Origin of the sequence: Vibrio sp. 1751, from assembly GCF_033339895.1 — a bacterium.
Taxonomy (GTDB): Bacteria; Pseudomonadota; Gammaproteobacteria; order Enterobacterales; family Vibrionaceae; genus Vibrio; species Vibrio alginolyticus.
Genome location: NZ_JAWOVM010000006.1, coordinates 1 through 115,343 on the forward strand (window position 1 = coordinate 1; position 115,343 = coordinate 115,343).

Sequence of the window (115,343 nt, forward strand, 5' to 3'; positions counted from 1 at the left end):
AACCAGATAATCCGATGAGATGCCGGTCTGTCTCACTCTCATGCAAAGGTAAGATCAACCATTTAATCCGCTTACCCTAAAGAAAGTAACGAAAAAATTAGTTCTATTCATGTAGCTTGGCCAAAAATGACAGTTAAATTCATTTTAATGATTTTGATAGAAAATACAGCAAGATGAAGAGCCCCTTCGAGAGGGGCTGGTTGATGGGAGCCTAGTTGGCTAGTTGGCGGGGTTATCTGTTTCCTCTTCAGTGATATCGTCATCGGTTGAAGGCACCGCTTGCTCAACTTCTGCTTCTTTACCCTTAGCTTGGGCTGATTTTCGTGCTCGAATTTCGATATCAATAATGCGTCGTGCAAGTTTGATAATGCGCTGTTGCCATGCGTAGTTGCCATCAACGCGTTGCTTGTTGCTAAGCACGCTAGACAACCAGAGAGTGTCCATTGAGATCATTAACGCATCGAGTTTGCGCACTAAGCCGACAAACTGGCCAACCTGAGGCGAGCTTATTTTGGCGTTGAAGGTAATCGGGTCGGTGTAGTCAGGTACTTCATCGATACCGTTGGACTCCATCAATTTGTCTAAACGAGCTTGTTCGTTGTCTACCGCCTTAGCGCAATCCTCGATCAACTGGCTAATGATCTGTTCCACTTCATCAATTTCGTTCTCATCGCCGATGATGCGCAGGATGACATCGATTCCGTAAAGCGCACTGACCGTCCGTCTAAAAACACGGTCAACGACACGTTGCGCCTGTAAGCTATTAATTGTGAATGATTGTTCAAAGATGGGTTTTGAGTAATTGGGTTTTGCTTGGGCCATAAGTTTTTGCTCCTGATATGACAATAATCAGTCCCTAGCCTAATCCTCTGTGCGGTAATGGCCTTTCAGCTAGGTGGAAGAATTGAGCATCTTTCTAACTATCCTGTCTGGATAAGACGGTTACAATGACTATCAAATATTGCTGATCTGTTTCAGTGATATCTGCGCCTGAGAGCATGAGCTCAAAGGAAGCCCGCCGCTGAGTATTCTCAGTGGTACTAAGAGGTAGCTAGCCTCCTTAAACAAATAGCCTGCATGTTTTTACATGCTCAACCATGCGTTCCTTGCGGTTCGCCTTTTCACCACCCAACTGGGGGAGTTTTCTCCAGTTGGGGGTGACTCCTTCACAACCTAATTAAGGAGTCACCAATGGAATATATCTTCGGATTTATTATCCAAGTCGCAGGCATTATGTTGCTTGCAAAACTGAGCTGGTCGCTTTTGCGATTGGTTGCTCGTCAAAGCGTGCGCCCGTTTCGATTTGTACTTACTCAAATCAAGCGATTGCTCACACCAACACCAAAACGTCGTCCAATGGCAGTGCCTAAAGCTCCTGGTATGCCCCGTTTGACATCTGCGTTTTACAAAGAGCCACATCAGTACGACATGGCTTTACTCGAAATACCAACCTATCTGCGTCGTCAGTCTTCTTTGCCCAGCCGGGTAGAAGCGACTGTGTGCACAGAGTTCAACTAAGACGAGGAAAACATCATGAAAAACCAAGTAACACTCATAGGCTACGTTGGCGCTGAGCCAGAGACGCGAGCCTATCCATCAGGTGATTTAGTGACCAGTATTTCACTGGCCACTTCTGAGAAATGGCGCGACCGTCAATCCAATGAGCTCAAAGAGCATACGGAATGGCATCGGGTCGTTTTTCGAGATCGTGGTGGATTTAAGTTAGGGCTAAGGGCAAAAGATTTAATCCAAAAAGGAGCGAAGCTTTTTGTACAAGGGCCTCAGCGCACGCGCTCATGGGAGAAAGATGGTATTAAGCATCGATTGACCGAAGTGGACGCGGACGAGTTTCTGCTTCTTGATAGTGTGAACAAAGCATCTGAGCCATCAGCGGCGGATGATGCGAGCTCCCAAGTTAATTGGGCACAAACTTATCCTGAACCAGATTTTTAACCGAGCAAAACCCTTTAACCCAGCCGGGAGTACTTTCCCGTCAGGGGCAGACTCCCACTTTGATTGTCGGAGTCCAAAATGGAAAAACCAAAGCTAATCCAACGCTTTGCTGAGCGCTTTAGTGTCGATCCAAACAAATTGTTCGATACTCTAAAAGCAACAGCATTCAAGCAACGTGACGGTAGTGCACCGACCAATGAGCAGATGATGGCGCTCTTGGTGGTTGCAGATCAGTACGGCTTGAACCCTTTCACCAAAGAGATTTTTGCGTTCCCTGATAAGCAAGCTGGAATTATTCCAGTGGTAGGTGTCGATGGATGGTCTCGCATCATCAATCAACACGACCAGTTTGATGGCATGGAGTTTAAGACTTCAGAAAACAAAGTCTCACTGGATGGCGCGAAAGAATGCCCTGAATGGATGGAATGCATCATCTATCGGCGCGACCGTTCGCACCCAGTCAAAATCACTGAGTATCTGGATGAAGTCTATCGACCGCCTTTTGAAGGTAACGGCAAAAATGGCCCTTACCGTGTAGATGGTCCATGGCAGACGCACACTAAGCGAATGCTAAGACATAAATCCATGATCCAGTGTTCCCGCATTGCGTTTGGCTTTGTGGGAATTTTCGATCAAGACGAAGCGGAGCGAATTATCGAAGGCCAAGCAACACACGTTGTTGAGCCATCAGTGATTCCACCCGAGCAAGTTGATGATCGAACCCGAGGGCTTGTTTACAAGCTTATCGAGCGGGCAGAAGCTTCAAACGCTTGGAATAGTGCATTGGAATATGCCAATGAACATTTTCAGGGTGTTGAACTGACGTTTGCGAAACAAGAAATATTTAATGCACAGCAACAAGCAGCGAAAGCGCTCACACAGCCTTTAGCTTCTTAGCGCCACGCATTCATTTTACGAACCCTGGCGGGATTATTCTCCCGTCAGGGGGAAGGTCTCGTCTTTTTTTTTGGAGATCTTCCATGACTAAATCAGCCTCACTTTTTCGCTTGGTATTGGTTGTTGCCCTTGTCGTAGGTTCGATTCAAGCCGGTAAAGCGGCAATTGATTCGGTTCAAGCAAGTGTTGTTCAGCACCAAACAGCGTTAGCACAAGCTGCAAAGTAACCACTTAACCCTGAAGGGGAGTTCTCTCCTTCGGGGGAGTCTCCCCTCAAAGGAGGCAATATGAAGGTTATCGACCTATCACAGCGTACTCCTGCATGGCACCAGTGGCGCATTGCAGGGGTTACGGCATCTGAAGCCCCAATTATTATGGGGCGTTCACCCTACAAAACACCTTGGCGATTATGGGCAGAAAAAACCGGATTCGTATTACCGGAAGACCTGTCGAATAATCCAAATGTGCTTCGCGGTATACGGTTGGAGCCTCAAGCAAGGCGAGCATTTGAGAATGCGCATAATGACTTTCTTCTGCCGTTATGTGCAGAAGCCGATCATAACGCAATCTTTCGAGCCAGCTTTGATGGCATCAACGATGCGGGTGAACCCGTTGAATTGAAATGTCCTTGCCAGTCAGTTTTTGAGGATGTGCAAGCTCACCGAGAACAAAGCGAGGCGTACCAGTTGTATTGGGTACAAGTACAACATCAAATACTGGTCGCCAATAGCACGCGTGGTTGGTTGGTATTCTATTTTGAGGATCAACTGATTGAGTTTGAAATACAACGAGACGCGGCGTTCTTAACTGAGTTGCAAGAAACAGCGCTACAGTTTTGGGAGTTAGTACAGACCAAAAAAGAACCGTCAAAATGCCCAGAGCAAGATTGTTTTGTTCCCAAGGGTGAAGCTCAATACCGCTGGACATCGTTGTCTCGCCAGTATTGCTCAGCACATGCCGAAGTGGTCCGACTGGAAAATTACATCAAATCTTTGAAAGAAGAAATGCGAGACGCTCAGTCGAAATTGGTCGCTATGATGGGTAACTACGCTCATGCCGATTATGCTGGGGTCAAACTCAGCCGCTACATGATGGCGGGTACGGTGGACTATAAGCAATTGGCCACCGATAAGTTAGGCGAGCTGGATGAACAGGTTTTAGCCGCTTACCGAAAAGCGCCACAAGAGCGGTTGCGCATTAGCACCAATAAGCCAGAGCAGCCCGTTGAAACACCAATCAAAATCAGTCTTGAGCAAGATAACTTGGTTCTGCCAGGTGACTCGCCGAGCTCATTTTACTTTTAACGTTCACTTGGAGCCGATTTCGGCTCCTTTCTCATGCGCTTACATCGAGTGCATCAGAAAGCAGTTTCACTCGTAGCCAATGCTGGGTACGAATGATAGAGCGAGCTGAACTCTTACATACACAGCCATACCACAATCAACACACCACCCGACGGGGACTTCATTCCCTGCTGGGGCATGGGGCCTCGTCAAAACTGATGAGGTTTACCATGACTGAACAATCCCCATTTTTGGTTCAAGTGAATCAAGCGTTTAATGTCCCGGCTCCTGATGCTTTCGTTCTGGAAGGATTTAGTGCCGACACTACCCATCCAAACATTCCCGTTCGCAAGGACGAGTATGTCTTTAGAAAAGAAGCCTTACGTGACGTATTGGCGTTCTTGTCTAACCCAGACGGTGACGGTTTGTATATTACAGGCCCAACTGGATGCGGGAAGACCTCGCTAATTTGCCAAGTTGCTTCTCGATTGAATTGGCCTGTTCAGCAAATTACTGCGCACGGTCGATTGGAATTGTCCGATCTTATCGGTCACCACACACTGGTTAATGGCAACATGACCTTTGTGTATGGACCTCTGGCACTGGCTGTCAAGCATGGCCATTTGCTGATCATTAATGAAATGGATCTTGCTGAGCCTGCTGAACTGGCTGGGCTCAATGACATTTTGGAAGGTGCCCCTTTGGTCATCGCACAAAATGGCGGAGAGATCATCATGCCACACAACAAGTTTCGTTTTATCGCTACCGGCAACAGTGCGGGCAGCGGTGACCAAACGGGCTTGTATCAAGGCGTGCTTCAACAGAATTTGGCTTTCCTTGATCGCTTTAGAATCATTGAAGCGACCTATGCAGAACCATCTGTAGAGGAAGCCATTCTGGAGAACGTTGCGCCGGGCTTACCAGAGGTCTTTCGCCAAAAAATGGTGAAGGTGGCAGGTGACATTCGTCGTCTTTTTATTGGGGGCGCGGATGGCGGTGCAGAACTCAGTATCACCATGTCCACTCGGACCTTGGTGCGCTGGGCAAAGTTAACACTTGCTTTCAAAGGTGCTCCTAACGCAGTGGAGTATGCACTGGTTCGGTCTTTGACGGCTCGTGCTGAGTTGGAGCAACGTGAAGCTATTCACCGTATTGCCGCTGATGTCTTCGGTGACCACTGGGAGGATTGATGATGGAAAAGTGCTTTGCTCTTTACCGTTACAGTCATTCTGATGGGACAGCCAAAGAATGGGCCATTTACGTTGGATCAGACACCCAGGAGATTGAAGTTCGGTTTGGAAAAGCTGGTCAAATGTCGCAGCAGCGATTGATTGACTCGACTGATCCTAACGCTGAAGCAGACCGACGAATCAATGAGAAAATCAACAAGGGTTATCGATTTGTTGGACAAGTCGGCATTGATCATCAAGGGCGGCCATTTGAACTCTCAAATGCGCTAGATAGCGTCGCGTGCGCCAATAACGTCAGTTGGGAGTTTCGTACTCGCAAGGACGTCAATGGCCAAATCTCGCTGGCTCAAAAAGCGTTGTTCGATATGGCAAAGCTGCTTGAAGCCTATGGCTTGGCTGTTATTGATGATAACCAGGTCAGGATTGGAAAATGGTCATTAGGGTTTTGCAAAAGCGGATTACCTAGTACCAATCAAATCAGCATGGTGTCAGGTGAAGGCGCTGGCATTGTTAACACTGATGATGGCCCGTGGCCATTGTTGCTGTTACTGGCCTTTAAGCGTCAATTACCACCATTGTGTTCGCTCACAGTAGCGAGTCCTGAAGGGATAGAAGTATCCGACCAACTGAAGTTGGAAAAAGATGTATTGCGGTTGCTAGGCAGTGATTTAGAGCGGGTTCGCCCGATTGCTGAAGCACTGGACTTAATGCCTGCGAAAATCGATCTCAACCAATCGTCGCCTGATTCGCAAAATTACTATTTCTGATAGTGGTATTGCCATTAGCGCGTCAACTACTACCACCCAAACGGGGGCCATTGCTCCTGTTTGGAGTGGTGCGTCCCCATCTCGCATGAGGATGCACTATGAGTATTCAAACCCTCGACAAACTTTTGATTTGTCACATCGACTGTTCCATCTGGAGCGGTAGAAAAAAACTAAGGCCTGAAGATTTCAGGTTAGCCAATGGCAGCCAACTTCCACCGAAGGATGTTGCCAGCTTAGGGAGTAAAAAAATTTGCGACCCAGAGGCATTGGCGAACTTTGAAAGGCTTAAGAAAGAAGCGCAGCGCTTGTGTGAGCAAGTCGGTGTGCGGTTTTTAGGTGGCTATGCCGTCCCTGAAGACCGAATTGATCAGATTGTTCCAGAGCTTGACAGGATCGGTCAGGAGTTTGCGCAGTGCAAGCAGTTGTTCTTGGACAACTATGATCAGGTGACGTTTGACTGGGTTGCGAAACACCCGGAATTTGCAGATGCAATTCGGCGTGCGCTGTCACCCATCGAAGACGTGGAACAACGGCTTCAGTTCGATTATGCCATCTATCGAATGCAACCGGCTGAACAAGCTGGTGGCTTAGATGACAAGGTCAATGGCATGGGACACACCCTATTTAGGGAGGTGGCTCGTGATGCTAATGAACTGTTTGAGCGTTCCGTTGCAGGAAAGAATCAAATCAGTCAGCGTGCCCTTAATCCTCTCAAGCGATTAAGAGACAAGTTGGATGGTTTGTCATTCCTGGATCATCGAGTTCAGCCGATGGTTGAAGCGATGGACAATTTATTTGTTCGTCTGCCGAAGACCGGCCCTGTGACAGACAATCTCTATCACGAACTGATGGCGACCATTTTAATTTTGTCTGATCCAGACAAGATGAGAATGCACGGTGAAGGTCAATTGGATATCAGACAACTGATGCCCAAACCTGAACCTAAACCCGCACAGCCAGTATCTGCTCAGGCAGATAACTTACGTGCAATACCACAACCAACCGTCAGACCAAACCTTGGTTCGACTGTACCAAACTCATTTTATTTCTAACGTCCTTGAGGGCATGTTGCCCTTAAGGGCGCATGTCCTCTGAACTATGTAAGAGGAAATTATGCAATCAACCATCCATAACCCCAGCCAACTGAACCAGTTTGAACCGCATTTTCGTGGTGTGACTGATGCGGTTGAAAGTGAATCGATACCAGAAGTGGCGTGTTGTCGAACGTTAGTACAACGGTCGTACTCAACACATAGTGTAGTGATCCCCGAGAACCCAGTGCTGATCGCAGATGCGGACGCACAAGGAGCTTGGGTAACGGCCATGGTATTTGTTCCAAACATGGCATTGCAGCAAACCGCTTTTGAGCGCGCCTGGCTGCAATATCAACACGAGGTGTCTACTCAGTTACAAGACCAGTACGGTCTGACATTGGATGACATCCTGAGTTTAGACCAGCTTAAAACGTCATTTGAGCAGCATGAAAGTCCTGCTGAATTGGTGGCTTGGTTAGGTCAAAAATACGACCTGGATAAGCTAAAAGCACAGGTTTAAACACCTACATTCCCAGCGGGGAAACGCTCCCGCTGAAGGAGTATTCCCCCTAATGATTAGGAGACTCCCATGAATCATCCATTAAAAAATGCACTGCCAATCGTTGCCGCCGCTTATGGCGAAAAGTTTGGTGTGAAGGTGCTTATTCAAGGACAAGATGCGTTTACCGATGGTGAGCGGATTGTGATCCCAACAGCAAACCCAGACGACCCACACTATCAACAAATAGCTTGGGGTTATCTGGCTCATGAAGCGGCGCATATTCGGCATACCAATTTTGACATGGTGAAGAAGGCGTCGTCTAAGCCGATCCGTAAGGCACTTCTCAATATTATTGAGGATGTGCGCATTGAAAACGAATTGGCAAAGGATTACCCCGGAACCCGGCGCAGTATTTCGCAAGTGATTGAGTACATGGTGGACACACAGCAAATGTGTGTACCTGAACAGCCTGAGCCTGCATCTAACTTGCAAGCCTGGTTGTTGTTTCGCTTGAGATGCCATTTTCTGGGCCAGAAAGCACTGACGCCTTTGTATCAAGCTGTTGATGAAAGAGTGAGACAACTCTTTCCTGCCGCAGCGATGAGCCGGTTAAGCGCCATGCTGACAGCAGTGCCTAGCCTGGCATCTACAGGTGAAGTGCTGAAACTTGTCGATGCCATCGTTGCCATGTTGGAAGAAGAATCTCGTCCACCACAGGATGAGTCGGATGCTGATAACGGTAATGACATTGGACAAGATGCGAGTAATGACAGCAATAACAGTAGTGACAGTCAAACCCCGGAAGCAGACTCGTCTGCAATGGGGGATGCTGCTGAAACGGGGGATTCAGATAACTCTGATCAAGCTGACAATTTGCGACAAGCCTTAGAGGCCAGTGCCGCTCAGTTTGAACCCGATACCTTTGCCCAAGTGGCAGAAGTGTTGTCGGAACAAGCTGAAGGACATCAGGGTGTCACTCCACTCAGTTTGCCCCAAGCAGAGCAGGCTATGTTGGGTGATGAGGCCATCTTGACCTTATCGGCGTCTGAGTCCGCTCAAATTCGAGCCCGACTTAGGGGCATGGTTCAGTCCAGTCAGGACAATCGGAATCATGCCAAAAGGCACGGTCTTCGAGTTGCAACCCATCGTCTTGCCGCTTCACAAGCCGGTGAGTCGAGATTGTTTATTCAAAGGCAACCTCGCATTGCGCCTAATGCTGCTGTGCACTTGCTGGTCGATATATCGGGTTCAATGGGTAAACCCATTGGCGAAGGTAATCGAAAGTACTTTCATGTTGCCAATGAAGCCGCTTTGGCTTTGGCCATGGCACTGGAAGGCATACCGGGTGTTGTACCTGCGGTCAGTTATTTTCCTGGTATTCATCAGGAAGTTTCTATCGCGTTATTGCCCAAGCAATCGGTTCGACATCGGGCCGCCTGTTTTGACCAAAAAACACGAGGTTGTACGCCTATGGCACAAGCGATGTGGTTTGCGGCAAACAGTTTGTTAGCGCAAAAACAGAAGCGAAAGCTAATGATAGTGCTAACCGATGGTGACCCAGATGATTGGGCTGCCACGCATGACATTGTTGACCGGTGCAGACGCAGTGGCTTTGAGCTGCTGGGGATCGGGATTCAAACACGCAGTGTTGAGAAATTCTTTCCTCAAAGCATCGTGATTAACGACGTCAAAGATCTGAAGCGTGAGTTATTCGAAGTAACACAACAACTGTTAATTCAGTAACCACATCAACTTTACCACCCTGCGGGGACGATTCCGTCCCCTTCAGGGCATGGGTTCGTCTCCGCTTTTTTTTTGGGGAGACTCCTATGAAAAACAAAAAGTTCTTAGCTGGCGAAGAAGCCGGTACTTATATCGTTCCTGAGCAAGTGACTGAAGCGGATATCTTAGATATGGCGCTCAAGCTTGCCCGTGGTCGATTGAGTAAAGGTCGAAAAATTGAACAGCCATCGTCGGCGTTCTCATACCTGCAAACACTGATGCACGAGTATGAGCACGAAGTCTTTGGCGTGCTGTTTCTTGATACAAAGCATCGTGTCATTCGATTTGAAGAGCTGTTCAAAGGCACTTTAGATGCGGCGAGCGTGTATCCAAGGGAAGTAACAAAACGAGCGCTAGAACTTAATGCGGCAGCAGTGATACTGGTTCATAACCATCCATCGGGTGATCCTGAACCCAGTGAAGCTGATAAACGCATCACTCATCGACTCCGTGACGCCTTGTCACTTGTTGATATTCGAACGCTTGACCATGTCGTGGTCGCATACGAGGGCTGCGTTTCGCTTGCCGAACGCGGTTATCTTTAATGAATGGGGGCATTGCCCATTCACCTTCATCACAAAAGCAGTCCCATCAACACACGTTATCACAGCTCGAATTTCTATTTGAGTTTGATGATGCCCCAGTCACTTGGTCTGACACGGAAATCTGGCAGTTACGCGAAGGCATTCTATTGGATGCGATCCGTGTATTGCTGGACGGTCGTGTCAGTACTCGGTTGCGCAAGGATGTGTTGTCGTGGATTCAAAATGACGAAATTGCGCCATTTTGCTTTCGTGTTTGCGCGATGGCTGCGGTTGTCGATCCTGATGTGCTTCGTGAGTCCATCATGTGGCTATTAAGACGACATGGTATCCAGCTTGACTAACGCTCCTGTATTAACCGAACGGCTAATGCAGGACCCAAGCTGACTTTTACCACCTGTGGTAGGAGTCGGCATTTTACTGAAGGAGGTTATATGGCGTTACCTTTACAAATTGAAACAGTAAGGCCATATCTTAATGGCCAATGGCTTCAAATACTGGCGGCGTTGGTGCCAGAACTTGATGCCGCTATTGCTCGAAAAGGCCGTCATGTGGCTTGTCCTGTTCATGGCGGTCGTGATGGCTTTAGGCTGTTCAAAGATGCTGAATATACCGGTGGTGGCGTTTGTAATACCTGCGGTATCTTTCATGATGGCTTTGAACTGTTGTCTTGGATTAATGGGTGGAACTTTGCTCAGTCTATTGAAGCAATTGGCCAAGTTCTTGGTATTCAACCCGGACAAATACAAGCACCTTCTCGGGCAATAACGCGTAACGCTGTTGATTGGAAGGCTAGAAAGCAGGACGAGGACAAAGCGATTATCCATCGCTTGAATCAAACCTGGGGAGAAACGCTATCTCTTGCAGATGCTCGTGCGCAACCAGTTTGGAACTACTTGCATCGTCGTGGCATTGTTACCCGGCTTCGTCCTGAATGGGATTCGGTGCTGAGGTTTCATCCAAACTTGCCTTACCATGATGAAGATGGTCTGTTTATCGATAGCTACCCAGCGCTGCTAGGTAAAATCGTTACTCAGCAAGGGCGTTCGGCCACGTTTCATCGGATCTACCTAAGTGAAGATGGATTCAAAGCGCCGGTTGAAAAGCCTAAAAAGATGATGCCCATACCAAGTGACAGAACAATCACTGGCGGTGCCATTCCGATTGGTGAGCCTGGTGAAGTATTAGGTGTTTCTGAAGGCATCGAAACAGCTTTAGCGGTTACCAGAGCAACGGGACAAACATGTTGGTCGGTTGTGAATGCAACCCTACTGGCTAGGTTTGAACCACCAAGTAATGTGAAAATGCTGTACATCTGGGCAGATCACGATCTCTCTGAGACCGGCCTGAATGCAGCGAATGAACTCAAGAAAAAAGCCTGGCAAAAAGGCATTCTGACACAAGTGTTGATCCCTCCGATACCAACGTCACTTGGCGTGAAAAGTTGGGATTGGAATGATGTGCTGAATGTTTACGGTGCCATGGGCTTTCCTAAAGTTCATATCTGATCCAAGGGGCTTCGGCCCCTTTTTTTGCGCCTTGCATATTTGAAAAAACATGGAGAATGAAAAATAGATAACCAATAGGAGAAACAAACATGATGGTATTAACCCTGTTAACAAAGCAGATTGATGGTGAGTTTACGGTTTACTGGAAGACCGGCCTTCGAAGAGGTGGTGAGCTAAAGGTCGATTTAGGTGAGCAATACGACAAGCTACCTGAGCAGCAAAAGCCAATTGCAGCTGAGCTCTATGCGATTCACCACCTATTGTCAGTGAAAGAGGTGATGGGGAGTAACCGAAGCGGCAATGGCCTTCAAATCCGGGTCAGTAAAGGAGCTATCAAAAAGTTACAGAAACAACGCTCAACTCAGCATTCACTATACAGCCTGACCAGGTTCTTGCTCACCCGTTACCAAGAAGCACAGATATCGGTAGAGAAGCGGGACGATTGGCTCTCACATTCCTTCGAAGAATACAGCGTCGATAATGCTACAGTGAGAGAAATCGATGAGGTCATCAACGTTCCGAACATTGGACCTGTCGTGGTGACTCGTCATGCACTGGAACGGTTTGTGGAACGGCTTTCAGACGGTGCTCCTAAGCATCCTTGGAAGGCTTTGTGCGCCAAATTGTGTAGCACAGAATTGGCAAAATCATTATTGCCAGAATATATAGCTTCAAACAAAGCCAAAAAATACTTCGTACAGGCTGAGTTTTGGTGTCATGGCAGCTCTGGTATGCACTTTGTTATGGTGCCATCAGCTAACGTACTTACGTTAGTAACAGTGTTTAATAGATAGTCAGAAACACACACGATTCCTTCATCTATCTGGCCAATCGCTCTTATGGGGATCTTTAGCATGTAGCTCTATGAAATTTTCTGGAGCTGACAATGAGAACCCCCTTGTTACCTTGGTTCATCCTATGGGTGACCATCCCAATCATTATTTTCTTTCTATTCATCTTGCCCGCCCATGCCAGTGATGGGCCATTCTATCAGCGTGGTCAGGAAGGCTGGTTTTGGTATCAGGTCATTCCTGAACCTGAGCAGCCTGATGAGCTGATAGAGCCGGAAGCTGGTGTCTTGGAGTCCAGTCAGAGCGAACTAAAGCCCTTCAGTGCCGCATGGTTCCGAGAGCATATGCAATCGTTTATGGACAAGGCAATTGATGAGCCAACGAGTGAGAATGTCAGAGCCTATCTTTATCTTCAGCGCGTCATGATGGATAAGGGCTCACTATTTGCTGATGTTAGTCAGCAGGTGGTCATGGGCGATCCTGTTTTGGATGAAATCAGTCGAAGACCCTTGGCGACTTATGCCGCCAATCGGATGGATAGAGAAGCTGGCACTCAACGGGATGTTGCTTTAGGTGAGGTAGCAAAACGAGCTGGCTTGTTCTTCTTCTATCGTTCGGATTGCCCTTACTGCCATGCTCAAGCGCCTATTATCGAATCCATGGCTTTGAACTACGGTTTTGAGGTGTTTGCTATTGCTGTTGATGGCTTGCCTTTACCCGGTGGAGAGTTTCCCAATTACAAAGTTGATTCAGGACAAGCACAATCCTTGTCCGTTACGACTGTCCCTGCCGTGTTCTTAGTTGATCCGCCTAATGTCATCACTCCGATTGGCCAAGGCGCAATGAGCCTTGATGAGCTCAATAATCGAATCATTCTCGCAGCCCATCAAGCCGGTTGGATTGACGATCAAACTTACTATGCCACCAGACCTGTTCAACCCGGCGTGTCACTCGCGATGTCAGCCCAAGAGCTTAACGAAAAGATATTACAGGACCCTGAGTTCCTTGTTCGCTATCTGCGTGCACAAGGAGGGTTATAACGATGAAAAAAGTATTCCGAGTATCGCTAATCGCCTGTGCGATTGGTTTTTCATCTATGAGCCAAGCAAGCTTGCAACAGGAGATGAACCAGTTGTTTGGTTCAATGACCAACGCCACTGCGCCAGGTGTATTCGAGAGTCAGCGGCGTGGCGTTATATCTGGTGGAAGCGTTGTTGTCCGTAACAGGATCATGAACGAGAACCTCGTCTCTATGGTGCCTCCGTCATTCCAAGCCGGTTGTGGTGGCATTGATATGTTCGCGGGAAGTTTGTCATTTGTTAACGCGGATCAGTTTGTTCAATTACTTCGCTCTGTTGCTGCAAACGCCAAGGGGTACGCATTCCAATTGGCGCTCAGTGCTATGTGTGAGAAATGCTCCCAGCACATGGAGACACTGCAAAAGAAAATCCAGCAGTTGAACGAGTATTTTGGCAATTCCTGTCAAATGGCTCAGGGAGTCGTGAACGATACCCTGGCTGCTTTTGGTAAAAAGGGGCAAACAGAAGCCAGCATGTTGAGCTCACTAAAAGGGGCTGGAGACGTTTTTACCAGTTGGAGTGAGTCCAATGGTAAGAACCCATATGAGAACGCTTCGAGTGTCGCGGCATCTGATGTAAACAGAACGATTAAAGGTAACTTGGTCTGGCGAGCACTGAAACGTCATTCGGCATCAAGCTGGTTTGCATCGGGGGATGACCGTTTTCTTGAAGCAGTTATGTCGGTGACTGGTTCGATCATTGTTGGTGATCTAGCTAATGCCGCTGATGGCCAAGGTAAAGCCCCAAAACTGACCAGGCTGAATGGCAATAAAGTGACTATTGAGCATCTAATTCATGGCGGTAACGTCGCTATGTACCGATGTGACACAGTGACGCAAGACGGTTGTCTGAACCCAATAATCACTAACGTGACTCTTACCGGGTTATCAACTCAGGTAGAAAATTTACTTCTTGGTACAGGTTCTAGTAACGGCATTATTTTTAAGTTTGCTCGAAATACAGGGGCTGCTAGCGCCACCGAAAAGGCTTTTATGACCTCGGCTCCTGCCAGCATTGGGGGCATGATTCGAACTCTTTCTGCATTAAATGAAGGGGCCGCTAGGTCGTTTGCTTCACGAGCGGCACCATTTATTGCTGTTGAGATGGCCCGAGCATTGGTTGAAGACATGCTCAATGCAGCTAGAAGTACCTCCGGTGTGGAAGATCATGCCTATGCGAAGTTATTAACTGAAGACCTTGAACGTGCACGTCGCCAAATCAATGAGGAGTACGCCGCGTTGCAGCGAAGATACGGCTCAGAGCAAGAGTTGCTGGCACATTTTAACCAGGTGATTCAGACCATTCGCAAACAGCGTTATTACACCGTTAAATCTACGGCGCTGGGGGAATAGGTCATGTGGGAAATCTATTCCATCGGGGATTCGGCTTTTTTAGAGCAGGTCCTGAACGCTGTCGCGATGATCACTGGTACAGGCGATTTTACTTCAATGGTTCGCATTGGCTTGCTCATTGGGGTATTGATGGTCTCTGTCCAGGCCTTAATGCAAGGCGGTCGTGGGATTAACTTTCAACACGTTTTAGTCTCATGGCTAGTCTTTGCAACCATGTTTGGACCCAGTACCCGAGTGAGCATTGAGGATGCGTACACCGGACAAGTTCGAGTGGTTGATAATGTGCCCATCGGTGTTGCTGCCGCAGGTAGTACGATTTCGACTGTTGGCTTTCAAATCACGCGATTGTTTGAAACCGCCTTCTCAACTCCCGCGATGACGGAATACGGCTTTGCATCCAGTTTACAGTCACTGATTAAAGTGAGAAAACAGGTGATGGATCGCTCTGGGTTGGGTGATGCAAATCGTGTCGGCGGCTCGGACATCGAGCAATCGTGGTTTAACTACATCAAAGAGTGCACCTTGATTGGTATCGACATCGGCCAAAAGAACCTCGATCAGGTGCTGAGTGATCCTAACCCGATGACAGCGATTAGGTTTGATTCGCGCATTTATGGCACTCGAATCATGCTCAGTGGTAGCAGTAGCGATCTGGACTGCACCGATGCCTATAGCCAACTGAAACTCATGACAGAATCAACCTTCATTCCAAGGCTTAAACAGGTTCTGTCAGCCTCATTGGGGACTTCGTCAGCAACGGACACTGATGACGTGATCCGAAATGCACTGAATAACCTTGGTTTGGCTTCGGTTAACACCCAAGAGTATATGACCGCGTCAGTGCTTTTGCCTATTTATGAGCAAAGCGTGACGGGCAAGTATATGGATGATCAAGCTTTCACCGCAGCCGTTATGGTTAACCAAGCGATTGAGCAGCGTAATACGCAATGGGCGGCGGAGCAGACCCTGTTCCAGAGTATCGTTCGTCCGATGATGACGTTTTTTGAGGGGTTCATTTACGCCATCACCCCATTGATGGCCTTTGTGATAGCCCTTGGCCAAATCGGGATGCGAATGGCTGGGAAGTACTTGTTAATCCTGCTTTGGATTCAACTTTGGATGCCTGTCATGGCCATCATTAACCTATATATTCATTTAACCGTTGCAGGGAAAATGTCTGCTCTTGATGCCTTTGCAGGTACAGAAGTGCCATCTTTTGCTGGGATGATGCAGATGGATTCAGTGCTGCAAACCTGGATAGCTACTGGCGGCATGTTGGCGTCGAGTGTTCCGGCGATTTCGCTCATGCTCGTTTATGGCTCAGCAATAACCGCTACCCACTTGGCTGGGCGTCTACAAAACGGTGATGCCATTGATGAAAAGCTGGCAAGTCCAGATGTCGCGAAAAATGCCCCGGTAATGCAATCACAGTCAATGTTCCAAAATTCAGCCCTCACTGGTTCTGCTATGACCGGCGCGTCAAACCTACTAAGCAGTTTCTCTGTCGGAAACGCAGTGGGTTCAATGGTCGGCTCTGCAAAAGAATCCATGACTCAGGCAACTCAAGCCTTTAGCCGTCAGGTTGGCAATACCATGAGTCGAACCTTTGGTGAAAAGCTAAGTTACGACAACCTTTCTTCGGTTGGACGTCAGATCGGTTCTTCTAATTCCGCATCTAGCGCCGTTGTTAATCAGGTTACTGATGACCTGCAAACACGGTATGGTTTCGGAGACGATAAAAAAGACGCTGTACGTGGCTTGGTATCGGGCGTGTTATCGGGAGGCCTTAGGGTCGGTGGAGATGGAACCATTACAAATACCGGTGATAAAGAAGTAGCAGATAAAGGGTTCTTGGGAAGATTACTTGGTACAGGGGGGAATGACTCCCCACAAGGCAACCTACCAGGAGTGGATAAGCCTGAATCATCAAGAGTGCCAAAAATATCACGGTTACGAGCAGGCTTGGATTTAGGTGGTAACTTTAGTGGCCAAGTTGAGTCATCAGAGGGCAGTTCTCGGTCAACGACCGCAAATACGCTCACTGGGGAGATGCAAAGCTTGGCATCAAGTGATTCACGACGTGCTGAGTATCGCGATGCAATGGTTAAAGACCTTTCAGATTCAAGACGCTCTGGCGTTGAGATGTCGTTGTCTAATCAAGACTATCAGTCACTTCAGAGTTCAGCACAAGACGTTATCACGGCATCAAACCGCTTTAGTGAGCTTGATCAGGCCAGCTACAGTCTATCAGGACAAAGGAACACGGATGGTGCGACGTTAACTCGATTAGCAGCGGATAATCCTGAAGTCATGGATTATTTAGGTCGCTATATGAACCAGCATGTTGAAGCAGGTAACCGATTACGTGAAAACCTTCCAATGTATCAGCGCTTGCTACCTGATGATAATCAGGCGTATGTGGCCGCAGCTATGGAGTCTTTAACCTATAGCAACTCCTCAACGCCCGCTGAACGAGACAATGACTATCAAGCAGCAATGACTGTTATGGCCATGGCTACCGGAGCCGATTTACGATCTATTCAGCCACGCTCTAATGAAGGCTTGTCATCAACTGCACCTACTTTTGGTGGCACTCAAAGCCAAGTGGAATCGGGTGTATTGAGAGGCTACGAGGATGCTGCAACTGTTCAAACTCAGTTCAACGCAGCTCAATCAGCTTACCAAACTAATTTGTCTGGTGTTGATGGACAACTAAATGCGCATCAACAACAAGCCCAACAGGCCGTAGTTTCTGACACAAGTACCTATCAATCTGGACTAAACAGTGAAGCTGGCTCTCAGTGGCGATCTCGCATTATGGCTGATGATAGCGGAGTTTCTGGTGCTGAAATGTTCTTCAACAGCGCCAGTGCTATTGGTGACTTCAGTGGCAAGCATACTGATGCAGCACTGCATACCTTGAATCACTTTGGCGAAGACTATGAGAGTTACAAGGAGCAAGCACTTGAAGACCCTAGCTCACGAGGTTTCTTGCACAATGCAACGGTGGCCAGTAAATCAACCTGGGATGGCTTAAAAGCAGCCGTTGACGCCGGAACCTCTTTGGAAAACCCATTGACGGCGTTTAATGATGCATACAGTGGATCGAGTGCGCAGTATGCCTCCGAAGTAAACTGGGGTACTAAGTCTGAAGCCATGTTGGCTGGGGCATTCGGTGCGGCAGTTAACAATCGATATGGTGAGTTCTTAGAACAGTATGCCGATGATTTTAAACAGGAAGCATACAGCGAAGGGCAGAGAATGGGATTGACCCCGATTCAAAGTCAAGTGTTCGCTCAAGCTTTCAATGAAGGTTTGGCGGGGCGCGTTTTCAACTCTGAAGACTCATCGAGTTGGTCGCCTGAAATGCTTGGTCTAAGGGAGCAAATGCTAAATGAGTATCGTCAAAAAGATGAGAGCGGTGCTTACATCCCCGACAGTGTGTCCGAAGAAGATAAAGCATTTGTGGATAAGCAGATTGCAGTGATCTCAAATGCATCCCTTGCTGGAGATTATGCTCAGAACAACTTGATCGATATTAGGGCCTATAACCAGGCTTCAGGAAGGAACTAAAAACAGAAGGTAGCCAGCTTGTGATGGGCTGGCTATTTTTTTGGCCTTTTGGGGAGGATAGATGAGCGACCGTCTGCAAATTCGTTTACCCAGTACCAATATTTTTTTTCGCTCAGGCTTAGTTCTCGACCGGTATCTTTCAGTTGTCTTTGAAATAAATGGATTAGTCCGCTTAAGCCTAAGAAAGCTAAACCGACACATAAAATTGCCCAACTCGCTTGCCAATATGCGATTGCTAAACACATAGTGGTGATGGTTATAAGTCCGATAGGACTAGCAGTTGCTTTGAATCCCAAGTAGCTGAAAAAAACGATGGTGCAAATCAGAAATGGCAAAGCCGCTAACTTGGCAGATGCCGTAAATATTTCTGATGGAAAAAAATGAGCCGCTGCCAAAGTCGCCAGAAAAAGCCCCAGTGATATAAACCAGCAGCGTGCTGGTAAAGATTTAAGTAAGTTTGTCATCTTCTTAGTACTCTCAAAGTGCACGGGCGGTGCCCAATCAAATCATGCATCAGCATGTTAGTCCTCAAAAAGTGCTCTAGTGGTTTGCTCGGCCATAATCTCGCACACAGGACATTTAAGCTGAATGCGCTGTTGAGATACCGTCAAATACAGACTGCCGCATCGACACCGGTGTAAGGATGCTAGCTGTGATCTTAAATCACGAGCTAGAACCCAACCTTCATTAATGGTTAGTTTTTTCCAGGGGATCTCAGATGGAAGATCTGCTTCTTCCCTTGCAACCAAGTACGCATCGTAAGCCTTCATCAAAGCATCAATATTTAATTGCTTGTAGACATTATCACCACCAATATTTACATAAAGCGCCATCAGCAGGGAGCCTTCAACTAGGGCTCTTCTGCTTTTAACAATGGCATCAGATTCTGGTAATTGACCAGGACAAGGTGACTTGCCAGTCACTTCTTTGTGCAGCCTTCTGATAATGTGGATTGGCAAACCAGTATCGAGCGCGATGATCGTTGTTCGAAATCCGTATTTAATAAGCAGTGAGGCTCGGGTAAACAGCTCACTTTTGGACAGGTTATCAATCATGCATCCCCCTTGTTGTTTAGGGTTGATAATAAATAAGCGATTCTTGGGATACCTGTGCCTTTGCTCTTCACCATCTCAATCAGTTGGCTTTGGTTACCCCTTGGTTGAAACAGCATGAATGATGAGGTCGCCACTCGTTGCAGGTCATCAACACCAGCATTAATCAAAGCATCAACCACGTCGCGTGTAAGTCCAAAGCGCAAGACGGCCTCTTGCGGATCAATTCGCGCTAATTCTCGTGCTGCGTGCAGGTACGCCAAATTTAATTGATAGAAGTCTTGTTGATTGGTTGTCATTGACGGACCTCCAGTTCATGTAAAATATTACGATAGATAGAAAGCACTCTTTGCCCATACCAGCGTGCACGCTCTTCGTTCCAACTGTGATAGCGGCCTATGCCAAGCTCTAAATCGTTTGGTGAAGATTTGATTGCTTCGGCCAAAATACTGGAGCCGACGGTAAGGTTGGTGATGGGGTCTAGCAGTTCTGCCGCTGAGCTCACCCGATGTCCGTGCCAATGCAAATTGATTTGCATTAGGCCAATATCGAGCTGGTATTTTTCACTCTCTTGCAGTGCCTGGTTTAACAGTTGCTCAGCTTCTGTCTTAGATTTGGCGTAGGTTGCGTTTGAACCATTGCGAATTGCGTATGGCCATGGACTGGTCATGTTGAGACCACGATGTGAGGCGGACTCAGCCAAGGCAACGGCGTAGAGCATGACTGGATCAATACCAACACTTTTTGCTGCTTTTTCCCACTGATAGCCCGGAAACGCATAGACTGAAGTGCTTGCGGACATGGCTATCACTAGGGCAATGGTTTTTGCTTTAATCGTTTTCATTTTTGTCCTCTAATTGATTTCCGAGAAGCGCCTGAATGGCTTTCGGGCTTATTCTTTTTAATGGCACTGCGCTAAAGTCGGCGATGCCTCTCGTATAAACTTGTGCCGCTTTTGACCAGTCGCCCACGGCAACCGGCGCTTGCATATCAAATCCTTTTTGCTGGTTCTGATGGTCTGCAATACCCTGTAATAGCCTTGGGTATTCACCCACTTCGTCCCGGAGCAAGTAAGCCTGGTAGCGTGCTAAAAACTCTTTTTGCTTAAAGGGGTATTCCCTGTCGTCAACCTTGCAGAGTTCAACCCATCCCCCCATGTCTGAAATAACGCGGTGAATAAACGCATCGTCAAACATCACGGATGTCCAAGCGCCAACCTGACGAACAGCCTTGTCAACTTTGTTCCAAGCAACCATGGCTCTTGAGCCAGAGTTGCCATCGATATGCTTGATGACGTCAGCGGGCTTTGGAAAAAATTGCCCAGTATCCGGGGATTGAATATGCCGAGTCAGACCGATTCGCACTTCTTCAATGCTGTAAGCACGAAGGGCTTCAAATGCGATGGATAGCAATTGTGGTGATACGCTTTTGCCATACATGGCCCAAGCTGCTCCCCAAACTTCAGCAAACTCGCGTTTATCAACCTCCTGCACTTGAACGAACCTCCCGAATACCTGGTCCGGCCCAGCTTTCAGCAATGCGGCGATTGCTTTCTTCAATATTCAATTGGTGATTGCTGCCCTTTAGGCTCGTCGATGATTGCTGTACTTCATCAATGCGAACGTACTCGTCTTCCCATTGCCGGTTTAAAAGCCAGTTATGTGGCATAGGGGTCTTAGTCCGATCTTGATACTGCAATCGGTTGTCTCGTTGCTCTTTCCAGCGTGTTAGCACTTCCAAGGCGAGTTCATGGTCTTCATTGAGGCCCATGCGTAGCCATTCTTCTTTGGCTTTCGCTTTTTTTTCTTTGCGTATTTGTACATCCCAGAAGTCTTCAAACTGTATGTGGTCAACAGTTTTAACTGTTGGTTTATTGCTTCTCTCAGAGTCATCCGACCGTTGAGAGTCCCTTGCCGGGTTGCCATCAGGCATAAACAATGATGAAAATTCTTCTGGTAGCCGAGCTTGAAAAGCGGCAAGAGATTTCAAAAGCGATGCCATACCAATGAAGTCGGCAGGTACATCTTTAAGCAACCGAAAGGCTGCCTTACCTTGGTTTGGGTTTTCGATTGGGTTGTGCTTCAGAAAGCTCCGAATCAAAGTCCAACCGGATTCCTCGCAACGAATGAGGAACTGATCTTGTTCTAACTCATTTAGAGCCTTGGCAACCTGTTGCTCATCCCAGTTCAAGTCAGAAGCAACGTAACCAATCGGCAATCGAAAGCAGCCAAGCAAATTACAATGCGGGCATGTAAGCAAATACAGTCCTAGCAACTTCGCTGAGTCACTCCAGGACAAAACATTTTGCTTTAGCCAAAAGCGGGTATAGACCTTGCCATAATCACGCATGGAGTTACTCGCTTTTGTGTTTACGTAAAATGCTGACCATTACTTGCCCTTAATCCTACTGGTTACTGGCTTTCAGCTCGCTTGGGCATTCGGGGTAGATGTCCGGTCTTAACTGAGATCGGGTTACTTGTCCTTGCGTAGCTTGTTCGATGGGTAAAACGAATTCAGCGGGAACACGCCCTGATTTATTCAACCAAAACCAGACGTTTTGCTGTTTTGAGTTGATGGCTCGTGCTAATGCTGATTGCCCGCCGACCAAGTCAATGGCACGGCGGAGATGTTTTTGTGTCGTGTTGAACACTTCCATACCGTCTCCTGTTACAATAATAACTGTTACAAGATTGAATGTTACAGTTTAAACTGTAGATAAGTCAACAGTTAAAATTGTTGAAAGGCTACAGTTTTATTTGTAGAATACGGGCTTATGAAAACTTTATCCGAACGACTAAACCATGCCTTGCAGCTTACTGGGGTGACTCAGTCTGAGTTGGCTCGTCGCATTGGTATCAAACAGCAGTCGATCAGCCAGATTTGCTCTGGTAAATCGGCTAGATCTCGTTACACCATGCAGATCGCGGAGGCGCTTCGCGTGAATGCTCATTGGCTCGCCACAGGTGATGGCGAGATTGGCTTGGGGGTCGGTAATGTAGAAGTTGGGCCTGACATTAAGGGAAGAATTCCTCTCATTAACTGGGTTCAGGCCGGTGATTGGACTGAAATAGCGGAGGGATTTGCCCATGAAGATGCTGAGGAGTGGCGTGAAGTCACAGGGAAAGCACATGAGGGTTGTTTCGCACTTCGCGTAAAAGGCGACAGTATGGAAAATCCAAGCGGAAAAAAATCCATACCTGAGGGAGCAGTGATCGTTGTTGATCCTGAATTACCTTACTCTTCAGGTTCATTGGTTGTTGCGCGTTTGGATGATTCGAAAGAAGCAACCTTTAAGCAGTTAGTTATTGATGGTGAACAGAAGTACCTAAAACCTTTGAACCCCCAATACCCTGCAATACCGATCAACGGCAACTGCACCATCATCGGTGTAGTACGACAAGCTATCATCGATTTCTGGTAGCGAAGGAATTTGTGGTTTAGCCACAGTTGTTCATGAGCTGAAGAAGCAACGATTGCAAACAGCTACAACTGAGCATTGGCGCACGCTGAGAGTAAATGGTAACCGATTAGATAACCATTGATTGTTTATAAAGTCAAGATCAGCGAAAATAGCGGCCAATTACGATTAACACGACGGATTTGACAAGCGAAGAACTGAAAATAGAGTACTTCCAAAAGTGTGTACAAATCCGTGTACAAACTAAAAGAATTTATACATGGCAAACCAAGATTTTCTTAATGAAATCAATAAGCGAAGGACCTTTGCTATCATCTCGCACCCGGATGCGGGTAAAACCACCATTACTGAAAAAGTACTGTTATTCGGAAACGCGATCCAAAAAGCAGGTACGGTTAAAGGTCGTGGTAACGCACAGCACGCAAAATCAGACTGGATGGAAATGGAAAAGGAACGTGGTATCTCGGTTACTACTTCTGTAATGCAGTTCCCTTACAATGACTGTCTGGTAAACCTACTTGATACGCCTGGACATGAAGACTTCTCGGAAGATACATACCGTACGTTAACGGCAGTAGACTCGTGTTTGATGGTTATCGATGCGGCGAAAGGTGTCGAGGATCGTACACGTAAGCTGATGGAAGTAACGCGTCTGCGTGACACGCCAATCGTAACCTTCATGAACAAACTTGACCGTGACGTTCGTGATCCAATGGAAGTATTGGACGAGGTAGAAAACGAGTTGGGCATGATGTGTGCGCCAATTACATGGCCAATCGGCTGTGGTAAAGAATTTAAAGGTGTGTACCACATTCACCGTGATGAAACGATTTTATACGAATCAGGTCACGGTCATGAGATTCAAGAAGTTCGAATCATCAAAGGTCTCGATAACCCAGAGCTTGATGAAAAAGTTGGTGCAGGCCTTGCGGAAAGTGTTCGAGAAGAGCTTGAGCTTGTCATGGGTGCTTGCCCTGAGTTTGATTTGGAAATGTTCTTAACAGGTGACCTGACGCCAGTTTACTTCGGTACTGCATTAGGTAACTTTGGTGTGGATCATATGCTAGACGGTCTAACTGAATGGGCTCCAGCGCCGAAAACTCGTCAAGCGGTTGAACGTGAAGTTGAAGCGACTGAAGAGAAGTTCTCTGGTTTCGTATTTAAGATCCAAGCGAATATGGACCCAAAACACCGCGACCGTATCGCATTCATGCGTATTGTATCGGGCACTTACACGCAAGGTATGAAGATGAACCACGTTCGTCTTGGCAAGCAAGTGAGTATCTCTGATGCAGTAACCTTTATGGCTGGTGACCGTGCACGTGCAGAACACGCTTACGCCGGTGACATCATTGGTCTACACAACCACGGCACTATTCAGATTGGTGATACCTTTACGCAAGGTGAATCACTGAAGTTCTCTGGTATTCCGAACTTCGCTCCGGAACTATTCCGTCGTATTCGCCTGAAAGATCCATTAAAGCAGAAGCAGCTTCTCAAAGGTTTGGTTCAGCTATCAGAAGAAGGTGCGGTACAGGTATTCCGTCCTCTACAGAACAACGATCTGATCGTTGGTGCCGTTGGTGTACTTCAGTTCGATGTTGTTGTGGCTCGTTTGAAATCTGAGTATAACGTTGAAGCGATTTATGAAGGCATTAACGTTGCAACTGCTCGTTGGGTTGAGTGTGGTGATGCGAAGAAACTAGATGAGTTCCAACGCAAGAATCAAGCGAACTTAGCATTGGATGGTGGTGATAACCTAACGTATATCGCTCCAACAATGGTTAACTTAAACTTGGCGAAAGAGCGTTTCCCTGACGTTGATTTCCGTGCGACGCGTGAGCACTAATTTGCACGGTTAGGGTAAGCCTTAACGCAAACTAGATTTTAAAACGCCCTTGGCTATAAACTTAGCCAAGGGCGTTTTTATATAAGGATAAGATATGAATTGGTTTAAACGTGGGCTAAAGCGTTACGACAACTGGTGTAAAGAGATGGGGTTAACTCCCGATCAGAAACGCAGTTGTGTCCCATATCGAAAAGACCCAGCCCATCAAACTGAAGAAAAGAGTGAAGCCCAACCATCCTCTGATTTTCTGCCCGCAGATACAGATAAAAAGCGTCAAGATGAAGCTCTTTGATACGCACTGCCACTTTGATTTTGATGTGTTTCAAGATGACTTTGCACATCAACTTGAGCTTGCTCAAACGCAAGGCGTCGCAAGAATTTTGATTCCTTCCGTCGGTCCGCAAAACTGGGCTCGTATTCAAACTTTGGCAGAGCAACATGCCAATTTGTATTATGCGCTCGGCTTTCATCCGTATTTTCTTGAAGATAACGTTGAGCAGCACCTTACAGAGCTAGAAGGCTATCTAAATCAAAAAGGGCAGCAGTGCGTGGCAATAGGAGAGTGTGGTTTAGATTTTGCCATTGATGTTGATCCACAGTTGCAAGAAAAGATACTTGAAGTTCAATTTGAGCTGGCTAGACGCTTCGAACTCCCAGTTATTTTACATAGCCGAAAAGCGCACAATCGCCTCATTCAAATGGTGAAAGCGGCGAATCTCCCTAGAGGTGGTGTGCTACACGCTTTTTCTGGGAGTTATCAGCAAGCCATGGAGTGGGTCAAATTAGGTTTTTTTATCGGTGTAGGAGGAACGATTACCTACCCAAGAGCCAAGAAAACACGCGACGCAATTCAAAAATTACCACTCGAAAACCTAGTAATCGAAACAGACGCACCAGATATGCCTATACTTGGATATCAAGGGGAGTCAAATCACCCAGCCAAACTCATTCACGTCTTTAATGAGCTCGTAGAGTTGCATAACGGCCGAAAGCAATCGATTGCCTCTCAACTGTGGAAAAATAGCAATTTTGCTTTCTCGATATGTGAATAAAATCTAAAGATGTGGTTTGAAATCGAAAACGTTTTCCTGCTTATTGTGAATTAACTCACAAAGCTGGTTGAATCAATCATGAATCTTATAGGAAAGTGTGAGGCTGGCATTACTTTAATTGATTCTGCATGAGTATAATTGCCCCCGCTTTATAGCTCCATTTTGTAACACGCCAATAAATAACTTATAAGGAAGTCATAAACTATGAGCCTGTTTATGAGCCTAATCGGTATGGTAGTGCTTCTTGCGATTGCAGTGGCATTTTCTAACAACCGAAAAGCTATCAACTTTAGAACTGTGGGTGGCGCATTCGCTATCCAATTCGCATTAGGTGCATTTGTTCTGTATGTACCTTGGGGCCGTGATCTACTAAACGGTTTCTCTTCAGGTGTTTCTAACGTTATCAACTACGGTAACGATGGTTCATCATTCCTGTTCGGTGGTCTTGTTTCTGACAAGATGTTCGAAGTATTCGGCGGCGGCGGTTTCATCTTCGCATTCCGTGTTCTTCCTACACTGATCTTCTTCTCTGCACTGATTTCAGTTCTTTACTACATTGGCGTTATGCAATGGGTTATCAAGATTCTTGGTGGCGCACTACAAAAAGCGCTAGGCACTTCTCGTGCGGAATCAATGTCAGCGGCAGCTAACATTTTCGTAGGTCAAACTGAGGCACCTCTAGTTGTTCGCCCATTCGTTCCAAAAATGACTCAATCAGAGCTATTCGCGGTAATGTGTGGTGGTCTAGCTTCTGTTGCTGGTGGTGTACTAGCTGGTTACGCATCTATGGGTGTTCCACTAGAGTACCTAGTTGCGGCATCATTCATGGCAGCACCAGGTGGTCTACTGTTCGCTAAAATCCTTCACCCAGAGACTGACCAGCCTCACGAAAGTATCGAAGAAGCGATGGACGGCGGTGACGACAAACCAGTTAACGTAATCGACGCAGCTGCGGGCGGTGCGGCTTCTGGTCTACAACTTGCGCTTAACGTAGGTGCAATGCTAATCGCATTCGTTGGTCTAATCGCGCTAATCAACGGTATGCTAGGTGGCATCGGTGGTTGGTTCGGCATGCCAGAACTAACACTAGAGCTAATCCTAGGTTACGCGTTCTCTCCACTAGCATTCCTAATCGGTGTTCCATGGGCAGAAGCTGTAACAGCTGGTTCATTCATCGGTCAGAAAATCGTAGTGAACGAATTCGTTGCTTACTTGAACTTCACACCATATCTAGGTGAAAACGCTCAAGTAATCGCGGCAACTGGTGAAGTAATGTCTGAGAAGACAACAGCTATCATCTCATTCGCACTATGTGGTTTCGCGAACCTTTCTTCTATCGCGATTCTACTTGGTGGTCTAGGTAGCCTTGCACCAAACCGTCGTAGTGACATCGCTCGCATGGGTGTTAAAGCAGTTCTTGCAGGTACGTTGTCTAACCTTATGGCAGCGACAATTGCAGGCTTCTGCTTAAGCCTTGCAGCACTATAATTAGAATCGGTTCTTAATATATAGACGCCGTTTTACATCATGCCCTGTAGCAAGAGATTGCTGCGGGGCATTTTTCGTTTTTCGGGCTCCAAAATTTCATCGGGTGTTTGCCTTAGTCGAGGTATTACGCAGTCAATGGAATAGGGGCTAGGAAATTTTGAGATACAAACCGTTTGCGCTCTATTTGGTGCTACAGTTTTGCGGTGAAACTCTATAATGTATTAATCACAGGATAGTGGTTAAGCTTGATTCTTAATCACGTAATGAATATTACATAATCGATGGGCAAATGAATTGCCTTGCAATATCAGATCTAATAGGCGTTTTGCTTTGTGATGTGATATTAAAGACACCGCAATCATAGATTGTTGTGCCATAGGCCAAACTGGTACTGTGCGGTGACAAGGATAGCAATTGGCATATGATAAATTTTCGCTGTATATGCCGAGTCTTCAGGGAACCAAGTCCGTTCATTAATAGACTGTTTAGCCATTTACTCACATTGTCTCGACTTGTTGATTATAGTTAAAGACGTGATGTAAGGCTGAGTAGTGAATTTTTTGAATATTGATCGGAGATAGAAATGAGCGATTTAAAAGCAGCAGCGCTACGTGCACTTAAACTTATGGACCTAACTACGTTGAATGACGATGACACTGATGCAAAAGTGATCTCACTATGTCATGACGCGAAAACAGCAGTAGGCAACACAGCTGCAATTTGTATTTACCCTCGCTTTATTCCTATTGCTAAGAAGACACTTCGTGAGCAAGGTACGCCAGAGGTTCGTATTGCAACAGTAACGAACTTCCCACATGGTAACGACGACATTGAAATCGCAGTTGCTGAAACAAAAGCGGCGGTTGCTTACGGTGCAGACGAAGTTGACGTAGTTTTTCCTTACCGCGCGCTAATGGCGGGTGATGAGAAAGTAGGCTTCGAACTAGTTAAGCAATGTAAAGAAGCTTGTGGTGACATTCTTCTTAAAGTGATCATCGAAACAGGTGAACTAAAAGAAGAAGCACTAATCAAGAAAGCATCTCAAATCTGTATTGAAGCAGGTGCTGACTTCATTAAAACTTCAACTGGTAAAGTGCCAGTAAACGCAACACCAGAATACGCTCGCATGATGCTTGAAGTTATTCGCGACATGGGTGTTGCAGAAACTGTTGGTTTCAAACCAGCAGGTGGTGTGCGCACTGCTGAAGACGCAGCAGCATACCTAGCAATGGCTGACGAAATCCTAGGTGACAACTGGGTTGATGCTCGTCACTACCGTTTTGGTGCGTCTAGCCTGCTAACCAACCTACTAAATACATTAGAAGTATCGGGCGACGTCGCTGATCCAACAGCGTACTAATTCCAATAATACGTCTGAACGGTAGCACCTAAACGGGTGCTACCAAACCTCTTCTATCCTACTACAACCATGGCTCAAAAGAGCTTGGGAGGCACTAATGTATTTACCACAAGAAATCATTCGTAAAAAACGTGACGGTGAAGTACTTACCGCAGACGAAATCAACTTCTTTATTCAAGGCGTAGCGAACAACACGGTATCTGAAGGTCAGATTGCGGCGTTTGCTATGACGATTTTCTTTAATGAAATGACCATGGATGAGCGCATCGCCTTAACGTGTGCAATGCGTGATTCGGGCATGGTTATCGACTGGAGCCACATGAACTTCGGTGGTCCAATTGTCGACAAACACTCAACCGGTGGTGTGGGTGACGTAACTTCTTTAATGCTTGGCCCAATGGTGGCAGCGTGTGGCGGTTTCGTACCTATGATCTCTGGCCGCGGTCTTGGTCATACAGGCGGTACGCTGGATAAACTTGAATCTATCCCTGGTTACAACATTACGCCGAGCAACGATGTTTTTGGTCAAGTAACCAAAGACGCTGGTGTGGCGATCATCGGTCAAACTGGTGACCTTGCTCCTGCGGATAAGCGTGTTTACGCGACTCGTGATATTACCGCAACGGTAGACAATATCTCCCTGATTACGGCGTCGATCCTTTCTAAGAAACTGGCGGCGGGTCTGGAATCGCTAGTGATGGACGTAAAAGTGGGTTCAGGTGCATTTATGCCAACTTACGAAGCGTCTGAAGAGCTAGCAAAATCAATCGTTGCGGTAGCAAACGGTGCTGGCACTAAAACTACGGCAATTCTTACGGACATGAACCAAGTATTGGCGTCTTCAGCGGGTAACGCAGTGGAAGTTCGTGAAGCGGTTCGTTTCTTAACGGGTGAATACCGTAATCCTCGTCTACTTGAAGTGACCATGGCTTCATGTGCTGAAATGTTAGTACTTGGCAAGCTTGCTGAGAACACAGAAGACGCACGCGCAAAACTGATGGAAGTGCTGGATAACGGCAAAGCGGCTGAGTGCTTCGGCAAGATGGTTGCCGGTTTAGGCGGCCCTGCGGACTTCGTAGAAAACTACGACAACTACTTAGAAAAAGCAGCAATCATTAAGCCAGTTTACGCAACAGAAACGGGCATTGTCTCTGCAATGGATACACGTGCTATCGGCATGGCTGTGGTTGCTATGGGTGGTGGTCGTCGTGTTGCTACTGATGAAATCGACTACGCAGTTGGTTTCGACGAGTTCATCCGCCTAGGTGAGGTCGCAGACAGTGATAAACCTCTTGCGGTCATCCACGCTCGCACTGAAGAGCAATGGGAAGAAGCGGCAAAAGCACTGCGCAGTGCAATCAAAGTAGGTGGTGAATACACACCAACTCCAGAGGTTTACCGCCAAATTCGTGCAGAAGATATCTAATAGAACAAGTAATTACACAAGGCCTACTCAACCATAATAAAAAGCCGAGTGGGCCTAAGGAACGAGCAATGAAAAGAGCATTTATTTTAGTACTAGACTCATTCGGTATCGGTGCAACTGCCGATGCTAAAGAATTTGGTGATGTAGGTTCAGACACACTAGGTCACATCGCTGACCAATGTGACAAAGGCTTAGCAGATAACGACAATCGCCAAGGTGCACTTCGCCTTCCAAATCTATCGAAACTTGGTTTGGCAATGGCGCATAAAGAATCGACAGGTCGCTTCGCACCTGGACTAGACGCAGACGCTGAAATCATTGGTGCATACGGTCATGCAGCAGAGCTTTCTTCAGGTAAAGACACGCCGTCTGGTCACTGGGAAATCGCAGGTGTTCCTGTTCTGTTTGACTGGGGTTACTTCACTGACAAAGCAAACAGCTTCCCGAAAGAATTGACTGACCGCATTCTTGAGCGTGCAGGTCTTGACGGTTTCCTAGGTAACTGTCACGCGTCTGGTACTCAAGTTCTTGACGATCTTGGTGAAGAGCACATGAAGACTGGCAAACCAATCTTCTACACGTCTGCTGACTCTGTATTCCAAATCGCATGTCACGAAGAGACTTTCGGTCTAGACCGTCTACTAGAGCTTTGCCAAATCGCACGTGAAGAGCTAGAAGATTACAACATTGGTCGTGTTATCGCGCGCCCATTCGTTGGTGCTGGTAAAGGTCAATTTGAGCGTACAGGTAATCGTCGTGATCTTTCTGTAGAGCCACCATCAGCAACGGTTCTTCAGAAGCTCGTTGATGAGAAGCAAGGCAACGTGGTTTCTATTGGTAAGATTGCTGATATCTACGCAAACTGCGGCATCACTAAGAAAGTGAAAGCGACAGGTATCCCTGCATTGTTCGAAGCAACGCTAGAGCAAATCAAAGAAGCGGGCGACAACACGATCGTATTCACTAACTTTGTAGACTTCGACTCAGCTTACGGTCACCGTCGTGACGTAGCGGGTTACGCAGCGGCACTTGAGTACTTCGATGGTCGTATCAATGAAGTGCTAGAGATTATGGAAGAAGACGATGTGCTTATCCTAACGGCAGACCACGGCTGTGACCCAACATGGCCAGGTACTGACCATACTCGTGAGCACATCCCAGTATTGGTTTATGGTCAAAAAGTACCAGCTGGTTCTCTTGGCCGCCGCGAAACATTCGCAGATATCGGTCAAACATTGGCAAGTTACTTCGGTACTTCTCCAATGGATTACGGTAAGAACTTCCTATAATTAGTTAGGTTTTTGAAAACTAGGAGCTTGATTGCTCCTAGTTTTATGTTTGCAGTATGTAAATGCTGCTTGTCGGAAATGAGAATACTCTGGCTTATATCGCCTTAAGCGCGGAGCGCTAGAGAAAGGTTAAGGAAAAGAAAATGGCAACTCCACATATCAATGCTGAAATGGGTGCATTTGCAGACGTCGTACTGATGCCTGGCGATCCACTACGTGCAAAATACATCGCAGAGACTTTCCTTGAAGATGTCGTTCAAGTGTGTGACGTTCGTAATATGTTTGGTTACACAGGCACATACAAAGGCCGTAAGATCTCGGTCATGGGCCATGGTATGGGTATCCCATCATGCTCGATTTACGCGACTGAACTAATCAAAGACTTCGGCGTGAAGAAAATCATCCGTGTTGGCAGCTGTGGCGCAGTGAATGAAGACATCAAAGTGCGTGATGTTGTGATCGGCATGGGTGCATGTACTGACTCTAAAGTGAACCGTATCCGCTTTAAAGGTCATGACTTCGCGGCAATCGCAGACTACAACATGGTTCGTGCGGCAGAAGACGCTGCAAAAGCTCGCGGTATTGACGTTAAAGTTGGTAACCTATTCTCAGCAGAGCTTTTCTACACGCCAGATCCAGAAATGTTCGATGTAATGGACAAGTACGGCATTGTTGGTGTTGAAATGGAAGCTGCTGGTATTTACGGTGTTGCGGCAGAATACGGTGCAAAAGCTCTGACAATCTGTACGGTTTCTGATCATATCAAGACTGGCGAACAGACTACATCTGACGAGCGTCAAACGACATTCAACGACATGATGCTAATCGCACTAGATTCAGTATTGCTTGGTGACGAAGAGTAAGCGACGAAGAGTCATTCTATTTTTCGCTCTCAAGAGCTAAAAAAACAGCCCGCACATTGCGGGCTGTTTTTATATGAGTTGTTAGCGCTACCTAGTTACTTGGTTAGCAGCAGGTTTGGCGCTTTTTTACGACGTATCGGTTGTCGACGTAAAATCAAGATGAACAACATACCACAGACAAAGCTCATTAAGACCATCATGTACATATAACGATCGCTCTTGCGATAGTGGTGGTCAGAAATAGCCGTCACCCGGCCCGTCTCAAAGGTCACGCGAACAAAACCGATAAGCGCACCATCTGCAAAAACTGGTTCAACCAACTGCTGGCGACCAATGGAAGCTGTTGCCAAAGGCGTATCTAGGCCAAGAACTTCGCGTACCGATAATGCCTCTTCACTAGACGCTAAACGTACACCCTGTGCATCGTAGATTGTTGCATCAAACACTAAACGGTCTTGTGCTAGCTGGTTTGTTAGCTGAAGTAATCGTTCTTGATCTTTAGTTAAAATCATCTCACTGGCAGAAAGAGACGCCTGTGAAATCAAAACTTTGGTGAGTGTTTCAAGCTGTTGTGCTTGAATTTTCTCATTACCCTTACTGATCACAACACTGTTTTTTATTGTGATAAACAACATCACACACAGTAGGATTAGTGCCAGAATTCTTAGGGCATTCCTTACTGAGAACAAAGATTCACTCATGCTCTTTACTCATCCATTTAAAATAAAACAAAGACTTGCCTTTTTAGTTTGTTGAGGTAACGTTTTAGCAAAGTCATAAGGGATTATATACATGGACGCGTCAAAAAGCTTGCCTATCAGAAAACATACGACACTTTTAAAACGATTACCCGAGACTCGATTTGCCTCCCAATTAGATAAAGCAAAAGCAAACTGGATCGTATTTGCTGAGTACCTTTCGCCAAGTCACTTCGAAGACATTGATTTCTTCACCGGCTTTTACAACCCGATACTAGAAACGTGGAAAGTTGGCCAATATGAAGTAGCCCTGATGGCCGGAGAGTTGACTCCTCAACATGAAACGATCTTACAAAGTCTCAACCTAGATTACGCCTCGCTTAATGAAGTGCCCGATCTATCAACCCAAGGGTTGATTGTATTTGATATGGATTCAACGGCGATCCAGATAGAGTGTATTGATGAAATCGCGAAACTGGCAGGAGTAGGGGATGAAGTCGCTGAAGTCACTGAACGTGCCATGCAAGGTGAGCTGGATTTTGAGCAAAGTTTACGTCAGCGAGTTGGTAAGCTCAAAGGTGCCGATGAATCAATTCTTGAACAAGTTCGTTCCCAGTTACCATTCATGCCGGACTTTGAAGCGCTAATTGCGACGTTGAAAGCCTTGGGCTGGAAAACAGCGATTGCTTCCGGTGGTTTTACTTACTTCTCTGATTACATCAAAGATAAAGTCGACTTAGATTTTGCTCGCTCCAATCAATTAGAAATTATTGACGGCAAACTCACGGGTAACGTACTTGGTGATGTGGTAACGGCGCAGATGAAGTCTGACATTCTAGTGGAACTGGCGGATGAATATGAAATTGAGCAGCACAACACGGTTGCTGTCGGTGATGGCGCTAATGATCTTGTGATGATGTCGGTGGCAGGATTAGGGATTGCGTATCACGCAAAACCAAAAGTGGAAGCTCAAGCGCAATCAGCGATTCGCTTTGCAGGGTTGGGCGGTGTGCTCTGTATTTTATCTGGCGCATTGGTGAAGCAGCAAAAGGTCAGCTGGAAAGCTAAACCTTAACCATCCATTCAAAAACACCGCCAGAAAGGCGGTGTTTTTTTTCAATTTGGTATGACTTTGAATTTACTCGGTTAACTCCAATCTAATTACTACCTCTTCAGTAATGTCTTCAAATTCACTGTAACCAACGAGCGCCGTCAACTCTTTTTCTAACTTGCTTGCTTGATGTACACCAAATTGGGTTAAGTCACTTAAATCTTGTTGCAGTAATGATGTCATCGGATCGAAAATTGGCGCAGTAGAAAGGCGAATCACGTAAAAGTCACCCATCATTCGCGCTTTCTTTATAAATTGAATCCGCTCTTTTACGCTGTTGAACTCTTGATGAAGCTTTGACTCAATGCCTGTAATTTTATTGCCTACTTTTGCGGCGCTTATGTAGATATCCTGATGTCTGGCTTGAGCACCTTCTACACGTTTTATTGGCTCTGCGATTAATGTGCTTGTCCGGCCTTTAAAGATAGGTTCAAGTGACAACAGTTGATCATGCCCAAGACGGGCAAAAAGCTCAATGTGTTTAGGTAGCGGCAAGTTCACCCCGATAACGGGGGTTTTTATTGAAGATGACGTACTCTTACTGATAAAAATGGGCGTGCTCAGCGTACGCGAGAGCAACATGCAGTGCAGCCTTTCAAGTAGAGCATTACTTGGTAGCGTCTCTTTTTGCGGGATTAGCTTGTCTTGATTGTGCTCGATAATGCTGTTGAAAAAAGCGATTACCTTCATGGTTTGGCTGCTTTCATCAATAACTAGCTGCACGCTACAACCATCTGGGCTTACACGAATTACTCGATATGGCACCGACATTAACGGCAATTTTTTGTCGTAGAGTTGTAATTCTCGAAAGTTGATTCTTACCTCTTGCCCAGAACGTAACATCGTGGGCTCACTTAGCCTAATTCCGAGTCCTCGTTTGGAAAGGTCAACAGTACAACCGCCGGTTCTAGTTTGTCCTGAGTACAACTCTAAAGGTGTTTTAAAACGATAACGAGGCTCTTTACGACGAGACTTTGCATCAAAATAAATGCCCTTTGGATTGCCGATAACTCTTCTCGGATGGCGAAACGCGTTTAATGTATTAGCGGGTAAGCGCGGCTTTTCAGTTAGCAGGTAATCCTGCCCTGACTTTTCGTCAGCAATTTCTTGCAAAATACCAATATGAGTCAGTGATTGAGACGTTTCTGCCAACTCTGGAGAGAATGCTGCTAGGTCTTCCTGTTCTTGCTCTGATAGTTCAAAGATTGAAATTCTAAAGGCGCGCCAACTCTCTCGTTTGCCACCTAAATGCCAAAATAGCTGGCGCTGTTCGCGAGTTGCTTCAGGGCGAAACATCGAATAGAAATAGGTTCGATTCTCGTGCTCGTGAGTAAATGAATAAAGGACATTGGTTGTTCCTTTAACACCAGGCTTAATGAGTGACGCGATGCGTTGCTCGTTGAATAAGGAACCAAACATTTGCTGGTTTCTCTCATCGTGCCAGTATTGCCAAAGCTTTTGATTGTTTGGCGTTAACATTGCTAATTTTAGGTCACTACCATCAAAGAATAGAGGCAAGCTGCTGGTGTGCTTTAGTGCGATGTGCTCATAACCGCGAGTTCGAGCTCGAATAATCTTGTCTTGATTGTCGTGACGAGCCCTTTTAGCAGCACTGTTGAGCGCTTCATCTATCACTTTGGTGACGACATTGGTATCAGTTAAGCGTATGGTTCTGAGGTATCGAACTGAGTCATTTTCGTAACAGTCATCAACCGCGAGTATGCGGTATGCAAGCGGTTTCTCTATACCTGCAACGTTAGATTTGCTGGCAAATTCAGTAAACGTGACCTGAATAATTTCCCCAAGGTTATATTTAAATGCGCTAGGGACTTTGAACTTTGCGCCAGAGCTAGATAAATCAATGCTTAATCCATGAAGAAGCTGTCCTTTAGAACGGCAAATTTCAACTTGAGATTGGACTTTCAAGCGTTTTTCTTGGCGCTTTAAATCGTAGCCTAGGTGAACGGGTTCTGCTAAGAACGGGCTTTTAGGATCCGTTAACGATTGCGTTTTTTGCTGAGTAAGGCGCTTGCTCATTACGCGAAAGTTATTTCGCGTGTTGACCAATGCTTCCCACATTCCTTCCGTGTAGCAGCCAAACTTTTTGATGTTTTTATGGTAAGCGTTGAAAGCAACATCATCCAACCAATGTGGAATACCATCCAAAATATACTCGCGACATTCGCCTTGAACGCGACCTCGCAAATCAATGCTTTTTTTGCATGGAGCCATTAAGCGGTTAAGTTCCATTTTAACCAAAATTTTGGCCGAAGGCGGCTCTTCCTCGGTCAGTTGGCCAAGGACAAAGTCAAAGTCATTCGTACCGTAAACGGGAATGAGTCGTTCTGCGAGCGAGAGAATTTCAGATTGCTGCATTATTTCTGTTAGAGTATGTCGTTACTTTAAATTGTATCGGCTAAGCGAAGTAATACTTAAGTATATCAATAGTTCATTTCAGTTCAGGTCTGACTTGGCTGTGCTTAGTCACATTTGTAGAAAAAATTGAGGCATCATGGCGAAAGCAAAACGAGCGTATGTTTGTAATGATTGTGGCGCGGACTTTCCCCGTTGGCAGGGGCAGTGTAACGCATGTGGTGCATGGAATACGATAACAGAAGTACGTATCGCTGCATCGCCAACCGTTGCTCGCAATGAACGCTTAAGCGGCTACGCTGGTTCCGCAACAGAAGCTACGGTTCAAACGCTATCCGAAATTGATCTGCAAGAAGTACCTCGCTTCACCAGTGGGTTTAAAGAGCTTGACCGCGTCTTGGGTGGTGGTGTTGTGCCAGGTGCCGCAATTTTGATTGGTGGTAACCCTGGTGCAGGAAAATCAACCCTTCTGTTGCAAACCATGTGTAGTTTATCTGCGCAAATGCCAACGCTTTACGTAACCGGTGAAGAGTCGTTACAGCAGGTGGCAATGCGTGCTTCCCGATTGGGCTTGCCGAAAGATCATTTAAAAATGCTATCGGAAACGAACGTCGACAAAATTTGCCAAATCGCCGAAAAAGAGCAGCCTCGTATAATGGTAATAGACTCGATTCAGGTGATGCACGTTTCTGATGTTCAATCGTCGCCTGGCAGTGTTGCTCAGGTACGTGAATCTGCGACGGCTCTGACACGATACGCAAAACAGAATAATGTTGCGGTATTTATTGTTGGTCACGTAACAAAAGATGGTACCCTTGCGGGCCCCAAAGTTCTTGAACACATTATCGACTGTTCGGTACTACTCGATGGTGGAACGGATAGCCGATTCCGCACTTTGCGTAGTCATAAAAACCGTTTTGGCGCTGTGAATGAGCTTGGTGTCTTTGCAATGACAGGCCAAGGATTGAAAGAAGTGAGTAACCCATCAGCGATCTTCCTTTCTCGTGGTGAAGAAGAAACATCAGGCTCTTCCGTCATGGTGGTTTGGGAAGGCACGCGCCCTCTGCTAGTAGAGATTCAAGCGCTGGTGGATTACTCGCAGTTAGCCAACCCTCGTCGTGTTGCGGTCGGCTTGGAGCAGAACCGCCTATCACTTTTGCTCGCGGTGTTGCATAAGCATGGTGGCTTACAAATGGCAGACCAAGATGTCTTTGTTAATGTGGTTGGCGGTGTTAAGGTGACGGAGACGAGCGCTGATCTTGCTTTAGTTATGGCGCTTTTATCGAGTTTTCGTGACCGTCCACTCCCTAAAGATGTGGTGATTTTTGGTGAGGTAGGGCTTGCGGGCGAAATCCGTCCAGTGCCAAGTGGGCAAGAGCGTTTGAATGAAGCGTTCAAACATGGTTTCAAGAAAGCCATCGTGCCAGCAGCCAACATGCCGAAAGGTGGCATCCCTGGCATGCAAATTCACGGCGTTAAGAAATTGTCGGAAGCTATAGAGGCTTTTGACGAGCTGTAATGCTCATAAGAATGGTATTTGTGCAATCACAAACTGTTCTATCCGTCCTCAATAAAATGCGAATAAAGTACATAAATTGCTGTGTTTGACTATGCTTTGGGGACGGAAATTTCACGTTAAAATTTTTTTTCTTCCATCCGCACGCAAGGGTATCAGTATTGACAGAATGTGATATACTCTGCGCGCACTTTATACCTTATTAACAGAGTAAGACAATGACTGATTTATCAAAATACAGAAACATTGGTATTTTTGCTCACGTAGACGCGGGTAAAACTACCTCTACAGAGCGTATCCTAAAGCTAACTGGTAAGATCCATAAGATCGGTGACACTCACGACGGTTCAACTACTACTGACTTCATGGAGCAGGAAGCTGAGCGTGGTATCACAATCCAGTCTGCAGCAACAACTTGTTTCTGGAACGATCACCGTCTAAACATCATCGATACTCCTGGACACGTTGACTTCACTATCGAAGTTTACCGTTCTCTAAAAGTACTTGACGGTGGTATCGGTGTATTCTGTGGTTCTGGTGGTGTTGAGCCTCAGTCAGAAACTAACTGGCGTTACGCTGACGAATCACACGTATCACGTCTGATCTTCGTTAACAAACTAGACCGTATGGGCGCAGATTTCTACAAAGTTGTAGATCAAGTACAGAACGTACTAGGTGCTACACCTCTAGTTATGACTCTACCTATCGGTATCGAAGAAGATTTCGTAGGTGTTGTAGACGTACTAAGCCAACAAGCTTACGTATGGGATGAGTCTGGCCAACCAGAGAACTACGAAGTTCAAGATATTCCAGCAGACATGGTAGAAAAAGCTGCTGAATACCGTGAAATGCTAATCGAAACTGCTCTAGAGCAAGACGAAGATCTAATGATGGCTTACCTAGAAGAAGGCGAAGAGCCATCTCTAGAAGACATCAAACGTTGTATCCGTAAAGGTACTCGTGATCTAGCATTCTTCCCAACTTACTGTGGTTCAGCGTACAAGAACAAAGGTATCCAACTTATTCTTGACGCGGTAATTGATTACCTACCATCTCCAACAGAAGTTGATCCACAGCCTCTAACTGATTCAGAGACTGGTGAGCCAACTGGTGAAGTTGCGACTGTATCTGCAGACGAGCCACTACGTGCTCTTGCATTTAAGATCATGGATGACCGCTTCGGTGCTCTAACCTTTATCCGCATCTACTCTGGTAAGATGAAGAAAGGTGACACAATCCTTAACTCTGCAACTGGTAAAACAGAGCGTATCGGCCGTATGGTTGAGATGCACGCGGACGAGCGTAACGAGATCGATTCAGCACAAGCTGGTGACATCATCGCTGTAGTTGGTATGAAGAACGTTCAAACTGGTCACACTCTATGTGATCCTAAGCACGAATGTACTCTTGAGCCAATGATCTTCCCAGATCCAGTAATCTCTATCGCAGTTAAGCCTAAAGATAAAGGCGGTTCTGAGAAGATGGGTATTGCGATCGGTAAAATGGTTGCAGAAGATCCATCATTCCAAGTTGAGACTGATGAAGATTCAGGCGAAACTATCCTGAAAGGTATGGGTGAACTTCACCTAGACATCAAGGTAGATATCCTTAAGCGTACTTACGGCGTTGAGCTAGAAGTTGGTGCTCCACAGGTTGCTTACCGTGAAACTATCACTCAAGCAATCGAAGATAGCTACACGCACAAGAAACAGTCTGGTGGTTCTGGTCAGTTCGGTAAGATCGATTACCGCATCAAACCAGGTGAGCCAAACTCTGGCTTCACGTTCAAATCAACAGTTGTTGGTGGTAACGTACCTAAAGAATTCTGGCCTGCAGTTGAGAAAGGCTTTGCGTCAATGATGGAGCACGGTGTTCTAGCTGGCTTCCCTACTCTAGACGTTGAAGTTGAACTATTCGACGGTGGTTTCCACGCAGTTGACTCTTCAGCTATCGCTTACGAAATCGCAGCGAAAGGTGCATTCCGTCAGTCTATGCCTAAAGCTGGCGCGCAACTTCTTGAGCCAATCATGAAAGTTGACGTGTTCACTCCAGAAGATCACGTTGGTGACGTAATCGGTGACCTTAACCGTCGTCGTGGTATGATCAAAGACCAACAAGCAGCGTCTACTGGCGTACGTATCAAGGGTGATGTACCTCTATCAGAAATGTTTGGTTACATCGGTACTCTACGTACTATGACTTCTGGTCGTGGTCAGTTCTCTATGGAGTTCTCACACTACGCACCATGTCCAACAAACGTTGCAGAGCAAGTAATTGCTGACGTTAAAGAGCGTAACGCTAAGAAGTAATTCTTAAGTTAACTCTATAACTTGAAAGCCCCGCTTAGTGCGGGGCTTTTTGTATCTAGCAGTCTTATACGCAGAGCGTTTTTGTTTTATTCCTATTTAGCGTTTGTTTTGACGATTGTTATGATGCCGTTCTAGTGCTGTTGCCTTTTAGGTCAATGGTCTTAAAGTCTGGTACCACTGACTTTTCAAATATTTCTATTTCTTCCTTCAACCATTGCGCAAACAATTGAGCTTTAGGTCTTTTTAAGTAGCCTTTTGGCGCACACAAGTAATACGCAAAGTTGGGCTTGATAGCGATATCTCCAATTCGGACCAATTTGCCAGAACGAAAATATTGATGAGCTAAACTGTGTTTTACTAATGCCACGCCTTGAAGTGATAGTGCAGCCTCAAGCACGAGATGTGATCCACTGTATTTTAAGGTAGGCTTTGCTGCGCAGTGACCCAAGGTTGCTAACCACATATTCCAATCAAGATCAGGCCAAACATCTTCAATCAGCTCAGCTTTGCTTAAATCCTCGATGTTATAGATCCCGTGCTCTTTCTGGTACACCGGATGACAAGCTGGATAAAAAGCTTCGTCCATTAGCCATTGTGATTCTAAATTGGGGTACTTTCCTAAACCGTAACGAACACATAAATCTATCTGGCTATCTTGAAAAGACACCAAATCATTGGTTGGTTCTAATAGCAAGGCGATATCAGGGTGACGCTGACGAAAAGCCGTAATTTTCGGGACTAACCAATGATGAGCGAAAGAGGGGAGTGTTGATATCGAAAGGTGGTTCGGGTTTGGATCTTGATTGACTAATCTAACCCCTTGCTGCAAATGAGCAAACCCTCTTTCTGCCTGACTAAACAGTAGCTCTCCCTCAGGTGTGAGCACGATTTTTCTGTGCTGACGAACAAATAGGTCCGTGCCTAAGAACTCTTCTAAATGACGAATTTGCTGACTAATGGCCGCTGGCGTAACAAAGAGTTCTTTTGCTGCCGTTTTAAAGCTTCCTTCCTTTGCTGCAACGAAAAAGTAATACAAGCCCTGTAAGGGAGGCATTCGATCTTTCACATTAGTTTTCCTTAACTCTATGGCAGATTCTATCGTTTGAGGATATCAGCGTAGTCGCTGATTATTAAGTGGTCAACATTGTATAGGGATCTTTGAAATGGAAAACATGACACACACTTGTGAGCGTACTATACCTACTGCCCATCAGAGCGGGTTACAGTTAATTTATTCTAAACTGGCGGCTTGGAGAAGGAACTATAAGACACGTCGTCACTTGAGAGAGTTACCAAAGCACCTTTGGGACGATATTGGGTTAGGTGAAAGGGAGATTAGTTGTGAAGTGAGTAAGCCATTCTGGAGAGAGTAGTTTATGAGTTTGATTCAAGCTCAAAGTTAAGTTGCACTCCCCAATGGTGTTGAGGAGTGCAAGCAAAATTACAAGTCTTCTTCCCACACGACCAATTCATCTTTTGGCCAATTGTGGCCTATCTCATGATACTTTTGTTCGAGCACATGACGTTTAATTTTAAGCGTTGGCGTCAGTACGCCATTTTCTATACTCCAAGGTTCTTTAATCATTAACACACCTTTGATTTGCTCATGAGAGGCGAGTTCTTGATTCATCCTGGCAATAACTTTACGTGTGGTACGTGCGTATCGCTCTCGATCAAAGTTAGGGAAGTCATGTGGCACAACCAAAAGAATCGGAGCGGGTAGCCCTAAACCGATGAGACACATCATCTCTACGCGACTGTACTCGAAAAGCTTTTTCTCGATAGGAACCGGAGAGACAAATTTACCTTTGGCGGTTTTGAAGTTATCTTTTTTACGGCCTTGAATCGTTAGATAACCATCTGAGTCGATAGCGCCGATATCGCCTGTGTGTAGCCAGCCCTCTGAATCAAAAGACTCTTGGGTGGCAATGTCATTTTTGTAGTAGCCAGAAAATAGCCCTTTGCCACGCACCATGATTTCATCATCAGCTGCGATTTTTAACTCAATGCCTGGTCCTGCATTACCGACACTACCGATTTTGTCAGCTCTAAATGGGTAGTTGAGCGTGCTGTAGGCAAATGATTCCGTCATCCCCCAAGCCTCTGTGATATCAAGGCCCACTGAGTGGTACCATTCCAACAGCGCTGGCGAGACAGGTGCAGAGCCACAGCCTAATACTCGAGCCTGATCTAAACCTAGACCATCTGCTAGCTTTTTCTTGATCAAAGAATTGACGAATGGGATTTTCAACAGAATATTGAGCTTCTTCTGTGGAAGTTTGTCTTGAATACGTTGCTGGAATAGCGTCCATAATCGTGGGACGGAGATAAACAGAGTTGGTCGGTGCATCTTCACATCTTCGATAAAAGTGTCCAGTGACTCTGGAAATGCTGTTGGCACGCCACCCATAATCGATGAACCGAAGATATAAACACGCTCTGTAATATGAGCGAGCGGTAAATAAGAGAACAATCGGTCGTTTTCTTGGATACCAATATGATTGATCAGTTGCTGAACAGACCAACTGAATGCGCCGTAAGTTAGCATCGCGCCTTTCGGTAACCCTGATGTGCCTGAGGTATACACCAACGACATTAGCTTGTCATCGTAATGCTGCGGACGCTCTTTACTTGGCACTGCATCAGCAATGAGCGCTTGGTATTCGTGCTTACACTTTGGTGCCGTGTCATAAGGTAGAGCGATGCTAATGAGTTCAGGCATAGCATCAATGACTTGCTGAGTTGCTTTGGGATCATCGAGTTTTCCGCCAATGATCGCTTTACTTTCACTATGAGTCACACAGTATTCGATGGTGTCTGCACCGGCGGTAGGAAAGATTGGCACACTGACATAGTCACCAAGCATCATAGCAAGATCGCAAATAAACCATTCTGCACAGTTTTTAGATACTAATGCGACTTTGTCGCCAGGCTTTACACCAAGTGAGCGTAGTGCGCTGACAAGTTTTAAGGCTTGATCTGCAACATCAGAGAATGTGTACTCAACAAATTGTCGGTTAATAATTTGTTTTAGGTAGACCTCATTTGGACGCTCTTGAGCCCATTTGAGGATCATTTCATTTGGTGGTGGGAGAGCGCAACCAGCAGCGCTATTTAGATTCGGCTGATTCATTTTAAGTGACTCCATGTCTTCTCATTGTATTTATAATTGTTAACGCATTGTTAACTTTAGCATGTTAAATCGCGACACGGGAATGCATTTTGATGAAATATGTGGGGAAGATAGCGTTAGTTATGGTTGAAGTCGGAGCGACTCGATCTAAAAAAGCAATGTGATTGATGCTACGCAAAAGAGAACAGGCTTTTCAGCTGTTATGTCATATCGACTTCATACTAAGAGCACAGGTAAGCAATTTATTTTATTAATAATATTGCGAAAACATAGAATCTATCCTAATTATTTATTAACTAGTGGCTTAGTGTTGAAGATAAGTATAAATGTCTCCTAATTTCTTCAAAGCGCCAAACTTAAAGGTATGTCGTGGTTTTGAAGTAGCTATACTAATCTTACTTTGGAAAGTTAGGAGCTTCACCTCAAGCTATTGCCTGAGATTACTTGGGTACGATCATCAGCAAAAGGAAAGATGTGATGTTACGGAAGACTTTACTGGGTACCTATCTTTGTAGTTTATTCATTGCGGGGAATGCATATAGTGCTGAAGGAGATGATATTCCTCAGCGCGCCCAAACGGTTGGTGATGTTATTGAGCGCCCAGGCGTTCTCACACCTAAAGGTAAATGGTCATTTGATTCGTCTTTAAGCTATACACAAAACTCTTCAAACAAAGTATCTGTTGTTGGGTATACAGTCTTACCAACTCTGATTGTTGGGCGAATTGAAGTGAGTGATTCGGATAGGACTACAGTAACCGTTGGATTAACTGCTCGGTACGGTTTAACAAACGCCACAGAGTTAGAAGTTAGAGTGCCGTATGTGTATCGTAATGACCAAGTTTCTACGCGCCCCATTCAAGATGGTTCAAACAGTGAAGTAGTAAACACAACGGTGGATGGCGGAGGGCTTGGTGATGTAGAGTTCGCATTGAGGCACCAGTTTAACTTTGAGTCTGCGCCATACTGGGTAGGTGGCCTTAGAGTAAAGTCGGATACAGGACGATCGCCTTATGATGTTTCTATTGAAGATGGAAGCAACTCATTTAGTGATGTCCCTACAGGTTCGGGTTTTTGGAGTTTTGAGCCTAATTTATCTCTTATTCACCCTGTTGATCCTGCGGTCTTGTTCGCTAGTCTAAGTTATATTTATAACTTAGAGGATACTGTTACAGTTGGCGACACAAAAGCTGATGTTGAACTTGGAGACACTATTTCTCTTTCAGGAGGAATGGGGTTTGCGGTGAATCCTGATCTTTCATTCTCTTTAGGACTTAGCCATAAAACTATTTTAAAAAGCAAAGTAAATGGCAGATCGGCAGATGATGCTAAGTTGCTTCAATTAGATGCATTAACTTTTGGTATAAACTATGCCTTTAGTGAACGCTCATCTATCAATGTTAGTGCTCAAGCTGGTCTTACAGAAGATACTCCCGACTTTCAATTAACAGTACGAGTACCTTTTAATTTGTAAAATGGATATTAGGCCCTTGAGTCTTGGGCCTAATTTATCGTTAGCGCCTAGTGTTCGCATTATAAATTGATTGGATTATATTGGATAAAGTAGGTATATATTCTTAAAATGATGGTGGCCTATTGATATATCTACCTTTCTTTTGGTATGTAATCATAGATATCAGTCGTTTCTAATATCAAAGAAGCTTAACGTGACAATTTTTCAGATAAAAATGGAAATGCTCATTGAAGGTGGTTCAATAAGGCGTCTTCTAATTGTTGGTTTGCTTTGATTTCCCGTATTACCCCATTTACTTGAGCATCAATGTCTACGAGCGTGCTAAGTCCAATAATACTGTTATCTTTCGTGTTTTGAATAATATTGATAATACTTGAATTTATAAAGTCTGAACTTATTATATTAGGATTTTGAGACGAAGGCATTTGGGGTGAATCTATAGAATCATCTCCAATAATATTTCCTTCACCAAATTGTATGATGTTAACAATACCCTGGTTGAAAATATCTCCACTTTGATTTTCACTATTTGCGCTAATGTTTTTTAAATTACCATTTTCAATTACTAAGTTGGCAATGTTTGTGTTCAAAATATCATCGCCATTTATAGTCGTAGTAATGCTTAATCCAATATTAATAATATACTCGTCCGTAATTTGGAAGCCACCTCGATATTCTTCTAAAGATAAATTTGAAAGAGGAGTAAGTTCTTGCAGGCCAACATCTTTAGCATTCACATTAAAATGAGGTATTAGCATACAAAGCACTAACAAAAATTTATTGTAGTTCATAATGCAGGCCTTTCAGGTTGTTTAGTTCTTAAAGTTATTTAAAACAATGTTATATTAATTTTCACCGGAAACTGGGAGAGTAATGCTAAATACCCCTAAGGAATCTCTAGACACTCCTGTTTTTAATGGTGATCTTTGATATACGGTGAAATTATCATTGGTTATAAAGCTAGACCTTCCCATTTCCGCTTCGTTACGGACCAGTAACACAATTCCTTGGTAATATTTTTCAAACTCATCCAGTTTCATTATCATGGTTCCTCTAGAAGGGTCTCCTAGAATAACTGAGTGATTGTTTATACCTCTGATGACAACAAAATGCATATACCCATCGAAATTAACGAGAGTAATCCCAGGGACGCCGACTTCTTTAATTTTCTCCAATCCTACTTGAAAGCCGTCAGAACGTAACCCTATGGAATCCAAGTAAAACTTCATATCCAACAAAGAAAAACCTTTCTCTTTGATTTTTTCTTTATCACCTTTTTCAAACATGCTTTTGAAGATATCTTGTTCAGATGACTCTGTTGCATAATGAAAAGTGAGAAGAGAAGCCAGGGCGGCAGAGCCACAGCTGAAGTCATACTGTTGGCGAAAAACATCACCGAACACTATTTCTTTGTAGCTTTTAACAGGAACAGAGTAATGTGCTCGGTAAGGTAGCAGTTCTAATGAAATGGCTGATGCTGAATAAACGAGCATCAGCCAAATTACGTTATTTAATACTTTCATATTGTTTACTTGAGTGTCAGGTTAACGACGGTAGAGTTCTGGATTAAAACGTTGTTTCCGCTGTTCTGAATTACGTTGGATATACCCGAACTGTCTGCGAACGCTCCACTTGATAGTATATTGTTACCACTCACGGTGTTTGACGCGACATTATCTGACGAAATACCATTGATATCTGATTCTGCATAAACCAAGTCGAGTTCAACATTTTGTCCACCTCTTGATTCATTCATGATATCCAAGCTAACTTCTCCGCCAGATAATGCAATGTCATCAGCGAGTGCAGTGCAGGCAACTATCATACTCAAAGTACAGATTGCCAAACGCATCGCTTTCTCCTACTAGTCGGTTACTCACCCCCAGTAAACACACTTGCATTAGTTGTAACAGATTGTTGTACAAGTGAATTTGAACCAGCATTCTGACCAACGGTAGTAATACCAGCCGCACCACCAAGACCACCAAGGGTGTTCATGTTTTCAACTCGAACTCGAGTATCATCCGCGTTAGTTGCATAAATAACTGATGCACCTGTAACACCACCCATTAGGCTTGAGCTCGCAACAACCATATCTGTATCCATATGGACTTGATTGAAGCTATCAACATTTGTTGAGCTCGAGTCACTTTGATAGTTACTATTGTCGTTAAAGCTGTTCGAGTTTGTTGTGCTTGAATCAGCGTAGCTACGGTTATCACTCTGGTTACGGTTGTCGCTTTGATTACGATTATCGCTGTTATCGTTAAAGCTACTGTTGATACTAGAGTCACTGTTGTCGTTGTTGCTACGTCTTACAGTAGTACTAGAGTCGCTGTTGTCGTTGTGGCTTCTATTTGTGTTAGTACTTGAATCACTACTATCACTATTTAGGCTCACATCAAGATCAGCACTGGTACTGTTGTCGTTAGCGTTAGACGTACTATTGTCGTTGTGGCTTTGAGCTGTGTTAGTGCTCGAGTTTGAGTTGTCGCTGTTGTTATTAAAGCTGTCATCAACACCAAGAGTTGCACTGTTGTCAGTGTCGCTGTTGTCGTTGAAGCTATGACCAATACCTAGTGACGCACTATTATCGCTGTTGTCGTTGAAGCTATCACCAACACCGAGAGATGCGCTATTGTCACTGTTATCATTGAAGCTGCCAGATAAACCGATATCGGTATTAGCGCTGTCAGTCCATTGCATGTTGTCGTCTCCATCATCGATCTCATTCGCGATTAGAGAGCCACTAAATAAAATTGCTGACATTGCTAAAGCAAGCCCTGTTTTGTTTAGAGTCATAACGATTACTCCATTTCCTGTTATTCCTGATTAAAAATGACTGCACTTAACTTCTTGCTGCTTCCTTCAAATGTTGTGGGAAGCGATGAAATTATAAGAAAGGATCAGTGAAAGCTGTTCTCATTATTGAGAATGATTCAGGCTGGAAGGGAGTATTTAGGTGCGTCTCTTTAAGGTGTTAAAGAAAAAAATAACATAATCATAATGTTATTTTTTGTATTTACTTTAAGTACTCATCAAGTATGAAATGAAGCCAATATAAAGAAGTAATTCGTTCTATTGCACTGAGCGGAGCAGTCATCCATTTTTTATAAATGATATTTTATCCAATTATTATCTTTATTATTTAATATTATAAATCATATCCTTATGCTAACACAGGTTGAAAAGTATGGATAAAAACACAACAGGTTCATACTTTTTAAGTCTTTTTCGGTGCTGAAAAGCAATGCGATATCATTCTGAAGTGCTATATTTTCTACTTAAAATGAAGATAAATTCTCTTTGCTATCCCCAATTAATTTTCTAACGGGGGTTGGTGAAACAGGTAAGTTAATGTGGTGGGACTATGGAAAAGAAGCACTTGATACTGCTAGCTGAGAGTAATTTACAAAGTAACTTAATAAAAAAACAACTATCTTCCATTCATGATGTCGATGTAAAGATAATGCAACCAGATGAAGTGGTGTTCAGAAGTCACTCACTCAGTATCGATTTGATGTTTATTGATTACGATTTTATGCGTCAGCTTGAAGTGCAAGGAAAGTTACCAGATTTTGATCTATTTGGGTGGTCCTTTATGCTTCACAACGTCCCTTGTGAAAAAGTACAAACGGACTTACTGCATTGGAAGTTGTTAAAAGGAATTTTGCTCCGAAGTGCATCAGTGACACATATATGTGATGGCGCGGAATACGTACTGAAAGGTGGGTTGTGGCTACCAAGAATGTACCTAGAGAAGTTAGTCCTCAATTATCGGCATGCAAATTTGTCCGAAGAACAGCAGCATGATGAGTTAACATGCAGAGAAAAACAGATTCTAGAGCTACTTGTGTACGGCATTTCAAATCAACAAATTGCTTCAAGACTTTTTTTATCTGAAAGTACAGTGAAAAGCCATATATACAAGTTGTACAAAAAACTCGATGTCCATTCTCGTCATGATGCAGTTAAGTTGGTAAGAATGAACAATGGCTTAACCGAGAGAAGTTAAGTCACAATTTGTGATGCTCTTTTTATCGGGGTCTGTTCCGTTTTCACTATCTAATCTAAGCAAGGGCACTCGTATTTGAGTGCCCGTGGTTTATCTAGATTCAATAGTTGGCGTATCAGCAGGCTACATCATGCCCGTGACAAGGCCTGCTGCCACAAAAAACACGATCATCCATAGTACCGAAAGGTTGAGCTTTTTGTGTAGATAGAAACCCGCAATCACTAACGCCATGTCGATGGGAGCAACAACTGCGCTGCTAAATACTGGCTGGTAAAGTGCCGCGAGTAGTAACCCTACTACCGAGGCATTTACACCGTTGATGGCGCCGGAGACCAGCGGTTTGCCTGCCAGTGCTTGCCAGTTTTTAAGAACGCCAAGCAGTAAAAGAAACCCTGGGAGGAATACGCCAAGCGTTGCGATCAGAGCGCCTAAAATTGGCGTATCCGAAAGCTCATAACCGATAAAAGTCGCAAAGGTGAACATTGGCCCCGGTATAGCTTGTGCAGCGGCGTAGCCTGTTAAAAATGCATCTTGGCTGAGCTGGTCGCCAACAATGTTTTGCAGAAGCGGCAGCACCACATGACCGCCACCAAACACTAAACTACCAGCTTGGAAAAAATCACTAAACAGCCCAAGCAAAGGTAACGTATGAGCCACTAATGGTAAGCCGAGTAAAAGCACCGCAAATAGAGCCAATGGCGCGATAGACGGTTTAAACGGCTCGGCTGATGACGCGGAGTCTTTCTTCAGATATCGCATTCCGACAAAACCTGCTGCGATCAACACGAACATTTGCGTCATGATGCTTGGTGCCACCAGCAACGCAATCGCAGTCGCGATGCACAAACCCGCGGTCAGTTTACTTTGGCAGAAGTTTTTGTACATGCCCCAAGTCGCATCCGCCACGACGACGACTGCGAGCAGTTTTAGGCCGTGAACGATGTTTTGGAACACTGCGGTGTCGGTGATTTGGCTGCTCACCATCGCCAGCGCCAACATGATGGCCACTGAAGGAAGCGTGAATCCGACAAATGCTGCGCATGCGCCACCTAAACCGCCACGTTTATAGCCTAAAGCAAAGCCAACTTGGCTTGAGCCCGGTCCCGGCAAAAACTGACTGAGCGCGACAATTTGCGCGTACTCGCTGTCATCAAGCCATTTCAGTTTCTCAACAAATGTTTGGCGAAAATAACCAATATGAGCCGCAGGGCCGCCGAAGCTGAACCAACCCAGCCAGAAAAAAGTTTTGAATATGGTGAACATGTCGAGCCTGTTTATCTAAAAAGCATTGTTGCTAATTTATCGAATGCTCTAAAATGACTCAAATTGATGATTTTAATTTCATCTATGAATGAAATGGGATGAGGATGTTGGAGTGAAAGAGGACATTCAGTGGCGCAACATTGACTTGAACTTATTGGTGACGTTTTCCTACTTGTATCGCTATCGAAGCGTTAGCGTCGCGGCAGAGAAAAGTTACGTTAGCCAGTCGGCGATGAGTCATAGTTTGTCTCGTTTAAGGTTGTTGTTTGATGACCCGCTTTTTGAGCGAAAAGGGCACAAGATGGAGCCCACCGAGCACGCTCACCACATCGCGCCAACTGTGCATCATTTGCTGGACTCTATCGCCAAAGACTTGCTCACTAAGTCTGCCTTCCAACCTAAAAATTATGCGGGTGTATGTCGCATTGGATTAACGGATTATGCCGAGTTTATCTTTGCTCCTCGGCTTTATGACGAAATACGCCAGCGCGCACCAGAGGCCCAGATCAGTTTTATTAACGTCAATCGTAGCAACTACGTGGCATTAACTGAGCACGAAAAGATCGATGTCATTATTGGCAGCATGCCAGTGTTGGATGACAACTTTGAGAGCTTGTACTTGTACACGGAAAAACACGTGTGTATGTGTGATAAACAGGCATTGAAAGGGGAAACACAGCTGTCTCTGGAAGCGTTCGCGAACATCGAGCAAGCTCTGGTAAGTCCCGATGGGAGCTTAAAGACACAAGTAGACCAAAAGCTCGCAGAACATGGCTTGAGCCGCAAAGTCACCGTGGCGTCGCGCAACTTTCTCACTATTCGGCATCTATTGAAAAAGCGCGATCTCATTGCCATCGTGCCAGAAAAAATGGCGTTGGCGGAGGGCTTTTCGGACGATCTCATTACTGTTAAGCCGCCGATCGCCGTTGCGGATTTTGATATTGCCATGCTGTGGCATTCCAGCCGAAACAATGAAGACAAAGGCATTTGGCTACGCGAGTTGGTTTCTTCGACCATCACCTCTAAATGATAAACATTTGGGGCACTCATGGTGCTTAGAGTGATTTGTTGTTGAACTTCTTACTACCCGCTGAGTTATCGGCGTTACGCCGAAACAGTACTGATTGTGCAAAATGAATATCTTGGGTTAGGGGGGGATGTTCCAGATTTAATTCATAAAAGAGATTAATGGAAAAGGTATCATTGAGTTGTACCACGTAGTTTAAGCTCTGTTTGAACGTATACATGAAGAGGGAGTAAGCGTCCATCTCGGTATTTTTCCACTAGTAAGTTCACTCCCTGAGTTCCCATCAACTCAGAGTGAATACGAATTGTAGACAACGGCGGAAAGGTAAAGCGAGCAGTAGGAATATCATTCATACTAATCAGCGTAATATCCTCTGGTATCTTTAAGCCAAATTCATGGATTGCACGTACTATGCCAATCGCGATGGAGTCTGAATCAATGAATACTGCTTTCGGGAAGTCACCTTTGGCTAGCATCTCTTTCGCTAAGTTATAACCGGACAAACTAGAGCAGGCACAATAGTGTATATCATGTTCTGCGACCACGCCTTTTAGATAGCCATAGTCCAAAAACACATTTTCACGAGTGTCAGCTGCGTCGTGCTTGTCTTGACCGCCAATATAACCGATGCGGCGGTGGCCTCGTTGTACAAAGAAATCAACTACTTGCCTACTGATTCGAATAAGGTCGACATCAACGCAATCATAAGGGCAGGTTGGATCTGAAAAGTTTATGTAGCAAATGCTATCGGCTAGACGTTTAGGTAATTTATCTACTACCTTTTGGTCGACATTTCCGACTAAAAGGACACCTGTTATCTTTTTCGTTTCAACATCAATTTCACTGTTATAGCAATTGGTTAGCGTAATACCTAATTTGTCGCATTGCGTTTCAATCCCATGACGAATTGATAAGTAGTAAGGGTCATTCACCTCTGTTTCTTGTTTGTAGTTATATAAGGCTAAAAAGTGATGTTTTTGCTTAGCTTCTTTGATGCCTTTCTTCGAGCTACTGGTGCGGTACTCCAGTTTTTCTGCAATTTCCAAAATGCGGTATTTGGTTTCTTCTTTAACGCTCAACGTTGGGTCGTTGTTCAAAACCCGCGATACGGTTGCAAGTGAGACGCCTGCTTCAATGGCGATATCTTTTAGCTTTGCCATGTAAATTTCCCGTTGGCACTGCCCAAGTGTGAGCTCAATAATCTGACTATTTTAAACAGCTACTTAGATATGCACAAACCTTTAGTAAGACAGTCCTAAACACTTTAAATCATCATATCAAGCCAAATTGTTTTCATGAAATAGACTCTATTGAGTAATAAATAAAGCCGTAAACGTAAGGATTATATTGCTGTAAAAATACTGAAAAACGCGACTGGTTTGGAAACTTGCTACTTGTGGTAACTCTAGTACTTAATAGGACTCGAGCTGTTTAGAGTTTAATCAAGCAAACGTTTTATTGTTCATGTTTATGTTTTGTGTCTCATTTTATAAACAAATCAATAGGAAAGTATTCAACTCTATTTATAATCTCCGCGCTTTTAAAAGCTGTCTAACAGTATGAAAAATTAGGAAATTATAATGAAAAAAGTATTGCCATTATTGGCTTTAGGTGCAGTGGTTGCTTCAGCATCAGTTCAAGCAAAAGGTAACTGGTATGTTGGTGCTGATTTGGTAAATTCAGATCTTAAAGTTAAAAGCTTGTCAAAAGATCTTTCTGCGACAGGTCTTAGCCTTGCTGTAGGTAAAGAGCTTCAATATTCAGAAAACTTCAAACTAGCTTTTGAAGGTGAGTACATATACTTTGGCGACTTTGAAGAAACATTTTCTTACATGGGGTGGCCGGTTAAATTTAGTGTTGATGCTTCTGCGTTCAATTTCAATGCGAAGCCTAAATACCAATTTGCAGGTACAGGCTTCTATGTTGGTGCGATTGCTGGCCTTGGTGTAATGAGTGTTTCTTATGAAGTGAAATCATCTAGCACTGTTACCGATGATGGTCGTGATGTAGGCTTTAACTACGGTGTTGAGGCTGGTTATGAGTTCGCTTCAGGTTTGGTTGTATCTGGTGGCTACCGTGCTTCTTCGGTAAGTATTGATGCCGAAAACGGTGGCAGCGAAGATTTTGATTTTGACAGCCTGTACGTTGGTGTTGATTACAAGTTTTAAGCTCGCGTAAGCAAACATAGATACTAAAAAGGAGCCGTTAGGCTCCTTTTTTTATTAGATTATCAATCAACTCATAATGGTGATCTTGTACGCCTGCAAGGTTGCCATATTTGGGTTGGTGGCGGTCATTTTCTTTCGCGTGTTGCCAGCCAATGGTGTGACGCACAAAATGCTCTGCAAACGCGTGGGAAACTTCCAAGCAACCTGCCAGTACGGTATCAACATAACTTTGCATGATTGGGCTCTTTTCGCATGGTGGTAGTGGCTCGTCTTTTACGTAAACCCAAATGTCATGTTCTTGGTTAAAACTCGCATCTGTTTCGATTTGATCTGGCTGAAGTTGAATACGATGATAACCTCGCTCACGGCGGTCGAATTCTGCGAGCGCTTCTTCATTGACTTCGAGTAAAACGCCATTAACCTGTCCATCGCCTTGGTTCACCACTAATGGAGAGAGGCTGTAGCTGTCGTCAATCTTCCCCCAGTAGCGAACCAACCCATGTGCTATGGCGGGAATGGCTTCTCCCGTTTGTCCGGTTAACTTACGCGACGCAGAATTAATCAAACTGCCATAGCCAAATATGTACATTGTCGTTGCATCCCTTAACTGATAGTTGTGCCTCTCATGTTTATACCTAACCCGCATCTGAAGCACAACTTTACCTCTTAAGTATAATCTTAATTATAAACATGTATTTTTTATACATGTTTATGGTAGCATCAATATGTAGTTGAGTTAACCAGCATCGAGAGACGCTTGAGGGCAAGATAATGCTGAATATCACCGATAAAAAAGTAGAAGAAAAAATCCCCGCATGGCTGCGATTAGGCTTTCGGCCGTTTTTTCTGTTTGGGTCGATTTACGCCATTGTTGCGATTGCGTTGTGGGTGTGGATGTTCCAAGGCGGACAGCCAAACGCATTAGCCGTGCCTGCATTGTGGTGGCACGTACATGAAATGTTGTTCGGTTTTTCGATGGCCATTGTAGTTGGCTTTGTACTGACCGCGGTACAAAACTGGACTGGCATTAATGGTACCAAGCATTACATGCTTCTGGCTTTATTTGGCTTGTGGTTAGTGCCCCGCATATTGCTTTGGACACCAGCACCGTTATGGTTAACCAGCAGTATCGAAGCGGTATTTTTACTGTTTGTCGCCTATGAGGTGGGCATTCGTGTGTATCGAGCCAAAGGTTGGCGTAATTTGTTTTTCGTTCCACTGTTTCTTTTAGCCATCTTTGCGAACTTTGCAAGCTACGCAACGATAAAAGGTATGCCGCCCTTTAGCTCTTCAGCGGTGTGGCAAGCAATGCTGTGGTGGTTTACCTTGCTGTTGTCAGTGATGGGCGGACGTGTGATTCCATTTTTTACTGCGCGTCGATTTAATTTCGAAAAAGCGCAACCATTGGCTTGGTTAGAGTGGTTCGCGAACTTGCCATTGGTAATGCTATTTGTGCTGAGCTTTTTCCCTGTGACGTTTGCAGAACTAGGTAGTCCTTTGATGCTATTTGCAGGTGTTGCTCAGTTGGTGCGTTTTGTTCGCTGGAAACCTTGGTTAACCCTGAGCGAGCCTTTAGTGTGGTCGCTGCATGCTGCGTATTTGTGTTTACCACTAAGCTTAATTTTGCGAGGCGTCTGGGGAGATGCATTTGCCAGCCATAACCTCATTCACCTGTTTGCGATAGGTGCGTTAGGCGGTTTGATTTTAGCGATGATTGCACGGGTGACGATGGGACATACTGGTCGCATGATCTACAAAGGACCAAACATGAGCCTTGCGTTTGCAGCAATTACCGCGGCAGCTTTGGTTCGCAGTTTCGCCGTGATCTTTGACCCAGCGAACATGATGCTGTGGATTGATATCAGCGGCGGATTATGGATTGTTGCGTTTGGGCTATTTGTGTGGCGCTTTGGTGTGATGCTTGTGACCCCTCGTGTGGATGGTCACCCCGGATAAGATTCTAATGTGAGTAGAGAAAAGAGGAGCCGCGTGCTCCTCTTTTGGTTTTTGTTCTTTATAGGTTTAGTGTTTACTCGTCTTCGTCGTCCGCTTTATTCGTGAGCCCCAAGCGTTTAAATAGCCACCACTCTAGACCAAAAATGACAATTAAGGCGATGCAGAACCAGGTGAATGCCATGGTGGAATCCACGCCTGGCATTCCACCAACATTGATACCGAGTAAACCTGTTAAGAAGCTGGTTGGTAGAAAAATCGTTGCTACCAAAGTAAACAGGTAACTGTTTTTATTGGTTTTCTCATCACGATGATGTTTGATCTCTTCTTGGAAAAGCGCCACTTCTCCAAGATAAAACTCAAGTGTTTCATTTATGCGCGTAATATTATTGTGTGCGAAGCGATATTGATGAGGTCTCAAAGCAATCAATTCTGATTCTGACTCCACAAGATCACGGATAGCGTACTGCTGAGGGCGAATAAAACGCTTGATAGAAATCAGTGCTTTTTGAGTCGCCATATGTTTGTACGTCGACTCATCATTCACGTCGAACTGGTTTAGTGTTTCTTCAATCGTATCAAGGTAAATGTCTATTTTACTGTTTAATCCTTCAATGATCTGATGAAGTAAACTGGCAAGACTTTTTGGGCCTTTGTGTTCCGCTAATGCTTGGCGAATCTCCATGATCGCACGTGATGGAATTTTACGAGTTGAAATGAGTGCGCCTTGAAAGTAGAGAATTCGAATACTAAGCATATCTTCTGGTGATGCATTGCCGTTCATATTGACGCCTCGTAAAATCAACATGAAGTTCTCGTCATCCAAAGGATGGAAAGATGGTCGGCTTTCGTCGGCTAATAGATGATCAACCGTAGCTCGAGGTACTTGGTTCTGCTCCAGCCAACCACGAATATCAGGATGCAGCCGTTCGCAATGGTACCAATGCTTAGCTTGAATTTGCTCTGCCGTGGTGGATTGTTGAGTTGCTTCTGGGGTTGAGAAGTCCCAATGTTCAATCATAAAACCCATTTTCTTTTCCTTGTTTGAGCCGATACCAAAATAACCTCAAGATACTTCTTTCGCGAGAATTGCATTGCCATACAGAGGCAATGCTCTGAGTACGGTACTCTGAAGTCATTGATGCATTATTTTTCAAATGAGTATGATTGTATTTAACGCCAAATGTCTATGAATAGTTGTTCTTATTTGCAATCGAGTGGAGCGCACCAAGGTGTTGTGCTTAAACAACAAAACAAAAAGCCTGCAACTAAGCAGGCTTTATTGTGGGGGAGGGAGGGGAGCTGTTAGCCAACTTGAGAAAGATTAACCACTTTCTGTTGTAGCTTTTTCTTTAAATAGTCCGTTAAGGCCTGTTTTTCTTCCTCGTTCATGTAAAGACCAAGCTTAGTACGGCGCCATAAAATGTCTTCATCGGTCATTGCCATTTCATGGTTCATTAAGTAATCGATCTCACGTTGGTAAACACCACCTGCTTGTGCCGAGAACGTTTGTCCTAAGTCAGCTTCACTTGTTGTGCCTTCCATTAAGTTCCAGGTTTGGGTACCAAACTGTGTGACATAACGAAGAATCAATGCTTCTGGCGCCCAAGTGTATTTAGCGTGAATTTGTTTAGCTAATTGTTCACGACTACAGCTGAAGTTACCACCAGGAAGGGTTTGGTTGGCCGTCCAGTCTTTACCCATTTCAGGTAGGAACGGAGCAAGTTTCTTCATTGCTGCTTCACCTAACTTACGGTAGGTCGTTAACTTACCACCAAAAACAGAAAGCAGAGGTGCATGGTCGTATTCCGCATCGAGCTCTAGCGTGTAGTCTCGTGTGATTGCTTGCGGAGAGTCAGATTCATCGTCACATAAAGGACGAACACCGCTGTATGTCCAAACTACATCTTCGCGAGTCAACTGGTGGACAAAGTGTTGGTTTACGATATCAATGAGGTAATCGACTTCGTCATCTGAGATCGACACTTCACGTGGGTCACCTTTGTATTCCACATCTGTTGTACCAATGATTGAGAACTTATCTAAGTAAGGAATCATAAATACGATGCGATTGTCTTTGTTTTGAAGGATGTAGGCTTGCGGTTCGTTGTGGATACGAGGAACAACGATGTGCGAGCCTTTGATTAAGCGAATGTTACGAGGAGAGGCTTGCTCTAATCCATCATCAAAGAACTGTTTTACCCAAGGCCCCGCAGCATTGACTAACGCTTTCGCTTTACGTTCGAAACGTTGGTTTGTCATCACATCGTGAATAGTAACGTGCCAGATACCACCTTCACGGTGTGCTTTTTCCACGCGGCAGTAGTTACGCACTTCAGCATGGTTTTCGCGAGCCGCAAGAACGTTCAGTAATACTAAACGTGCATCATCAACCCAACAGTCAGAGTATTCGAAACCCGTTTTCATTTCTGGTTTTAGCAAGCCAGATTTCGCAAGGTTGACGGTTTTACTGCCTTGCAGCGTCGTACGTTTACCCAAGTTATCGTAAAGGAAAAGGCCACAACGAATCATCCAAGCTGGGCGTAGGAATGGGCGATGCGGTAAACGGAAACGCATTGGTAGTGCGACGTGTGGTGCTTTACGAAGAATAACCTCACGCTCTGCGAGCGCTTCCGAAACTAAACGAAACTCGTAGTGTTCAAGGTAGCGTAAACCGCCGTGTATCAGTTTAGAACTTGCTGAAGAAGTCGCAGATGCGAAGTCATTTGCTTCATATAAGCCAACACTCAAACCTCGGCCAGCTGCGTCTGCCGCAATACCAGCTCCGTTAATGCCGCCACCGATTACGATCAAGTCTAAGGTAGTGGATGAGCTAGTAGTGGAAGCATTATTTTGTATACTCATAAATTTGACCTCTTGGTGAGCGAACGAGCATTTTAGAACATAATGTAATCCTAGCTCAGGTTTCGTTTGTGATCATCTATTATTTTCGTTTGTGAGCGTTTTGTGTGATTTAGACACAAAAAAACCTCTGTCTAATTAAGGCAGAGGTCATTTGAGGGGGAATTATACGATTGACGTTACTCGTTTTCGGAGTTTGATTCGTTAGCTTCAACCACTTCAAGTGGGATAGAAGCTTCCTTCAAAATTGACAAGATTTCTTCTGGTGGCTGCTTATTGGTAAAGATCATGTTGAGCTGTGCAATATTGCCTAGTTTCACCATAGCATTGCGCCCGAACTTGGTGTGGTCTACGGCAAGAAATACACTACGGCTATTGTCAATGATCGCTTGTTTTACCCGGACTTCGTGGTAATCAAAGTCTAATAGCGAGCCATCGAAGTCGATACCGCTAATGCCGAGGATACCAAAGTCGAGACGGAACTGTTTAACGAAATCGAGGGTAGCCTCGCCAACAATACCACCGTCTCTGCTGCGGACTTCTCCACCCGCTAAAATGACTTTGATTTCAGGGTTAGGGAAAAGAATGGTCGCAACATTGATGTTGTTGGTGACAACACGCAACTGTTTATGATTTTTATTGAGCGCTCGCGCAACTGCTTCTGGTGTGGTGCCGATATCGATGAATAGTGTGGCACCATCTGGAATGTGTTTGACTACCTCGTCTGCAATGACATCTTTTTCATTGAAGTTGAGCGCTTTACGCGTGTTGTAAGATGTGTTTTCAGAACTGAGAGGAATAGTGGCTCCACCGTGATAACGACGAATTTTGTTGTCATCGGCGAGTTCATTGAGATCGCGTCGGATGGTTTGTGGGCTGACATTGAATCTTTCTACCAACTCATCCGTGCTGACATAGCCTTGTTTTTTCACCAGCTCAACAATCTGCTGGTGTCGAGGTATTTGCTTCACTTACCACTCCCTTGTGCATTGGTAACGGCCAATGCTTCAAATTCGAAGCTCTATTGTGCTCGAATTTGCTCGTTGTGAGAAGTAAGCGAGTTCAGGAATCGGGGATAAAGCGCAAAAAGAGCGCACAAATGGCGCTCTTTTTTCTTATGGAGATGAGATTAATCTTCTTCGTCGTGAAGTTCAGACCAGGTTTGTGCACATTTCACTGCACGCTTCCAACCCTTGTAACGACGATTGCGTTTTTCTTCATCATCGTGTGGCTCAAAGGTGCGATCAAGTACCGCTTTATTCTGCAACTCATCAATGCTATCCCAGTAACCAACTGCAAGGCCGGCAAGGTAGGCTGCACCAAGAGCGGTAACCTCAGTTACTTGAGGGCGGTGTACTTCTGTGTTCAATACATCGGATTGGAATTGCATGAGGAAGTTGTTCGCTACTGCACCACCATCGACGCGAAGGTTCGCAAGCTTAATGCCTGAGTCAGCTTGCATCGCATCCAGTACGTCACGAGTTTGATAAGCGATGCCTTCCAATGTTGCACGGATGATATGGTTTGAATTCACACCGCGAGTAAGGCCGACAATCGTGCCACGTGCGTAGGCATCCCAGTATGGTGCGCCTAAACCAGTAAATGCAGGCACGACATAAACGCCGTTTGATGTATCCACTTTTGTCGCGAAGTATTCAGAGTCTTCTGCACCGTTTAGGATTTTCAATTCATCGCGTAGCCATTGGATAGAAGCTCCACCCATGAATACGGCACCTTCAAGTGCATAAGCTGGTTCGCCTGCAGGACCACAAGCCAAAGTTGTTAGAAGACCATGTGTCGAAGTGACTTTTTCTTGGCCCGTATTCATTAGCAAGAAACAACCCGTACCGTAAGTGTTTTTCGCTTGACCCGCTTCAACACACATTTGGCCGTAAAGCGCCGCTTGTTGGTCACCTGCGATTCCAGAAATAGGAATACGAGTACCGCCTTTACCACCGATGTTGGTTTTACCGTAAATTTCCGATGAGCGCTTCACTTCTGGCATCATAGATGCTGGGATGCCAAGCTCATCTAACATTTTTTGATCCCAACATAGATCGTTGATGTTAAACAGCATGGTACGCGATGCGTTAGTGTAGTCGGTTACGTGAACGCGACCTTGAGTCATCTTCCAAACTAACCAAGTATCGACAGTACCAAACAACAGCTTACCTGCTTCTGCGTCTTCTCGTGCGCCTTCAACATTGTCCAGAATCCATTTAACTTTGGTACCGGAGAAGTAAGGGTCAAGCACCAAACCAGTGTTGTCACGTACATAGTTTTCGAGACCGCGTGCTTTTAAATCTTCACAGATATCAGCAGTACGGCGACATTGCCATACGATCGCATTGTAAACGGGTTTACCGGTTTCTTTGTTCCAGACGATGGTCGTTTCACGCTGGTTAGTAATACCGATAGCCGCTAATTGGTCGCTACGGATGCCAGACTTAGCTAGAGCTTCTACTAAGGTAGAGCTTTGTGTTGCCCAGATCTCCATTGGATCATGTTCAACCCAACCAGCTTCTGGATAAATCTGAGTAAATTCGCGTTGCGCGACGCTTACGATGTTCGCATCATGATCAAGAATCACAGCGCGAGAGCTTGTTGTACCTTGGTCTAGGGCAACAATGTATTTTTGCTCAGTCATGGTAAGAATCCTTTTGTTTCGTTATTTATATTTTAGTAAATGTTCGAGTTACGTCAGTTTTAAGCTCTAGCTTCTTCTGTTTCTTCTTCCGTCTCACATTGGTTTGGAATCGTACAACCGTGGCCTTGTTGTGGAAGGTAAGCTGCAATCGCTTTTGGATACAACCAACCACCAAAACACGCACCTGCAATCGGAGCAAGTAAAGGCACGATAAAGTAAGGAATGTCTTTAGCACCTGTCAGAGCGTAATCCCAACCTGCGAAGTAAGCGAACAGCTTCGGTCCAAAGTCACGAGCAGGGTTCATAGCAAAGCCTGTTAGTGGGCCAAGTGAACCACCGATGACGGCAATCAAAATACCGATCAATAGAGGGTTCATTGCGCCACGTGCCGCGCCGTTATTTTCATCGCCCAGAGCCAGAATCGCAAACATCAGTACAGCAGTGATAACGAATTCCACAGCAAAAGCACCAAAGAAAGAGAGAGAGGCATGCGGATAAGTCGAGAAGATACCAGCAGTTGCTAGTGCATCTTGGCTGCTGCGAACGAAGTTATGAGCGATTTCGTAGTCGGTGAAAAGGTTGCTGTATAAGCTGTATACCAATGCAGCAGAACAGAATGCCCCAAGCATTTGAGCGATAATGTATGGCACCACTTTCGCCTTATCAAAACCATGGAACATAGCAAGTGCGATGGTAACGGCAGGGTTGATGTGTGCACCAGAGACGCCAGCCGTACAGTAAATAGCGATGGCGACACCGAAGCCCCATACAATACTGATTTCCCATTGTCCAAATGATGCGCCTGTTAGAACTAAGGCTGCAACACAGCCTACGCCGAAGAAAATAAGTAGTCCTGTACCGATAAACTCGGCCAAACATTCTCCGAGCAGAGAGGGGTGTTTGTTCGTTGTCATGTTAAAAGTCCTTTGATCATTTTTGCCTGTCTAGCACGATACTATTGTGCATATATAAACGTTTGCGAAAACAAACGAGCGTTAAAAATGAGCGTTTGAGCATAAATTTGTTAATCAAAGTCTTCGTTTTTGTTAAATGGCGCATCTTTTAACCGGAAAAGAACACAACGAAAATAATTTATTTGTCACGAGGTCAGTGTTGAGAGCGCTCAAATTACCGATGTGAAAAAGAATGCACAACTGGTAAGAGGAGTTTTGTGAAGCTGCTACGTGCTTGGAGATTTATTACACAGAACTTGTGTAGCAGTTAACCCTAAAGGAGTAGGAGGATGTCAAATGTATCAAGGGCTAGCAGTGATATAAAAAAATACGCTGTCATGTTTGGACTTTTAGAAAAAATCGTCATCCCATTGATACCAATAGGATGAGTTGAGAAGAGAATAAACGCTGTTAATGTCTTGTGTTTGTGAATCATTGCTTCGGCTTGTATTCAAATAAAAATTGTTTTTTTTATTTCGTTTGATGCTAAACGTGATCGTTTTTCAGCTTTTTAGTTATTAGTTGGTTCGGAGCGAGTAGGGCAGGCGTAAATCGCCCTTTTTACGGTTAGTTTATGTTCTAATTCGAGCCTTTGTTTCAAAGGTTTCGAATTGGAATGCTCAAGTGAGAGGTTTGAATATCAGTTTCATATTAACGAATCTTGAGTAAAGTTGAACGATGATCTAATTAATGCTCATATAATTTACTGTATTTACTTATATTTAATCCATGTGCAACATTTGTCACAGAAATAAAATCCTAACTCCATACAATTCATGAACTTTCGAACGAAGATTTATTTTGTTTCGTTCGCTCCTTTTGTGTTTTTACCATCGCATACAAAATAATGAGGTTCCTATGTTTGGAATATTCAAACCTAAGGCGCACATTGATCGTCTGTCCCCTGGCAGCATCGATAGCACCTACTCTCGCCTCCGTTGGCAACTCTTTATCGGTATCTTTGTTGGCTACGCCGGTTACTATCTAGTTCGTAAAAACTTCAGTTTGGCGATGCCTTATCTTATCGAGCAAGGCTTTAGCCGCGGAGACTTAGGTGTCGCCTTGGCAGCTGTTTCCATTGCATATGGTCTCTCTAAGTTTCTAATGGGCAGCGTTTCAGACCGCTCCAACCCTCGCTATTTCCTTAGTGGCGGCCTATTGATGTCTGCATTAGTGATGTTTTGCTTTGGCTTTATGCCATGGGCGACTGGTAGCGTCACTGCGATGTTCATTTTGCTTTTCTTGAACGGTTGGTTCCAAGGGATGGGGTGGCCTGCTTGTGGCCGAACCATGGTGCACTGGTGGTCACGTAAAGAGCGTGGTGAGATCGTTTCGGTTTGGAACGTGGCGCACAACGTGGGTGGCGGTTTGATTGGTCCACTATTTATTCTTGGCCTATGGGCATTTAACGATGATTGGCGCACTGCATTTTATGTTCCTGCATTTTTCGCCACGTTGGTTGCTGTGTTTGTTTGGATGACGGTTCGCGATACCCCTCAGTCTTGTGGTCTGCCTCCTATTGAAGAATACAAAGACGATTACCCAGATGACTATGACAAGTCCCATGAACAAGAAATGACAGCGAAGGAAATCTTCTTCAAATACGTCTTCAACAACAAACTTCTTTGGTCGATTGCAATTGCAAACGCATTTGTTTACCTAATTCGTTACGGCGTACTGGACTGGGCACCTGTTTACCTAAAAGAAGCGAAGGATTTCTCGGTAGATAAATCGTCATGGGCTTATTTCTTATACGAATGGGCTGGCATTCCCGGAACACTATTGTGTGGTTGGATCTCTGACAAATTGTTCAAAGGTCGTCGTGCACCTGCTGGTATCTTATTTATGGTGTTAGTGACAGTTGCAGTGATGGTTTATTGGTTTAACCCTGCGGGCAACCCAACAGTAGATATGATGGCGCTTATTGCAATTGGCTTCCTAATCTATGGTCCGGTTATGCTGATCGGTTTGTACGCACTTGAACTCGCTCCGAAGAAAGCCGCAGGTACTGCCGCTGGTCTTACTGGTTTGTTTGGATACCTGGGTGGGGCAGTTGCCGCAAACGCGATTTTGGGCTACACCGTAGACCACTTTGGCTGGGATGGTGGCTTTATCATCTTAGTGGGTTCTTGTATTACTTCTATCGTGTGTTTGATGTACGCCTTCTTAGGTGAGCGTGCGCACCACGAGCAAAAAGAGCGCGAGAAGGAAGCGCTAGCGTAATATTTATTTAAAGAGGCAGTGGAATACTGCCTCTTCGCTTTATCAAGGAAATAACAATGAAAACAAAGTCAGTATGTCTTACTTTTTTAGCACTTAGCCTTTCTGCTGGTGCGATTGCGAAGCCGCTTGTCATTGCGCACCGTGGTGCATCGGGCTACTTGCCTGAGCACACGCTAGAAGCCAAAGCACTTGCTTACGCAATGAAACCTGACTACATAGAGCAAGATGTGGTAATGACGAAAGACGACCAGTTGGTCGTGTTGCATGACCATTATCTCGATCGCGTAACGGATGTTGCGGAGCGTTTTCCTGATCGTGCACGTAAAGATGGTCGTTATTACGCGATTGATTTCACTCTGGCGGAAATCAAATCCTTGCGAGTTACCGAAGGGTTCAACATCGATGAGAAAGGCAACAAAGTAGCGGGCTATCCAACCCGATTCCCTATGTGGAAATCTGATTTCACCGTGCCGACGTTTGCTGAAGAGATTGAGCTGATCCAAGGCTTAAACAAAACGCTGGGTTATGACATCGGTATTTACCCAGAAATTAAAGCGCCTTGGTTCCATCGTCATGAAGGTAAGGACATTTCTAAAGCAGTACTTAAAGTCTTGAAGCAGTACGGTTACGGCTCTCAAGACGACAAAGTCTACCTTCAGTGTTTTGATGCGAATGAACTTCAACGCATCAACAGTGAACTCATGCCTGCAATGGACATGGACTTAAAGCTCGTTCAGCTTATGGCTTACACGGACTGGAACGAAACTATGGTGTACAAAGGCGACAAGGCAACACCATACAGTTATGACTGGATGTTCGAAGCCGACGGAATGAAGAAAGTAGCGAGTTACGCGGAAGGAATTGGACCTTGGAAGCCGATGCTGGTGGATGATAAGTCAACCAAAGACAATATCATCATCAAGCCGTTGATGAAGGCTGCAAAAGACGCTGGCTTGCAAGTGCATCCATACACGTTCCGCGCCGATCCAGGACGCATTCCAGCGTACACTGACAGCTTTGAAGGCATGATGGATGTGTACTACAACCAAGTAAAAGTGGATGGTTTGTTTACTGATTTCCCAGATAAAGCGGTCAGCTTTTTAAATCAGTAATCACGCATTTTGCTGTAAGCTAAAAAATCCCCCAACAGTTTCCTGCTGGGGGATTTTTCGTAGGGCTAATTCACGAATGAATTAGTTGTTTTTATGCAGTTCGCTGTTCAGTTCAACCGCGCTCTTGTTTGCAAGACACTCGATTTGACCTGTTACAGAGTTACGACGGAACAGTAGGTCAGAAACACCAGCAAGATCGCGGGCTTTCACAACTTCTACTTCTTGGCCTTCAGAATCTAGCATGCGCACTTTAGAACCAGCAGTTACGTACAGACCTGATTCGATAGTACAACGGTCACCCATTGGGAAGCCAAGACCTGCGTTCGCGCCTAGTAGAGAGTTTTCACCGATAGAAACCACAACTTTACCGCCGCCAGATAGCGTACCCATGATAGATGCGCCGCCGCCGATGTCAGAGCCGTTACCAACCACTACGCCAGCAGAGATACGACCTTCAACCATGCTCACGCCTGTTGTACCCGCGTTGAAGTTGATGAAGCCTTCGTGCATTACCGTTGTGCCTTCGCCAACGTGTGCGCCAAGACGTACGCGAGAAGTGTCAGCGATACGAACGCCAGTTGGTACCACGTAGTCCACCATTTTAGGGAACTTGTCTACGCAATCTACGCTTAGTGCACGACCCGCTAGGCGAGCTTCGATTTGACGCTCTGCTAGTTCAGGTAGGTCGATTGGACCTTCATTAGTCCATGCGATGTTGTGTAGTAGACCGAAGATACCGTCTAGTACCGTACCGTGTGGTTGAACTAGGCGATTAGAGATAAGTTGAAGTTTTAGGAAACCTTCAGCAACGCTTTGTGGCTGCTCGTCAGTTGCAAGGATAACCAGTACAAGTGGTTGTGCTGATTCTGCTGCTTTTGCTGCGAAAGAAGCGTTTGCCGCATCGCCGTTTGCTTCAAATGCTGCTGCCAGTTCTGCGCTTTGTGCTGCAGAGATCTCGATAGCTTGGTTGCCTTGCTCATAACCTGCTACTGCTGCTAGTGCGTTAACAAGCGCTTCGCTTGGGTTAAGAACTGGGTTTGGGAAAAACGCTTCGATGATTTTGCCGTCGCGGTTTTTAGTTGCCGTACCAAAGGCTAGAGAGAAGAAAGCCATAGTTGATCTCCATGTGTTGAGTCTTGTGTCTCGTCTGTTCACTGACAAGAAATAATTAAGTTGTCGGTCATCATAAAGAGAGTGTTGGGGAGTTTAAAGAGGGGAAATGGAGAAAGTCCGTAGATGGATACCTTTTGTCTTTTTAGAGATATGTTTGTCTGATGAGAAATGTGTCGCAAAAGCCTTATCAGGCCGATTTTGGGCAGAGACACAGTGAAGTGGGAGAAGGGAGCATCGCAAAAAAATAAGGGGAGGACCGAAGTCACTCTCCCTACACTGGGTTTGTTGGATTTACTGACTTTGGATAGTAAAGCGATAAATCGACTTAGAGGCTTAGCTCACCGACCTCTACTGCAAGTGCAACCGTTGCCCCTACCATTGGATTGTTGCCCATACCGATGAAGCCCATCATCGCTACGTGTGCTGGTACTGAAGAGCTACCCGCGAATTGCGCATCGGCGTGCATGCGACCCAAGGTATCTGTCATGCCGTAAGAGGCAGGACCTGCCGCCACGTTGTCTGGGTGTAGAGTACGACCAGTACCACCACCTGATGCCACAGAGAAGTAAGGCATGCCTTCACGGTTACGTTCTGCTTTGTAGATGCCTGCTACAGGGTGTTGGAAGCGAGTCGGGTTGGTTGAGTTACCAGTGATGCTCACATCCACTTGTTCTTTATGCATGATAGCCACGCCTTCACGCACATCGTCTGCACCGTAGCAAAGGATCTCACCACGTGGACCTTGGGAGAAACGGCGACGTTCTACTTCCACTAACTCACCAGTTTGGTAGTTGTACTGAGTGCGTACGTAAGTGAAACCATTGATGCGTGAGATTAGGTAAGCGGCGTCTTTACCCAAGCCATTTAGGATAACTTTCAACGGATTTTTGCGTGATTTGTTCACGTTCAATGCGATTTTGATTGCGCCTTCTGCCGCTGCGAATGACTCATGGCCAGCAAGGAAAGCAAAACAGCCACTTTCTTCATTCAGTAGGCGAGCCGCCAATGCACCGTGACCGATACCCACTTGGCGTTGCTCTGCCACGCTGCCGGGTTTAGTGCACGCCTGAAGACCTTCACCGATGATGTTTGCAGCTTCTTCTGCTGTTTTTGCTCCGCGGAAAATCGCCAAAGCCGTACCCAGTGTGTAGGCATCGGCCGCGCTTTCGAACGCGATAGGTTGAGTGTCCATCACTAGTGCTTTAGGGTCGATACCACGATCCATACAGTATTGGTAAGCCTCTTCCGGAGAAGAAAGTTGCATTTCGTCTAATGTGCGACGTACAGATTCAGTAATTGGAGTGTTCATAATCTCTTTCCTCTTGGTGGCAATTATTGTTGGCGTGGGTTGATGGTCGTTACGGCTTCGTCAAAACGACCGTAAGTCCCCGTTGCTTTGTCTGCGGCTTCTGCTGCAGATACGCCTTCGTTGATGGCTTTCATCATCTTGCCTAGGTTGAGATATTGGTAACCAATCACTTCTTTGTTTTCGTCTAGCGCGAGTTTTGTTACGTAGCCTTCTGCTAACTCCATGTAACGCACGCCTTTTGCTTTAGTTGAGTAACTAGTACCCACTTGGCTACGTTGAGTTTGACCAAGGTCTTCCAATGCCGCACCAATTTCCAAGCCACCTTCAGAGAAAGCAGATTGAGTACGACCGTAAACAAATTGAAGGAAGATTTCGCGCATCGCGACGTTGATAGCATCACATACCAAGTCGGTATTCAGTGCTTCCAGAATGGTTTTGCCTGTTAGAATTTCTGCGGCCATCGCGGCTGATTGAGTCATGCCTGAACAGCCGATCGTTTCGATCAAAGCTTCTTCGATGATGCCGTTTTTGATGTTAAGAGTCAGTTTTGCTGCACCTTGTTGAGGAGCACAAGCGCCAACGCCGTGGCTAAGACCAGAAATCGCGATAACGTCTTTTGGATTGATCATTGCGCCTTCAACAGGGATCGGTGCAGATGCATGAAGATCGCCGCGTTGAATCGGGCACATTGATTGGATTTCGTGTGAATATTGCATAATGTTTTCCCAGTGTATTTTTAATTTTTGAGAAAACAGGAGCGGGGTTGGAGAAGAGTTGAATTGCTCACTACAGAACTCTCGCTTTCACAACATAAGCGAAAGCACTTCCAACAGGGCTGACCTGTTTTCGTTTCTGTAGGAGTCATTAGCTTTAACAGCGGTTCGAATCTTTCGATTCCGGTGGTACCCCATCACCGAACCCATTTAGACTAGATCTAAGTCACACTAATCTGCAACATGAAATTTAGAGCAATTTGGGATATTAAATCGGTTCTTTATATTCTCAGAGATATATGGAGATAAACGGAAGGAATAAAAAAACGCCGCATAATGCGACGTTTTTTCTAAACAAATGAGAGGCTTATGCAGCGTCTTCTTGCTCGCTATCTTCTTCAACAGCTTCAAGCTTCTTTGCTTTTTTTGGTGCAGGTTTACGTTTTGCACCCAGAGCGTAAAGCACTTCTTCTTTGTTTTGCGCAAGGAACATTGCAAGATCTTCTTGCTTACCTTCGTCTTCTAGAAGTTCACTTTTACCCAGCAGTGAGAATAACTCGTCTGCCATATCCAGCATTTTGTCGTATGCGTCAGCTTCCGCTTTAGAGGTAAAAGTCATTTTCTCTTCTCCATTGCGTTCTACCACGTACTTGACGATTACAGCCATGGTTGGTCCCCTAATTTGGTGTATTGATACTGGCTTTTTATACAGTTTTTGACCAATCAAGTCTAGCGACAAGCCTCAGAATGAGAGACACGTACAACTAACTGACTAGCATTTAAACTATCTTGGTTTCACTTTGCGGATTTGTCCGCCAAAGGAAGGTTTGTTGGTCGCTCCCAATCTTGGCAAAATTCGATAAACGTTTTGAGCAATGGGCTTTGATATTTCTCTTTATGAACCAGTAACCAGAAGCGACGTTTCATATCTAAAGGCATGTCGAGCAGTTTTACGCGGCCGTCACGAATAGCAGGTTCTGCAGACAAACGTGACAAGCAACCTAAGCCTAACCCTGCCGATACTGAGTTGATCAGCGCTTCGGTGGTATTGAGCTGAAAAGCTTCATGCCAATGTTCCAAGCGCGGCGCGACAACGCGCATAAAAAATTCGCGTGAACCAGATCCTGCCTCTCGCAATATCCATTCACTGTTTTCTAGCTCGGTTAAGTTTACTGGCCCTTCGTGCGCGGCTGGGTAATCGGGCGCGCAAATCACGCACATTTCATCTTCGCTAAACTGGGTAGACTGCAATTCAGGGTGAAGTGTTTTGCCCTCAATGAGGGCTATGTCTAACTCGTAATCGGTCAGCATGTCGCAGATTTGTGCGGAGTTAGAAATGAACAGGCTTTGAGAACGATGGTTCGTTTGCTGACGAAATTCGCTAAGCAAATAGGGCGCGACTTGGTTGCCAATGGTGTCGCTGGCACCAATGCGAAGTTGGCCCGATAGCGCTTGGTCACCATCGAAAATGCTCTCGATGTCTTTGGCTCGGTTGAGTAACTCATCCGCCAGTGGTAGCAGTTTTTGACCTTCTTGGTTCAAAATCAGTCGGTTATTAACACGATCAAACAAGTGATGGCCGATCTGTTTTTCTAATTCTGAGAGTGCCATGCTCACTGCGGCTTTCGATAAAAAGAGACTATCAGAAGCTGCTGTGAGCGTTTTGTGCTGCGTGATCGTCGTAAACACTTTCAGTTGTTTAAGAGAAATGTGACTTGCCATACCCCACCGTTAAGTAATTCTGAACGTTTGTTTTAAATAATTAGATATATCGGAACGAAGTGCAAGCGTATTATACGTCCCATCAAGAGTGAGTCTGGTTGAGGTCATTATGATTCAAAGAACAAAAGCAAAAGTAATGGGAGCACCAACTCCAATGGCGGGTTTGGCTCTTGGTATTGCAAGCTTGGGCTGGAGTTGGGAGAACTTCGCCGAATTACATGGCTACGGACAGTGGATTAGTGCGGGTATCGCGAGCATATTATTGGCTATATTGGCAACCAAGTTTTTGCTACATAATCATCTATTGAGACAAGATCTTGCTCATCCGGTTGTGGGCAGCGTGGTTCCGACATTTGCGATGGGAACCATGGTGGTTTCAAATTCTCTCGGCCATTTTTACCCATTAGCTGGCGATGCGCTTTGGCTGATTGCGGTGGTTTTGCACATCGTGTTCTTGGTGAGCTTTGTTTACCATCGCGCCAAAGATTTTGAATTGCACCACATGGTTCCTAGTTGGTTTGTACCGCCTGTGGGTATTATCGTTGCGGATGTGTCTTTCTCTGGCAACCCGATGTTAGCACCAGTGGCACAAGGTGCATTGATGTTTGGTATGGTGGCGTACGCGATCATGTTGCCGATGATGATTTACCGTTTCATGTTCACCCATGAAATTCCGGATGCAGCGAAACCAACAATGGCAATCATGGCAGCGCCAGCAAGTCTATCATTGGCAGGGTACTTAACGGTCACTGCGACACCATCACCAGTGATCATCGCTATGCTATTTGGTATCGCGGTATTGATGACAGCCATCATTTACCTCGCATTCTTTAAATTGCTTAGACTGCCATTTAGCCCAGGCTATGCGGCGTTCACTTTCCCGATGGTGATCGGTGCGACGGCGCTGTTTAAAATGGCGAATTGGATGGAGTTGCAAGGATTGGCTGCGCACTATGTTCAACAAGTGCGAGGCTTAGCTGGTCTTGAGTTGATTGTGGCAACATTTGTTGTCTCTTATGTGGCTTTACAATACATCAACAACTTATTGATTCAGCCACGCTTGATGCACGCTCATCACGCTTAAATAGCAGATAGGAAAAAGCCTCTTGGTCTTACAACCAAGAGGCTTTTTTATTTCAATCGGCGTCGATGTTGGACACTAGCCTTTTTTGTAAAATCGCGACATCTCATCCAGAGAATGACGAATGATATCGACAGGAACTTTCTGTTCTTTCTCGACTTTTAACTGGCGATTCAGTTGCTGAGAGTGCCCGCCAGGGTTTACCACAAGCATCAGTTCTTTGCCGACCAATGCATAGTTGTAGTAGCTGCCTGCAATATACCAATCGCGAGAGGCAAAGCTATCAAACAAGTTATGACCAACGCTGTATGAACTCGTTGTGCCTTGAACGTCAAACAGCGTATTCATCATGGTTGGCACGACGTCAAAATGGGTCGTGCGGTAATCAACTTGCTCTGGCTGACGATTTGGCATGTACACGTAAAGAGGCACATGCACTTGAACGTCACTGTAATTACCCGTGTGGCCCCAATAGTTCATCTTATGGTCGTTAAACTCTTCACCATGATCTGATGAAATCACCACAATGGTGTTGTCTAAGTCGACGTTTTTCAGCACATCACCAATCAAGCTGTCGATGTAGTACAACGAGTTCTTGTATCGATTGTGGTAAAGCGAAGCGTCAAAATCGTTGTTGAGCAAAATGTGGTCAACGCGTTCCCAGTATGGTTTGAATTTCGCAAATTCAGGTTCAGGAAACACCGTGCCGTGGGCGGCATCGTAGAACAGAAAACCAAAGTACGGCTTGTCGCTGTCCTGCTTTTGGAACTCGATGAACTTGTCTGTTATCTGCTGATCGCGCTCGACAGCTGTTTCCCCAGTTTGTTTCAGGGTCAAGTCCGACACTTTTTTGAATACCGTGCGAGAGAGTGGCGGACTGGTGAGCGGTGCTGAGCCAAAAATGCCCATGCGGTAGCCTTCTGCTTGCAGCGTATCCATAAAAACAGGAGAGCGTTGACTTGCGTAAAAGCTTTCCCAGTAGGTCGCTGGCAAGCTGTAAAACAGGCTGAAAATACCCGCTTGAGTTGAGTTGCCGCCGCTCATATGTTGTGTGAAATTCACCGTTTTTTCGGCGAACTTGCTGACATTTGGCATGACTTCCGGCGTCGCATCACTGTAGCGCCACGCGTCAACCAAGATAAACAAGACATTGGGCTGTTTCTCTTTGCTTTGCACTTGAATCGGCGCAAGCGGGTAGTTGAGTGAGCTACGTTCAATGTTGGTTAACTCTACGCGGTTCTTCGATGCAATGCTCTCATCCACTAGGTCGTGTTTGTAAATAAATTTACGAGCCGTCAGCGGGTAGTAAAGTGGCCAGTTATTCGAAAACTGACTGACTTCATCTTCGTAAAGGGCATTTTTGTACGCATGAATCATCTGTGTGCTGAGCAATACAGCAAACCAGACGCTGATCAAAACGAACTTAGCTCGGCTTTGTGCCAGTTTATTACTTACCCAAACGGTACAGGCGAGCCCGATCACCAGAACGGTAACTTCACTGACGAAGATAAGCCAACTCATCCACGAAATATCGAAGACATCACCGCCACCTTCGAAAAACATACGGATTAATAGAGCGTTGATGTGAAGTTTGTATTGCTGAAAAACGAGGATATCGACTTTAAACATGATCAATAGACAGATCGCGATAGCGATCACGATGCCTTTGAATACTCGAGTCGGTAGAAAAGAGAGCAATAAACTCAACAACATAAATGGAAGAGCGATCAAGCCCAGCCAGCCATATTGAGTCGAAACCAAATAGTAACCTTGCAACAAGGTTAGCAGTTCATTCTGATTGTTAGACAACACAAAAGGATAACAAGCGATCGACAGGTACACTGCAAAGCAAGCAAAAAAAGCAATCAGCCAAGCGCTGTTGGAAGACAGTTTGCGAAACATACTTTTTGTTTGTTTATAAATTATGGGTAGAGGGAGTATAAAACAGTGTTTTTTATTATGGAATAGTTGCGACGAATGTCACATTTTGTATGGAAGTGTCAGACTTGATTGACATGTGAAAATTCAGAAGATTCATACTCTATTTGAGTGATATATAACCTTTTGTTTTTTCCGAACGCGAGATCACTGCGGGTTTAAATGGGGCTGTGCTAAGCTAGCTAACAGTTTCAATCGGCGCTCGGTATTCCCAATTTGTTTACTGTTTATCACTCCAACCAAGTTGACGTTCTTAAATCACTCCTTGTCGAACTGATTCGAATCAGTCCGCTGGAAAACCCGTTCGAAAAAGAACAAATTCTGGTTCAAAGTCCGGGCATGTCCCAGTGGCTAAAAATGGAATTGGCCAAAGAGTTTGGTGTTGCCGCGAACATTGATTTTCCGCTTCCTGCTACCTTCATTTGGGAAATGTTTACGCAGGTGTTGCCAGACGTGCCAAAACGCAGTGCGTTTAACAAAGAAGCGATGACTTGGAAGTTGATGCATCTGCTGCCGGGGCTTCTCAACCAAGACGTGTTTTCGCCGTTAGCGCAGTACCTCAAAGATGACAGTGATCACTCTAAGCTGTATCAACTGGCTGAGAAAATTGCCGATATTTTCGATGGTTACTTGGTGTATCGTCCGGAGTGGATCGCAAGTTGGGAAGCAGGGCAGAGTGTGCCAGAGCTGGAAGATGAGCATCCGTGGCAGCCGATCTTATGGCAAGCGTTGTATGATCACACTGTGTCATTAGGGCAGTCTCCTTATCACCGTGCCAACCTTTATGAGCACTTTATCGACACGTTAGAGAGTTTTAACGGCAATTTTGACCATTTACCCAAGCGTTTGTTTGTTTTTGGCATTTCTTCGTTGCCGCCTCGCTATATGGATGCGCTAAAAGCAATTGGTGAACACATCGACGTGCATCTGATGTTCACTAACCCTTGTCGTTATTATTGGGGTGAAGTTCGAGATCGCAAATATCTGGCTCGTTTGGCGGCGAAACATCGTCAGCACGTTGTGTGGCAGGACGATCACTCGGAAGTGCAAGGTGAAACTGAGCAACTGAAAGGATCACTGGAAGATAATGTGATCGATGAGCTGCACACCGATGTGGTCGGAAACAGTCTGTTGGCATCCATGGGTAAACTCGGGCGCGACAATATGTATCTGTTGTCTCAGCTGGAATCTCATGAAATTGAAGCCTTTGTTGATGTTGAGCGCGACAGTCTGCTCCATCAATTGCAAGCGGATATTCTCAATCTTGAAGAACATCAAGATGACCAACAGATTGAAAACAGTCATCACAAACAAGTGGTTAGCTTGGGTGATAAATCACTGAGCCTACACGCTTGTCACAGCCCGATGCGTGAAGTGGAAGTGCTGCATGATCAACTATTGGCGATGTTCGATGCTGACCCAACGTTAAAACCGCGCGATATTATCGTGATGGTCGCGGACATCAACGCTTACAGCCCTGCGATTCAGGCGGTCTTTGGTAACGCGCCGGGTGAGCGTTTTATTCCATATTCGATTTCTGACCGAACCGCCGATCAAGAGAGCCCAATTCTGGCCGCATTTATGCAGTTGGTGAACTTACCCAATACGCGCTGTTTGGCATCAGAACTACTCGAACTTCTGGAAACTCCAGCGATATTAAAGCGTTTTGAACTCAGCGAAGATGATTTTTTACAAGCCAAACAATGGGTTGAGGAATCGGGGATTCGCTGGGGATTGGATGCCAATACCGGACGCGAATTTGAACTGCCGGAAACCCGTCAAAACACATGGCAATTTGGTATTCAACGCATGTTGCTTGGCTACGCGATGCCAGAATCCGCAGGTTTGTTTGAAACCGAGCAAGGCAGTTTGTCTCCGTACAACGAAGTGCAAGGCATGGGCGCAGAGCTGGCGGGCAAGTTGGCACACTTTATTCAACAAATTAGCACTTATCGAAGCAAACTTTCTCATGTTCAGACTATTGATGGTTGGCGAGAGACTTTGGTTTCACTGCTGGATGACTTCTTCTCAGTTGAGTTAGAAGGCGAAATGGCGCTCAAATCCATTCGCGATACGCTCAGCCAACTCAAAGAGCAATTAGCTGATGCCGCATTTGATGATGCGTTATCTCCGTCGATCATCAGCCAATACCTTCAAAACAAATTATCTGGCACACGAGTCAGCCAGCGCTTCCTGGCTGGTCAAGTGAACTTTTGTACCCTGATGCCGATGCGCTCTATTCCGTTTAGAACCGTTTGCCTACTGGGGATGAATGACGGCGTGTACCCACGCTCCATGCCGCCAGAAGGCTTTGACTTGATGACGGGAAGAACCAAACCGGGCGACCGTTCGCGCCGAGATGATGACCGTTACCTATTCCTCGAAGCAATGTTATCGGCACAGCAAACGCTCTACATCAGTTATGTTGGCCGTTCAATCCAAGACAATACCGAGCGAGTGCCTTCGGTTCTGGTTTCTGAGCTGATGGAATACTGCCACCAGAACTATTGTTTAAGTGGTGATGAAGCGTTGCCCGTTGATGAGTCTGGCGACAACTTATTAAATGCGTTGGTGAATACCCACGCCATGGTGCCGTTTAGCCCAAGTGCGTTCCAAGGCATGCACGCCAGCTACGCGAAAGAGTGGATTCCAGCGGCATTGACTCAAAGTAGTCAATCGCAAGGCTATGTTCGTCGTGATTTTAATCGGGCATTAGACGACTATCTGTTAGGAGCGACGTTCCCACTTGAGCTCGACTTAGTCGAGTTGCAACGTTTCTGGCGCTTACCTGTGCAGTATTTTTTCAATCGTCGTTTAAAAGTAATCTTTGAACCGCCACTGCCGGTGATGGAAGACGACGAACCCTTTGTTTTAGGTGGTTTGGAAAGCTATCAAATGCGTGATGAGCTGTTAGAAACCTTGCTTGAAACGACATTGATGCAGCCAGAGAAAAAAACAGAGGTGCTTAAACACTTTATGAGTCAACAGCGCGCGCAAGGCAAACTGCCGGTGGGGGCGTTTGGTTATATCGAGTTTGAAACCAACCGAGTTCAGGCGGAAGAGCTGGTGGACAAACTGGCGTTTTTATCTGGTGCGCCTCAAGACGATTTGGAAATCGACCTGACGTTTGACTCTTTGTTTGAGCGAAATGAAGGCGAAGAGAAAAACGTTCGCCTGACTGGTTGGCTGACTCAATGCTACCAATCCGGTTTGATTCGCTACCGAAGCGGTAAGATTCGAGCGCAAGATTACCTTGCAGCGTGGATCGATCACCTTGCCATGTCGGCGTCGGGTTATGCCAAGAAAACTCATCTGATTGGCTACGATCGTAAAGAAGGCGCGCTGCATTTGATCTACCCAGAAATTGCCGATGCTCAGTATGCCAAACAGCTACTGACTGAATTAGTTCGCTTATTCTTCGAAGGCATGACTAAGCCTTTGCCTTATTTCCCGAAAACGGCGTTGGCTTGTGTTGAAGCGGGCTTTAGCCGCGGTCAGTGGGTCGATGACGAAGAGAAATCTTTGAAGAAAATGGCTGACGCATTCAATGATGGCTTCATGAGCCCGGGCGAAGGCAGTAATGCGTACATCTCTCGAATTTGGCCTGCTTGGAATGATGAGTTGGCCTCAGAAGTTCGTTTGCTGACAGCATTAGTACTGCAAGGTGCGCGCTTAGCGGTTCAAGACGCTGATGATGTAAAAGCGTAATAAAGACAGCTGGATAAAGAGAAGGAAGAGTAGGGTGGCCGCCAGAAAATCATTATTTTTTGTAGGGCGTTCGCTGTACGGCCACAAGGTCAGAGGGACCATGATACTTTTGTTTAATTCATTTGAGTTGTGCCGCCAAAAAGGTTTGGCTTATCTCGTGGGGCGCATACTAACGGTACGTCTTATGGATAACCGTGAGAAAGATCTCACAAAGCTCTAAATTATCCAACTTGTTAAACATATTAATAGAATTTTTAACTATAGATCACATTTATTAGGTGATACGTCCTAGTAAATAATCCGGAGAGATTCAGCGTTATGGATCAAATGTCAGGTGCAGAGTGTCCTCTACATACGTTAGACCGCACAGAGCAACCTCAACCAACGCCACTAGAACCGATGACGTTTCCTCTGCACGGTGCGAGGTTAATCGAGGCATCAGCAGGTACAGGTAAAACCTTCACTATTGCAGGTTTATATCTGCGTCTTTTGCTTGGTCATGGCAGCGCGGAAACTCGACATCGCGTACCACTTACGGTCGACCAAATTCTGGTTGTAACCTTTACCGAAGCGGCAACTGCGGAATTACGCGATCGTATCAGGGCAAGAATCCATGATGCGCGAATCGCGTTTGCGCGTGGACAGAGTTCCGACCCGGTGATCCAACCTTTGCTTAATGAGTTTGACGATCACAAGCAAGCCGCAGAAATTTTATTGCAGGCAGAGCGTCAGATGGACGAGGCGGCGGTCTACACCATTCACGGTTTTTGCCAACGTATGCTAACGCAAAATGCGTTTGAATCTGGCAGCCGATTTAATAACGAGTTTGTGACCGATGAAAGTCACCTAAAAGCGCAAGTTGTAGCCGATTACTGGCGCCGCAATTTCTACCCGTTGCCATTTACCTTGGCTGGAGAAATTCGCCAGCTATGGGGCTCTCCATCTGCGTTATTGTCTGACATCAGCAATTACTTAACTGGTGCGCCGTTAAGCCTTTCTGTTCCGGCAATGAAAGGCAGTTTGGCTGATCTTCATACTGAAAATTTGAAAAAAATTGATGAATTAAAAGCACAGTGGCGAGAAAGCCAAGATGACTTCTTAACGCTAATTTCAGGTTCAGATATTAACAAACGCAGCTACACCAAAAAGTCTCTGCCGACGTGGTTGGAGGCGGTAAACGCTTGGGCGGCAACGGAAACTACAGGTTACGATTATCCAGACAAGCTGGAGAAGTTCGCGCAAAACGTCTTGTTGGAAAAAACACCGAAAGGCAGTGCGCCGCAGCATGCGGTATTTGAAGCCATTGAAACATTTCTTACCAACCCAATCAGCTTAAAAGCGCCACTGCTTGCTCATGCAATTGAACATTGTCGTGTGATGCTGGCTAACGCGAAAAATCAAAAACAGTGGCTCTCTTTTGATGATTTGCTGACGCAACTTTCTGCTTCTATCGATACGGACGAAAGCGAGCTTTTAGCGGCGCGTATTCGTACTTTGTATCCTGTCGCAATGATTGACGAGTTCCAAGATACCGACCCGCTTCAATACAGTATTTTCAGCCGTATTTATCTGAACAACCCAGAATGTGGTTTGTTTATGATCGGTGACCCCAAGCAGGCGATTTATGGCTTTCGTGGCGCAGACATTTTCACTTACATCAAAGCGCGTAACCAAGTAAGTGCCCACTACACGTTAGGAACCAACTGGCGTTCTAGCGCAGATATGGTGCAGGCGGTAAACCAAGTATTTGCTTTGCCTGATAGTCCATTTATCTATGATTCGGACATTCCGTTTTTACCCGTTAAGTACAGTCCCAATGCCGAAAAACGCATTTGGACTATGGGTGGCCAAAAGCAACCAGCGCTGACTTATTGGTTGCAAGAAGCGGACGATAAACCGCTACCAAAAGGCGAGTATTTGACTCGAATGGCAGAGGCGACCGCAAGCCAAATCCAAACCATTTTGACGCAGGCTCAACAGGGGCAAGCGTGTCTGGTGAATGGCGAAAAACAGAAAGCGGTTCAAGCGGGCGATATCGCGGTGTTGGTTCGAACAGGTAGTGAAGGTCGAATGGTCAAACAAGCGCTGGCAGACCAAGGCATTGCCAGCGTGTATCTGTCTAACCGAGACAGTGTGTTTACCAGTTCGGTGGCGCAGGATTTACAGCGTTTGCTGCAAGCGGTGCTGACTCCAGAAAATGACCGTGCGCTGCGTGCAAGTCTTGCTTCTGAGCTGTTTGCCCTCGACGCAGCAAGTTTGGATGCACTTAATAACGATGAAGTGGTGTGGGAAAACGCCGTAAACGAATTCAAAGAATATCGCAAACTTTGGGTTCAACGTGGTGTGCTGCCGATGTTGCGCGCGGTGATCAGCAAACGCCATATTGCCGAGCGATTACTAGAAGAAGGTGCTAGTTCACAGGGTGAGAATGGTGAGCGAGTACTTACCGATTTAATGCACATCGGTGAACTGCTTCAACAAGCCAGTAATGAACTGGATAGCGACCACGGTCTGCTGCGTTGGCTCGCTCAGTCTATCAGTGATGCGGAAAACGGTTTGGGTGGCAGTGATGACCAAATCCAACGTTTAGAATCGGAACGTAACTTAGTGCAGATCGTAACTATTCACAAATCAAAAGGCTTGGAGTATGACCTCGTGTTTCTGCCGTTTGTGTTCAGCTATCGAGAAGCCAGTGAAGCCAAATATTACGATGCAGCCAATGACCGCACGGTACTGGATATCACTGGCAACGATGCGTCCATGAAGCAAGCGGATAAAGAGCGTTTGGCGGAAGACTTACGCTTGATATACGTGGCGTTAACGCGTGCTGTGTATGCGTGTTTTATTGGAGCCTCGCCTTTGCGCAATGGCCGTTCGACCAAAGAGCCAACCGGCGTACACCGCAGTGCGATTGGCTATTTGATTCAAAATGGTCAAGAAGGTGGCATTAACGATTTGTACCAAGGTTTAACAAAGCAACAAGACGAGCTTGATTGTGTCGTTGTGGCCGATCCGCCGCAGCAACTCGAAGAGAAGTACGTAGCGCCACAAGAAGAAATACACGATCTTAGCGCGAAAGAGCTGCAAAACCCTATCGATAGAAACTGGCGCATCACCAGTTATTCTGGCTTGGTCAAGCAAGGCTCTCATCACGCCGAGCATGATGCCACGATTGAGATTACGGGTTTTGATATCGACTCATCTGAAGAACAAGACGAAGCGGATTTGGTGGAGCCAGAGCGTTCTATTTTTACCTTCCCTCGTGGTGCGCGTCCGGGTACGTTCCTGCACAGCCTGTTTGAGGAAATTGAATTTACTCAGCCAGCCACGACGGAAGAGAATACACAAATCATCCTTGGTTTGATGGAAAGCGAACAGCTCGATGAAGAGTGGTTACCCATTTTACAGCAATTGATTGATACCGTACTCGCAACGCCGTTGGATGGTAAGTCTTTGCTGCTGAATCAAAAAGCACCGTCGCAACGTTTGGTGGAGATGGAATTTTTGCTGCCGATTGAAGTTTTGTCTGCACCGGCGTTAAACCGAGTCATTCAACGTCACGATCCGTTGTCGGCGAAAGCGGGGGATTTAGGTTTCCAAACCGTGCAAGGTATACTCAAAGGTTTTATCGACTTGGTGTTTGAACATCAAGGTAAATACTACGTGCTTGACTGGAAATCGAATCATCTTGGCGACGATGTGACGAGCTACCATGGTGAGGCTCTGAAATCGGCGATGGCGGATCACCGCTACGATTTGCAGTATCAGATTTATGCGTTAGCACTGCATCGTTTCCTAAGCAGCCGATTGGCGAATTATCAATATGATCATCACTTCGGTGGCGTGTATTACTTGTTCTTGCGCGGCATGGATGGGCAGAGTGACCACGGCATTTTTGCCGCGAAACCAACCTTAGACTTCTTACAAGAGATGGATCGTTTGATTGATGGTCAAGTACTTGAAACGCGCTCAACTCAAGCCGGGCAGATGGAGCTACTTTAATGACGACAAATCACAATCTTCATTCTGGCCAAGATAGTCTATTGGTAGTGCTGGAACGCTTGGCGCACAAAGGCGCTATTCGTCAGCTCGACTACCAATTCGCCTGTTTTATTGATTCTCAAACGCATGATGAACAGTCGGATAGCCAAGCAATGGCGTTTATCGCTGGTGTTGTCAGTAGTGAGCTTGGCAAAGGACATATCTGCCTGTCTCTGTTCGATGCACAAGGGCAATCTACGGATTTAGCCAGTAAGCTAGGGCTGTTTGGTGAGTCGGCATTGGCGCTCAACACACAGCTACAAGTCATAGACTGGATAGAACTATTACAAAATTCCAGCTTGGTCGGCGCGCAAGGAGAAGCCTTGCCGTTGATGTTCGATGGCGAGCGTCTGTATCTGCACCGCTATTGGCATTATGAAGTGACTCTGGCGGAAAAGCTTAATCACTTGGGCGCCGCAGTTAACTTGCAACCACAAGAGTTTGCGCGATTATCCGAGTTGCTCAACCATTTATTTGCACGCCAATACCATTTTCTGTTTAACGCGTTAGGCAAAGCAGTAGAAGCGGGAAGCAGCAACCAAGTGTTGCGTCAACAATTGGTGTGTGACCACCTTGATGTGGTCGCAAGCGAATCGTTGGATTGGCACGCCATTGATTCCGTGCTTAGCAATGCGCGCAAGGTTCAGGATTTGCAGCAACTGGATGAGCTGGTGCCACTTTCTGCTTGTGTGAACTGGCAAAAAGTCGCGGCGGCGGTTGCGTTAACTCGTCGATTTGCTGTGATTTCTGGTGGTCCTGGTACGGGTAAAACGACGACAGTAACCAAATTGCTTGCTGCTTTAATTGAACAGGCGACGCACGAGAAAAATCTAACCATCAAGCTGGTGGCCCCAACGGGGAAAGCGGCGGCGCGATTAACCGAGTCCATTGGTAAAGCAGTGCAAGAACTGCCAGTTTCTCCGGAGCTAAAAGTCAAAATTCCGACTGAATCGAGTACCTTACATCGATTGCTTGGCGCGATTCCTAATAGCGCAGAATTTCGTCACAACAAGCAAAATCCACTGCATTTGGATATTTTAGTTATCGACGAAGCGTCGATGGTTGATTTACCAATGATGTACAAAGTGGTCGATGCCTTACCGAAGCATGCGCGGCTGATTTTGTTAGGTGATAAAGACCAACTTGCCTCAGTTGAAGCAGGGGCTGTGTTGGGTGATATCTGTTCGTTCCATGCATTGGGTTATGGCAAAGAGCAGGCGTCAGCCATCGCAAAACTGACAGGTTTCGATACTTTAGCCCATACGGGGAACAGTGCCTCCAGCATTGCCGATAGCTTATGTATGCTGCAAAAGAGCTACCGATTTGACGCTCGCTCAGGCATTGGTCAGTTGGCAAAAGCGGTTAACTCAGGTTCTGCTGCGAGCGTAGATAGCGTCTGGGCGCGTGACTTTTCCGATATCGAACATTTCGCACTAAGTAGTCAACATTACAACCAAATGATGCAGACGTTGGTGCAGGAATACGGTCGTTACCTCAAACGCATTGGACAACAGGAAACTGATCCTAAAACCGGAGAGCCAGAGTCGCTAACGCACAAAGCCAAAGCGGCGTTAGATACCTTCAACCAATGCCGACTGCTGTGCGCGATCCGTGAAGGTGACTTCGGTGTGGCTGGGCTAAACCAACGCATCGAGAAAGCGCTCGCGGCGCGCAAGTTCATTCAAGTTCAGGATGAAATTTGGTACCACGGCAGACCCGTCATGGTTACGCGTAATGATCACGGTTTAGGTTTGTATAACGGTGATATTGGTATTTGCATGCGAGATGACACTGAAGAAGAACCGCGTTTGAAAGTCTTTTTTGAGTTACCTGACGGCAGTGTGAAATCGGTCTTACCGAGCCGAGTACCTGAACATGAAACGGCTTACGCCATGACCATCCATAAATCGCAAGGCAGTGAATTTGATTACACCCTGATGATTTTGCCACCAGACTTTAGTCCGATATTAACCCGTGAGTTGATTTACACAGGCATTACCCGCGCGAAAAAGCGTTTAGCTCTTTACGCCGAACTTAATGTTCTTAAGCGAGGCATTAAGGTGAAAACGACTCGCGCGAGTGGGTTAGTAAAGCGGCTTACGAATTAATTTTTACTTGTGATTGTGACATTTTCGAAGATGATTTTTTGTGGCGGGTCTTATATTTGCCATTTCGTTTTCATGCAAAATGGATTGTTATTGAGTAAGGCTCTTTCTTAGCGATATATTTCTCCTTTCTCATTCACATATCAAAGGTAGCTGAATATGGGATTGCTCGACTCGTCTTTTCTAACCTTCTTTATCGCCGGAGGAGGCGCGTTTTTATGGTTCGTTATTATCGGAGCAATTTTTATATTTTTTATACCACTAAAGATGAAGCGGTTTGCTTTTAATCTGAAACATTATTCAGAAGTAGAGTTAGCTTTAGTCTCGGGTTTTCATTTTGGTGCTTTAGTACATGGTGTAGGCTTAGTTGCGGCGGTCGCTTTACCAACTTTAGCGAGGAGAAGGGGCTTTGCTGATATTCATCAAGTTTGCTCCGGTCTATTCATCGGAATTTGCCGTATTTATATAAGCGTTTTATTGCTTCTAGCTATGATCACTTTAGGCTCAATGGTGGTTTGGATGTCTATTACTTGAGAGCTGGAATAGAAGGTCGGTGAAGTTTGCAGTTATTAGAAGTTTCTTTTATTACATTTTTTTTTGCAGGTGCTTTGTTAGTTTTTTGGTACCTGATAGTAGGTATTTGGCTTATTGTTATCACGCCGCAAAAAGTAAAGCACTATGCGTATACTAGTGAGCACTATACAGATATTGAGCTTGCTTTAGTTTCTGGATTTCACTTTGGGGCCTTAATACATGGATTAGCTCTTGTTGCCGCAGTTGCATTTCCTAAGTTGGCCAAAAAAAGAAAGCTAACAGATATTCGTAGAGTTTGCCCAAAGTGGTTCATAAGTATTGGGCTAGTGTACTGGACTATTTTAATCTTTATCGTAGTCACTATTTTTGCATCTTTGTTAGCTATGATTTTGTTTTGAATTAATTACGTACGTAAAAGAAGACCGAGCTTATGGCTCGGTCTTCTTTTATGCATGTTTTGCAAACGCATTGGTAAACGACACGCTGCGTATTTTGTATTGCTGTTGATAAGCAAGAATAAAATCTCGGATAGCGTCATTTACGGGGAAAACACAGTGGACGTCTAGGCCTTCTAAAAACTGATTGTCAGCCATATCCCAGAAGCTTTGAAGCGAATTACAAATGATTGTTCTCATAACAGTGCTCGTCTCGGCTTATTTAAAGTCAGATTAACAACTGTCCTTGGTGTGCAATACGGAGCTAACTAGTTTTTCAATTGCCCAGTATTTTAGGGTGAAGGCTACATTACATCACCTAGATCCATTCGTATTGGTTAAAAACCAATCACTAGCGAGCAGAGTATAGCCAACCAAATGTATATTTAAAAGATAAAATTGGAATAAAAATCAAGCAATGGTTTGCGCATTTCTAAGTTGGGTTTACATGATGACCCGCTAGTCCGGAGTAGGGTTTATGTGTGGCCTTACTCCTAAACAAACTCGTTCCTAAACAAGCTCGATGTGCAGGGTTGAGCGTTAATGAACTGAATCCTGCCCTTTGAGGTTAGTTGGTATAGTGGAACGTTAAGTTTCGCTCCCTGATTTAAGGTTAAGCTATAAATCTAACGCTAAGATTTTGGACTTACGCTGGAAGTTATATAACCCTTGTTTGGCTCCAGGCAAATAGTCGACACTGACTTCGTAAAAACCTTGCTCTCTAAACCAATGCAAACTGTGTGTCGTGAGGACAAAAATTTGATCAATGGTCTCGGATTTAGAACGATGTTTCATGTAGTTGAGCAGTAACAAACCTCGGTTTCCATCACGATAGTCAGGGTGAATCGCTACGCAAGCCATCTCAGCTTTGCGCTCTTCTGGGTATGGATAAAGGGCAGCACAGCCAATAATCAAGCCGTCTTTTTCGATGATGGTAAATTTTCCAATCTCTTGCTCTAGCTGCTCTCGAGAGCGCCTAACGAGTACACCTTGTTCTTCTAAAGGGCGAATGAGGTCTAAGATACCGCCAATATCGTCAATATTAGCTTGCCTCACTTGTTCAGCACTCGCCATAACAACTTGGGTACCGATACCGTCGAAAGAGAACAACTCCTGAATTAAGGCGCCATCTACTTTATAACTGATCAAGTGGCTACGAGGTACTCCGGCACGGCAAGCGGCAATAGAGCCTTTAAGAAAGCGCAGTGTCCCAGTGTTGTAATCTAGGTCAGGAGACGTATTTTCAGAGAGTGTTTTGATGACATGCTCCGCTTCAATTGGCAGTAACTCGGCGACAGCATTGCCGTTGTCATCAATGACACCTTGTTCGGAGCAAAAACCAATCAGCTTATCCGCACCCAGCTTTATCGCTAGTTGGGTGGCGACTTCTTCCGATAATAAATTGAAGCACTCGCCAGTCACAGAGCTCGCAATGGGGCCAAGTAGCACAATAGAGCCTTGGTCGAGCGTGCGATTAATCGCGTCGGTGTCAATGCGGCGAATACGTCCACTATGGCAATAGTCCACACCATCATCAACGCCGAGTGGTTGGGCAATGATGTAGTTTCCGCTAACGACATTGAGCTGGGTACCTGCCATCGGAGTATTGTTGAGGCTCATTGATAGGCGCGCAGTAATCGCAAGCTGAAGTTGTCCGGCAGCTTGCATAACAACAGATAAAGCCGATTCATCCGTAATGCGGATATTTTTGTGGTAAGGCGTAGTGAGGTCTTGTTTTTCTAGCAGCTGATTAATTTGAGGACGTGCACCATACACCACCACGACTTTGATTCCGAGGCTGTGCATGAGGGCGATATCATTAATAATGTTGCCAAAATTTTTGTGTGCGACGGCTTCTCCGCCCAGCATGATCACCATGGTTTTTCCGCGGTGAGCATTGACATAAGGTGTTGATTGACGGAATCCTTTTACGAGAGCAGTACTACGAATTTTCACTACAGCCATTCCTTTGTTTAATTATGTTAAAATAATGCCTTTTTATTCATTGAGTGGCAAGGCGAAATTTTGGAATAAAGCACAAACATATTGAGGTAGGTTCTTGGTCCCGTTAAGAGGGAAGGTTACAATGGTGGCGTCTTTCCTCAATACGTGAACCTCATGTCTTCTGCTGTTAATAAGAATGCTGCGATCACTGCTTCAAATCTGTCAAAAACGTCATCTAAATCAATGCTTCGTAAGTGGCTAGAGCGTTCTCTCATGCTTATAGCGATAGTTGGAACCGTTGTCGTGTGCATGCTGTATAGTGATTTGATTACTCGAACCATTAATCCGCCCATTCCCAAATCGACAATTTATGGTCGCTGGGTTGAGCAAGATGTTGCGCCTTATGCTCGTGAAGAATTTGTGTTGAGTGAGCGCGGTGTTACCGTAAATGGTTCTACAGTGGCGACCAGTTTTGAATTCGATGGGGATTCGTTTTCGTATCGAGTGGGTTCAAATGAGCGGCACTTCAATTTTGTGGGTAAGCAGCATGCAGAAATGAAGCTGGATGCCAATGCTCATTATCTACCTGTATTCCGTTTAGAGGGACGTGCAAGGATAGCGGTAAGATAGTCGTTTTTATTATTGTCTTTTAAGCAGAGCTCTCTTGCGTCTGTGAGCCATATGGATGATCACAATTTCATCTCTCAATCAGTAAATTTTACTTCCAAACATAATCCGGACAATTCCGTAATTCTTCCGCTGTTATCATGTTGCATTAACTGAATGAATTTACAACGAGTAAACGGATTGGCTTAGCGTTGAAACATTTTGTCGTTGCTTTTCAATTGCACCGTATGCATTTGTTTGCCATCCTTTTGCTATTCTCTTTTACGGAAAAGACACGTGTTAAAAAAACTCCTTCCTATTATCTCTTTGAGCCTACTCTTTGGCTGTGCTCAACAAAATGATCGTGCTCAGCAATATCTTGATGGTGAGTTTCCTCAGATCCTCAATCAAGTGGATGTGGTTGAGTCTAACAAACCACGCGATTTTACTGAATTTAACAAGCAAGCTGAGCAAGTGGTGATAAAGTCACCATCCATGGCGAAGATATACCAACCGCTATATCAACGATTAAGTGAGTGGGCGCAACAGAGCGGAGATACCAGTGTGTTGAGTGCGTTTGGCATTCAAGCCGCGCAATTGGGTGGTGGTGATAAAAAAGGTAATGTGCTGTTTACCGGATACTTTTCTCCCGTGATGGAACTGCGTCATACACCAAACGACATTTTTAAGTACCCAGTTTATGGCAAGCCAAACTGCTCATCAGATTGTCCGACTCGCGCGGAGATCTACAACGGGGCATTAGATGGCCAAGGTTTGGTGCTAGGTTATGCACCTAACCGTATTGACCCGTTTATGATGGAAGTGCAGGGCAGTGGCTATGTGCATTTTGAAGATGATGATACGTTGGAGTACTTCGCGTACGCAGGGAAAAATAATAAAGCTTACGTTAGTATTGGCCGCATTTTGATTGAACGTGGTGAAGTGCCGCGTGAAAAAATGTCCCTCAAAGCAATCAAAGAGTGGGTGATGGACAACGACGATGCGACAGTGCGCGAGTTGTTGGAGCAAAACCCTTCTTACGTCTTCTTTGCGCCAAAAGAGGAAGCGCCAGTAACGGGGTCGGCTGGTATTCCTTTGTTGCCAATGGCGGCGGTCGCGGGTGACCGTTCTATCTTACCAATGGGGACACCAATCTTGGCGGAAGTACCATTGCTGAATGCGGATGGTACGTGGAGCGGTGCGCATCAACTGCGAATGCTGATCGTTTTAGACACTGGTGGTGCGGTAAAACAGAACCATTTGGATCTGTATCATGGCATTGGTGCGAGAGCAGGAACGGAAGCAGGGCACTACAAGCATTTTGGTCGAGTTTGGAAACTTGGGCTGGAAAACTCACCAACTCAAGCGCCTTGGGCTTTACCGCCAGAAAAGCTACAATAGTCGTCCAAGAGAGAGGAACACTCTCTTATCTAGACATTTCATCAAAGAGTGCGTATAAATCGCACTCTTTGTTTTTCTATCGATCATCTGGACTTCAATATGCGTGAACTCGATACCCCAGCATCTGACAGCTACAATCAACGCTTTGGCGGCACTCGTCGTCTTTATGGCAACAGTGAAGTGGACATTCTTCGCGCTGCACACGTTTGTGTTATTGGTATTGGTGGCGTGGGTTCATGGGCGGTCGAAGCGCTGGCCCGTACTGGGATCGGTGAGTTGACTCTGATTGATATGGATGATGTTTGTGTCACGAATATTAACCGCCAAATTCATGCGATGACGGGCACCGTTGGCCAAAGCAAAATTGAAGTGATGGCCGAGCGTGTCAAATTGATCAACCCAGAGTGTAAAGTCAATCTGATTGATGATTTCATCACGCCAGACAATCAACATGAGTACTTAAGCAAAGAGTTTGATTACGTGCTAGATGCGATTGACAGCGTAAAAGCGAAGGCGTCTTTGTTGGCGTATTGCCGCAGCAACAAGATCAAAGTGATCACTACGGGGGGCGCTGGTGGTCAGGTTGACCCAACGCAGATCATGGTCGCTGATTTAACGAAAACGATCCAAGATCCTCTAGCGAAGAAAATCAAAGACACCTTGCGTCGTCATCATAACTTCCCTAAGAATCCGGCTCGTAAGTTTGGTATTGATTGCGTGTTTTCAACCGAGCAGCTGAAGTATCCTCAAGCAGACGGTTCAGTGTGTGGTGTGAAGTCGACAGCGGAAGGCCCAAAACGTATGGATTGTGCTAGCGGTTTTGGTGCGGCGACTGTTGTAACTGCAACGTTTGGCTTTGTCGCGGTATCGCGAATCGTTGAGAAGTTGATTTCAAAATATAAGCAGTAAACTAGAAGAAGAGCGCATCATGACAGATTTTCCCGTTTCTCCATTTGGTACAGATATCACCAGCGAAGATATTGTAGCGACTATGCAACAATTTCAAGGCTGGGAAGATCGCTACCGTCAGGTTATTCAGTGGGGTAAAAAGCTGCCACAAATGCCAGAAGAGCTGAAATCAGAACAAGTTACCGTTTCGGGTTGTGAAAGCTTGGTGTGGTTAGTGAGCCAAGAGCAAGATGGCGTTTGGCATTTTTGTGCGGACTCCGATGCGCGTATCGTCCGTGGATTGATTGCCTTGGTGATGGCGGCTTATGACGGAAAAACGGCCGATCAAATTCAAGCATTTGATATTGATGCTTATTTTGATCAGCTGGGGCTTGTCTCCCATTTAAGCCCGTCACGTGGTAATGGCTTGAAAGCTATTGTAGAGCAGATTAAGCAAACCGCCGTGTAACGAGTCATTTTCCCAATTCTTAAAAAACGCTGAATAGCCTGGCTGTTTGGCGTTTTTTGTATCTGAGTTGAGATATTTTTTGCATATGGATAAAAAGTATGCAAATGGTCGACTATTTTAGCGTTAATTAACCATTCTATTGATCCTGGTTCATTATATTGCCCACTTGGTTTTTATAAACTCAATTGTATTTAAAATTTGTCTATATTAGATAATAGACATATGCCCCATTCGCTCCTATTCCCCAATGTGGAAACACACTTGGAAGCGATTGGGTTACTTAGATACAAATGCTAGGAACCTCCCTATATGCAATTCACCTTGGAACATGCGCAAGACGTGTTATCCGGAATGCCAGACCCCACTTTTATTCTGAGTGAAGATGGTATCTATATTGATGTTTTTGGAGGAACAGATAAAAAAGCCTATCACGATGGAAGTAATTTGATAGGTGAGACGCTGCACAGCGTACTCGAGAAAGATAAAGCTGACTGGTTTATCGAGCAGATCAGTCGATCACTGAAACAAGACAGTATTGTGACGATCGAGTACAAGATGTGCGCCGACAGCATTCAGGGAATAGATGCTAACAGTGGGCCAAGAGGCGACCTATACTACGAAGGCAAGATCTGCCCACTCGCTATAAAATACCGAGGTCGTCGCGTTGTCCTTATTCTTACACGCAACATCTCCAATCGCCACCGAGTTGAAACCCTTCTTCGCCATCAAAGCCAAATTGATGCTCTTACCAACATCAACAATCGACGTGTCTTTTTCGAAAAGCTCACAGAAGAGGTCATTAAAGCTCAAGAGCCGAACTATCACTCCGCGTTGTTATTGTTTGATTTGGACTTTTTTAAAGTCATCAATGATAAACGTGGTCATGATGCGGGGGATTATGTCTTAGAGACCTTAGCTGATTTGGTTTCTCACTTACTCGTCAAAGACGAAATTTTTGCAAGAGTCGGAGGGGAGGAGTTTGCGATTATTTTGCCTGAAACTTCTATGTCGGCGGCGAAAGAGGTAGGAGAGGAAGTACGTTCCCACATTCAAAATTGTCAGTTCGAATTTGAAAAGATTGAAATTCCGGTCACGGTGAGTGTAGGCGTGGTGGAAATAGGCAGAAATGAAACCACCAAACGTTTGTATGCGCATGCAGATAAAGCGCTTTATGCTGCGAAAAGAAATGGCAGAAATTGCGTGGCGACTCTGGATAGGCAGATGGAGTAACCTTGTTGGTTACTCCAAATCAAACCGTTGGCGTTATAGCATGTCGACGGCTTTTTCTACGGCGGCGATGAGTCTATCCACATCTTCAGCCGTGTTATAAATACCAAAAGAAACGCGTACCGTGCCTTTAACGTTTAGCGCATCCATCAATGGGTGAGCGCAGTGGTGTCCTGCTCGTACCGCAATGCCTTGTTGATCGAGCAGCGTCGCCATGTCTTGGTGATGAACGCCGTCCATGACGAACGTCAGTACAGAGGCATTCGGTTGATAGCCTAGAATATGGATGTCATCCAAAGCGCTTAGTGCTTGGTAGGCCTTATCCTGAAGCACATGGAGATGATCCTCTACTTCGTGATGGTTAAAACCTTGGTACCACTCAATGGCTTTCGCTAGAGCAATCGCGCCCGCAACGTTTGGTGTGCCCGCTTCAAATTTACCAGGAAGTGCAGAAAACGTCGTTTTCTCGAAAGAAACACGTTCAACCATTTTACCGCCGCCGTGCCATGGTGGCATGGCTTCCAAAAGTTTAAGCTTGCCGTATAAAACCCCAATGCCTGCTGGTGCATAAAGTTTGTGACCTGAGAAAACGTAGAAATCGATATCTGATGTCGATAAATCAAGTTGCTCATGTACGATGCCTTGCGCGCCATCAACTACAACAACCGCGCCAACGTTGTGCGCCAGTTCAGTGATTTTTTCGATAGGTTGGGGTGTGCCTGTTACGTTGGTTATTTGTGCGCAAGCAACAATTTTACAGCGGTCAGACAGAAGCGCCTCAAATGCACTGATGTCGAACTGGCAATCTGATGTCATCGGAACTTTAATGACTTTAGCACCCGTTTGCTCTGCCACGATTTGCCAAGGCACGATGTTGGCGTGGTGCTCCATCTCGCTAATCAAGATCTCATCACCTGGTTGTAACGTGCTACGGGCGTAGGTTTGAGCAATTAAGTTCAGTGCTTCGGTTGCGCCCCGTGTCCAAATGATCTCTTTAGAGCTGTTTGAACCAATAAAGCTTGCCACTCGTTCTCGTGCCGCTTCAAATTGGCTGGTGGCATTAGCCGTTAAACTATGGCTGCCACGGTGAACATTGGCATTTTGCGCACTGTAGTAATGACTGATGACATTAATCACACATTGCGGTTTTTGCGTTGTCGCTGCGCTATCTAGATACACTAAGGGCGTATCGTTGACGGATTGGTTTAGAGCAGGAAATTGCTCGCGAACAGCATTTACGTCAAACATTATTCTTCACCAAGCTTGTGGTAGTGCAGAGTAGGCAGAGGGATCATTGGTTCAGCAACTGACCATGCGTGTTTTTTACCTGAGAGTTGAATGATTACTTCCATCGCGAACTCTAAAGCTGTACCCGGACCTTGACTAGTGATCAGGTTGTGGTTGATATCAAAGGTCACACGTTTACTGCGCCACTTCTCTTCCGGGATATGCGACTGAAAGCTCGGGTGACAGGTCATCAGTGATTGTGGGAAAAGATCATGGTGTTGCAATACCAACGCTGGTGCTGCGCAGATAGCTGCGACCAATTTTCCCTCGTAGATGTGCTGCTTAAGGATTTCTATCATCACCGTACTATCACGGAAAATTTCTGCACCACCAACACCACCAGAAAGCGCTATGGCATCAAACTCATCATCAGCGATATCGACCAGCTTACAATCTGCCGTTAATGTGACTCCGCGAGAAGCTTTCATCGTCAATGAGCCATCAAAAGCAGCACTCGCTACCGTAACGTCATAACCCGCGCGAACCATCATGTCGATAACGGTGACGGCTTCCATTTCTTCGGTGCCTGGAGCGATTGGCACTAAGATTTTCTTACTCATTGTTCTGTCCAGCTTTGTTCTATTTGTTTGATGCGTTGGTAAAGTTTTAAATTCTCAGGCGTATTGATGCGATGTTTCTCGGCAGCCTTTAACAAGTATCCGGTTATAAAATCAATTTCCGTTCGACGCTGATGGAATACGTCTTGTCTCATTGAAGAATAGTTCTCAGCTGTGGCGTTCACCACTTGCATTACCGTATCGAAAAGAGAGCGAAACTCGATAGCAATACCTTCTTTACTCATTACTTCAACCAGTTCTTGAGTGATGCTTTCGAGTTGTATCTTAAACTCGGGCTTCGCAAGTTCACCATTCTTACACTGGAGAATCGCAGTCAGTGGGTTAATCGCGCAGTTGATCGCTAACTTAGTCCATAACGCAGATTGGATGTGTGGATTCCAAATGACCTCTGGAAGGGCATTATGCATAACATCTTGCAGAAAAGTGCACTGCATTCCTTTGTCATTATAACCACCCGCTTGCGTTGTTCCGTGACCGGTATGCAATACGTGTTGGTTATCTGGTTTGTATGCGCCGTGCGTCGTTGTTGCGAGCACTATCGGATTGTTTGGCACAACCTTCTCCACGGCAGAGGCAGTACCCATACCATTGTGCATCAGCATGATAATCGTGTCTGTATTGATATGAGGCAGTAAAGGCTGAATGGCGTCTTCCACTTGCCAAGCTTTTACCGTGATCAAAATGAGGTCCGCTTGATTTACGGAGGAAATATCTTGATTACTGAATACGTTTGCGGGTGTGTCATCCAACTGAAGTGATTGTTGGCTTTCAGAACTTCTTCCCCACAATGAAACATTGTGCCCGGCAAGCTTAAATTTTGTTGCCCAGAGTGAGCCCACCGCACCTGGACCGAGGATAAGGATATTCACCAAACGCTCTCATTAAAAAGGTTTGCTGCAAGGATAATGAGGGAAAAAAGGAAAGCAAATAAAAATGGCGCCGAAAGGCGCCATTTTTGAGCAAACTTAGTGGTTCAATTAGAACTTGTAAGTTACAGCTAGGTAGTGGCTTACACCAGTCGATTCTAGCTCAACACCTGGAGCGACTTGTAGACCGTCTTTTACGCCATATACTTCTTTGTATGCTTTCAGGCCGTAACCAACCGCGAAGCGATCTGAGTGCCAGTAAATGCCGTTGAACATTGCACCACCGTTTGACGCGGTAGTACCAAATTTGTTACCAGCATCATCATCCATACCGAATTGGTAATCAATGTAACCTTGGTAAGAAATGAATGAACCATTGTCGAAGAAGTAGAATGGTTTGAACCAGTTAGTCGAGATTTGGAAACCGTTCCAACCTTTGTTGTTGCCATCGTAAGTGCTGTACAGGTTTAGGCCGATTTTACCTAACCAAGGAACCATTACATCAGAACCTAAACCGATTTTCTGGTTGTTTACACCACCGTTGTTACCGCCCCATTCCATTAGAGATGCAATGTATAGCTCTTGAACTGGACCGAAAGATAGGTCTTTACCAGTTACGGCATCTAGAGACATACGTGGTGCAAATTTCATGAACATCTTGTCAGGAGCGCCGTTCTCAATTGACTTATCTTGGTTATCTTTAGTCGCTAGGTTAAATACGTCTACGTAACCGTATAGGTCGAAAATACCAGAGCGACCGCCAAATTCCATTTCTAGGTAATCGTGAGCGTTGTCGTCAGCGCCTTTAACTCGTGGCATTTCATCAATTGAGTACATGTAGTTGAACTGCATCCACTTGTAATCGTTTTTGTGGATATCGCCGTCAGAGTAATCTGCCGCCATAACTGGAGCTGAAGTAGCCGCTAGAAGGCTAAGAGCTAAAAGTGATTTACGCATAAGGGGACTCTCTATGTTTGTAATGATTCAGAACACGCAATCTATGCTGCGCTTTCCAATTGGCGGGAATAATAGCGATAAAAATCCCAAATGAAAGTGATAAAGGGTGCAAAATTGAACGTTTTTGGTGAGTTGTGTCACGAAATTATCTTTATTTACGGAACTTTTTGTTTGTTGCATTTGATTGCAATAAATATGTGATTTGGATCGTTTGCGTAAGCGATTTTATGACTTTTTAAGCCAGTCGATTAACCAACATAAATCGTTAGTGATCGGAGTGATAAGGGATTCGTATGTATCCGTGAATCAAAGAGGACGTTTGAATGAAAGAAGTCATGTTATTCCCACTCACTTCAGTTGTACTCCCTGAAGGTAAAATGAATCTGCGCATTTTTGAGCCACGATATAAGCGAATGGTAAAGGAATGCAGCCTACAAAATGTGGGCTTTGGAGTTTGCCTAGTAGGAAGTGAAGGTGACCCTAAAGACGTGGGTAACGTTTCATCTATCGGAACTTTGGTCAGGATCGTTGATTTTGAAACACTCAGTGATGGCCTTCTTGGTATTACAGTTGCTGGTGAGCAACGCTTTGTTGTCAAACGCGTCCGTGCAGATGCGGATGGCTTACGTCATGCAGAGGTTGAATGGTTAGACAATTGGCAACATCTAGACAACTCACCAGATTTCTTCTTTTTAAGCCAGCAGTTATCCCATGTTTATGAAGAGTTTCCTCAACTTGGAAGCCTCTACCAGCATCGTTTTTACGATGACTCTGCTTGGGTTACTCAGCGTTGGCTTGAGTTACTACCCCTAGACTGCAATCTGTTCGAACAGCTAGTCGGCGCAGAGGACTGTATTCCTGCGTTGCAATTTCTGACAGAAGCCATAGAAGCCCCGACTAACAAAGAGGCAAGGATATGAAAGGATTTAATAAAGCTGCGCTAACTATTGTTGCGACATTAGGACTGGCGGCGTGTGGCTCCGACAGTGACACTATCGAGTATTCCAATTTACAAGCAGTGCACGCGTCTTCTGATGCGCCGCTCGCAAATGTGTGGATCAACGATAAACCATCATTAACGAATGTTGATTATGGTGTGGGATCTGGCTACGTTAAATTGCGAGAGGGGATGAATTCGATTCAGGTCGATGTTCAGCTCCCAGGTAATGAAACCGCGACCGTAATACCTAAAACAGAACTAGATCTTGATTCCGACCTCAATTATAACGTGTTCGTTGTTGGCGATGCCGATGGTTCGCCAAACCCAGTTGAGCCTTTAGTTGTGACTCGCAGCGCCGATTCAATGGCTGATGCCAATAGTTTAGATGTTCAAGTTGTTCATGCAGCTTCAGGCGTTCCTGCTGTTGATCTTTATGTCACTGAGCCAGGTGCTGCTCTTGCTAGCGCGACTCCAATAACTAACCTTGCTTACAAAGCTTCTACCGACGTATTGAACATCCCAGCTGGTGAGTATCAAGTTCGACTTGCCGTAGGAGACAGCGTTGCTTTTGACTCGGGCAAAGTATCTCTTGCGGCTAACTCCAACTTGACGATTGCCGCTATCGGCACAGGAGATTCGAATAGCACGTCACCTGTCAAACTCTTGGTGTTGGACGGTTCGGGCTCTTCTATAATTGAAGATATGGGCAGCCAAGCTGAAGTAAGAGTCGGACACCTTGTCGATGGAGCGCCAGTCGTCGATGTTAACGTTAACGGGGCGGCCTTCGCTCCTCTTGTCGACTTAGCGTTCAAAGAGATTCGTGGTTATTTGGATCTTGCTGCTGGCGCTTACGATATTGACGTTTACGTGGATGGCACAACAACCAATCCGATCATAGATGTTGACGGGTTAATGGTTGCAGGTGGAATGGATTACAGTGTTTATGCAGTCGGTGTTGTTAGCCCAGCGATTGATATCGAAGCTCTGGTTGTTGAAGATATGAGACGCGCTGTGGCGACTAGCGCGACATTGAATGTGACACACGCGGCGGCTAATCCTATAGCGGAAATGGTGGATATTTACCTCACTACGAGTGCAGGAATAGATGGAAGTGATCCAACTATTGCTAATTTTGCGTATAAAAATAGCGTACAAGGATTATATGTCGCTGAAGGTACATATTATGTAACGGTAACAGTGGCTGGTAACCCAAGTATTGTTGCGGTTGACTCAGCACCAGTCAATGTAATGAACGGTGTTGTGTACCAAGTCGTTGCCATTGATGATGGGAACAACGGTGGTTTCAACTTGTTGGTCGATGACGTGACCGATTAGGACGAATGGGAGGAGGAGACTCCTCCCACAAATTAAGGCCGATTATGATGAGTGATAGCCCGAAAAAACTGGGGCGCAGTGATTGGAACGATTACATGGATAAAGTGAAGGATCGAGACAAAGATGCGTTCGCTTTTGTATTCCGTTTTTACGCACCCAAGCTGAAGCAATTCGCTTACAAACATGTTGGTAATGAGCAAGTTGCTATGGAGATGGTGCAAGAGACCATGGCGACAGTTTGGCAGAAAGCGCACCTCTATGATGGTGAAAAGAGCGCGTTATCGACTTGGATATATACCATAATCCGAAACCTTTGTTTTGATCTGCTGAGAAAACAGAAAGGTAAGGAATTACACATTCATTCTGATGACATTTGGCCGTCAGAGTATTATCCACCTGATCTTGTTGATCACTATTCACCAGAACAAGATATGTTGAAAGAACAGGTGGTTAAGTTTTTAGATATATTACCGAAAAACCAGAGAGATGTTTTACAAGCGGTATATCTTGAAGAGTTACCTCATCAACAGGTCGCGGAATTATTTGATATACCCCTCGGTACCGTAAAATCCAGGCTGAGGCTTGCAGTAGAAAAGCTAAGGCATTCAATGCATACGGAGCAACTATGAACAAACACCCAGATAACAGCTTGTTAGAAGCATACGCTTCGGGAAGCATTGATGCAGTTTCTGGTCTTGTGGTCGCAACCCATTTAGAAACATGCACCAAGTGCCGAGCTTATGTGAACCAAGTCGAAGCAAGTCAAGCGAACATCGTAAGTGACATACCTTCTGAGTATGTTTCTGAATTTGACGACATGTTTAATGACATCATCAATGCGGAGCCAGCGACTGATAATATCGTGATCCGCGACTCTGCTGCTGTTAATGTGGCAGGAAAAAGTTTCGCTCTTCCTAAAACTCTAGCGCGTTTCTCTGACCTCGTAGGGTCATGGAGAAGTTACGGAGGCAAGGTTTTCAGTGCTCAGATTGACCTAGGGGAAGACGCTCGTGTCAGCTTAATGTACATCGGGGAAGATGTGCAAATTCCTCAACATACGCACAAAGGCCTGGAGTCTACATTGATCCTACATGGTGGATTTAGTGACGAGGATGGCCAATATGAAGAAGGCGATTTGATGATTAGAGACGCATCAGTGAAGCACAGCCCTTACACTAAGGCCGGAGAAGACTGCTTGTGTTTAACCGTATTGACTGAGCCGATGATCTTTACTCAAGGCGTGGCACGTATATTTAATATGTTTGGTAAAGGGTTATACCCATAGACCTCTTATCTTATATCTCGCAAAACAAAAACCACCGAATTCGGTGGTTTTTTATATGTTTCGTTAATGTTTGTGACGTGCTTTTTCCAATAGAGCATCAAAGTAATGTCGTAGCGAGTACAACATAATCAAGCTTGGCACGACCATGACAGCGGTAAGCACGAAGAATGTGCTCCAATCATTAAGATAATCCACTAGCTCGCCACTGAAAGAAGCAAGAGTCGTCCGTCCGAAGTTTCCTAGAGAGGCAAGCAACGCATACTGAGTTGCCGAAAATGCTTGCCCGGTTAGAATCGTCAAAAATGAAACAAAAGCGACAGTTGAGAAAGCAGTCGTAAAGTTATCGACAATAATCGTGGCTAAGTACAAGTGCTCGTTTGGGCCTACCGAAGCAATCCAAGCAAACATCAAGTTACTGGCAGACATAGCAATACCGCCGATCATTAATCCACGTACAATACCAAACCTAACGTTGAACATGCTTCCGACAAAAGTAAAGAAGATGGTGGCTCCCCAACCGATCAGTTTGGAGTAATAGCCAATTTGTTCATTGCTAAAACCAATATCTTTATAGAACGCGATCGACATCCTGCCCAAAAACGCTTCGCCAATTTTAAATAGGAAAACGAACAGCAACAGAGTAATCGCGACACGGACGCCATTGCGATTAAAGAAATCAAGGAAAGGTTCTACAACAGTCACGGTAAACCAAGCTACGACTTTTGAACCAACCACTTCTTTGTGGCGTTGTTCAGCGGCAGACTGAAGTTGTTCGCGTTGAGTCTTCGGTTCACTGACTAAAATCGTAAAGACCATTAGAATGCCGACTATCACCGCCATCCCGTAGTACACACCATTCCAACCGACACTGTCAGCATTAACAAACGCTAAATAACCCGGTAGTGAATAACCTGTCCACCAGCCAATGACCGCCATTGCAGAAGCTTGAGGCAGTTTAGACTCTTCTGACTTTGGGAAAGTATCAATACGAAAAGCATCAATTGCGATGTCTTGTGTCGCTGAAGCCGTTGCAATGCACAAGGCGAGTAGTGACGCAAACACCAAGTTTTCCGCTGGATTAACACCGGCAATAAATAGGGTAGCGACGAGTACGATACTTTGACAAAAGAAAATCCAGCTACGTCTTTGCCCCAGCAGTCTAAAGAGGACTGGCAGCTTCACGCGGTCAACCAGAGGTGCCCACAGAAAGTTGATCGCATAGACCGCAAAAACGCTACCAAAATAGCCAATTGCGGAGAGGGTCAAGCCGGCATCTTTTAGCCAACCTGACATGTTTGAACCGATAAGAACCCACGGAAAGCCGCTAGAGCAGCCTAGCATGAAAACCCACATGAGTCGTTTATCGAGGTAACTTTTTACCGTTTCCAACCAAGTGATGGAAGGTAATGAAGACATAAATCAATCCAATAAAATGAAGCCGTTGAAAGAGAAAGCCCTTCGATTATTCAAAGGGCTTATCGTTTTGGCTATTTAAGTAGTGTAGCTTTGGTGATGACGATTTGCGTCTCTGGTACATCACGCATTCGGCCTACTGTCGTGGTCGGCTGCTGAGCCATTTTCTGGATAACGTCGAACCCCTCAGTAACCTCACCAAATACAGCATAACCTGGTGGTCGAGCGCCATAGTTGAGAAAGTCATTGTCGACTAAGTTGACGAAAAACTGACGAGTTGCAGAGTTTGGTGCATTAGTTCGTGCCATGGCGATGGTAGCACGGTCATTGTTTAGACCATTATTTCCTTCGTTTTTGATTGGCGCGTATGTTTTCACCATCTGCATATCTTGGTTAAAGCCGCCACCTTGCGCCATAAAGCCTGGGATAATACGATGAAAAATAGTACCTTCGTAGCTCCCATCTTCTACATATTTCAGAAAATTAGCGACAGTGATAGGTGCTTTCTCTTCGTTTAACTCAACCGTAAATGAACCAAGGGTCGTTTCAAACGCTACTTTTGGCCCAGCCCAAACGCTGCAGCTGAGTAATGCTAAAGACAGAATCGCTTTGCGTAACATTAGAAACGCTCCTGCATGTATTGACGAAGCTCAGGGTCATTGGCAATCTCTTTAAGCGTCAATGTCACCACATCATTCAATGTCTCTTCAATATCGGCATCAGAAGCACTCAATGTGCCAGATCGCTTTGCTGTACCTGTATAAGTTTTGACTAGCTTGCCCTCAGGTGTCTCTGCTGTGATTTCCAGCACAACTTTAGCATCCATCTCATTTTCCATCACCGAATGCTTCACGTTGACCAACGCTTCTTGAACGCTCAATTCAATCGCGTTGTTGCTGTTTAGATCCGCATGGAAACCTTGAGATGAGAATTGCTTCTCTAATGCTTCTTCTAACGCAATACGTAAATTCTGTTTAGCATGAAGAGGAAGAATGTTCGAACGGCCGTTATCCACCAACGCCACGTACTGCGCTGCACGTACATCTTTGCTGGTCAAACTGTAAGTCTTGCCTTGAACAATTGGATTGGTGCTCAATGTGCTTTCTGGCATCAGGTTCAGCTGAGGTTGTTGAGGGGCTGAACACGCAGCAAGCAACGCAACCGAAGCCGCAAGTACCAATTTTCTCATTTTATTATTCCTTTTAACTATTTTGCTAAAGCTTATTTTGCGCTTAATTTAGCAGGATTTTTTGTAGCCTGTAAAATCACAAACTTATTGTTGGAAGCGATAAGTTTCACATTTTTATCGCCAAACAGACGTTTGAGTTTTGCGTCGTACCCGAGGTGACGATTTCCGATAACCAGTAAACGGCCATTTTCACTTAATACTTGTTTAGCATCGCAGAACATTTGCCAAGCAATATGATCGGTGATTGCCTGTTGTTGATGAAACGGTGGATTACACATAACCATAGAGCTGCTGCTGTGTTTAAAGCCGTCCAAGCAATTGTTCGCTATGCACTGTATGTCTCTATTTTCACCAAGGTTGTCGCGTAGGTTCTGTTTTGCCGACTCAAGCGCCATAAAACTTTCATCAACACATGTTAGCCGAGCATTTGGATTCAACTGACCAAATTTAACAGACAGAACACCATTGCCGCAGCCGAGGTCGATGACATTGTCTATCGAAGGGTCTTGAGGCAGGTGCTGCAGCATAAAGCGTGCACCTAAATCTAAACTTTCTCCTGAATAGACATTTGGCATGTTCTTGAGTTCGATATCTTCGCCATCAACGCGCCAAGTCGTGAAAGGCATTACTTCAATCGGAGGCTCAACTGTTGCTTGAGAAAACACCAATCTGTGCTTTTTCCAGGCCAAAGATGTTTTTGTTTCGCCTAAGTATTTTTCAAACAGTTTTAGCGTCGAAGTGTGAATGTCTTTCGCTTTATTGACTGCAATGACGGGGCAGGAAGCCGGTAGCGCCTTTCTTAATTGGCTTAGTATCCACACTAGATGGCGGTTACTTTTGGGCAGTTGCAGCAAGACGAGATCAATATTGGCAGGAACGAGGTCCATCGTGGTGGCAAACGCTACTTTATTGCACTGGTTTTGCTCGAGATTTTGCTGTGCACCTTTATGTGAGATGAATGAATCACTCATTAGCGTTACATGGTGCTTTTCCGAAAACCAGCAGGAGAGGGCACCAAAGCTGTCATTAATCACGAGGATGTTTTGATTGTCTGGCAAAGCAAGCTCTTCAACATGATTAATAAGATACTCATCACCGGCATCCCACGCTTGTAGCGTTTCGTTACTTCGTTTTGGGAAACGATGAAGTGTTAAGCTTCGCTCGTGAAGGTTCAGTTCGGTTTTCATAGCTAAATGTAAGTTGATTTAGAAATTAAGTGTTATTGTCGCAAATGATGACGTGTCGAGATACAAAAAGCTGTCAAATTTTACGAGTTCAGTGATGGCTGCTCTCTAGGCATGTTCATGGAGTCGAGCGCCTTGAGACAATATGTCTACAAAGTGCGTCAATAATGAGAGTGACGTTTGAGTGATGCATGTCTGCTTTACTTAGGTATATACTTATGGAATTCGCATCAATGAGGAACGAATATGATCCAAGAAATCATAGAGAAGAAACTACACAGTGAGCTGCAACCCAGCTATCTCAAAGTCATTAATGAGAGCTACATGCATAATGTGCCACCAGGCTCAGAGAGTCATTTCAAAGTGATTGTTGTGAGTGATTCGTTCGCGGGACAGCGTTTGATTGGGCGCCATCGTCAAGTTCATCAAATTTTGGCAGATGAACTGGATAACCACATTCATGCATTAGCTATTCATACATACACTGATGAAGAGTGGAAGCGTGAACAAGATGGCGCCCCTGATAGCCCGATGTGTATGGGTGGCGGTCACTAAAAACGCAAGATATAAAGGTGCAGAGAAAGGTGGCTTAAGGCCATCTTTTTTCGTTTTACATTCTTTAGGGACGTTAACGTGGCACAAATTCTGGTTAAAAAATGTGTTAACAGTGTTTCAACAAATGAATGGAAATTGCAGAATATTTCAGGCGATGAATATCACTTTTCCATAAGATATGTATGGAATATGGCATTTGTGCGATGGGTCAAAGTTATGACTATTCTTTGACCTTTTAGACCTGATTCTACCGAAATAACCCCTCTATTCTAATGATTGATCATGGCATCAAGTTCCTAAAAAATGCTAGACTACGGCACCTGATAAATCTCGCGTATTCCTTGTGACGAGATTTTTAATAGGATGTTGCGATTTTGATGTTTAAAACAACATCAAAACCGGACACTGATGTCGTGTCTAAAAGTTACGCAATCAAAAGAATCTTTTTCCCGATAAAAGTAGTGCAAGTGCGTATGATTACAATAAAGAAGGGCTTGGATCTTCCTATCGCAGGAACTCCATCCCAGGTGATTAATGATGGTAAGACCATCAAAAAAGTCGCCTTGCTTGGCGAAGAGTACGTTGGCATGCGACCTACCATGCATGTCCGCGTTGGTGATGAAGTGAAAAAAGCGCAAGTTCTTTTTGAAGATAAAAAGAACCCAGGCGTGAAATTTACTGCACCAGCAGCCGGTAAAGTGATCGAAGTTAACCGTGGCGCTAAACGTGTCCTTCAATCTGTAGTGATTGAAGTGGCAGGTGAAGAGCAGGTGACATTTGATAAGTTCGAAGCCGCTCAACTTTCAGGTCTAGATCGTGAAGTGATCAAGACTCAGTTGGTTGACTCTGGCTTATGGACCGCTTTACGTACTCGTCCGTTTAGCAAGGTTCCTGCAATCGAGTCTTCTACTAAGGCTATTTTCGTAACTGCAATGGATACTAATCCACTAGCAGCTAAGCCTGAGTTGATCATTAATGAGCAACAAGAAGCATTCATTGCTGGTCTAGACATTCTTTCAGCCCTGACAGAAGGCAAGGTTTACGTATGTAAATCTGGCACTAGCTTGCCACGTTCTTCACAGTCTAACGTAGAAGAACATGTCTTCGATGGCCCTCACCCAGCAGGTCTTGCTGGCACCCACATGCATTTCCTATACCCAGTAAATGCAGAGAATGTGGCATGGAGCATCAACTACCAAGACGTTATCGCGTTCGGTAAGCTGTTCCTAACTGGTGAGCTATGCACAGATCGTGTTGTGTCTCTAGCTGGCCCAGTTGTGAATAACCCTCGTCTAGTTCGTACCGTAATGGGTGCAAGCTTAGATGACCTAACAGATAACGAGCTGATGCCTGGCGAAGTTCGTGTGATCTCTGGTTCAGTACTAACAGGTACACATGCAACTGGTCCACACGCATACCTTGGCCGTTACCATCAACAGGTTTCTGTATTACGTGAAGGCCGTGAAAAAGAACTATTTGGCTGGGCAATGCCTGGTAAGAATAAGTTCTCGGTAACTCGCTCTTTCCTTGGTCACGTATTCAAAGGTCAGTTGTTCAATATGACAACGACGACCAATGGTAGTGATCGTTCAATGGTTCCAATTGGCAACTACGAACGCGTAATGCCTCTAGATATGGAGCCTACTTTGCTGCTTCGTGATCTATGTGCCGGCGACACAGACAGTGCTCAAGCACTGGGTGCGCTTGAACTGGATGAAGAAGATCTAGCATTGTGTACCTTTGTATGTCCAGGTAAGTACGAGTACGGTACGTTACTTCGTGAATGCCTAGATACTATCGAGAAGGAAGGGTAATTTTCATGGCTCTTAAAAAGTTTCTTGAAGACATCGAGCATCATTTTGAGCCTGGTGGCAAACACGAAAAATGGTTTGCCCTGTACGAAGCTGTAGCAACAGTTTTTTACACACCAGGTATCGTAACAAATAAAAGCTCGCACGTTCGTGATAGCGTTGACCTAAAACGTATCATGATCATGGTTTGGTTTGCGGTATTCCCAGCAATGTTCTGGGGTATGTACAACGCAGGTGGCCAAGCTATTGCAGCACTTAACCACATGTACGCTGGTGACCAACTAGCGACAGTTATCGCAGGTAACTGGCACTACTGGCTAACAGAAATGCTTGGCGGCACTATCGGTGCGGAAGCGGGTGTTGGCAGTAAGATGCTACTAGGTGCGACTTACTTCCTGCCAATCTACGCAACAGTATTTATTGTTGGTGGTTTCTGGGAAGTGTTGTTCTGTATGGTGCGTAAGCACGAAGTTAACGAAGGTTTCTTTGTAACTTCTATCTTATTCGCACTTATCGTTCCACCAACGCTACCTCTATGGCAAGCGGCGCTAGGTATCACATTTGGTGTTGTTGTAGCAAAAGAGATCTTCGGTGGTACAGGTCGTAACTTCCTTAACCCTGCACTTGCAGGTCGTGCATTTCTATTCTTCGCTTACCCAGCGCAAATTTCGGGTGACGTAGTATGGACTGCAGCTGACGGCTTCTCTGGTGCTACTGCTCTTAGCCAATGGGCTCAAGGCGGTAACGGTGCTCTAGTTAACACAGTAACTGGCGCTCCTATCACTTGGATGGACGCGTTCATCGGTAACATCCCTGGTTCAATTGGTGAAGTATCGACTCTAGCTCTAATGATCGGTGCAGCGATGATCGTTTACATGCGAATCGCTTCATGGCGCATCATTGCGGGTGTGATGATCGGTATGATCGCAGTATCGACTCTGTTTAACGTGATCGGTTCTGACACTAATCCAATGTTTAATATGCCATGGCACTGGCACCTAGTTCTAGGTGGTTTTGCATTCGGTATGTTCTTCATGGCAACGGACCCAGTATCAGCGTCATTTACTAGCAAAGGTAAATGGTGGTACGGCATCCTGATTGGTGCAATGTGTGTGATGATCCGTGTAGTTAACCCAGCGTACCCAGAAGGTATGATGCTGGCGATTCTATTCGCGAACCTATTCGCACCTCTGTTCGACCATGTAGTGATTGAGAAGAACATCAAGCGGAGACTAGCACGCTATGGCAAGTAATAACGACAGCATTAAAAAGACGCTGGGTGTTGTTATCGGGTTGAGCCTTGTTTGTTCAATCATCGTATCAACAGCAGCAGTAGGTCTGCGTGATAAGCAAAAAGCTAACGCTGTCCTAGATAAGCAATCAAAGATCGTTGAAGTTGCAGGCATTGACGCAAACGGTAAGAAAGTACCAGAGCTATTTGCTGAGTACATCGAACCTCGTCTAGTAGACCTTGAAACAGGTAACTTTACTGAGGGTAATGCATCTACGTACGATCAACGTGAAGCATCAAAAGATGCAGAACGTTCAATCGCATTGACACCAGAAGAAGACGTAGCTGATATCCGTCGTCGCGCGAATACAGCAGTGGTGTACCTTGTAAAAGATCAAGATGAAGTCCAAAAAGTTATCCTGCCTATGCACGGTAAAGGACTATGGTCGATGATGTATGCCTTTGTAGCCGTTGAAACTGATGGTAACACTGTGTCTGCTATTACTTACTACGAGCAAGGTGAAACTCCTGGACTTGGTGGTGAAGTAGAGAACCCTTCATGGCGCGATCAATTCATTGGCAAGAAATTGTACAATGAAGATCACCAGCCAGCGATTAAGGTCGTGAAAGGCGGCGCACCGCAAGGTTCTGAGCACGGTGTTGATGGCCTATCAGGAGCGACGCTCACTAGTAATGGTGTTCAACACACATTTGACTTCTGGTTAGGTGATATGGGCTTTGGTCCTTTCCTAGCAAAAGTTCGTGACGGAGAACTTAACTAATGTCTAGTGCACAAAACGTTAAAAAGAGCATCCTAGCGCCAGTGTTGGATAACAACCCAATCGCGCTACAAGTTCTTGGTGTATGTTCTGCTCTTGCAGTAACAACTAAACTAGAAACAGCTTTTGTAATGACACTAGCGGTAACATTTGTAACTGCGTTGTCTAACTTCTCTGTTTCATTGATCCGTAACCACATTCCTAACAGTGTGCGTATCATCGTTCAGATGGCAATCATCGCATCGTTAGTAATCGTGGTAGACCAAGTGCTAAAAGCTTACCTATACGATATCTCTAAACAGCTATCTGTATTCGTTGGTCTGATTATCACTAACTGTATCGTAATGGGTCGTGCTGAAGCATTCGCAATGAAGTCTGCGCCAGTACCATCTCTTATTGACGGTATTGGTAACGGTCTAGGTTACGGCTTCGTTCTTATCACTGTAGGTTTCTTCCGTGAGCTATTTGGCTCAGGCAAACTATTTGGTCTAGAAGTTCTACCTCTAGTGAGCAACGGTGGTTGGTACCAGCCTAACGGCCTAATGCTACTAGCACCATCAGCATTCTTCCTAATCGGCTTCCTTATCTGGGTAATCCGTATTCTGAAACCAGAACAAGTAGAAGCGAAGGAGTAAGGACGTCATGGAACATTACATTAGTCTGTTAGTTAAATCGATTTTCATCGAAAACATGGCTCTGTCTTTCTTCCTAGGTATGTGTACTTTCCTTGCCGTATCTAAGAAGGTTAAGACCTCTTTCGGCCTAGGTGTTGCAGTTGTGGTAGTTCTGACTATCGCTGTTCCTGTGAACAACCTGGTATACAACCTAGTTCTGAGAGAGAACGCGTTAGTTGAGGGCGTGGACCTTAGCTTCCTAAACTTCATCACCTTTATCGGTGTAATTGCAGCACTTGTACAGATTCTAGAGATGGTCCTAGACCGTTTCTTCCCACCTTTGTACAACGCGCTAGGCATCTTCCTACCGCTGATCACAGTAAACTGTGCAATCTTCGGTGGTGTATCTTTCATGGTACAACGTGACTACAACTTTGCTGAATCGATCGTTTACGGTTTCGGCTCTGGTGTGGGCTGGATGCTAGCAATCGTTGCTCTTGCAGGTATCCGTGAGAAGATGAAGTACTCTGACGTACCTCCAGGTCTACGTGGTCTTGGTATCACATTTATCACTGTAGGTCTTATGGCGTTAGGCTTTATGTCTTTCTCTGGTGTTCAACTGTAAGTCGGGTAAACCGCAACAATTAAGGAATAGTCAATGGACATTATTCTTGGTGTAGTGATGTTTACTCTGATCGTACTAGCACTAGTACTAGTGATTCTTTTCGCTAAGTCTAAGCTTGTACCAACAGGTGACATTACAATTTCTGTGAACGATGACCCTTCTCTGGCGATCGTTACACAACCAGGTGGTAAGCTACTGAGTGCTCTAGCAGGTGCTGGCGTATTCGTATCTTCTGCTTGTGGTGGCGGTGGCTCATGTGGTCAGTGTCGCGTAAAAGTTAAATCAGGTGGTGGCGACATCCTACCAACCGAGCTTGACCATATTACTAAAGGTGAAGCGCGTGAAGGTGAGCGTCTAGCGTGTCAGGTTGCAATGAAAACTGACATGGATATCGAGCTTCCTGAAGAAATCTTCGGCGTTAAGAAGTGGGAATGTACTGTTATCTCTAACGATAACAAAGCGACATTCATCAAAGAGCTTAAGCTACAAATTCCAGATGGCGAATCAGTACCTTTCCGTGCTGGTGGTTACATCCAGATTGAAGCTCCTGCTCACCACGTGAAATACGCAGACTACGATATTCCTGAGGAATACCGTGAAGACTGGGAGAAGTTCAACCTTTTCCGTTACGAGTCTAAAGTTAATGAAGAGACCATTCGTGCATACTCTATGGCTAACTACCCAGAAGAGCACGGTATCATCATGCTTAACGTTCGTATCGCAACTCCGCCGCCGAACAACCCAGACGTACCACCAGGCATCATGTCTTCGTACATCTGGTCTCTAAAAGAAGGCGACAAGTGTACTATTTCTGGTCCATTTGGTGAGTTCTTTGCGAAAGATACAGATGCAGAAATGGTATTCGTTGGTGGTGGTGCTGGTATGGCTCCAATGCGCTCACACATCTTCGACCAACTTAAGCGTCTGCACTCTAAGCGTAAGATGTCTTTCTGGTACGGCGCACGTTCTAAGCGTGAAATGTTCTACGTAGAAGACTTCGATATGCTACAAGCTGAGAATGACAACTTCGTATGGCACTGTGCACTGTCTGATCCACTTCCAGAAGATAACTGGGATGGTTACACTGGCTTTATTCACAACGTTCTTTACGAGAACTACCTACGTGATCACGAAGCGCCAGAAGACTGTGAATACTACATGTGTGGTCCACCTATGATGAACGCTGCTGTAATCGGCATGCTAAAAGATCTAGGTGTAGAGGATGAAAACATCCTACTAGATGACTTCGGTGGTTAATTCCTCCAAGTGATTGAATCTATGGCTAGCTCTCCAAGAGAGCTAGCCATTATTTTTTATAGACATAAAACTGATACTCAACAGTTGATATAGGTAATCGGATTGAAAGGATTGATCCTATTTCCCATATCAATTCAACAACATTGGGAGTTAACAAGTGAAAAAGTGGCTTGTTGCATTTGCTTCTCTATTGATTTTGGCTGGCTGTGAGCAGCCTGCCGATCAAATTCATTTAAGTGGCCCTACCATGGGGACTTCTTACAACATCAAGTATATCGAGCAAGATGGTATTCCAACGCCAAAAGCGATGCAGACAGAAATTGATCGCTTATTGGAAGAGGTTAATGACCAAATGTCGACCTATCGTGACGACTCAGAGTTAAGTCGTTTTAATCAGCATCAAACGAGCGAGCCATTTACAGTTTCGACACAAACTGCAACGGTAGTGAAAGAAGCAATTCGCCTTAACGGTCTTACTTTAGGTGCATTGGATGTGACGGTCGGCCCTCTAGTTAACCTGTGGGGGTTTGGTCCAGAAGCTCGTCCAGATGTAGTTCCAACCGATGAAGAACTCGCTGCTCGCAAAGCAAATACCGGTATTCACCACCTATCTGTTGATGGTAATACACTGTCCAAAGACCTTCCTAACTTGTACGTCGACCTATCGACGATTGCGAAAGGTTGGGGGGTTGACGTGGTTGCTGACTACCTTCAATCTGAAGGGGTACAGAACTTTATGGTCGAAGTTGGCGGTGAAATGCGTCTCAAAGGTGTCAATCGTGAAGGTGTGCCTTGGCGTATCGCAATTGAAAAACCAACCGTTGATGAACGTTCAATTCAAGAAATTATTGAACCAGGCGACATGGCAATTGCAACAAGTGGTGACTATCGTAATTACTTTGAGAGTAATGGTGTGAGATACTCTCATATTATTAATCCACGAACAGGCAAACCAATTCATCATAAAGTGGTGTCTGTAACGGTATTAGATAAATCGTCGATGACTGCTGATGGTCTTGCAACTGGTCTTATGGTGCTAGGTGAAGACAAAGGCATGGCAATTGCGAACGAAAATAATATTCCTGTTTTCATGATTGTGAAAACGGAAGATGGTTTTAAAGAGTTGGCTTCGGAAGCATACAAGCCATTCATGAAGAAATAACAACAGAAGTGAGCATGTTTTTATGAATACATTTCTAATTACCTTTGCTGTGTTTGTCGCGGTAATCACTGCAATGGCTGTCGGATACATTTTCCAAAAGAAAGTCGTGAAAGGTAGCTGTGGTGGCTTAGGGGCAGTTGGCATCGAAAAAGTGTGTAATTGTCCAGAACCCTGCGATGCGCGTAAAAAACGTGAAGCGCGCGAGGCTGCGCGTGCTGAGAAATTGGCGGCGTGGGAAAAAGATAGAATTGCTTAGTATTGGTTAATCGTACTAAGAAAGTGATAAAGCTCAGCGTTCTGCTGAGCTTTATTTTTAGGCAGCTAACCAAAGCTCAGATGTCCGAGAAAGAGCCCAATACCGTGTTTTGTTGTTTCTTTCTCTCATGTTACAGAGCAAGACCACACTGATAGTCATTAGGACGAAGAAATGATTTGGTTACGTCCGTTCTCTTTGGCCATGTAAAGTCGCTCATCCGCCACTTTTATTTGTTGTTCCAGCTCCCCCTCGATGTTGCTTACACCAATACTCGCGGTCACAAGAATGTTTTTGTCCAAATAAGTTATTGGCGTTTTTTCTATGCGCTGTCTCATTTGTTCTAAGCGTGTTAGAAAGCCGTCATAGTCGCCACTGGCTTGAATACAAAACTCCTCGCCACCAAGCCTAGCGACAATATCATTTGGAAAATAGATTTTTAGAATATTCGCTATCATGACTAACACAGCATCGCCACCCTCATGTCCGTGTGTATCATTTACTTGCTTAAAGAAATCGATATCAAGCATCGCGATGTTTCTTTGAGCGTTTTCTACATGGGGTTGCTCAAACAGAAAGCGGCGGTTCCATAAGCCCGTTAGCGCATCTTGATTTGCCATTTTAAACAGTTCAGATGTTGCGTCTTTGATATCTAACAGTTGGTGAATACGGCAAAAAAATTCTTCTTGATTAAATGGCTTGTATAAAAAGTCATTGGCCCCTGCTTTTAGAAACCTAGCCGTCATTGTCTTAGAGTTACTACCCGACAAGCCGAGAATGGCTAATTGATTTTTATCCCACTTCCGACGTAATTCACGCACCATCGTAATGCCATCTTTAACGGGCATGTCATGGTCGGTTAAAATGAGAGTGATATCTGGATTTTGCTCGACAAGCTCTAGGGCTTTTTGCCCATTGTCAGCTTCCAACGTTTGAATATATTGATGCTCCAAAAGTTGGGCAATGTGTCTTCTTACGGTGTGTGAATCATCAACGACTAAACATTTGTGTTGTTGATTGTTGGTTAGTCGCTTGAGGAGTGGTAATAGATAGGAAACGGACGCCATGCTGTCTTTCAAAATATAGTCGAGGACACCTTTTGCGAGCATCTTTTCGCGAGTGTCTTCTTGAAATCGAGCCGTTAAAACAATGACACGATGACCATGTTCCAAAACGAGGTCAATAATCTCGCCATCTTGAGCATCCGGTAAACAATAGTCTAAAACCGCACAGAAGAGGTCCTGTGCTGAAGATAACAAGTTCTTTGCCTCCGCGTAGCTTTCTGCTGCGATGACCTCATAACCAGCTTGGCTTATTGTTTGGCAAAGAAAGTTTTTAAACGCACGACTATCTTCAACAACCAGAATCTTATTACTCAAGCGCAGTCCCCAAAATTAATTGTTTAAAATCAATGATAACTAAAATTAAACTTATCGCCATCAAAAAACACATGTCAACCAAAAGTAGAACAACTACCCAAATGTTTGACACGCATCCGTTAACATCACATCATTATTCCTGTCTTAGTTATATAATTATGTTTAGCTAACGTAGGGAGAAAGTAGTATGGAAATGCATCAACATGGTATGGCTGAGCTATTTCAACAACTGGGCCTCGGTAGCTCTCCTCAAGAAATGAAAGATTTTATTAATCAACATCGACACAAAAGAGATTCTGCGCCTTTACATGAAGCTAGCTTTTGGACGATGTCACAGGCGAACTTTCTAAAACAAGCCATCGAAGAAGATGCAGATTGGGCCGAATTGGTCGATCAATTGGACGTAATGCTTCGAGATTGACGTTCGCTTAAACACGCCCATTTCTCTTCAGGTAGATTTGATTTATACTGTTTTTTTGAACAGTGCTTTGATGGCTATGTCAGATCGAATTAGAAAAATTATTCATGTCGATATGGATTGTTTTTATGCTGCCGTAGAGATGAGAGATAACCCCAGTTACCGTGGCATTGCACTCGCTGTTGGCGGACATGAAAAGCAGCGTGGAGTGATTAGCACCTGTAATTATGATGCGCGTAAATATGGTGTTCGCAGTGCAATGTCAACGGCGCGCGCGCTGCAACTCTGTCCTCATTTGTTGGTTGTGCCCGGTAGAATGCATGTATATAAGCAAGTCTCTCAGCAGATTCGTGCTATTTTTGAGCGTTATACGCCTATCATTGAACCTCTCTCATTGGATGAAGCATACCTCGATGTCACGGACTCGACAGCTTGCCGTGGCTCCGCAACGTTGATCGCAGAGTCAATTCGCCGTGATATCTGGAGTGAACTTGGGTTGACGGCATCGGCGGGCATTGCTCCGATTAAGTTTCTTGCCAAGGTCGCGTCAGACATGAACAAGCCCAACGGTCAGTTTGTGATTCCGCCAGAGAAAGTCCAAGAGGTTATCGATAGTCTTCCGTTAGAGAATATTCCTGGCGTGGGGAAGGTGAGTCTTGAGAAGCTCCACCAAGCCGGTTTTTATCGATGTGAGGACATTAAAAACAGTGACTATCGAGAGTTGTTGAGGCAGTTTGGTCGTCAGGGTGCCTCCTTATGGCAGCGAAGCCATGGAATTGATAATCGAGAAGTCGTTGTTGAACGCGAGAGAAAGTCCGTCGGTGTGGAAAGGACATTCAGCCAGAACATCGCAACCTATGGTGAATGTTGGCAAGTGATTGAGGAGAAACTTTATCCTGAACTCGAGAAACGTTTAGAGCGTGCAAGCCCAGATAAGTCGATTATTAAACAAGGTATTAAAGTCAAATTTGCCGATTTTCAACTGACAACAATTGAGCACATCCATCCGCAATTAGAGCTTGAGGACTTCAAGATCTTGCTAAGAGATATTCTTAAACGCCAAAATGGACGGGAAATTCGCCTTTTAGGCTTGAACGTGATGCTCAAGCCCGAAGACCAAGCGCGTCAATTGAGCTTTTTTTAGGCCCTTACCGTTTCTACCTGCGTTAATACCTGCTCAAAACTTACGTTTGCCATTGCACCATAACCTGCTAGCTTTGAGGCTTTTAGCTGGCTAATCAAAGGAGTGCTGATTCCGCACAAGAAGCGAGCAACGGCATCATTACTGATGGCCGATGGGGAAAGCTGAATAAACTCCTGCGCCCATATCGATACTTGAGATTGTTCAATATCTTCAGGTTCTGGTGCTGTGAATGTGGCGACGTGACCACGACACACGGAGCAGTGACCACATTGCTTTGGTGCATCGTGATCCGCAAAGTAGTTCGCCAATTGTGAGCTCAAACAGTGCTCGGACTGGAACAAGTGCAGCATGGTGTGGATTCTTTCGATATCTTTGCTTTCTTTGGATTGGAACAGTTCAGACAGTTGTTGGATTAAAACATCCGAGCTCTGTTTGGTTGGCATAACTGAGTACACGTCCGTCAGTTGTTTGCTCTCTAGTTCTATCCAGCCGTTCTGGTGAAAATAGTCGAGCGCTGCGACAACTCGGTTGCGTTCCGATTGATAGTTCATCCATAGCGCTTCTAGATCAACTTGGCACCACACTTTGGCTTTTTGTGAGCAAGAGAAAATAGCCTCCACAAATTGACGTCGCTCGCCTTGAAATTGATTCACAATAAATTGCTGATCGTGCAAAAACTTAAACCGATATTCCGCAAAGTAACTGTACTTTGCTTCAATGACGTTATGTAGCTCCAAATAAACCAACAAGGTTTTGAGTGGCAATTGGCGGATATTACTTTCACGCGACAAACGCAGTGGCACTACCTCCCATTGTGGAGCATGTTCTTTCGCTTGCTCGACTACATAGTTAATTGACGTAAATTCTGGTGTGTCACCATAGACAAAGTTCTCCAACACCGTTAAGCCGGACGTATTGCCTAGCAGAATGCACTCAGAGCGTTGCCCGTCCCTGCCTGCACGTCCAATCTCTTGTGCGTAGTTCTCGATTGATTTGGGTAAGTCGAAGTGAATGACGCGGCGAATATCAGATTTATCGACCCCCATACCAAATGCAATCGTTGCAACAATACAGTCAATTTGGCCATCCATGAACTGCTGTTGGATTTGTTCACGAACGTCGCTTTTCATGCCAGCGTGGTATGCGTGAGCGTTAATGCCAATATGGATTAATGGCTTTGCTACTCGTTCTGCTGTTTGCTGCTGCGTCACGTATACGATGGTCGGAAGCTTAGGTGAAGAGGCGATGATCTCACTGAGCTGTTCTTGTTTCTTTGTTTCCTCACACGGGATGACCGAGATATCCAGATTAGAGCGGTAGAAGCCTGTAACGGTAATATGTTCACTGGAAATATCGAACTTTTTTTGCATGTCTTCAATAACTGCAGGCGTTGCCGTTGCGGTGAGAAGTAAAGACTGTGGGATGTTCAGTTCACGTTGATATTGCGGTAGTTTGAGATAATCTGGACGAAAGTTATGCCCCCATTCGGAAATACAGTGCGCTTCATCAATGACCATCAAAGAAATCGGTACTTGGCGAATGAATTCACGAAAACGCTCATTTTTTAGTCGCTCAACAGAAATCATCAAGATTTTGATTTGTCCATTCTTCACGCCAGCCATGACCTGTTGTGCTTCTTCTCTACTTTGACTGCTATCGATAGAAGCGGCCGCGATTCCTTTACTTTGTAAAAAGCTCAGTTGATCCTTCATTAACGCCAACAACGGAGAGATCACCAACGTAAGGTTGGGTAATATGGTTGCAGGTAGTTGATAACAGAGTGACTTCCCCGAGCCTGTAGGAAAGATTGCCGCAGCAGAGTAACCATTCATAACGGCTTCAATAACGGGTTGCTGACCTTGGCGTAATGAGTCAAAACCAAATACAGATTGAAGTGTTTGATGCAGCGAGTCACTTTGCATAATAGGGAAACCTTTCTTTGATGGTAAACTTGGCTACATTAACACACCCCGAATACTAAACGCGCGTCCTAAAAGTATGAACAAAGCTGACTTAGTCCAAATTATCATCCAACATCTGGAAGAAAAACTTCAAGTTGCCCATTCATCGGCTCAGCGAGCTATCGATGCCGCCACAGATGAAGAAACTGTTCCCGAGCACAAGTACGATACATTGGCACTTGAAGCCGCGTATCTTGCTCATGGACAAGCCATGCGAATTCAAGATAGTGAAGAGGAGTTGCGTCAATATCGTTCTTTAGTGACTCGTAACTTTAAGAATGCGCCTGTTGGTGTTGGTGCTTACGTTGTTCTCGCAGATGAGAATTTGATCGAAAAGCACTTCTTTGTAGGCCCTTGCTCTGGTGGTTTGACTGTTCAATATCAGACTCTGGAAGTCTTTGTCTTAACAGCCAAATCTCCTCTGGGTCGAGCGTTGTTCGGGAAAGAAGAGGGTGATGAGGTTGACGTGAAAATAGGAGATAAAACAACTTGTTACGAAGTCGTGACGATTTGCTGACATCTCATGTATCACTCAGTGTTATGTTTAACACGAGTAATGTTAAATAAAAGAGAATGACATGAAAAAGCTTTTTACACTCTCATTGCTGATGGTCAGTGCTACTGGTTATGCAGCGCAGTGTCGTGTGGACATCAATAATGAAGTCCGTATGGATGGGCAAAGCTTGGAAATTCGCCAAACGACAGGTGATAAAGTTGTCGTGGATGAGGATAACAACCTCTTCATCAAAGGTGAGCTAATTGAACTCAATGCCGACCAAAAAGCGGCAATTGAAGACTATCGCGAAAAAATGAACGCGTATATTCCACAAGCAAAGCAATTGGCGAGTGATGGTTTAGCGCTTGCGAATGATATTATTGATGATGTTGCGGAAAGCCTCGATGCACCTGGTGCGTTTGATAATGTAAAAGTCGCAGTAAAGGACTTTTTCGCTGATGTTGAATCACGTTACTACAAAGATGGTGATTTCATCCTGCCTGCG

The 115,343-nt window shown here is 45.2% G+C and carries 108 protein-coding genes and 1 riboswitch (1 of these 109 running past the window's edge); of the genes, 65 read left to right on the forward strand and 43 right to left on the reverse strand.

What is annotated here, in order from left to right:
* Nucleotides 1-219: 219 nt before the first annotated feature.
* A complete protein-coding gene (locus R7041_RS03815; RefSeq protein ID WP_000035786.1) occupies nucleotides 220-822 on the reverse strand; it encodes a hypothetical protein in 603 nt (200 codons plus the stop codon).
* A 369-nt stretch (nucleotides 823-1,191) separates the two neighbouring features.
* Between R7041_RS03815 and R7041_RS03820 the strand changes: the two genes are divergently transcribed.
* The 17 genes from R7041_RS03820 (at nucleotide 1,192) to R7041_RS03900 (ending at nucleotide 18,253) form a co-directional block, all read left to right on the forward strand.
* Nucleotides 1,192-1,518, forward strand: a complete 327-nt coding sequence (locus tag R7041_RS03820; RefSeq protein ID WP_007104995.1) for a hypothetical protein — start codon at nucleotides 1,192-1,194, stop codon at nucleotides 1,516-1,518.
* A gap of 15 nt (nucleotides 1,519-1,533) precedes the next feature.
* Complete coding sequence (locus R7041_RS03825; RefSeq protein WP_022614424.1) at nucleotides 1,534-1,953, forward strand: single-stranded DNA-binding protein; 420 nt, start codon at nucleotides 1,534-1,536, stop codon at nucleotides 1,951-1,953.
* Between the two features lie 78 nt (nucleotides 1,954-2,031).
* A complete protein-coding gene (gene bet, locus R7041_RS03830; protein WP_000414662.1) occupies nucleotides 2,032-2,850 on the forward strand; it encodes a phage recombination protein Bet in 819 nt (272 codons plus the stop codon).
* 83 nt (nucleotides 2,851-2,933) lie between these two features.
* Nucleotides 2,934-3,077, forward strand: coding sequence for a hypothetical protein (locus R7041_RS03835; protein ID WP_000167275.1), 144 nt, complete (start codon nucleotides 2,934-2,936; stop codon nucleotides 3,075-3,077).
* Nucleotides 3,078-3,137: 60 nt separating this feature from the next.
* Complete coding sequence (locus tag R7041_RS03840; RefSeq protein WP_248065731.1) at nucleotides 3,138-4,154, forward strand: YqaJ viral recombinase family protein; 1,017 nt, start codon at nucleotides 3,138-3,140, stop codon at nucleotides 4,152-4,154.
* A gap of 209 nt (nucleotides 4,155-4,363) precedes the next feature.
* Nucleotides 4,364-5,323, forward strand: coding sequence for an AAA family ATPase (locus R7041_RS03845; protein ID WP_276432240.1), 960 nt, complete (start codon nucleotides 4,364-4,366; stop codon nucleotides 5,321-5,323).
* Nucleotides 5,323-6,090 (forward strand): hypothetical protein, encoded by a 768-nt coding sequence (locus R7041_RS03850; protein ID WP_067206273.1) that lies wholly within the window; start codon nucleotides 5,323-5,325, stop codon nucleotides 6,088-6,090. Before R7041_RS03845 ends, R7041_RS03850 begins: the two co-directional genes overlap by 1 nt.
* Before the next feature lie 98 nt (nucleotides 6,091-6,188).
* Nucleotides 6,189-7,142 carry a DUF3150 domain-containing protein gene (locus R7041_RS03855; RefSeq protein ID WP_000027441.1) on the forward strand — a complete coding sequence of 318 codons (954 nt, stop codon included), beginning with the start codon at nucleotides 6,189-6,191 and terminating at the stop codon, nucleotides 7,140-7,142.
* 61 nt (nucleotides 7,143-7,203) lie between these two features.
* Nucleotides 7,204-7,644, forward strand: coding sequence for a hypothetical protein (locus tag R7041_RS03860; RefSeq protein ID WP_318114579.1), 441 nt, complete (start codon nucleotides 7,204-7,206; stop codon nucleotides 7,642-7,644).
* 69 nt (nucleotides 7,645-7,713) lie between these two features.
* Complete coding sequence (locus R7041_RS03865) at nucleotides 7,714-9,369, forward strand: VWA domain-containing protein (protein WP_318114581.1); 1,656 nt, start codon at nucleotides 7,714-7,716, stop codon at nucleotides 9,367-9,369.
* 86 nt (nucleotides 9,370-9,455) lie between these two features.
* Nucleotides 9,456-9,953: a RadC family protein gene (radC, locus tag R7041_RS03870; protein ID WP_049195485.1), complete on the forward strand. Its 498-nt coding sequence runs from the start codon at nucleotides 9,456-9,458 to the stop codon at nucleotides 9,951-9,953.
* Entirely contained in the window at nucleotides 9,953-10,294 is a 342-nt protein-coding gene (locus R7041_RS03875) for a plasmid-related protein (protein WP_102887291.1), read from the forward strand. The genes radC and R7041_RS03875 overlap by 1 nt, the downstream gene beginning before the upstream one ends.
* A gap of 90 nt (nucleotides 10,295-10,384) precedes the next feature.
* Complete coding sequence (locus tag R7041_RS03880; protein WP_102887292.1) at nucleotides 10,385-11,458, forward strand: primase-helicase zinc-binding domain-containing protein; 1,074 nt, start codon at nucleotides 10,385-10,387, stop codon at nucleotides 11,456-11,458.
* Between the two features lie 89 nt (nucleotides 11,459-11,547).
* Nucleotides 11,548-12,252, forward strand: coding sequence for a hypothetical protein (locus tag R7041_RS03885; RefSeq protein ID WP_119788452.1), 705 nt, complete (start codon nucleotides 11,548-11,550; stop codon nucleotides 12,250-12,252).
* Between the two features lie 92 nt (nucleotides 12,253-12,344).
* Nucleotides 12,345-13,289, forward strand: a complete 945-nt coding sequence (locus R7041_RS03890; protein ID WP_169631897.1) for a thioredoxin family protein — start codon at nucleotides 12,345-12,347, stop codon at nucleotides 13,287-13,289.
* Nucleotides 13,290-13,291: 2 nt separating this feature from the next.
* A complete protein-coding gene (locus R7041_RS03895; RefSeq protein ID WP_169631898.1) occupies nucleotides 13,292-14,680 on the forward strand; it encodes a conjugal transfer protein TraH in 1,389 nt (462 codons plus the stop codon).
* Nucleotides 14,681-14,683: 3 nt separating this feature from the next.
* Complete coding sequence (locus R7041_RS03900) at nucleotides 14,684-18,253, forward strand: conjugal transfer protein TraG N-terminal domain-containing protein (protein ID WP_169631899.1); 3,570 nt, start codon at nucleotides 14,684-14,686, stop codon at nucleotides 18,251-18,253.
* A 32-nt stretch (nucleotides 18,254-18,285) separates the two neighbouring features.
* On the opposite strand, the gene eexR is transcribed toward R7041_RS03900, so the two are convergent.
* Genes eexR through R7041_RS03935 form a run of 7 tightly spaced genes read right to left on the reverse strand, consistent with a single transcriptional unit; the run spans nucleotide 18,286 to nucleotide 21,961 of the window.
* Nucleotides 18,286-18,717 (reverse strand): entry exclusion protein EexR, encoded by a 432-nt coding sequence (gene eexR / locus R7041_RS03905; RefSeq protein ID WP_000183214.1) that lies wholly within the window; start codon nucleotides 18,715-18,717, stop codon nucleotides 18,286-18,288.
* A gap of 57 nt (nucleotides 18,718-18,774) precedes the next feature.
* Entirely contained in the window at nucleotides 18,775-19,308 is a 534-nt protein-coding gene (locus R7041_RS03910; protein WP_169631900.1) for a FlhC family transcriptional regulator, read from the reverse strand.
* A complete protein-coding gene (locus R7041_RS03915; protein ID WP_000210563.1) occupies nucleotides 19,305-19,604 on the reverse strand; it encodes a flagellar transcriptional regulator FlhD in 300 nt (99 codons plus the stop codon). The genes R7041_RS03910 and R7041_RS03915 overlap by 4 nt, the downstream gene beginning before the upstream one ends.
* Nucleotides 19,601-20,149: a lytic transglycosylase domain-containing protein gene (locus R7041_RS03920; RefSeq protein WP_169631901.1), complete on the reverse strand. Its 549-nt coding sequence runs from the start codon at nucleotides 20,147-20,149 to the stop codon at nucleotides 19,601-19,603. Before R7041_RS03920 ends, R7041_RS03915 begins: the two co-directional genes overlap by 4 nt.
* On the reverse strand, nucleotides 20,136-20,798 hold the full coding sequence (locus tag R7041_RS03925; RefSeq protein ID WP_123161608.1) for a DUF6475 domain-containing protein: 663 nt from the start codon (nucleotides 20,796-20,798) through the stop codon (nucleotides 20,136-20,138). Before R7041_RS03925 ends, R7041_RS03920 begins: the two co-directional genes overlap by 14 nt.
* Entirely contained in the window at nucleotides 20,785-21,654 is an 870-nt protein-coding gene (locus R7041_RS03930) for a hypothetical protein (RefSeq protein WP_119788445.1), read from the reverse strand. The genes R7041_RS03925 and R7041_RS03930 overlap by 14 nt, the downstream gene beginning before the upstream one ends.
* A 55-nt stretch (nucleotides 21,655-21,709) precedes the next feature.
* Nucleotides 21,710-21,961: a helix-turn-helix domain-containing protein gene (locus R7041_RS03935; RefSeq protein WP_000451746.1), complete on the reverse strand. Its 252-nt coding sequence runs from the start codon at nucleotides 21,959-21,961 to the stop codon at nucleotides 21,710-21,712.
* Between the two features lie 117 nt (nucleotides 21,962-22,078).
* Here R7041_RS03935 and R7041_RS03940 point away from each other — a divergent pair, with 117 nt between their 5' ends.
* The 5 genes from R7041_RS03940 (at nucleotide 22,079) to R7041_RS03960 (ending at nucleotide 27,112) form a co-directional block, all read left to right on the forward strand.
* Nucleotides 22,079-22,726, forward strand: coding sequence for a LexA family protein (locus tag R7041_RS03940; RefSeq protein WP_000854920.1), 648 nt, complete (start codon nucleotides 22,079-22,081; stop codon nucleotides 22,724-22,726).
* 256 nt (nucleotides 22,727-22,982) lie between these two features.
* Nucleotides 22,983-24,572: a peptide chain release factor 3 gene (prfC, locus tag R7041_RS03945; protein WP_005391671.1), complete on the forward strand. Its 1,590-nt coding sequence runs from the start codon at nucleotides 22,983-22,985 to the stop codon at nucleotides 24,570-24,572.
* Nucleotides 24,573-24,666: 94 nt separating this feature from the next.
* Complete coding sequence (locus R7041_RS03950; protein ID WP_005380125.1) at nucleotides 24,667-24,864, forward strand: DUF5363 family protein; 198 nt, start codon at nucleotides 24,667-24,669, stop codon at nucleotides 24,862-24,864.
* Nucleotides 24,851-25,624, forward strand: coding sequence for a TatD family hydrolase (locus R7041_RS03955; RefSeq protein ID WP_005380129.1), 774 nt, complete (start codon nucleotides 24,851-24,853; stop codon nucleotides 25,622-25,624). The genes R7041_RS03950 and R7041_RS03955 overlap by 14 nt, the downstream gene beginning before the upstream one ends.
* Nucleotides 25,625-25,828: 204 nt before the next feature.
* Nucleotides 25,829-27,112 (forward strand): NupC/NupG family nucleoside CNT transporter, encoded by a 1,284-nt coding sequence (locus tag R7041_RS03960; RefSeq protein ID WP_005380131.1) that lies wholly within the window; start codon nucleotides 25,829-25,831, stop codon nucleotides 27,110-27,112.
* Nucleotides 27,113-27,470: 358 nt separating this feature from the next.
* On the opposite strand, the gene R7041_RS03965 is transcribed toward R7041_RS03960, so the two are convergent.
* Nucleotides 27,471-27,605 carry a hypothetical protein gene (locus tag R7041_RS03965; protein WP_005391675.1) on the reverse strand — a complete coding sequence of 45 codons (135 nt, stop codon included), beginning with the start codon at nucleotides 27,603-27,605 and terminating at the stop codon, nucleotides 27,471-27,473.
* A 90-nt stretch (nucleotides 27,606-27,695) separates the two neighbouring features.
* On the opposite strand from R7041_RS03965, the gene deoC reads away from it, so the two are divergent.
* The 4 genes from deoC (at nucleotide 27,696) to deoD (ending at nucleotide 32,050) form a co-directional block, all read left to right on the forward strand.
* On the forward strand, nucleotides 27,696-28,472 hold the full coding sequence (deoC, locus tag R7041_RS03970; protein ID WP_318114600.1) for a deoxyribose-phosphate aldolase: 777 nt from the start codon (nucleotides 27,696-27,698) through the stop codon (nucleotides 28,470-28,472).
* A 97-nt stretch (nucleotides 28,473-28,569) separates the two neighbouring features.
* Nucleotides 28,570-29,898 (forward strand): thymidine phosphorylase, encoded by a 1,329-nt coding sequence (gene deoA / locus R7041_RS03975; RefSeq protein WP_025768209.1) that lies wholly within the window; start codon nucleotides 28,570-28,572, stop codon nucleotides 29,896-29,898.
* A gap of 68 nt (nucleotides 29,899-29,966) precedes the next feature.
* A complete protein-coding gene (locus R7041_RS03980) occupies nucleotides 29,967-31,187 on the forward strand; it encodes a phosphopentomutase (protein WP_182039868.1) in 1,221 nt (406 codons plus the stop codon).
* Between the two features lie 143 nt (nucleotides 31,188-31,330).
* Nucleotides 31,331-32,050 (forward strand): purine-nucleoside phosphorylase, encoded by a 720-nt coding sequence (gene deoD / locus R7041_RS03985; RefSeq protein WP_005380140.1) that lies wholly within the window; start codon nucleotides 31,331-31,333, stop codon nucleotides 32,048-32,050.
* A gap of 95 nt (nucleotides 32,051-32,145) precedes the next feature.
* Here the strand turns inward: deoD and R7041_RS03990 are convergent, their stop codons facing one another.
* Nucleotides 32,146-32,751 carry a YtjB family periplasmic protein gene (locus R7041_RS03990; protein ID WP_005391677.1) on the reverse strand — a complete coding sequence of 202 codons (606 nt, stop codon included), beginning with the start codon at nucleotides 32,749-32,751 and terminating at the stop codon, nucleotides 32,146-32,148.
* A gap of 91 nt (nucleotides 32,752-32,842) precedes the next feature.
* Here R7041_RS03990 and serB point away from each other — a divergent pair, with 91 nt between their 5' ends.
* Entirely contained in the window at nucleotides 32,843-33,823 is a 981-nt protein-coding gene (serB, locus tag R7041_RS03995; protein ID WP_005386439.1) for a phosphoserine phosphatase, read from the forward strand.
* Between the two features lie 63 nt (nucleotides 33,824-33,886).
* Here the strand turns inward: serB and R7041_RS04000 are convergent, their stop codons facing one another.
* Complete coding sequence (locus R7041_RS04000; protein ID WP_149192407.1) at nucleotides 33,887-36,235, reverse strand: PilZ domain-containing protein; 2,349 nt, start codon at nucleotides 36,233-36,235, stop codon at nucleotides 33,887-33,889.
* 136 nt (nucleotides 36,236-36,371) lie between these two features.
* Between R7041_RS04000 and radA the strand changes: the two genes are divergently transcribed.
* Together radA and fusA are read left to right on the forward strand one after the other, a co-directional pair.
* A complete protein-coding gene (radA, locus tag R7041_RS04005) occupies nucleotides 36,372-37,751 on the forward strand; it encodes a DNA repair protein RadA (RefSeq protein ID WP_005386443.1) in 1,380 nt (459 codons plus the stop codon).
* A 215-nt stretch (nucleotides 37,752-37,966) separates the two neighbouring features.
* Nucleotides 37,967-40,057, forward strand: coding sequence for an elongation factor G (gene fusA, locus R7041_RS04010; RefSeq protein ID WP_005386444.1), 2,091 nt, complete (start codon nucleotides 37,967-37,969; stop codon nucleotides 40,055-40,057).
* A gap of 118 nt (nucleotides 40,058-40,175) precedes the next feature.
* On the opposite strand, the gene R7041_RS04015 is transcribed toward fusA, so the two are convergent.
* Nucleotides 40,176-41,123 (reverse strand): LysR substrate-binding domain-containing protein, encoded by a 948-nt coding sequence (locus R7041_RS04015; protein ID WP_017820432.1) that lies wholly within the window; start codon nucleotides 41,121-41,123, stop codon nucleotides 40,176-40,178.
* Between the two features lie 106 nt (nucleotides 41,124-41,229).
* On the opposite strand from R7041_RS04015, the gene R7041_RS04020 reads away from it, so the two are divergent.
* Nucleotides 41,230-41,430 (forward strand): DUF1127 domain-containing protein, encoded by a 201-nt coding sequence (locus tag R7041_RS04020; protein ID WP_224721253.1) that lies wholly within the window; start codon nucleotides 41,230-41,232, stop codon nucleotides 41,428-41,430.
* 68 nt (nucleotides 41,431-41,498) lie between these two features.
* Here the strand turns inward: R7041_RS04020 and R7041_RS04025 are convergent, their stop codons facing one another.
* Nucleotides 41,499-43,190 carry an AMP-binding protein gene (locus R7041_RS04025; RefSeq protein WP_025768211.1) on the reverse strand — a complete coding sequence of 564 codons (1,692 nt, stop codon included), beginning with the start codon at nucleotides 43,188-43,190 and terminating at the stop codon, nucleotides 41,499-41,501.
* Nucleotides 43,191-43,667: 477 nt separating this feature from the next.
* Between R7041_RS04025 and R7041_RS04030 the strand changes: the two genes are divergently transcribed.
* A complete protein-coding gene (locus R7041_RS04030) occupies nucleotides 43,668-44,663 on the forward strand; it encodes a transporter (protein ID WP_064368741.1) in 996 nt (331 codons plus the stop codon).
* Nucleotides 44,664-44,887: 224 nt separating this feature from the next.
* Here R7041_RS04030 and R7041_RS04035 read toward each other — a convergent pair whose 3' ends face one another.
* The 4 genes from R7041_RS04035 to R7041_RS04050 are packed head-to-tail and all read right to left on the reverse strand — an operon-like array spanning nucleotide 44,888 to nucleotide 47,465.
* Nucleotides 44,888-45,454, reverse strand: coding sequence for a hypothetical protein (locus R7041_RS04035; RefSeq protein WP_064368740.1), 567 nt, complete (start codon nucleotides 45,452-45,454; stop codon nucleotides 44,888-44,890).
* 54 nt (nucleotides 45,455-45,508) lie between these two features.
* Entirely contained in the window at nucleotides 45,509-46,186 is a 678-nt protein-coding gene (locus R7041_RS04040; RefSeq protein WP_033905563.1) for a C39 family peptidase, read from the reverse strand.
* A gap of 5 nt (nucleotides 46,187-46,191) precedes the next feature.
* Nucleotides 46,192-46,515 (reverse strand): hypothetical protein, encoded by a 324-nt coding sequence (locus R7041_RS04045; RefSeq protein ID WP_005380167.1) that lies wholly within the window; start codon nucleotides 46,513-46,515, stop codon nucleotides 46,192-46,194.
* A 20-nt stretch (nucleotides 46,516-46,535) separates the two neighbouring features.
* Complete coding sequence (locus R7041_RS04050; protein WP_005391691.1) at nucleotides 46,536-47,465, reverse strand: hypothetical protein; 930 nt, start codon at nucleotides 47,463-47,465, stop codon at nucleotides 46,536-46,538.
* A 568-nt stretch (nucleotides 47,466-48,033) separates the two neighbouring features.
* Here R7041_RS04050 and R7041_RS04055 point away from each other — a divergent pair.
* Entirely contained in the window at nucleotides 48,034-48,678 is a 645-nt protein-coding gene (locus R7041_RS04055; protein WP_005380169.1) for a helix-turn-helix transcriptional regulator, read from the forward strand.
* A gap of 123 nt (nucleotides 48,679-48,801) precedes the next feature.
* Here the strand turns inward: R7041_RS04055 and chrA are convergent, their stop codons facing one another.
* The gene (gene chrA, locus R7041_RS04060; protein WP_064368739.1) at nucleotides 48,802-49,941 is read right to left on the reverse strand and encodes a chromate efflux transporter; all 1,140 of its coding nucleotides are present in this window, start codon (nucleotides 49,939-49,941) and stop codon (nucleotides 48,802-48,804) included.
* A 112-nt stretch (nucleotides 49,942-50,053) separates the two neighbouring features.
* Here chrA and R7041_RS04065 point away from each other — a divergent pair, with 112 nt between their 5' ends.
* The gene (locus R7041_RS04065; RefSeq protein WP_155604223.1) at nucleotides 50,054-50,971 is read left to right on the forward strand and encodes a LysR family transcriptional regulator; all 918 of its coding nucleotides are present in this window, start codon (nucleotides 50,054-50,056) and stop codon (nucleotides 50,969-50,971) included.
* A gap of 170 nt (nucleotides 50,972-51,141) precedes the next feature.
* On the opposite strand, the gene ebgR is transcribed toward R7041_RS04065, so the two are convergent.
* Nucleotides 51,142-52,128, reverse strand: coding sequence for a transcriptional regulator EbgR (gene ebgR, locus R7041_RS04070; RefSeq protein WP_025768213.1), 987 nt, complete (start codon nucleotides 52,126-52,128; stop codon nucleotides 51,142-51,144).
* A 420-nt stretch (nucleotides 52,129-52,548) separates the two neighbouring features.
* Between ebgR and R7041_RS04075 the strand changes: the two genes are divergently transcribed.
* Nucleotides 52,549-53,136, forward strand: coding sequence for an outer membrane beta-barrel protein (locus R7041_RS04075; RefSeq protein ID WP_017820436.1), 588 nt, complete (start codon nucleotides 52,549-52,551; stop codon nucleotides 53,134-53,136).
* 37 nt (nucleotides 53,137-53,173) lie between these two features.
* Here R7041_RS04075 and R7041_RS04080 read toward each other — a convergent pair whose 3' ends face one another.
* A complete protein-coding gene (locus R7041_RS04080; RefSeq protein WP_064368737.1) occupies nucleotides 53,174-53,725 on the reverse strand; it encodes a gamma-glutamylcyclotransferase family protein in 552 nt (183 codons plus the stop codon).
* 182 nt (nucleotides 53,726-53,907) lie between these two features.
* Here R7041_RS04080 and R7041_RS04085 point away from each other — a divergent pair, with 182 nt between their 5' ends.
* On the forward strand, nucleotides 53,908-55,092 hold the full coding sequence (locus R7041_RS04085) for an NnrS family protein (RefSeq protein WP_064368736.1): 1,185 nt from the start codon (nucleotides 53,908-53,910) through the stop codon (nucleotides 55,090-55,092).
* A 73-nt stretch (nucleotides 55,093-55,165) separates the two neighbouring features.
* Here R7041_RS04085 and R7041_RS04090 read toward each other — a convergent pair whose 3' ends face one another.
* From R7041_RS04090 to R7041_RS04110, 5 genes are all read right to left on the reverse strand, one after another.
* A complete protein-coding gene (locus R7041_RS04090) occupies nucleotides 55,166-56,119 on the reverse strand; it encodes a CorA family divalent cation transporter (RefSeq protein WP_005380188.1) in 954 nt (317 codons plus the stop codon).
* A 275-nt stretch (nucleotides 56,120-56,394) separates the two neighbouring features.
* The gene (gene glpD / locus R7041_RS04095) at nucleotides 56,395-57,954 is read right to left on the reverse strand and encodes a glycerol-3-phosphate dehydrogenase (RefSeq protein WP_186584701.1); all 1,560 of its coding nucleotides are present in this window, start codon (nucleotides 57,952-57,954) and stop codon (nucleotides 56,395-56,397) included.
* A gap of 176 nt (nucleotides 57,955-58,130) precedes the next feature.
* Entirely contained in the window at nucleotides 58,131-58,922 is a 792-nt protein-coding gene (locus R7041_RS04100; RefSeq protein WP_005380192.1) for a DeoR/GlpR family transcriptional regulator, read from the reverse strand.
* A 158-nt stretch (nucleotides 58,923-59,080) separates the two neighbouring features.
* Complete coding sequence (gene glpK / locus R7041_RS04105) at nucleotides 59,081-60,598, reverse strand: glycerol kinase GlpK (protein WP_005380193.1); 1,518 nt, start codon at nucleotides 60,596-60,598, stop codon at nucleotides 59,081-59,083.
* A 59-nt stretch (nucleotides 60,599-60,657) separates the two neighbouring features.
* Complete coding sequence (locus R7041_RS04110; RefSeq protein ID WP_005380195.1) at nucleotides 60,658-61,512, reverse strand: MIP/aquaporin family protein; 855 nt, start codon at nucleotides 61,510-61,512, stop codon at nucleotides 60,658-60,660.
* 897 nt (nucleotides 61,513-62,409) lie between these two features.
* On the opposite strand from R7041_RS04110, the gene glpT reads away from it, so the two are divergent.
* Both glpT and glpQ read left to right on the forward strand, forming a co-directional pair.
* Complete coding sequence (glpT, locus tag R7041_RS04115) at nucleotides 62,410-63,774, forward strand: glycerol-3-phosphate transporter (protein ID WP_005380199.1); 1,365 nt, start codon at nucleotides 62,410-62,412, stop codon at nucleotides 63,772-63,774.
* A gap of 56 nt (nucleotides 63,775-63,830) precedes the next feature.
* Nucleotides 63,831-64,886, forward strand: a complete 1,056-nt coding sequence (gene glpQ, locus R7041_RS04120; RefSeq protein ID WP_005380201.1) for a glycerophosphodiester phosphodiesterase — start codon at nucleotides 63,831-63,833, stop codon at nucleotides 64,884-64,886.
* 81 nt (nucleotides 64,887-64,967) lie between these two features.
* On the opposite strand, the gene dapD is transcribed toward glpQ, so the two are convergent.
* From dapD to R7041_RS04145, 5 genes are all read right to left on the reverse strand, one after another.
* Nucleotides 64,968-65,999, reverse strand: coding sequence for a 2,3,4,5-tetrahydropyridine-2,6-dicarboxylate N-succinyltransferase (gene dapD / locus R7041_RS04125; protein ID WP_017636007.1), 1,032 nt, complete (start codon nucleotides 65,997-65,999; stop codon nucleotides 64,968-64,970).
* Between the two features lie 325 nt (nucleotides 66,000-66,324).
* Nucleotides 66,325-67,308, reverse strand: a complete 984-nt coding sequence (locus R7041_RS04130) for a GGGtGRT protein (protein WP_258512728.1) — start codon at nucleotides 67,306-67,308, stop codon at nucleotides 66,325-66,327.
* A 23-nt stretch (nucleotides 67,309-67,331) separates the two neighbouring features.
* Complete coding sequence (locus R7041_RS04135; RefSeq protein ID WP_005380206.1) at nucleotides 67,332-68,024, reverse strand: iron-sulfur cluster assembly scaffold protein; 693 nt, start codon at nucleotides 68,022-68,024, stop codon at nucleotides 67,332-67,334.
* Nucleotides 68,025-68,156: 132 nt separating this feature from the next.
* A riboswitch (Fluoride riboswitch) is annotated at nucleotides 68,157-68,232 on the reverse strand.
* A 156-nt stretch (nucleotides 68,233-68,388) separates the two neighbouring features.
* Complete coding sequence (locus R7041_RS04140) at nucleotides 68,389-68,688, reverse strand: YebG family protein (protein ID WP_005380208.1); 300 nt, start codon at nucleotides 68,686-68,688, stop codon at nucleotides 68,389-68,391.
* A gap of 128 nt (nucleotides 68,689-68,816) precedes the next feature.
* Nucleotides 68,817-69,743 carry a LysR substrate-binding domain-containing protein gene (locus R7041_RS04145; RefSeq protein WP_025768221.1) on the reverse strand — a complete coding sequence of 309 codons (927 nt, stop codon included), beginning with the start codon at nucleotides 69,741-69,743 and terminating at the stop codon, nucleotides 68,817-68,819.
* A gap of 109 nt (nucleotides 69,744-69,852) precedes the next feature.
* On the opposite strand from R7041_RS04145, the gene R7041_RS04150 reads away from it, so the two are divergent.
* Nucleotides 69,853-70,827 (forward strand): TDT family transporter, encoded by a 975-nt coding sequence (locus tag R7041_RS04150; RefSeq protein WP_017636010.1) that lies wholly within the window; start codon nucleotides 69,853-69,855, stop codon nucleotides 70,825-70,827.
* 75 nt (nucleotides 70,828-70,902) lie between these two features.
* Here R7041_RS04150 and R7041_RS04155 read toward each other — a convergent pair whose 3' ends face one another.
* Entirely contained in the window at nucleotides 70,903-72,726 is a 1,824-nt protein-coding gene (locus R7041_RS04155) for a DUF3413 domain-containing protein (RefSeq protein WP_318114608.1), read from the reverse strand.
* A 252-nt stretch (nucleotides 72,727-72,978) separates the two neighbouring features.
* Between R7041_RS04155 and recC the strand changes: the two genes are divergently transcribed.
* The 5 genes from recC to R7041_RS04180 all read left to right on the forward strand — a co-directional run bounded on the left by recC (nucleotide 72,979) and on the right by R7041_RS04180 (nucleotide 83,548).
* Complete coding sequence (recC, locus tag R7041_RS04160; RefSeq protein ID WP_258512726.1) at nucleotides 72,979-76,470, forward strand: exodeoxyribonuclease V subunit gamma; 3,492 nt, start codon at nucleotides 72,979-72,981, stop codon at nucleotides 76,468-76,470.
* Nucleotides 76,471-76,797: 327 nt separating this feature from the next.
* Nucleotides 76,798-80,472 (forward strand): exodeoxyribonuclease V subunit beta, encoded by a 3,675-nt coding sequence (recB, locus tag R7041_RS04165; protein WP_064369108.1) that lies wholly within the window; start codon nucleotides 76,798-76,800, stop codon nucleotides 80,470-80,472.
* Nucleotides 80,472-82,619, forward strand: a complete 2,148-nt coding sequence (gene recD, locus R7041_RS04170) for an exodeoxyribonuclease V subunit alpha (RefSeq protein WP_064368732.1) — start codon at nucleotides 80,472-80,474, stop codon at nucleotides 82,617-82,619. The genes recB and recD overlap by 1 nt, the downstream gene beginning before the upstream one ends.
* Before the next feature lie 156 nt (nucleotides 82,620-82,775).
* Complete coding sequence (locus R7041_RS04175; protein WP_206949388.1) at nucleotides 82,776-83,150, forward strand: hypothetical protein; 375 nt, start codon at nucleotides 82,776-82,778, stop codon at nucleotides 83,148-83,150.
* A 26-nt stretch (nucleotides 83,151-83,176) separates the two neighbouring features.
* Nucleotides 83,177-83,548 carry a hypothetical protein gene (locus R7041_RS04180; protein WP_064368730.1) on the forward strand — a complete coding sequence of 124 codons (372 nt, stop codon included), beginning with the start codon at nucleotides 83,177-83,179 and terminating at the stop codon, nucleotides 83,546-83,548.
* A 48-nt stretch (nucleotides 83,549-83,596) separates the two neighbouring features.
* On the opposite strand, the gene R7041_RS04185 is transcribed toward R7041_RS04180, so the two are convergent.
* Nucleotides 83,597-83,785 (reverse strand): hypothetical protein, encoded by a 189-nt coding sequence (locus R7041_RS04185; protein WP_005380230.1) that lies wholly within the window; start codon nucleotides 83,783-83,785, stop codon nucleotides 83,597-83,599.
* 417 nt (nucleotides 83,786-84,202) lie between these two features.
* A complete protein-coding gene (gene argA, locus R7041_RS04190; RefSeq protein ID WP_012841478.1) occupies nucleotides 84,203-85,540 on the reverse strand; it encodes an amino-acid N-acetyltransferase in 1,338 nt (445 codons plus the stop codon).
* 162 nt (nucleotides 85,541-85,702) lie between these two features.
* Here argA and R7041_RS04195 point away from each other — a divergent pair, with 162 nt between their 5' ends.
* The 5 genes from R7041_RS04195 (at nucleotide 85,703) to R7041_RS04215 (ending at nucleotide 90,122) form a co-directional block, all read left to right on the forward strand.
* Entirely contained in the window at nucleotides 85,703-86,158 is a 456-nt protein-coding gene (locus R7041_RS04195; RefSeq protein WP_005380234.1) for a DUF2850 domain-containing protein, read from the forward strand.
* Between the two features lie 273 nt (nucleotides 86,159-86,431).
* The gene (mltA, locus tag R7041_RS04200; protein ID WP_064368729.1) at nucleotides 86,432-87,535 is read left to right on the forward strand and encodes a murein transglycosylase A; all 1,104 of its coding nucleotides are present in this window, start codon (nucleotides 86,432-86,434) and stop codon (nucleotides 87,533-87,535) included.
* A 99-nt stretch (nucleotides 87,536-87,634) separates the two neighbouring features.
* Nucleotides 87,635-88,444, forward strand: coding sequence for a tRNA cyclic N6-threonylcarbamoyladenosine(37) synthase TcdA (gene tcdA, locus R7041_RS04205; RefSeq protein WP_005391724.1), 810 nt, complete (start codon nucleotides 87,635-87,637; stop codon nucleotides 88,442-88,444).
* 19 nt (nucleotides 88,445-88,463) lie between these two features.
* A complete protein-coding gene (gene csdE / locus R7041_RS04210; protein ID WP_017636016.1) occupies nucleotides 88,464-88,892 on the forward strand; it encodes a cysteine desulfurase sulfur acceptor subunit CsdE in 429 nt (142 codons plus the stop codon).
* A 309-nt stretch (nucleotides 88,893-89,201) separates the two neighbouring features.
* A complete protein-coding gene (locus R7041_RS04215; protein WP_206949386.1) occupies nucleotides 89,202-90,122 on the forward strand; it encodes a GGDEF domain-containing protein in 921 nt (306 codons plus the stop codon).
* 33 nt (nucleotides 90,123-90,155) lie between these two features.
* Here R7041_RS04215 and csdA read toward each other — a convergent pair whose 3' ends face one another.
* The 4 genes from csdA to R7041_RS04235 all read right to left on the reverse strand — a co-directional run bounded on the left by csdA (nucleotide 90,156) and on the right by R7041_RS04235 (nucleotide 93,807).
* Nucleotides 90,156-91,367, reverse strand: a complete 1,212-nt coding sequence (csdA, locus tag R7041_RS04220) for a cysteine desulfurase CsdA (RefSeq protein ID WP_206949384.1) — start codon at nucleotides 91,365-91,367, stop codon at nucleotides 90,156-90,158.
* On the reverse strand, nucleotides 91,367-91,966 hold the full coding sequence (locus R7041_RS04225; protein WP_006742560.1) for a DJ-1 family glyoxalase III: 600 nt from the start codon (nucleotides 91,964-91,966) through the stop codon (nucleotides 91,367-91,369). The genes csdA and R7041_RS04225 overlap by 1 nt, the downstream gene beginning before the upstream one ends.
* Complete coding sequence (gene panE / locus R7041_RS04230) at nucleotides 91,963-92,853, reverse strand: 2-dehydropantoate 2-reductase (protein ID WP_206949382.1); 891 nt, start codon at nucleotides 92,851-92,853, stop codon at nucleotides 91,963-91,965. Before panE ends, R7041_RS04225 begins: the two co-directional genes overlap by 4 nt.
* 108 nt (nucleotides 92,854-92,961) lie before the next feature.
* Nucleotides 92,962-93,807, reverse strand: coding sequence for an outer membrane protein OmpK (locus R7041_RS04235; protein ID WP_005391741.1), 846 nt, complete (start codon nucleotides 93,805-93,807; stop codon nucleotides 92,962-92,964).
* Between the two features lie 323 nt (nucleotides 93,808-94,130).
* Here R7041_RS04235 and R7041_RS04240 point away from each other — a divergent pair, with 323 nt between their 5' ends.
* From R7041_RS04240 to R7041_RS04255, 4 genes are read left to right on the forward strand one after another with little or no spacing between them, the layout of a single operon-like run.
* A complete protein-coding gene (locus R7041_RS04240) occupies nucleotides 94,131-94,727 on the forward strand; it encodes an LON peptidase substrate-binding domain-containing protein (RefSeq protein ID WP_017636020.1) in 597 nt (198 codons plus the stop codon).
* A complete protein-coding gene (locus R7041_RS04245; RefSeq protein ID WP_206949381.1) occupies nucleotides 94,724-96,082 on the forward strand; it encodes a DUF4397 domain-containing protein in 1,359 nt (452 codons plus the stop codon). Before R7041_RS04240 ends, R7041_RS04245 begins: the two co-directional genes overlap by 4 nt.
* 44 nt (nucleotides 96,083-96,126) lie before the next feature.
* The gene (locus R7041_RS04250) at nucleotides 96,127-96,711 is read left to right on the forward strand and encodes an RNA polymerase sigma factor (protein WP_017636022.1); all 585 of its coding nucleotides are present in this window, start codon (nucleotides 96,127-96,129) and stop codon (nucleotides 96,709-96,711) included.
* Nucleotides 96,708-97,367, forward strand: a complete 660-nt coding sequence (locus R7041_RS04255) for a ChrR family anti-sigma-E factor (protein WP_005380256.1) — start codon at nucleotides 96,708-96,710, stop codon at nucleotides 97,365-97,367. Before R7041_RS04250 ends, R7041_RS04255 begins: the two co-directional genes overlap by 4 nt.
* 63 nt (nucleotides 97,368-97,430) lie before the next feature.
* On the opposite strand, the gene R7041_RS04260 is transcribed toward R7041_RS04255, so the two are convergent.
* The 4 genes from R7041_RS04260 to R7041_RS04275 all read right to left on the reverse strand — a co-directional run bounded on the left by R7041_RS04260 (nucleotide 97,431) and on the right by R7041_RS04275 (nucleotide 101,156).
* Complete coding sequence (locus R7041_RS04260) at nucleotides 97,431-98,783, reverse strand: AmpG family muropeptide MFS transporter (protein WP_132936897.1); 1,353 nt, start codon at nucleotides 98,781-98,783, stop codon at nucleotides 97,431-97,433.
* Between the two features lie 71 nt (nucleotides 98,784-98,854).
* On the reverse strand, nucleotides 98,855-99,400 hold the full coding sequence (locus tag R7041_RS04265; RefSeq protein ID WP_005380258.1) for a peptidylprolyl isomerase: 546 nt from the start codon (nucleotides 99,398-99,400) through the stop codon (nucleotides 98,855-98,857).
* On the reverse strand, nucleotides 99,400-99,969 hold the full coding sequence (locus tag R7041_RS04270) for a YajG family lipoprotein (protein ID WP_005380259.1): 570 nt from the start codon (nucleotides 99,967-99,969) through the stop codon (nucleotides 99,400-99,402). The genes R7041_RS04265 and R7041_RS04270 overlap by 1 nt, the downstream gene beginning before the upstream one ends.
* A 32-nt stretch (nucleotides 99,970-100,001) precedes the next feature.
* Nucleotides 100,002-101,156: a methyltransferase gene (locus tag R7041_RS04275; protein ID WP_005385302.1), complete on the reverse strand. Its 1,155-nt coding sequence runs from the start codon at nucleotides 101,154-101,156 to the stop codon at nucleotides 100,002-100,004.
* 243 nt (nucleotides 101,157-101,399) lie between these two features.
* On the opposite strand from R7041_RS04275, the gene bolA reads away from it, so the two are divergent.
* The 9 genes from bolA (at nucleotide 101,400) to nqrM (ending at nucleotide 109,443) form a co-directional block, all read left to right on the forward strand.
* Nucleotides 101,400-101,708, forward strand: a complete 309-nt coding sequence (gene bolA, locus R7041_RS04280) for a transcriptional regulator BolA (protein ID WP_005380262.1) — start codon at nucleotides 101,400-101,402, stop codon at nucleotides 101,706-101,708.
* Between the two features lie 473 nt (nucleotides 101,709-102,181).
* On the forward strand, nucleotides 102,182-103,522 hold the full coding sequence (locus R7041_RS04285) for a Na(+)-translocating NADH-quinone reductase subunit A (protein WP_005380264.1): 1,341 nt from the start codon (nucleotides 102,182-102,184) through the stop codon (nucleotides 103,520-103,522).
* A 5-nt stretch (nucleotides 103,523-103,527) separates the two neighbouring features.
* Nucleotides 103,528-104,772: an NADH:ubiquinone reductase (Na(+)-transporting) subunit B gene (locus R7041_RS04290; protein WP_005380265.1), complete on the forward strand. Its 1,245-nt coding sequence runs from the start codon at nucleotides 103,528-103,530 to the stop codon at nucleotides 104,770-104,772.
* Entirely contained in the window at nucleotides 104,762-105,532 is a 771-nt protein-coding gene (locus R7041_RS04295; protein WP_005380267.1) for a Na(+)-translocating NADH-quinone reductase subunit C, read from the forward strand. The genes R7041_RS04290 and R7041_RS04295 overlap by 11 nt, the downstream gene beginning before the upstream one ends.
* The gene (locus R7041_RS04300; RefSeq protein ID WP_005380269.1) at nucleotides 105,532-106,164 is read left to right on the forward strand and encodes an NADH:ubiquinone reductase (Na(+)-transporting) subunit D; all 633 of its coding nucleotides are present in this window, start codon (nucleotides 105,532-105,534) and stop codon (nucleotides 106,162-106,164) included. Before R7041_RS04295 ends, R7041_RS04300 begins: the two co-directional genes overlap by 1 nt.
* 7 nt (nucleotides 106,165-106,171) lie before the next feature.
* Nucleotides 106,172-106,768, forward strand: a complete 597-nt coding sequence (nqrE, locus tag R7041_RS04305) for an NADH:ubiquinone reductase (Na(+)-transporting) subunit E (protein ID WP_005380270.1) — start codon at nucleotides 106,172-106,174, stop codon at nucleotides 106,766-106,768.
* Between the two features lie 33 nt (nucleotides 106,769-106,801).
* Nucleotides 106,802-108,025, forward strand: a complete 1,224-nt coding sequence (gene nqrF, locus R7041_RS04310) for an NADH:ubiquinone reductase (Na(+)-transporting) subunit F (protein WP_005380271.1) — start codon at nucleotides 106,802-106,804, stop codon at nucleotides 108,023-108,025.
* A 157-nt stretch (nucleotides 108,026-108,182) separates the two neighbouring features.
* Nucleotides 108,183-109,187 carry an FAD:protein FMN transferase gene (locus tag R7041_RS04315; protein WP_005380272.1) on the forward strand — a complete coding sequence of 335 codons (1,005 nt, stop codon included), beginning with the start codon at nucleotides 108,183-108,185 and terminating at the stop codon, nucleotides 109,185-109,187.
* Between the two features lie 22 nt (nucleotides 109,188-109,209).
* The gene (nqrM, locus tag R7041_RS04320) at nucleotides 109,210-109,443 is read left to right on the forward strand and encodes a (Na+)-NQR maturation NqrM (RefSeq protein ID WP_005380273.1); all 234 of its coding nucleotides are present in this window, start codon (nucleotides 109,210-109,212) and stop codon (nucleotides 109,441-109,443) included.
* A 158-nt stretch (nucleotides 109,444-109,601) separates the two neighbouring features.
* Here nqrM and R7041_RS04325 read toward each other — a convergent pair whose 3' ends face one another.
* Nucleotides 109,602-110,819, reverse strand: coding sequence for a response regulator (locus R7041_RS04325; protein WP_005391758.1), 1,218 nt, complete (start codon nucleotides 110,817-110,819; stop codon nucleotides 109,602-109,604).
* Nucleotides 110,820-111,006: 187 nt separating this feature from the next.
* Here R7041_RS04325 and R7041_RS04330 point away from each other — a divergent pair, with 187 nt between their 5' ends.
* Together R7041_RS04330 and dinB are read left to right on the forward strand one after the other, a co-directional pair.
* Nucleotides 111,007-111,240 (forward strand): DUF2789 domain-containing protein, encoded by a 234-nt coding sequence (locus tag R7041_RS04330; RefSeq protein WP_005380277.1) that lies wholly within the window; start codon nucleotides 111,007-111,009, stop codon nucleotides 111,238-111,240.
* A 76-nt stretch (nucleotides 111,241-111,316) separates the two neighbouring features.
* On the forward strand, nucleotides 111,317-112,381 hold the full coding sequence (gene dinB / locus R7041_RS04335; protein WP_025998728.1) for a DNA polymerase IV: 1,065 nt from the start codon (nucleotides 111,317-111,319) through the stop codon (nucleotides 112,379-112,381).
* On the opposite strand, the gene R7041_RS04340 is transcribed toward dinB, so the two are convergent.
* Nucleotides 112,378-114,303: an ATP-dependent DNA helicase RecQ gene (locus tag R7041_RS04340; protein ID WP_206949380.1), complete on the reverse strand. Its 1,926-nt coding sequence runs from the start codon at nucleotides 114,301-114,303 to the stop codon at nucleotides 112,378-112,380. The two genes, dinB and R7041_RS04340, sit on opposite strands and share 4 nt — an antisense overlap.
* A 76-nt stretch (nucleotides 114,304-114,379) precedes the next feature.
* On the opposite strand from R7041_RS04340, the gene R7041_RS04345 reads away from it, so the two are divergent.
* Together R7041_RS04345 and R7041_RS04350 are read left to right on the forward strand one after the other, a co-directional pair.
* A complete protein-coding gene (locus R7041_RS04345) occupies nucleotides 114,380-114,859 on the forward strand; it encodes a GreA/GreB family elongation factor (RefSeq protein WP_005380280.1) in 480 nt (159 codons plus the stop codon).
* 61 nt (nucleotides 114,860-114,920) lie between these two features.
* A protein-coding gene (locus R7041_RS04350) for a YggN family protein (protein ID WP_206949379.1) crosses the window boundary here: on the forward strand, nucleotides 114,921-115,343 show its 5' portion. It continues 321 nt past the right edge of the window; only the first 423 of its 744 coding nucleotides appear in the window; its start codon is at nucleotides 114,921-114,923; the stop codon falls past the right edge of the window.

Bases quoted from the DNA above. Each gene is read 5' to 3' on its own strand.
- R7041_RS03815 (WP_000035786.1), bottom strand. From the start codon at position 822: ATGGCCCAAGCAAAACCCAATTACTCAAAACCCATCTTTGAACAATCA.
- R7041_RS03820 (WP_007104995.1), top strand. From the start codon at position 1,192: ATGGAATATATCTTCGGATTTATTATCCAAGTCGCAGGCATTATGTTG.
- R7041_RS03825 (WP_022614424.1), top strand. From the start codon at position 1,534: ATGAAAAACCAAGTAACACTCATAGGCTACGTTGGCGCTGAGCCAGAG.
- bet (WP_000414662.1), top strand. From the start codon at position 2,032: ATGGAAAAACCAAAGCTAATCCAACGCTTTGCTGAGCGCTTTAGTGTC.
- R7041_RS03835 (WP_000167275.1), top strand. From the start codon at position 2,934: ATGACTAAATCAGCCTCACTTTTTCGCTTGGTATTGGTTGTTGCCCTT.
- R7041_RS03840 (WP_248065731.1), top strand. From the start codon at position 3,138: ATGAAGGTTATCGACCTATCACAGCGTACTCCTGCATGGCACCAGTGG.
- R7041_RS03845 (WP_276432240.1), top strand. From the start codon at position 4,364: ATGACTGAACAATCCCCATTTTTGGTTCAAGTGAATCAAGCGTTTAAT.
- R7041_RS03850 (WP_067206273.1), top strand. From the start codon at position 5,323: ATGATGGAAAAGTGCTTTGCTCTTTACCGTTACAGTCATTCTGATGGG.
- R7041_RS03855 (WP_000027441.1), top strand. From the start codon at position 6,189: ATGAGTATTCAAACCCTCGACAAACTTTTGATTTGTCACATCGACTGT.
- R7041_RS03860 (WP_318114579.1), top strand. From the start codon at position 7,204: ATGCAATCAACCATCCATAACCCCAGCCAACTGAACCAGTTTGAACCG.
- R7041_RS03865 (WP_318114581.1), top strand. From the start codon at position 7,714: ATGAATCATCCATTAAAAAATGCACTGCCAATCGTTGCCGCCGCTTAT.
- radC (WP_049195485.1), top strand. From the start codon at position 9,456: ATGAAAAACAAAAAGTTCTTAGCTGGCGAAGAAGCCGGTACTTATATC.
- R7041_RS03875 (WP_102887291.1), top strand. From the start codon at position 9,953: ATGAATGGGGGCATTGCCCATTCACCTTCATCACAAAAGCAGTCCCAT.
- R7041_RS03880 (WP_102887292.1), top strand. From the start codon at position 10,385: ATGGCGTTACCTTTACAAATTGAAACAGTAAGGCCATATCTTAATGGC.
- R7041_RS03885 (WP_119788452.1), top strand. From the start codon at position 11,548: ATGATGGTATTAACCCTGTTAACAAAGCAGATTGATGGTGAGTTTACG.
- R7041_RS03890 (WP_169631897.1), top strand. From the start codon at position 12,345: ATGAGAACCCCCTTGTTACCTTGGTTCATCCTATGGGTGACCATCCCA.
- R7041_RS03895 (WP_169631898.1), top strand. From the start codon at position 13,292: ATGAAAAAAGTATTCCGAGTATCGCTAATCGCCTGTGCGATTGGTTTT.
- R7041_RS03900 (WP_169631899.1), top strand. From the start codon at position 14,684: ATGTGGGAAATCTATTCCATCGGGGATTCGGCTTTTTTAGAGCAGGTC.
- eexR (WP_000183214.1), bottom strand. From the start codon at position 18,717: ATGACAAACTTACTTAAATCTTTACCAGCACGCTGCTGGTTTATATCA.
- R7041_RS03910 (WP_169631900.1), bottom strand. From the start codon at position 19,308: ATGATTGATAACCTGTCCAAAAGTGAGCTGTTTACCCGAGCCTCACTG.
- R7041_RS03915 (WP_000210563.1), bottom strand. From the start codon at position 19,604: ATGACAACCAATCAACAAGACTTCTATCAATTAAATTTGGCGTACCTG.
- R7041_RS03920 (WP_169631901.1), bottom strand. From the start codon at position 20,149: ATGAAAACGATTAAAGCAAAAACCATTGCCCTAGTGATAGCCATGTCC.
- R7041_RS03930 (WP_119788445.1), bottom strand. From the start codon at position 21,654: ATGCGTGATTATGGCAAGGTCTATACCCGCTTTTGGCTAAAGCAAAAT.
- R7041_RS03935 (WP_000451746.1), bottom strand. From the start codon at position 21,961: ATGGAAGTGTTCAACACGACACAAAAACATCTCCGCCGTGCCATTGAC.
- R7041_RS03940 (WP_000854920.1), top strand. From the start codon at position 22,079: ATGAAAACTTTATCCGAACGACTAAACCATGCCTTGCAGCTTACTGGG.
- prfC (WP_005391671.1), top strand. From the start codon at position 22,983: ATGGCAAACCAAGATTTTCTTAATGAAATCAATAAGCGAAGGACCTTT.
- R7041_RS03950 (WP_005380125.1), top strand. From the start codon at position 24,667: ATGAATTGGTTTAAACGTGGGCTAAAGCGTTACGACAACTGGTGTAAA.
- R7041_RS03955 (WP_005380129.1), top strand. From the start codon at position 24,851: ATGAAGCTCTTTGATACGCACTGCCACTTTGATTTTGATGTGTTTCAA.
- R7041_RS03960 (WP_005380131.1), top strand. From the start codon at position 25,829: ATGAGCCTGTTTATGAGCCTAATCGGTATGGTAGTGCTTCTTGCGATT.
- R7041_RS03965 (WP_005391675.1), bottom strand. From the start codon at position 27,605: ATGGCTAAACAGTCTATTAATGAACGGACTTGGTTCCCTGAAGACTCG.
- deoC (WP_318114600.1), top strand. From the start codon at position 27,696: ATGAGCGATTTAAAAGCAGCAGCGCTACGTGCACTTAAACTTATGGAC.
- deoA (WP_025768209.1), top strand. From the start codon at position 28,570: ATGTATTTACCACAAGAAATCATTCGTAAAAAACGTGACGGTGAAGTA.
- R7041_RS03980 (WP_182039868.1), top strand. From the start codon at position 29,967: ATGAAAAGAGCATTTATTTTAGTACTAGACTCATTCGGTATCGGTGCA.
- deoD (WP_005380140.1), top strand. From the start codon at position 31,331: ATGGCAACTCCACATATCAATGCTGAAATGGGTGCATTTGCAGACGTC.
- R7041_RS03990 (WP_005391677.1), bottom strand. From the start codon at position 32,751: ATGAGTGAATCTTTGTTCTCAGTAAGGAATGCCCTAAGAATTCTGGCA.
- serB (WP_005386439.1), top strand. From the start codon at position 32,843: ATGGACGCGTCAAAAAGCTTGCCTATCAGAAAACATACGACACTTTTA.
- R7041_RS04000 (WP_149192407.1), bottom strand. From the start codon at position 36,235: ATGCAGCAATCTGAAATTCTCTCGCTCGCAGAACGACTCATTCCCGTT.
- radA (WP_005386443.1), top strand. From the start codon at position 36,372: ATGGCGAAAGCAAAACGAGCGTATGTTTGTAATGATTGTGGCGCGGAC.
- fusA (WP_005386444.1), top strand. From the start codon at position 37,967: ATGACTGATTTATCAAAATACAGAAACATTGGTATTTTTGCTCACGTA.
- R7041_RS04020 (WP_224721253.1), top strand. From the start codon at position 41,230: ATGACACACACTTGTGAGCGTACTATACCTACTGCCCATCAGAGCGGG.
- R7041_RS04025 (WP_025768211.1), bottom strand. From the start codon at position 43,190: ATGAATCAGCCGAATCTAAATAGCGCTGCTGGTTGCGCTCTCCCACCA.
- R7041_RS04030 (WP_064368741.1), top strand. From the start codon at position 43,668: ATGTTACGGAAGACTTTACTGGGTACCTATCTTTGTAGTTTATTCATT.
- R7041_RS04035 (WP_064368740.1), bottom strand. From the start codon at position 45,454: ATGAACTACAATAAATTTTTGTTAGTGCTTTGTATGCTAATACCTCAT.
- R7041_RS04040 (WP_033905563.1), bottom strand. From the start codon at position 46,186: ATGAAAGTATTAAATAACGTAATTTGGCTGATGCTCGTTTATTCAGCA.
- R7041_RS04045 (WP_005380167.1), bottom strand. From the start codon at position 46,515: ATGCGTTTGGCAATCTGTACTTTGAGTATGATAGTTGCCTGCACTGCA.
- R7041_RS04050 (WP_005391691.1), bottom strand. From the start codon at position 47,465: ATGACTCTAAACAAAACAGGGCTTGCTTTAGCAATGTCAGCAATTTTA.
- R7041_RS04055 (WP_005380169.1), top strand. From the start codon at position 48,034: ATGGAAAAGAAGCACTTGATACTGCTAGCTGAGAGTAATTTACAAAGT.
- chrA (WP_064368739.1), bottom strand. From the start codon at position 49,941: ATGTTCACCATATTCAAAACTTTTTTCTGGCTGGGTTGGTTCAGCTTC.
- ebgR (WP_025768213.1), bottom strand. From the start codon at position 52,128: ATGGCAAAGCTAAAAGATATCGCCATTGAAGCAGGCGTCTCACTTGCA.
- R7041_RS04075 (WP_017820436.1), top strand. From the start codon at position 52,549: ATGAAAAAAGTATTGCCATTATTGGCTTTAGGTGCAGTGGTTGCTTCA.
- R7041_RS04080 (WP_064368737.1), bottom strand. From the start codon at position 53,725: ATGTACATATTTGGCTATGGCAGTTTGATTAATTCTGCGTCGCGTAAG.
- R7041_RS04085 (WP_064368736.1), top strand. From the start codon at position 53,908: ATGCTGAATATCACCGATAAAAAAGTAGAAGAAAAAATCCCCGCATGG.
- R7041_RS04090 (WP_005380188.1), bottom strand. From the start codon at position 56,119: ATGGGTTTTATGATTGAACATTGGGACTTCTCAACCCCAGAAGCAACT.
- glpD (WP_186584701.1), bottom strand. From the start codon at position 57,954: ATGAGTATACAAAATAATGCTTCCACTACTAGCTCATCCACTACCTTA.
- glpK (WP_005380193.1), bottom strand. From the start codon at position 60,598: ATGACTGAGCAAAAATACATTGTTGCCCTAGACCAAGGTACAACAAGC.
- R7041_RS04110 (WP_005380195.1), bottom strand. From the start codon at position 61,512: ATGACAACGAACAAACACCCCTCTCTGCTCGGAGAATGTTTGGCCGAG.
- glpT (WP_005380199.1), top strand. From the start codon at position 62,410: ATGTTTGGAATATTCAAACCTAAGGCGCACATTGATCGTCTGTCCCCT.
- glpQ (WP_005380201.1), top strand. From the start codon at position 63,831: ATGAAAACAAAGTCAGTATGTCTTACTTTTTTAGCACTTAGCCTTTCT.
- dapD (WP_017636007.1), bottom strand. From the start codon at position 65,999: ATGGCTTTCTTCTCTCTAGCCTTTGGTACGGCAACTAAAAACCGCGAC.
- R7041_RS04130 (WP_258512728.1), bottom strand. From the start codon at position 67,308: ATGAACACTCCAATTACTGAATCTGTACGTCGCACATTAGACGAAATG.
- R7041_RS04135 (WP_005380206.1), bottom strand. From the start codon at position 68,024: ATGCAATATTCACACGAAATCCAATCAATGTGCCCGATTCAACGCGGC.
- R7041_RS04140 (WP_005380208.1), bottom strand. From the start codon at position 68,688: ATGGCTGTAATCGTCAAGTACGTGGTAGAACGCAATGGAGAAGAGAAA.
- R7041_RS04145 (WP_025768221.1), bottom strand. From the start codon at position 69,743: ATGGCAAGTCACATTTCTCTTAAACAACTGAAAGTGTTTACGACGATC.
- R7041_RS04150 (WP_017636010.1), top strand. From the start codon at position 69,853: ATGATTCAAAGAACAAAAGCAAAAGTAATGGGAGCACCAACTCCAATG.
- R7041_RS04155 (WP_318114608.1), bottom strand. From the start codon at position 72,726: ATGTTTCGCAAACTGTCTTCCAACAGCGCTTGGCTGATTGCTTTTTTT.
- recB (WP_064369108.1), top strand. From the start codon at position 76,798: ATGTCAGGTGCAGAGTGTCCTCTACATACGTTAGACCGCACAGAGCAA.
- recD (WP_064368732.1), top strand. From the start codon at position 80,472: ATGACGACAAATCACAATCTTCATTCTGGCCAAGATAGTCTATTGGTA.
- R7041_RS04175 (WP_206949388.1), top strand. From the start codon at position 82,776: ATGGGATTGCTCGACTCGTCTTTTCTAACCTTCTTTATCGCCGGAGGA.
- R7041_RS04185 (WP_005380230.1), bottom strand. From the start codon at position 83,785: ATGAGAACAATCATTTGTAATTCGCTTCAAAGCTTCTGGGATATGGCT.
- R7041_RS04195 (WP_005380234.1), top strand. From the start codon at position 85,703: ATGTCTTCTGCTGTTAATAAGAATGCTGCGATCACTGCTTCAAATCTG.
- tcdA (WP_005391724.1), top strand. From the start codon at position 87,635: ATGCGTGAACTCGATACCCCAGCATCTGACAGCTACAATCAACGCTTT.
- csdE (WP_017636016.1), top strand. From the start codon at position 88,464: ATGACAGATTTTCCCGTTTCTCCATTTGGTACAGATATCACCAGCGAA.
- R7041_RS04215 (WP_206949386.1), top strand. From the start codon at position 89,202: ATGCAATTCACCTTGGAACATGCGCAAGACGTGTTATCCGGAATGCCA.
- csdA (WP_206949384.1), bottom strand. From the start codon at position 91,367: ATGTTTGACGTAAATGCTGTTCGCGAGCAATTTCCTGCTCTAAACCAA.
- R7041_RS04225 (WP_006742560.1), bottom strand. From the start codon at position 91,966: ATGAGTAAGAAAATCTTAGTGCCAATCGCTCCAGGCACCGAAGAAATG.
- R7041_RS04235 (WP_005391741.1), bottom strand. From the start codon at position 93,807: ATGCGTAAATCACTTTTAGCTCTTAGCCTTCTAGCGGCTACTTCAGCT.
- R7041_RS04240 (WP_017636020.1), top strand. From the start codon at position 94,131: ATGAAAGAAGTCATGTTATTCCCACTCACTTCAGTTGTACTCCCTGAA.
- R7041_RS04245 (WP_206949381.1), top strand. From the start codon at position 94,724: ATGAAAGGATTTAATAAAGCTGCGCTAACTATTGTTGCGACATTAGGA.
- R7041_RS04250 (WP_017636022.1), top strand. From the start codon at position 96,127: ATGATGAGTGATAGCCCGAAAAAACTGGGGCGCAGTGATTGGAACGAT.
- R7041_RS04255 (WP_005380256.1), top strand. From the start codon at position 96,708: ATGAACAAACACCCAGATAACAGCTTGTTAGAAGCATACGCTTCGGGA.
- R7041_RS04260 (WP_132936897.1), bottom strand. From the start codon at position 98,783: ATGTCTTCATTACCTTCCATCACTTGGTTGGAAACGGTAAAAAGTTAC.
- R7041_RS04265 (WP_005380258.1), bottom strand. From the start codon at position 99,400: ATGTTACGCAAAGCGATTCTGTCTTTAGCATTACTCAGCTGCAGCGTT.
- R7041_RS04270 (WP_005380259.1), bottom strand. From the start codon at position 99,969: ATGAGAAAATTGGTACTTGCGGCTTCGGTTGCGTTGCTTGCTGCGTGT.
- R7041_RS04275 (WP_005385302.1), bottom strand. From the start codon at position 101,156: ATGAAAACCGAACTGAACCTTCACGAGCGAAGCTTAACACTTCATCGT.
- bolA (WP_005380262.1), top strand. From the start codon at position 101,400: ATGATCCAAGAAATCATAGAGAAGAAACTACACAGTGAGCTGCAACCC.
- R7041_RS04285 (WP_005380264.1), top strand. From the start codon at position 102,182: ATGATTACAATAAAGAAGGGCTTGGATCTTCCTATCGCAGGAACTCCA.
- R7041_RS04290 (WP_005380265.1), top strand. From the start codon at position 103,528: ATGGCTCTTAAAAAGTTTCTTGAAGACATCGAGCATCATTTTGAGCCT.
- R7041_RS04295 (WP_005380267.1), top strand. From the start codon at position 104,762: ATGGCAAGTAATAACGACAGCATTAAAAAGACGCTGGGTGTTGTTATC.
- R7041_RS04300 (WP_005380269.1), top strand. From the start codon at position 105,532: ATGTCTAGTGCACAAAACGTTAAAAAGAGCATCCTAGCGCCAGTGTTG.
- nqrE (WP_005380270.1), top strand. From the start codon at position 106,172: ATGGAACATTACATTAGTCTGTTAGTTAAATCGATTTTCATCGAAAAC.
- nqrF (WP_005380271.1), top strand. From the start codon at position 106,802: ATGGACATTATTCTTGGTGTAGTGATGTTTACTCTGATCGTACTAGCA.
- nqrM (WP_005380273.1), top strand. From the start codon at position 109,210: ATGAATACATTTCTAATTACCTTTGCTGTGTTTGTCGCGGTAATCACT.
- R7041_RS04330 (WP_005380277.1), top strand. From the start codon at position 111,007: ATGGAAATGCATCAACATGGTATGGCTGAGCTATTTCAACAACTGGGC.
- dinB (WP_025998728.1), top strand. From the start codon at position 111,317: ATGTCAGATCGAATTAGAAAAATTATTCATGTCGATATGGATTGTTTT.
- R7041_RS04340 (WP_206949380.1), bottom strand. From the start codon at position 114,303: ATGCAAAGTGACTCGCTGCATCAAACACTTCAATCTGTATTTGGTTTT.
- R7041_RS04345 (WP_005380280.1), top strand. From the start codon at position 114,380: ATGAACAAAGCTGACTTAGTCCAAATTATCATCCAACATCTGGAAGAA.